The organism is Paenibacillus sp. WLX1005 (assembly GCF_046603685.1).
Classification (GTDB): domain Bacteria; phylum Bacillota; class Bacilli; order Paenibacillales; family Paenibacillaceae; genus Saccharibacillus.
In genome coordinates, this window is record NZ_CP176756.1 from 1,804,974 (window position 1) to 1,920,316 (window position 115,343).

A 115,343-nucleotide genomic window follows, 5' to 3' on the forward strand; every position below is an offset into this window, starting at 1 on the left:
GTTGGCTTTGCTTCGATGATTCTGGCGACTGCCATCGGCGTAGCAGTTGGTGTGATCAGCGGTTATTTTGGTGGCTGGATTGACAGTCTGCTTATGCGAGCACTGGATGTGATTTCTTCCATTCCATCGTTTCTCGTATTGTTACTGCTCAGTGTATTTTTGAAGCCGAGCGTAGGCAATATTATCGTCATCATCGCATTGTTAATGTGGATGAATGTAGCGCGTATTGTTCGCGCGGAGACGATGAGTATCCGGCAGCGTGAATATGTGCTGTATGCGCGTGCATCAGGACAAGGAGCAAATGGTATGATTCGGCATCATATTTTGCCGGGACTCGTTCCCGTTATTATTGTTGGCGCGACCAATAATATCGCGTCCGCGATTATGATGGAATCGTCGCTAAGCTTTCTCGGCTTTGGTGTACAGCCGCCGAATGCGACCTGGGGCAGTATGCTGAACAGCGCGCAGGGCTATATCGCGCAGGCGCCGTATTTGGCATTGTTTCCGGGTCTGCTGATTTTGCTGACTGTACTTAGCTTTAATGTACTGGGTGACATTTTGCGGGTCGGTCTTGAACCGAAGCTGAACCGGCGATAGGAGGGGAATCCATCATGACAGAACGGCTATTGACCGTAGACAATCTTAACGTTTCATTTGCTACCCGTGACGGCGATAATCAGGCGGTACGCGGGGTGAGCTTTCATGTAGACAAAGGCGAGACACTCGGCATCGTCGGCGAATCGGGCAGTGGCAAAAGTGTCACCGCCCGCTCGGTCATGTCGTTACTATCCGCACCCGGACGCATCACTGCCGGACAGATTCATTTTCGCGGTCAGGATTGCTCGCAATGGTCGGAAAAGGAATGGCGCAAGCTGCGCGGCAACCGCATTGCGATGATCTTCCAAGATCCGATGACCTCGCTCAATCCGCTAAAACGGATCGGTCAGCAATTGACCGAAGTGCTGCGTCGTCACCGTGGTCTAAGCAAGCAGGAGGCGAATCAGGAAGCGGCACGACTATTGCGAGAAGTCGGCATTCAAGATGCAGAAGTGCGATTGCGTCAGTATCCGCATGAATTCAGCGGCGGTATGCGTCAGCGGGTCATGATCGCGATGGCACTATCGTGCAAGCCGGATTTGCTCATTGCCGATGAACCGACAACTGCACTGGATGCGACGATTCAGGCACAGATTCTCGATCTGTTCAAACGTTTAAAACAGCAATCGGACACAGCCATTACACTCATTACGCACGATCTGGGTGTGGTGGCACAGGTGTGCACACGCGTTATTGTGATGTATGGCGGGTTGATTATGGAGGAAGGCAGTGTAGAGGATATTTTCTACCGACCACAGCATCCGTATACCAAAGGTCTGCTGCGCTCCTTGCCCAAACGCGGCAGCGGCTCACGCGAACGACTCGTGCCGATTGAAGGTACACCGCCGGATCTGCTGTATCCGCCAGTCGGTTGTCCATTTGCACAGCGTTGTCCGCAGGCGTTTGCACGCTGTCAAGAGATGCCGCCAGTTACCGAGGTGGCACCGGGTCATCGCTCCAAATGCTGGTTATCGCATGAGGTTGTACCTGTACATGAGCAGTTAGCGTCGTCTGCACTGGAAGGAGTAGAGCATCATGAGTGATATTCTAGTGGATGTACAGAACTTGAAAAAGCATTTTATTGGTACTCGCAACTGGCGTGGACAGGCAACTAGCGTACAGCGTGCAGTCGATGGTGTGAATTTCCAGATTCGACGGGGCGAAACATTCGGTCTGGTCGGTGAATCTGGCAGCGGCAAATCCACAGTGGGGCGCTGTATGTTGCGATTGTATGATTATACGGATGGGGAAGTGATATTTGATGGACAGCCGCTCGGTTCACTTGGCGAGAAAGCGCTCAAGCCGTTCCGACGCCGCATTCAGTCTATTTTCCAAGACCCGTATTCATCGCTTAATCCGAATCTGAATGTGCTGGAGCTGATTAGCGAGCCGATGAAGATTCACGGCATGAATGCAGGCAATGAGCGCAAAGAAATCATTGCCGATCTGCTGGAAACAGTCGGTCTGAATCGGGATCATCTGCATCGGTATCCGCATGAATTCAGCGGTGGTCAGCGTCAGCGCATTTCCATTGCCCGCGCTCTGTCAGTACGCCCAGAATTTATCGTATGCGATGAGCCGATCTCGGCGCTGGACGTGTCGGTACAGGCACAGGTCGTTAATATGCTGGAGGATTTGCAGGCAGACTTTGGATTGACCTATCTGTTTATCGCGCATGATCTGTCGATGGTGCGCCATATTTCCGACCGAATCGGTGTTATGTATGGAGGGCGATTGGTAGAAGTTGCAGATAGCGATGAATTGTACGAGAATCCACAGCATCCGTATACGCGTGCATTATTGTCGTCGATCTTGGAAACCGATCCCGGTAAAGCTGCCGAGCGTATTCACCTTGACGGCTTCACCGCGATTCGCAATAATGAGCAGGCAGCACCACTACAAGAAATGAGCCCCGGACATTTTGTGGCTTACGATTATAAGTAAGAATAAACGTAGGTACGAACTTGAAGTCCGAATTTGAAGTCTGAACTCGAACTCGAACCTAATTGAAACGGATAGGAACAGATATGAGTAATCGGACAGAATGAAATTCAACGATTAGAAAGGACGTGCAATGCAATGTCGCATACAATAGAAAAGGTAAAGCTGTCTCAGTGGGATGCCTTACTACTGGAAGCGTTACGCAGTCTTGGCTGGAATGAGCAGCAACTGCTGAACATCGGCGCTGTCCAACAATTGCCCGTCGATGAGAGCGTGTATGAATGGGATTACAGCGAGCTGGCTGCCTTTGCTGCTGCTGAACCGGACATTTACCGCTCCGCTGTTCAACACGGATATCGGATCAAATACAATACCATTCGTGGTATTCGTAGCTGGCTGCATATTACCTACAACATCGAAGCTGAATTGATTCTGGATGAAGGTGAGGAAGCGGTAGTCGCCACATTGACCGAAGCACAGCAAGACAAGCTGGCACAAGTCTTATCATCCGGTTGGCATATCCGCTCTGTATCAGCATCGTTGTACCGAATCGAACCACTATACGTAGCTACCCCATAACCATCATATTCCGATACACAAACCAACGATGAATCCATAACGAGTACCTCATCAAAAGTAAGAAAAGCAAGCATTAGAACACCTATCAAAACAAGCTGACTTCGATCATCATCTATTGAAGATGGTCAAAGTCAGCTTTTTGTATTTTTCTGCAATATACTGTAATAAATTCAAGCCAGCTACCGATAATGAAAAAAGGAAGAAAAAGGATAAAATGTGGATGCTTTCTCCCCAATCCATCCGCTGTATCCAATTGTGAACGAAAATCGTCGATCCTTGAAACTTTTTGAATTATTTTGAAGGAGAGTGATTGTTTTTTGTCAGGTTTGTGGTAGTATAAAAAGCAGTTGGGGGAATGAATATGCTTACAGAGGAACGTTACAACCTGATTATAGAGCGCTTACAGGTCAGCGGAATCGTTAAGTTGCAGGAGCTGGTCGATGTGTCCGGTGCCTCGGAATCTACGATACGCCGCGATTTGATTGATCTGGAAGGGCGACAACTGTTAAGGCGTATCCATGGCGGAGCGACTTTGCTGCATCAGAAGGGCGAAGAACCCGGTATGGAAGAAAAAACATTCACAAACGTTCAAGAGAAACATCATATTGCTCGTTTGGCAGCCCGCGAGATTCAGAATGGAGAATGTATCTATCTGGATGCTGGGACGACAACACTGGCGATGATTCCCTTTATTGAAGCCAAAGACATTACAGTCGTTACAAACGGATTGTCACATGTGGATGCCTTGGTCAGTAAGCGCATTCGCAGTTATTTGCTCGGCGGTATGATGAAAATGCTTACCAAAGCGATCATCGGCGGCATGGCATTGGAAAACCTGAATAATTTCCGGTTTGACCGCTGCTTTCTCGGAGCGAACGGCATTGATGCCGAGATGGGGTATACAACGCCCGATCCCGAAGAAGCAATGATCAAGCGACGCGCCCACGAGCTGGCTGCTCATACGTATATACTGGCAGATTCCAGCAAGATCGGCGAAGTTACTTTTGCTCGTCTGTTTGATCTGCAAGAGGCGGTACTGATCACTGAAGCAGTACCGGAGCATTCACGACCATCTATTTTGAATAAAACTAAAATAATCGAGGGATAAACATGATCTACACTGTGACATTGAACCCTTCCATCGATTATATCGTGGAAGTTGACGAATTGAAGCTGGGCGATCTGAATCGTATGAAACGCGATCTGAAACTGCCTGGCGGTAAAGGCATTAACGTTTCTCGCATCCTGAATCAACTAGGTGCGCAAAATACAGCAATCGGTTTCCTGGGTGGATTTACTGGTCATTATATTGATGACAAGCTCAAGCAGGACAATATTGCTACCGATTTTGTATTTATTCAGGATGATACCCGCATTAACGTGAAGCTGAAACACGGCGAAGAAACCGAGATCAATGGTCTTGGTCCGGCAATTAGCAACGAAGAAGCGGATCAACTAGTGAACAAGCTATCAGCATTGCAACAAGACGATGTACTGGTGCTGTCCGGCAGTGTGCCGCCATCGCTAGGAGCAGATTTTTATGATCGTCTGATCGCAGTTTGTAAGGAAAAAGGTGCACAGTTCGTAATCGATACAACTGGCAAGGCATTGCTGGAAGCATTGGAGCACGGACCACTGTTAGTAAAGCCGAATCATCATGAATTGGCTGAATTGTTCAACGTAACGATCAACAGCCGTGAGGAATTGATCGGACACGGACGCAAGCTGCTAGATATGGGTGCGCAAAATGTACTGATCTCCATGGCAGGCGAAGGTGCACTGCTAGTAACTGCTGATGAGGTGTACCATGCCAATGTGCCAAAAGGTCAAGTGAAAAACTCGGTCGGTGCTGGCGATTCTATGATTGGTGGCTTTGTCGGTACGCTTGTACTGAACGGCGACCGTCTGGAAGCATTCCGTACTGGTGTAGCTTCTGGTAGCGCAACTGCATTTTCCGATGATCTGGCGGATCGCGCCAAGATTGACGAATTGTTGCCACAGGTGAGCATTACACGTCTGTAATTGCATCACATTTTACAATTGGTATCATATGCTTTGACATCATCTGTCGCACAGTGGGTAATGGATTCCAAAGCAAATACCGGCGCGATACGGCAAGTGTGCCGTATGAGCCGGTCATATATATTAAGGGAGTGTACACAATGAGAATTACTGATCTGATGATCAAAGAAGTCATGATCATGGACTTACAAGCTGTCAGCAAAGAAGCAGCAATCGATGAACTGATTGCCAGCCTCACCGGAAGCGGACGCATCAATGATCCTATCCTGTTCAAAGAAATGATCCTGAAGCGCGAAGGCGAATCCAGCACGGGAATCGGTGGCGGGATTGCTATGCCACACGCCAAAACCAAAGCGGTGAACGAGCCAACCGTCGTTTTTGCGAAAAGCAAAGCAGGGGTAGACTACGAATCGCTAGATAACGAGCCGGCTCATCTGTTCTTCATGATTGCTGCACCGGAAGGCGCTGCAAATACGCATCTGCGCACACTGGCTGCATTGTCCAAGCTGCTCATTGATAGCGATTTCATCGCCCAATTGATGGATACGCAGACACCGGACGAAGTTGCTGCCCTGTTTGATTCCAAACAAGCAGAAGCGGATGCCAAAGAAGAAGCACGTCAAGCTGCCAAAGCAGCAAAAGAAGCTGAGCAGCAAAAAGAAAATGCACGCGAGCAGGAAGCTTCGTCTTCTCTGACTGGTGGCGAAGGCGCTGAACCATTCGTCGTTGCAGTTACTGCCTGTCCGACAGGTATCGCGCATACGTTTATGGCAGAAGATTCTCTATTGAAAAAAGCCCGCGAAATGGGCGTCAATATTCGTGTGGAAACGAACGGCTCTGAAGGCGCAGGCAATCCGCTGACTGCTGACGAAATCCGTCGTGCAAGCGGCGTGATCGTAGCTGCTGACAAAAAAGTCGATATGGATCGTTTTGATGGCAAACCCGTACTGCAACGTCCGGTTAGCGACGGTATCCGCAAGCCAGAAGAATTGATCCGCAAAGCGATGAATGGCGAAGCGCCAATCTTCCGTAGCTCCGGTCAAGCTTCTACAGATAGCGATGCACCAAAAGAAAAAACAAGCGTAGGTAGCAAAATTTATAAAGACCTGATGAACGGAATCTCGCACATGTTGCCGTTCGTTGTAGGTGGCGGTATTCTGCTGGCAATCTCGTTCCTGATCGAGCAAACAGCAGGCGAAGACAGCCAACTGTTCCAACTGCTGCAAACGATTGGTGGCGGAACAGGCGCATTCTTCTTCCTGATTCCGATTCTTGCTGGTTTTATCGCGATGAGTATCGGTGATCGCCCAGCCTTGATGCCTGGTATGGTCGGTGGTCTGATGGCGGTTAACTCCAACGCTGGTTTCCTTGGCGGTCTGGCTGCCGGTTTCCTGGCAGGTTATGTGATCGTCTTCCTGCGTAAATTGCTCAAAGGTTTGCCAAAAGCAATCGACGGTCTGAAACCAATTCTGCTGTATCCTGTACTAGGTCTGTTGATTACTGGTACGATTATGTACTATCTGTTCGATCCAATCTTTGGTGGTATTAACACATGGCTCGTGAACGTCCTGAACAACCTTGGTACAGGGAATGCTGTTATTCTCGGTCTGATTCTGGGCGGTATGATGTCCATCGATATGGGTGGTCCGTTTAACAAAGCAGCGTATGCTTTTGCAATCGGCGTATTCACATCGAGCGGCAATACGAACGGTGCAATGATGGCAGCAGTTATGGCAGGCGGTATGGTGCCACCACTGGCAATCGCACTGTCGACTACCTTCTTCCGTAACAAATTCACGGAGCAAGAGCGCAAGTCTGGTCTGACAAACTATGTACTCGGTCTGTCCTTCATTACAGAGGGTGCTATTCCATTCGCCGCAGCTGACCCGCTGCGCGTACTGACTTCTTGTATTATTGGTTCCGCTGTTGCAGGCGGTCTGACTCAGTTCTGGCACATCAACCTGCCAGCACCACACGGCGGTATCTTCGTCGCTGCACTGGCTAACCACGCACTACTATTCATGCTTGCCGTTGTTATCGGTGCGGTAATCTCCGGTCTAATCCTCGGCATATGGAAAAAGCCAGTTGCTCAAAAATTGGCTGAACAACAAAAAGCAGCTTAATCTCAACAGTTTCAGTTTCATCCTATTTGTAAAACAAGGCGGCAGGGGAAGTATCCCTTGTCGCCTTTTCGTATTCATATATCTTAGTCAAGAAGACCGCTTTATCATCCAAGACAGTTATAACGAATATTTCCACCATTGGCACTTCCATTATGGGGAATTTACTGTATCGCCTGTTGAAATGGATGACTGCGAATCATATCCACGAAATGTTGTGCCGCTGCCGATAGAGGCTCATTCTTGCGCGTCCAGATTGAAATTGTATTTTCCAAATGAATATCCGCTACATATACCCGGCAAAGCGTTCCACGCGCCACCTCATCTCGTACAATCAGCGACGAAATAAAGTTCGCTCCATACCCCGCAGTGACCGCCTGAATCGCTTCGTATAATCCATTGAATTGCAGCGGAATACTAGGCGCAGGCAGATTATGCGTACGACACAATGACAACAGCCGCTCACGGGTGGAACTGCCCTGTTCACGCATCACAAATGGCTCCTGCATCATCTGTGATAGTGAGATATGCTGATTGGCATACGGATGCTCTGATCCAACGACAAACCACAGCTCATCTCGAAACAATTCCTCCATATCGACCCATTCACCTGCGCGCTCTGGTACACCGCCATAGATAGCGAGATCGACCTGTGCCGAAGTGAGCAGCTGCAAGGCTTCCGCTGAATTGGTCGTATGAATGGTCAATTCCACCTGTTCGTATTGCTTTTTGAAACGAGACAACCAGCCCGGTAACAGCACATGAGCAGGCAAGTACGTAGCAGCAAGGGCAATCTGTCCAGCTTGCCCTTGCTGGATCTGTCCGCAAAATTGTTCAATTTGCTGCTCCACTGCAAATAGACGCGCTGCCATCAGTGCAATCTCTTCTCCTGCCGCTGTCAATGCAATTCCACGACCAGCAGGTTGCAGCAAGGGAATGCCGAGCTCATGTTCCAACTTTTTCACCTGAGCGGTAATCGCAGGCTGGCTAATCGCAAGCTGCTCTGCCGCTCGAGTCACGTTACGCGTAGTAGCAATCGTATAAAATAGTCGCAGTCCATGCAGATTCATCCATACGCCTCTTTTCACAATCATTGTCATAAAGCTCATCTTAATCATAACTTAAATCTATGAATAACATGAAAACATATATTATATTTATCTAAAAATTAGAGTTATGCTTATACCAGAGGCAGAGATGCAGAACAAAAACGGTATTTATGGATAGCTGCCTACTTTCATTCAACAGGGAGAGATGGCATTATGAAACAATCATTTATCGCCGGAAAGATGACAGAACAGCAGCAATTATGGGATGATGTGGATCGGTATGTAGAATCACAGCTCATTCCGCATGACGATGTACTGGCAAGTATTGCGGAGCATAATCGTCAGGCGGAGTTGCCACCGATTGAAGTCACGGATCTGCAAGGTCAATTTCTGCAATTGCTAGTACGTATGTCAGGTAGCCAGCGCATATTGGAACTCGGTACACTAGGCGGGTACAGTACGATCTGGATGGCGCGCGCATTGCCGGAAGGTGGCAAGATCGTGACGTTGGAATTGGACGAGTATTATGCCCGTACCGCCGCTGCCAATTTTGCTTATGCAGGCGTAAGTGAGCAGATCGATTTGCGAGTAGGTGCGGCATTAGAGCAATTGCAACAGCTAGAGCAGGAAGGGGCGGAGCCGTTCGATTTTATCTTCATTGATGCGGACAAGCCAAACAATCCGAATTATTTGCAATGGGCATTACGGTTATCGCATCCGGGTACGATCATTGTAGGTGACAACGTGATTCGGCAGGGCGAAGTGATCGACCGTCACAGCAGCGATCCACGCGTGCAAGGCATCCGTTCCTTTTATGAGCTGATTCGCGATGAAATACGTATCACCGCTACTGCACTGCAAACAGTAGGGGAGAAGGGGTACGACGGATTTTTGATCGGTATCGTAAACTAAGCACACAGAGCTGCATCGTCTAGGTATGCGATTCATTTTGCTTCAATGTAGTACGAATGAGCTCCAGCAATAATCGAACTGCCGAAGATTGGTACGACGTTTCTCGTAGCTGAAGCAAGCCGATGGATAGATTCTGCTGCTTCAGAGCAAATGGCAACACAACCATATCATCTGGCAGTGCAGTCGAGGACAGAATTGCACCAATGCCACCAGTTGCCGCTGTCAGTGTAGGCACTGCCGATAGCTGACTGACCGTATGGCTAAACGGTTGTATGTGCTTATAAGACCATTCCCGCTCCAATTGCAAATGGTACAGACACTGTCGCCCGCCCGCAATCAATGGATACTGCCGAAAATGCGCATCATTCAATTGCTGCTGCGTCGCCAGTGGATGATCGCGATGCACGATAAACTGGATTTGCTCGTCATATAAATGTTCAAAATGCAAAGAGGTCATATCATTCGGCTCTCCGCATACTGCCAGATCGACTGTTCGTTCCTGTACTGCCTGCCGTAGCCTATCTGTATTCGCGATCGTAATCTCACAGGCAATACCGGGCTTTTGCCGAGTAAAATCGCGCATGACTCTTTGCAATAGCTGCGGCGAACGATTCTCAATCATGCCAAGCCGCAGCGTGCCCACTTCCTCCTGTGCAATCTGCTGCGCCTGATCTTTTACATGTTGCCAGTGAGCGATAAGTGAATCAATCTCGCGTGCATACAATTTGCCCGCTTCCGTTAATTCGGCATCCCAGCCACGTTGAAACAATTGCATCCCCAGTTCTTTTTCCAGTCGCTGAATCTGATGGGTGACAGTGGATTGCGCATAATGTAGCTTCTCAGCTGCGCGTGAGAATGTCCCTTCTTGAATAATCGTGCGAAACGTCGTTAATTCCTTGAGATCCATATTGTCATCTCCATTCATAAAATTGAATATATGTATGATTATTTTCAATTATATAGATGAAAACAGGTCATGTACACTGAAATGGAACCGTCATACCTGTCTGATATGCGGAAATCAGGATCATCAAGGAGTGAAGGCTATGCCTTTTGTTGAGATTGGATATCGTAGTGGAGTCTACGAAACGGAGCAATTATCGCGAATCAGTCGCAGTGTGCAGGAATCACTACAGCAGCATTTTCATGTACCAGAACAGGATTACTTTCAATTGCTACATCACTATGAATCAGAACAATTCATCTATGATCCACACTATTTGAATATGCAGCGTAGTCCACAATTGCTCTATATTCGCATTACGTTAGGCGCAGGTCGCAGTAAGGAACAGAAGCAGCGACTGTATCAAGATACTGCCGAGCGACTGGAGCAGCAAGTCGGGATCCGTGGAGATGACGTATTTATCGTGCTGATTGAGACGGAATTGGACAATTGGAGTTTTGGTAAAGGAGAAGCACAGATGCTACACGGTGCTAATCATATTACCTCACAGGGTGAAGCGTTACCGCCTTCTGATCAAGCGCAACCAGATACTATAGAACATCATCATCGTCCGTGGCATCCACCAGTCGAAACGAGTGTGAGGGACATCTATGGTCAGATTGCGCCCCAATTTGTTCGTTATAGTGAAGAGGTGTTGTTCGGTCATATGTGGCGACAGCCGGAGCTTGGATTGCGCGAACGCAGCTTGATTACGATAGCTGCCCTGATCACTGCTGGTCATACTGCGCAACTGCCGTATCATTTCAAGCTTGCTGATCAACATGGCATCTCGCATGAGGAACTGGTTGCTGTCATTACGCAACTTGCCTTCTACAGCGGTTGGCCCGCCGCTGCCGCTGCATTACAAGTATTAAATGAAACTAGTATGAAATGAGATGCAGTATATAAGAGCGCAATATATTACTGGTTCTAGCACTCCATCCCAAACGATACATTGTGTATGCCTGCATTCATAACATTATGTCATCCGAAGTGTGTTATCTAATCAAAATACCCGTTGGACGTGTTCCGACGGGTATTTTGGTATGGAGATTGGCATGAAGAGATCAAGACTATATGACTGGCTCACAACCAAGCCAATCTGTCTCAACATATAAATGAGCATGTATCGTGATCGTTTATGATTGGTTTTCTACATTTGAATAGGACAATAAAGATGCAAAACGATAAAAACGGACAGATTCGGAATATAATTTGTATACATTATACTTATCACGAAAAAGGATGAGCATCTCTGATGATAAAAAGTTGAAACGATCCCCACCATGACAACATTCAGCAGACAATGAGAACCACACGAAAAGTAAAATGTACACGAAAAAAATATTTCGATTTTCGTCTGAAAACTGTAAATAAAAGGCGGATTAGGGACGATATATAATACATTAGTGACTAAATTACTCCTTGATTCAAAAAATAAAAATAAAGTGATTGACAGGTAATGAAAGCGTTATTATAATCATAATCAATCAAGGATAATCACAAACGATCACAAAACGTCATCAGGAGATTAAACAGTCATCATTTCGATCATCAAGTCGTCATTTATGGCTTTTACCAGACCAGTGATCCTGTTGCTTATCGGGATATACCTGCATCACATGTTGGAAGATATACAGTAGAAGACAGGACGGGTGGTGATGTACCGATGCTTTTCGAACAGGAACGCAAGCATAAGCTGGTCGAATACTTGCAGCACAATCATCGTGCATCGGTTCAGGAACTGGGGGAAATGTTTCAGGTTTCGGATTCAACAGTCAGGCGTGATCTCAAAGAGTTGGAAGACGCACGATTGCTGAAACGGACACATGGCGGAGCGGTTTCATTACAAAGTGTCAATTTTGAACCGAATATGGTGGACAAGGAAGATTCCTACCGCGAGGAAAAGGAACGCATTGCCCGCCGCGCCGCAGAGATGGTGAATCAGGGCGATACGATTTTGCTGGATTCTGGAACGACGACACTTCCGTTAGCACGAGAGCTGAGGAATCGATCAGGTATCCGAGTAATCACCAATTCAGTGATCGTACTAGGAGAATTAAAGGATTGCCGTAATATCGAATTGTCGATTATCGGCGGACTGCTCAGGCCGGATACACAGGCATTTGTCGGACCGATGGCAGAGCGCTTACTCGATATGGTTCGAGTCGATAAGGCATTCATGGCAACAAACGGATTGGATATGAGGGAAGGTATTACAACTCCCAATCTGACGGAAGCCGCAATCAAACGTAAAATGATCGATATTGCCAAGCAGGTTGTGCTGCTGGCGGATCACAGCAAGATTGGTGGAATCGCTTACGCGAAGTTCGCTGATCTGAATGATATCGATTACTGCATCACCGATGGGGGAGTACCAGTTTCGACGATTCAACAGTTCCGCAAGCTGGGGCTGGACATGATCATTGCCTGAATGATTCTAATAACAACCTTTTATCAAGTTTGTAAGCGTTTTAAGGTGATGAGTTGGCACTCACATGGACGCAACGATTCAGAGCATGGTCATACAGGGCTGATTTTGAAATTCAGATGAATGTGAAGGGGATATTACCATGAAAAAATTATTGGCTGTTACCGCTTGTCCGACCGGCATCGCGCACACGTACATGGCAGCAGAATCGCTGTCCAAAGCAGCAAGAGAAAAAGGAATTGAGATCAAAGTCGAAACACGCGGCGCAGTCGGCGTAGAGAACGGCTTAACTCCACAGGAAATCGCAGAAGCACACGCTATTATCGTGGCAGCCGATACGGATGTAGATGAAGCACGCTTTGCTGGTAAACCGGTTGTACGTGTCGCCGTTGCACAGGGCATCAAAGCGCCGGGTGATCTGATCGATCGTGCGCTGAATATGCAAGCATCCAGCTCGAATGTAACTGCTATTCCAACAGCATCCGAGAGCACTGGCAAACAGCCAAACATGTTCTACAAACATCTGATGAATGGTGTATCCAACATGCTGCCACTCGTTATCGCTGGTGGTTTGATTATCGCCTTCTCCTTCTTGTTTGCGTTTACAAAAGGTGGAGTCGATCAGGTAGAAGGTTCACTTGGTGCAGCACTGTCTACAATTGGCGGCGCTTCCATGGGGCTGATGGTTGTCATTCTGTCCGGCTTTATCTCCTTCTCTATCGCTGGTAAACCCGGTTTGGCACCTGGTCTCGTCGGTGGCGTACTGGCAAAAGACATGGGCGCAGGCTTTATCGGTGGTATCATTGCCGGTTTCATCGCTGGTTATGTTGCACACTGGCTGATCAAACACATCAAAATGCCACGTAACTTTGAAGGTCTGAAACCGATCCTGATTGTCCCTGTATTATCCGTTCTGATTATCGGTCTGTTGATGGTATATGTTATCGGTGAGCCAATTCAATGGCTGCTTGCACAATTGACTACTTGGTTGACTCATATGGGCGCAGGGAATGCCGTGCTGCTTGGTGCGATTCTCGGAGCTATGATGGCGCTGGATATGGGTGGTCCTTTCAACAAAACAGCGTATACGTTTGCTGTCGGTTTGCTCGCTTCTTCCATCTTCACACCAATGGCAGCAGTCATGGCAGCTGGTATGACACCTCCACTGGGTATCTGGCTGGCTACACTGATCGCCAAAAAGCGCTTCACCAAAGAAGAACGCGAAGCTGGTAAAGTTGCTTCCATACTCGGCTTGTCGTTTATTACCGAAGGCGCGATTCCATTCGGCGCTGCTGATCCGATCCGTATCATTCCTTCCTTTATGGTAGGTTCCGCAGTAGCGGGCGGTCTGTCCATGCTGTTCGGTTGTGGATTGCATGCTCCACACGGTGGCGTGTTCGTTCTGTTCATCCCGAATGCTATTGACCACCTGGGCTATTATGTTCTGTCTATCGTAGCAGGTACTGTCGTAACTGCACTGATGGTGCTGCTGCTGAAACGCAACAAAACCGTTGAAGTTCCTGATCAAAATAAAACAGCTGCCTGATCTGCAAACAGGCAAGCGTGAGAATAAAGAATACCCCGCATCCCCGCGGCAATCTCAATAGCAATACACTTGTAAACAAAACCTACTGAGCGACACATAGCGACCGGATACCCCTCCGGTCGCTGTGCATTTCACGCAAACAAAGGAGATCCTATCCATGAATATTCGCGAATTGCTGCAATCACAAAGTATTTTTCTGCCATCAACATCTGCTACACGCGAAGAAGCGATTCAGCAAATGGCGGCTGGTATGCATGAAGCAGGCGCTGTGTCCGATACATCTGCATATGTAGCTGCTGTAACTGCACGTGAACAGCAAAGCTCTACCGGTATTGGCTTTGGCGTTGCTATTCCGCATGGCAAATCCGCAGGTGTGACTCGCGCAGCACTGGCATTTGCCCGTTTCCAAACGCCGCTTGATTGGGATTCGCTTGACGGCGAGCCAGCTCAGATGGCATTCATGATCGGCGTACCTGAAGCCAATACTGGCAACGAGCATTTGCACATTCTTGTCGCTCTGTCTCGCAAACTGATTCACGAGGAATTTCGCAATGAACTGCTGCAAGCAAGCAGCAAAGAAGAAGTGATCGATATTCTGAGTCGCAATATTGGCTAAGTACACTCCATGTTCACTTCATTATACGGTTTGATATATAAGGCATCGCGTAGTTTATAAATAGAAAATTACAGAGAGAAAGCGTATCGTATCCAGCATGGATGCGGTACGCTTTTTCTTCAGTTCGATGTAATGATAGACAACTAGGCATAAGGATAAGCAAGTCATTCTATCCAACCTGCTCCATCCAAGCGTAACGTCGTACATACGTGAGCACAGAGCAATATTTATCAGTGGGTATATGCTTTGTGGTTAGTATTGTTGAAGCGATTGCGCCAATTTGTGTTGCTTTTTGGCATACAGCCATATATTTAAATGGACATTCCGTACAAAGTTTTTTAAAATGTATGTACAACTTAAATATTTATATACTTATTTTGCTCAATGCTACATACAAGTTGTTTTTATTTTTGAGTGAAATTGTAAGCGTTCTATTTATGGAAGGGTGTCTAGTTTAGCACAATCTGAACGTTACACCAGCGCAAGAAGCAGACAAGTTACCGTATTACAGCAACGGTGTCTGTGGTAAAATAAAAGCTATTGTATTCAAATTCATTTGACCGGGAGGAACTATGGCCGCTAAATACAGACAAGTACGGGATGAGATACTTTCATGGATTCATTCCTCCCGTTTGCTGCCAGGTAGTCGCTTGCCGTCGGAGCATGAAATTGCTGACCAATTTGAGGTGAGCCGCCAGACGGTGCGTCAGGCACTGGGCGAACTGGTACGTGAAGGATGGCTAAATCGGATGCAGGGCAAAGGTACATTTGTTGCTGATCCCGGTGCCAAATCCAAAGACGATAACAAAACGGTCGGTGTGATCACGACGTACATTTCCGACTATATTTTCCCGCAAATTGTACAGGGCATCGAAACGAGATTGCGATCGGAAGGTTATCGACTGCTGTTGGCAAGTACGGAGAACGATCCAGCCAAGGAACGAGAGTGTCTGGAAATGATGCTGAGTCAGTCGCCATCGGCGCTGATCGTGGAGCCTACGCGTAGCGGGGAACGAAGCGCCAATCTGAATTATTTTCTAACGATGGAGAATCGTCGGATTCCTTATCTCATGATCAATGCGAGCTATGAAGAAATGGACTCACCTTGTCTGCGTATGGACGATGAACTGGGCGGATTTCTGGCGGCAGAGCATCTGATCGGATTGGGACATCGCCGGATTGCCGGATTTTTCAAAACAGACGATATGCAGGGAGTTCGCCGGATGAGAGGATTTGTTGCCGCTCATCGCAAGCATAATATTCCGCTGCAACCGGCATTGATCTTCACCTATACGACAGATGACAAATCAACAGCACCACTTCGGCAGGCACGTCTACTAGTGAATCAGCCACAGGAACAGCGGGCAACTGGCTGGGTGCTGTACAATGATGAACTGGCAGTTATGCTACTTCAAGTCGTACGGGAGGTTGGCTGGAGTGTGCCGGATGATCTGTCACTCGTCGGATTTGATGATTCGTTTCTGGCGACAGCGACAGAGGTGAAGCTGACTACACTCAGTCATCCCAAACATGCACTCGGTACAGCAGCGGTAGAGATGATTTTGCCAATGTTGGATGGACGAAGCAACTGGGAAGAGAAGACATATCCACCAGAGCTGATTGTTCGTCATTCCACCGCCGCACCTGCTGTACTGTCAGAAAGCTAACATTTATTGGTTGGCAATTAAATTGTTAACCCACCTATTAAGTGTTGAGACAACAAAAAGCTCCACGTTACACCTCATGGTGAACACGTTGGAGCTTTTTGTTGTCTATCATATACACAAACCGGTTCCAATTTCAGTTGATTTAAACGTGAAATTTTTCAGCACAGTTTGTTTTGTTTTTACTTCTTTGTTTCGGCGTACTCATGTGTAGTGACTTCTTGCTCGCCTAACACACAATCGGCAAACAATACCGATTTAGGAATGCGGAAAAATTGTTCGGTTTTCTCTTGGAACGCAGGTGAAGGCAATGTTGCTTGATGCAGCCATTTGCGGAATGTACCTGGATGAACACCAATCCAGTGACTGACATCGGTTACAGAAAGATCGTGAACCATGCATAAACCTGTGAGAATGTGGTTACGCACCGGGGAACGTGTAATGGTCCGTTTCATGAAGCGGGATGGAGCTTGTTGGCAGATGACAGGACTATTATTAATAACCTGCTGGTTGAATAAGATATGGTGCGGGTATCCGAGCTCCCGACAAACCTTTTCCATATTCGCTTTACCTGGCAATCTACCTTCGTAAACCCAGGCGCTTACGCTGCGTGAGGAAACTGATAACCGTTCCGCGAGCTCGGAAAGTTTGATATCCTTGACCATCAGCACAGCCAGCAAAACGCGGTTGCGAATTTGACAGCGTGTCGGTCTACGGAATCTTTTGACGCGGACACCTTTACCAAGGTATTTACGGTTAATCAGAGACCACGCCTCTATAAAGTGTCGTTCTGGTTGATTAGGCATATTTCCTCCGATATGATTTATTCATTTTATAGCAGTTGGTTTAATGACCCTTTCAACATCCTACAACACAAAGACCCGCGTTTCAAGCGAACTTTTGCCAAAATAACCCCTAAAAATACTGGAATTTTTTAAATATTTGAATATCCTATACAAAATGACATAAACATAAGCAAAAATGTATTGTATGACAAACGTGTTACCACAAAAAGAAAATAATGTAATGTTAGATTTTTGTTGATTTCATTGCAATAAATTATTATTGAAATTAGTAAAAATTTGTATTTCTAAGCAAATAAACTATTGTTATATTGTTTTTTCGCCATTTTTCGCGCTGTTCATCGCATCGCTATCTCCAATATTTGTACAAAAACCTCACATTTTATTTACACTATACTGTTTTAAAAATCATATAATCTAACGTATTCATGTAGTTTTAAACGTCTGTTTGAACATATAGGACGGGAAAATACGAAATTCGTAATCATTTTGTAAACATTCATAACGCTGGAAATTGCTTGCCTCTAAATTTACCCTTTTCAAGCTTGTAAATGGAAAGGGTTCCGTGGTAAAGATCGCTTCGAATAGACCTGATATCTATGTTATGCATATAATGAAGTCCAAAAAAAAGAAGTTCGATCTGTTGCATTTGCTCGCTAAACGGGTAATGAACGACATGACCAGTAGACATTACTGCTGGAAGGATTGCGAAGGAGAGCATTTGGTAGTAGCGAATGTGATCCGGTAAAATGAATATTCGTCATATACCACGCAGTCTTTATTTCTATCTTATTGAACCCCGTGTTTGCAACGACAGACGCAGGGAATTGTTCATAACTCTAGGAGGGTAATATTATGACTACGAATACAAAGATTAAAGCTGAGAAACGCGAATCGACTAAACATTCCGCCAACCGTGAGCTGCGTAGCAGCGGACGTACACCTGGCGTCGTATATGGACCTGATCTGGGTAGCATCGCGGTGCATGTGGACAGCAAAGAATTGCAAGCACAAGCACGTCGCGGTGGGGCAGACATTTTCTCCCTGAACGTAGACGGTAAAGATGTACAAGTACTGTTGAAAGACATTCATCGCCGCGAAGGACGTATTACACACGTCGACTTCCTGCAAGTGTCTTCCAAAAAACCAATCACTGTTAGCGTACCACTCGACTTCCACGGCGAAGCAAAAGGCACCAAAGAAGGCGGCGTCTTCCAGCATCAAACAACCGAGTTGGAAGTTACAGGTCTGGCAAAAGACCTGCCAAGCATCTTGACTGTCGATATTGCAGAACTGGAAATCGGCGACACCGTAACTGCGGCTGATGTAAAATTGCCAGACGGCGTAACGCTGAACTCCAACGAAGAAGATATCATCGCTTCCGTAGCGGTACCGCGCGTAGCTGATGAAGATCTGGAAACTCCAGCTGCATCTGATGAAGAAGAAACCGCAGCAGGTGAAGAAGAAGCAACAGAAGAAGAAGCTTCTGACGAAGAAAAATCCGAGTAATACTGTAAATAGTGGCAGATTACAATACGATGATGTTGTAGCGTGATCTAACCATATTGTTCATACAATAACAAAGGCTGTTTGTGAAGCTGGCGAGCAATCGTTATCTGATCTAGCAGTGTATCCAGCCGGAACTGTATATGCAGTTCCGGCTTTGTTATATTCAGGTTGATCCGACTATTCCTTATCTGATCATGTTCATACCAGCAAGAGGGCAAAACGCTGAAGAATATGATACGATACTGTTATGACATGCCACGTTCTATAGCCGTGGTATGCACCATCCATTACATAGGCAAAGGAGACGTTTCCGTTATGATCAAGCATATTGTACTGTTCAAATTTAAAGACCCGTCTGAGGAGATCATTAACAAAGTCATTACCGGTTTGCGTGAATTGGAAGGTAAAGTAGATGTGATTCGTTCTATTCAAGTCGGTGTGGACGTGATCCGCAGCGAACGCTCGTATGATGTAGCGCTAGTCAGTGATTTTGACTCATTGGATGATCTGCAAACGTATCAAGTGCATCCAGATCATGTGAAGATCGCTGATTATATTGGCACAGTGAAAGAATCGACCATCGCGGTAGATTACGAATATTAAGAAGTCGTATCGTTGATATTCAGCAAATGCTGTACATTGCTGTGTAACATAATAGGTAGGGGGTTGAACATCATGGGCATGACTGGAAAATATCTGGCTGTAGATTCGTCAGAACTGGAGAAGCTGGTGCAAGGTCAATGGAAAGTCGACCAGCTTGATGTGGATCAATATCCAGAACTGGACATTGATAAATCATGGCAGGGGATTCATTTGTGGTTATGCCGTGATTATTTTGACGGACAACCTCCTCAAGGTTATGTCGTTCCGATGCTCAAAGATCAAGCGCTGGAACTGGAGCCATATGGAGCCTATTATTTGTATCCGCAACAGGTACAGCAGGCGGCTGAATGGTTAGCGGCAAGTACAGATGAACAGCTCGCTTCATCGTATGATTTTGCCAGTATGATGGAGCAGGCTGTGTATCCTACGATAGAAGGAGAAGATGAGCAGGAATTTTATGATTATTTGCACGCTCATTTACGCGATATTCAAACCTTTTATCAAACAGCGGTAACGACAGGTCATGGTATTGTATTTTATGTGTTCTAACAGACTAGATTCTTAATCAACAGAGTAAGGTGCTGAAACTATATGTATTATGTGAATCGGGAACAGATTGAACGTCGCATTGCGGCGTTGGATGATGTGTGTGCGGCATTGGAGCAAACCGCTTCATCGTGGGATGCGAGCCTGACCAGTGGGATGGTGCAGGAGCGTGCGCTGCATCTTGCTATTGAATGTGTGACTGATATCGGCAGCTATCTGATCGACGGCTTCATTATGCGCGATGCGAGCAGCTATGACGATATTATCGAGATTGTCGGTGGCGAACAAGTGATGGATGAACAGACAACAGCACGCTTGTTAGAACTGGTTAAGCTGCGTCGCCCGCTCGTACAGGACTATTACGATTGGCAGCGCTATGAACTGCATCCGCTTACAACGGTGTTGCCGGAAACGTTACGCAGCTTTGCGACGCAAGTGCATGATTATTTGGATCGTGAGCTAGGTACAGGTGTATCGGGAGATCAAGCGCAATCGAATTGAATCACATTCCCTGTATCAATGAACCGTTTTGAATTTACATCCCATGCCGGATAAGCTACAATAACGGTATTATAAAAGGGATACTGTGACCCTTTTCGCTGACAACTGGCGGATGGGGTCGTTTTATTTTCGCGCAAAAGGGGGTCCCGGGATGAAGCCCAACCAAGAACCATCAACACGACGCAGCATCATGATGATCCTAAAAACAAGCGGCCCGGCAAGTGTCTCCGATCTCGCCCGGCAATTGAATATTACTGAAATGGCGGTGCGCCGTCATATTCAGACACTGGAGCAGGAAGGATTGCTACTGGCGGAAACGATCAAAATTCCAACCGGACGTCCGTATTTACGCTTTCGACTGAGCGAGCAGGCGGCGGAACATTTTCCACATAATTATCATCAGCTGACATTAGACTTGCTGGATGAGCTGGACGAGGCGTCCATTCAGCGGATCTTTGAAGGGCGTAAGCAAAAGCTGTTAGATCGGTATACGCCATTGATGGAACAACAAAGTCTGCGTGAACGGGTAGCCGCGCTTGCGGAGATTCAGCATAGTGGCGGTTATATGGCAAGCTATGAGGAACAAGGTCAGGATGAGTACACGATTTACGAATACAATTGTCCGATCAATCGAGTCGCTGATCAGCATCAGATTGCGTGTCAATGCGAGCAGGAGTTGTTTGAACAGCTACTTGATGCCCAAGTGACACGTACCGAATGTATTGCCAAAGGTGGGCGATGTTGTATTTATCAGGTGAAATCCAAATAGACGCTAGAGACAGGATTGGCTTTGTATCAAGCACAATCCTTTTTTGTTATCAGATGATTCATATGTCTTCTATGCATACCTATACCTGCTAGGTGCTGAATGAGGCAGCTTGAGTTTTTTATACATAGAAGATCGTCAATTGCAGCGCATGGTGGGCAAAACGTTGCTGGCTGGGTAATAGTAAACAAATACATGTAACTAGAGAATGGAGAGATTGTGATGGATCAACAGAAAACGCAATTTATATACGGACTGCTCACAGGCGCATTGATTGGTGCAGGTGCAGCCATCCTGTATACACCGAAAAGTGGACGCGATATTCGTGCCGATCTGCTATACGGTGCGGAGATCATCAAGGAAAAAGGCCCAGAGTGGAATCAAAAAGGTCATGAAGTGACCGAAAAAGGTCTGGAAGTGGTTGCAGTGGTCAAAGAATCGCTTGGCGTAGCACGCGAATGGAAAGAACAAGTGGAAGCCGCTACTGAGGACGTTAAACATGAACTGGCTGAATTCAAAGAGCAACAGGAAGCAGAGAAGGCGGAAGATACCGATAGCAATGCATCCACTTCTACCCCAGCTTCAACCGACAAACCGACTACGCCACCGGCTGGCACTGATAAAACGAGCAATTATAGCGTATAATGTGATGCTCATTTTATTTGTACCTTCTATGAATGAAGTAAATAAGCAAAATGATAATGAAGAGCACTCATCGGTATGACAATACGCAGATGAGTGTTTTTTTTGTGACGTAAAATAGTAGTGATGCAAGGGTGTATTTTATGATTGTGGAAGTCCGTTATTTCCAGTCGTTATACATGTAAAAGTATGAATATAGCAGTATGTATACGTATTCAAACTGTATTTGGATTACCAAAAAGTCCAGTTTTTAATCTATATAACGATAATTCGCTTTTTTTGTAAACGTGCACAAAAATAATGAAATACTGTACATAATAACTTGAATACGTTTAATATCCTTACAACACATTAAGAAATGCAAACAACGAAGTACAGTAGGAGAACATAGTAACATTGATTGCATTCTATTATGAAGGGAGGTGAGACTCCTGAAGCATTTCTACCGGTTATGTGCAATGGTAGTGACCATGCTGATTGTAGCACTGGTTCACCAACAGTCTGTGCAAGCCGGAGGATTGGGTGACATTGTGGACAACACGACGAAGTCGCTAGGAAAAACGGTCACTGAGACTGTAGAGACTACGACTGATGCAACCTCGGATGTAGTGAAAGACGTATCGGATCCTGTTATCTCTACCGTTGAGACAACGGCAGGTACAGTAACTGACACCTCTAGCAATGCAGCCGAGTCTGAATCCAATGTTACGAATACGGTTAACGGAATCGTCGATCAAACAACGGATGTTGTTGCAAACACAGCGGAAGATGCAACTGGTGCTGTCGAGCAGACGACCGAAACGGTGGGAGAGACAGTGGGTACAACAACTGATCTTTTGAACAACACGACTGAAACTGCCGCCCATACGGTACGTGCTGCTACGACAACGGTAACCGATGTGACTGACACTGCGCTTGAGACAACAGTCGATGTTGTAGATACTACATTGAATACGACGACTGAGGTGACCAATACGGTATTGGATACAACAACCAACGTTGTGAACACAGCAACATATGCAGTTGACTCCACCGTAGACATTGTAGAAGATACGGCAGAACAACTGCCAGATGATGCAGACGTACCGCCGGTCAATGAGCAGCCAACCGTTCCGCCTGTTGTTTCCGCTCCTGAAAAGGATAACGGTAAGGACAAAGAGCGCGAACGTCAGCCAGCTCAACCGGCTCCGACGCCAGCAGCTACATCTTCTACAGTCCCAGTTGATCATCATTCCGATCCCGTCCCGGTTCCTGCTGCGCAGCAACCCGTTCAACAGCCATCTGCACAGCCCGCTGTGACAGAAACGTCTGAACCGCAAGCTACACAGCCGAAGTCGGAACCATCTGAGCCATTGTCAGTACGCCTTCATGATCCTGAGCCTGCTACATCATCGGTTGTAGTGCCGACACAGATAAGCAGCCAAGAAACATTGAAGACAGTGACAGCGGATCAAGAGATAGACGACAATTCTCCAGCTAGCAGCGGATATCCAGTAGCGGCGAACCCACTTGCGGATATTTGGCTGAATGGCAGAGGCAACCTGACTATTGCACCAGGTAATGCCACAGGCGGCGACCTGAACCCAACCTCCGGTTCTAATGGATCGCAGATTCCGGGTATTGGCGCCGGACGCAACGGCTTGTCACGATACAATGAGCTAGTGCTTATCTATCGTGCCCAGTCAGACAAAGGTAGCAACCAGTGGATCAATCCACCACCAGGGCAACCACCACAAATCGCTCCTGATTTTAATACGTCGTTTGTCGGATGACAACCAACAATTAAAATTAAGGGAGCGAATATACAATGAAAAACACAGTGAAAGCTATGGTAGCGGCAGGATGTCTGGCAGCAGCAATGGGTTGGTCTACAGGTACAGTATCAGCAAACGGATTACTCGACAATCTCGGTAGCAGCCACTCTGGCAGTAATAATCACAGCAGTCAAAGTAGCAGCAGCAACCGGGAATCCAGCTCACTGCTCAATCTGGGCGGTGATGATACCATTCTGGGCGATGATCTGAAAATCAATGTACTGAATAGCCATGATGACGAATCCACAGACGGAGAGCGCGAGTCAAGTTCACTGTTGGAGATTTCTGGCGATGATACCATCCTCGGCGACGATCTGAAACTGGATGTACTGAAAAGCGATGATTCTCAATCAGAAGATAAAGACCAAAGTTCCAGCAGCGTACTCAACGCATCCGGAACAGATACCATTCTGGGTGATGATCTGAATGCTGATGTATTGAACAATGATGACTGGGAGTCAAAAGATGGCGAACAGAATCACAGTTCCGTACTGGAATCTTCTGGCACAGACACCATTTTGGGTGACGATGCAAGCTTAGATGTACTGAAAAGTGATGAGAAGGAAGACGGGGGTCGCAGCTATGACACTAGTAGCGTTATCGATTCCGCTGCAACGGACAGCATTTTGGGCGACGATCTAAATCTGGATGTGTTGAATAGTCAAGATTATGATTCTGAAGACATGGATGCTGAGCACAGTGCAGTATTGGAAACTTCCGGAACCGATACGATTCTGGGTGATGATGTAAATGCCGATGTACTGAAGAACAATGAAGTGCGTACGGATGATATGGAGAGCGAACAAAGCTCTGTATTGAATGCTTCCGCAACGGACAGCGTGGTTGGAGACGATGCAACTGTTGACGTACTGAACAGCAAAGAACAAAACTCGGATAGTATGGATCGTGAACACAGTTCGGTCATTGAATCTTCCGCTACAGATACAGTAGTGGGCGACGATGTGAATGTGGATGTTTTGAAAAGCGATGAAGTGACTTCCGATGATGTGAATGCTGAACAAAGCTCTGTCCTTGATTCTTCTGCTACAGATACAGTAGTAGGCGACGATGTAAATGTCGATGTGTTGAAAAACAGCGATGTGAACACCGACGATATGGATCATGAACAAAGTGCAGTACTGGAATCTTCTGCTACTGATACAGCTTTTGGTGATGATAGCCATCTGAATGTTCTGCAAAATGAAGAGAACAACACAGACAAAGCTGATCACGACAAAAGTGTGGCAGTAGATGCAGCGACAACAGATAGCGTACTGGGTGATGATCTGAACTTGGACGTTTTGACTAACGATGACTATGATGCTGATCATGCGGATCGCGAACACAGTGCAGTTGTTGAATCTTCGGGTACAGACACAGCTATTGGCGATGATCTGAACTTGAATGTACTGAACAGCGATGAAGCAACAACAGACAACGTAGACACAGATAGCAATTCGGTAGTTGAGTCTTCCGGAACAGATACTATCCTTGGTGACGATCTGAATCTGAATGTGCTGGATAGCGAAGAGACAGAAGTTACTTCCGACACGTACAACAAATAATCGACAGTACGGGCTTACTCATATCGGTTATACCGAGAGCATAGCTTAACGAAAAGAAGTAAATAGCTGGAAGCAGAATAAGGCTGGTATCCTTTATTCTGTACAAAAGACCCTCTGAGACGTCGGAGGGTCTTTTTCTGTCCATTAGCACTGTTTTTCTGTTCATCCATCAGCACTATTTTGCTGTCTAGTAATCCTGTTTTCTGCCCATCCACAATGGTGTTCTTCATATATAGATTTACATATTCTGTATCATCCAAAAGTACGCGAAAAGAATAACTTTTAATGAATAATTGTAGTCAAAATAGCGATATAGTAAACGTTTTTCGGGTAAATATAAATAACTTAATTTTCCATAATGTTATTTTTAAGTATATTATGTAAGTTTGCTTAGGGTACAACGATTCCTTACAGGAAAGGAGGTGAATAAACGAATGAAGTATCGATTGCTCGCACTAGTGATTGCGTTATTTTTATACGCATTTGTTCATTACAATGCCGCTCATGCTGCTGGCGAAGAATTATCTTCGCAGCAGACGATTTCTACGGAAAAAACGGATACAAATTCAAATGATCAGTTGAACCGTTCTGTAGAAGATACACGCAATGCTATAAACGAAGAGAGTGGTATATCAGAGCGCGCTCTATTACAACGTACGACGGCTTCACTTGTTGGAACAGTGACGGATACGGTGAAATCAGTTACTGACACGACAACACAGGCAGCCAGTGAAGTGACCAGTCAGGCATCCTCGGCAGTAGCTGATAAAGGCTCCAATCTAGGAAATACAGTAGGGAATACTGCTGGAATTGTTGGAAATGTAACAGGAGTGACCGAAGATCTTGTCAAAGAAACGGAAAAGCTGGTGACCGGCGAGCCGACGGATATAACCGGGGCTTTGTCGTCAGCAGTGGATCAAACCGTAAAGGACACTGTAGATACTGCGGCTGGCGCCGTATCAGGTACAACTGCAACTGTTACGGAGACGGTACAGTCTACTGTGAGTACGGTCGATCATGTTGTCAATGCTACAACAACGACAGCAACCGATGTTGTTACTGAAGTGGTAGACACCGCAAACGATGTAGTGACCCATGTACCTACTGTAGTAACTGAAGTCGTCAAACCACTACCAACTATACCAAATCCAACACCATCCGTTCCTGTAATTACGATTCCACCAGTAGTGACGCCGCAACCAGAGCCGGAACATACGACGAATCCCGAAGCGGAAGCTGATCCTACATCGTCTACATCCAGTCGAAATCATACAGCTACGAAACCGACCGGAACGCAGACGCCAGATGATCATTCGGCTTCAGCGATTCATCCTCAGTCACCGATCCAACCGCAACCTGATTCAGCGTCACCAATTATTCCTTCCAGCGATGCAATTGTACCTGAGACTCATCCGACTAACGCTAATCCGAATCCACTCTCGAACAATATCCAAACTGCTTCAGAAGCTACACGTATAGCAGATGAGCAAGAAGCACAGCAGACAGGCAATCCTTCTGGCAATGTACCAATATGGAATTGGCAATCATGGATGAATACGCAAGATATTGGCGTTGATGAGCATCATACAGATCGCACATCTCTGCAAACGGTAGACACCAATGACACTTCAGCTGGCGCTGCTATTCCATTTGCCCCGTCCGGGTTGCCACTTGTACCGGATTATTCTACAGATGCACTGGCTGTCATGAATGTAGCCAATGTAGGCACATCCTCAGCACAGTTGGTTTCAACTGGCGGAAATGCAGGTAGCAATTCGGCAGCGTTGCTGCTGGACACTATGAACGATCGACAGCGCAATGCGCCGATTGTAATTCACTATACTCGTTCGGAACGAGGCAGCAGTCAGTGGATGAATGCCCCACCGGGTCAGCCACCGCAACACTCCCTTTATTTTAATGGACAACAGTCGTATTAAAATAAAAGGGAGCGATGAACAATGAAATGGTCAGTGAAAATGATGGTGGCAACAGGTTGTCTGGCAGCAGTTATGGGATGGTCGCATACAACCGCATCGGCGGCAGAATCAGAAAGCCGTTCGCTGGTAGAGCTGAATATTGGAGATCAACATGAGGAAAGCACTCAGCAGGATAGTACGCTGCATGTCGGTGTACTGGAGCATCAGGAGAACACCGACGCAACAGGCAATCAGCAGAGCGACGCCGTGCTTCAAGTACAAGCCAATAACACCGTGCTTGGAGACGAAATAGAGGCGCAAGTGCTCACTTCTTCAGATCAAACGACAACCAACAGCGAGACCGATCATTCCGCCTTTGCAGAAGTGACGGGGACTGACACCCTGGTCAGCGACGATCTGCATATTGGTGTTCTGGACAATCAAGAGCAATCCCAAGCCAACACTGACAACAGCCACTCGGCTGTAGCCGAAATTGCAGCAACCGATACACCAATTAGTGATGACGTGCATATTGGTGTATTGGATAGCAATGAACAATCCGGTGAAAATATAAACGCAGAGCATAAAGCTGTAGCGGAAGTTACAGCGAATGACACTGTGATCGGAGACGATGTGCACGTCGGCGTACTGGATCGCGATGAGCAATCTGTGGAAACTGCTAGCACAGAACATCAAGCCGTAGTAGAAGTAGCAGCGGATGATGCTATAGTTGGCGATGATGTGCACGTCGGTGTGCTGGATCGCGATGAGCAATCCGTTGAAGCTGCCAGCACAGAACACGAAGCCGCAGTAGAAGTAGGAGCTGACGATACTGTAGTTGGCGATGATGTACACGTAGGTGTGCTAGATCGCGATGAACAATCCGGCGAAGCTGACAGCACAAAACACGAAGCTGCGGTAGAGGTGGCAGCTGACGATACTGTAGTTGCTGACAACGTACACGTTGGTGTACTGGATCGCGATGAGCAATCCGTTGAAGCTGCCAGCACAGAACATGAAGCCGCAGTAGAGGTAGCAGCGGATGATGCTGTAGTTGCCGATGATGTACACGTTGGTATACTGGATCGCGATAAGCAATCTGTTGAAGCTACCAGTACAGAACACGAAGCCGCAGTAGAGGTAGCAGCGGATGATGCTGTAGTTGCCGATAATGTACACGTTGGTGTACTGGATCGAGACGAACAATCCGATGAAACTGCCAGCACAAAACATGAAGCCGTAGTAGAAGTAGCTGCCAATGACCTGCCGATTGCTGACCAATTGCATCTTGGTGTATTGGACAGCGATGAGCAATCCACTACAACTAGCAATAGCCAACAAGATGCTGCGGTAAAGCTTGGATTGGATGATGTACTTGGTAGCGATCTGAATATAGCTGTTCTCGACAACAACCAGCTGGAAAATAGCGACGGAATCGGTGAACAATCATCGCTGATCTCTATCGGTATTGCAGATGGCATTTTGCCAGATGTGGGTCTGAATTTATTGGAAAATACCAGCTTCACACCGATCATCGGCAACGACGATGGAAATGAATCCGGTGGCGGTGATACTGGTACAACTCCGACAGAGCCAACACAGCCTGGCAACAATGACAATGATGGAACAGACGACAATGGTAATACTGGCAGTACCGATCCATCTGACAACGGTAGCTCAAATAACGGTAATAACGGAAATGGCAACAATACTAGTGGAAATAACAATAATGGTAGCAATACAGGCAATAGCGGTGGCAACAATGGTACCAATAATGGAACATCGAACAACACGGACAATACTGGCAATACCAGCACAGATAACAACAGCAATAATGGTACAGGCACATCCGGCAGTAACAGTTCTAGTGGTAACGCAGCAACGACTGTAAGTAATGGAGCAGGTGTTCTCGTCGGATCAACAGATGGAGTCAATCCTTCTAACGCCGACAATGAAACAGCAACCAACAGTCTGAATGGCGACGTAAGCATTGCGTCTACAGATGACCCGACTGCTGCTGTAGAAACGGATGAACAGAACAGTTCGACCTCGCCTCGCAATCGTCTGAATACGGTGACTGCGATGGGTATGGTTACACCAGCAGCACTGCTGCCGGGTTCAACTCGCAATGCCAATATTGTGACAGCTGCCGGTCAAGGCACGATGGGCGTGAGTGATATTGCTGCAAACGCTAATCCAACGCTTGGCAACCAGCTGATCCATATGGATCGTCTGCCACAAACAGGTGAGACCGCAACTCCAATGTCAGTGTATGTCATCGGCATGCTGCTTATTATGCTCGGTCTGACTTTACGCAAGCACACTGGCAAACAATAAAATGAGAACGATAACGCATTCCAATGTCCTTCGCTAGAAACCGCGAATCACATCCCCGCTTCAAAAGAAACATTTCCTAACTATAGAGCAACTTTCCAACACGGAAAGTTGCTCTATTTTTCGTATACACATACTCATCTTCATACGTACATCCGTATAAGTATCTTCACAAACGATATCTAGTATGCAAAGAAATACTCGCTATATACACTCCAAATGTACAAATAAAAAAGTTTACATAATCTCCAGATTTTCTGAAACTTTTTGTATCTCATACGTATTATACAAGTACGCACTTCGCATGTGCGTTCAGCATTTGATTATTCAGCGCCCGGATCGCAGCTGTGGCGCGAATCCATGAAGGAGAGATGCAACATGTCAAAATGGACCCGTTTATTTTCCGCTAAGCAATGGGTGCATGTATTCAAAAAACTCCCTGGATTGCTCACTTCCAGAGAACTGCCTATAACAGAAAAGCTGCTGTTCGTTGTTCCCGTACTTGTATACTGGGTGATGCCGGACATGATGCCGTTTATGCCTATAGATGATATTGGAGTGACCTTGTTGCTCATGAACTGGTTCGTATCGCGTGCCGAAACAAAACTGTCAACGATTGAGTACAATCCGCAGCGCTAAGCATGGGTTTATCCTTGCGTAATAATGGGACCAGTTATACAATAGTACTATTGCGTCCTGCACTCAGGCAGGCAAGTCGAACTCAAGGAGCTGATTCCATGAAAGTCAAAATTACGCGCAATGCAGCGAAAGTAATCAAGCAAGAGATGGACAAACCAGAAAACGCAGGTCTGAAACTGCGTGTATTTGTAACTCATTCCCACGGCGACCACGTGCACTATGGTATGGACCTGGCTGAGCCACAAAGTCATGAAGAAGTCGTATCCACCGACAAAGAAATCGATGTAGCCGTTGATCCAAACGAAGCATGGCTGGATGGCGTCAAAGTCGACTATCTGTACACCGGTGAAGAGGGCTTTGTGATTACGAACCCTTCCAAAGGCGATCACGGTCACCATCATCACTAAGATGACCGAAGGGAACGGAATTATTCATGGCTAACGATATTCGCGTATGTGACGAGTGCAACCACATCCGCCTGAAAAGTATTATTCCCAAGCTGGAAAAGCTCGCGCCCGACGCAGAGATCAAGATCGGCTGCAAGTCGTATTGCGGTCCATGTGGTAAGCGTGCATTTGTATTTATTAACGGTCGTTATGTCAGCGCTCCGACGGAAGCTGAAGTGCTGGAGAAGGTTGCCAAGTTTGTGAAAAAGCCTTCTGCCAAAGCATAATACCGACAAACGTTCCCGATGAGGAGACATCTTATACAGGGAAAACGTATATCAACATCAAAGCCCGCAAGGACGATTATCGTCCTTGCGGGCTTTTTGGTGTGAAATATGAGCTGGTAATGCTGATTTATTTACTGCTGTTTGACGTACCGCCCGATTTCTCGCTGTGGAACTCGCGAATCAGATCATGAGTAATCACTTCATCGGAAATGTTCAACCGTTTCTGTGCTTCCTCGAATCCGCTGCGTGCGCGTTCCAGATTGGTGGTCTGGCGCGTTTTCAGATCGTAAGCTGTCCCGTGTTCAAATACACCATCTGCTGATGGGATATAGAATACTTTGCCATCGGTAAAAGCACCGGTGCGCAGTACGACAAGCTTATCTTCTTTTTTGTTAAACATATCATTGCCCATCAGATAATACGGACTGGCATCGACACCGAGCAAATGCAAAATCGATGGAGTCATATCGAGCTGACCGGCAGGTGTATCATACGTACCAGCATGAGCACCATCTGGCAGGTGAATCAACATAGGTACTTGATTCATCAGCTGCTCCATATCAAGATCGGACAATTCTTTGCCGAGGAATTCTTCCATCGGTGCTTTATCCTTGAGCGAATCATCGTGATCGCCATAGAACAACAGAATCGTTTTATCCCACAATCCTTTGTCCTTCAGATCTTGCTCCATCTCACCGAGCGCGGCATCTACATAATGCAGCGATTGAATATAATCGCCAAATGTTGTACCGGACAGATCACCCATATCTAATTCTTGTACCGAAGCCGGAAGAGTGAACGGATGGTGACTGGACAGTGTGATGAGGAAGGAGTAGAACGGCTGCTGTACTTCGCTCATTTTCTCAACCGATTGACGGAAGAATGATTTGTCACCGAGCGACCAGCCGAGCGGCTCGTCGATGGTATAATCATTTTTACTGAAAAATTTAGTATAGCCCATATTTTGATACATCACGGAACGGTTCCAGAAGCTTGGCTCATATGCATGGAATACATACGAATCATAACCTTGCTTGTTCAGAATATTCGGCAGTGTATCATATTCATGATCCGCATAGCGAGTAAAGACCGAACCGGTGGGCAGAGGATGCAGTGAAGCGTTAGATGCCATATCAGCATCCGATGTGCGCCCCTGCCCAGTCTGATGATAATACTGGCTAAAATAAATGCTATCCTTCATCAGTCGATTGATATTCGGTGTAATCTCCTGACCGTTGAAGCTTTTGCCGACGACAAAGTTCATAAATGCTTCGCCCTGAATAGCGATCACATTGCTGCCTTTGTATGCGCCGAACAGATCATCATCGCCTTTTTGGGAGCGAGTGTCTTGTTTGGCGGCAAACCAGTCTTTGACTTCATTTGTCTGAGCGGCTGACAATTGACTGCCACTACCAAAATGATCTTCCGCATACCGATACACATCATATCCATGAAATCCGAGTACACCGGTTACGTTATACAGCGACATATTCCACCAGTTGCCTACGAACAATCCGATTGCCCAAGTGGATGTTGCATATTTGATCGGTCCAAAGGTCAACAGACAGCCAAGTACGAATACGCCAACCCCTTGTAACAAACGAGTCCCGACACGACGGTTACGACTGCTGGATACAGCCGAGCCATTCCAGCGATTCGACGATGCGGTGATACGTTTGCCGCGTGTAATCCGTCTTATGATCAGCACGATACCGACAATAAGCAATAATAGTACATCAGCGAACAGCAGAATATCGTTCGTATGAATCAGTTCGCGAATACTACCGCCTAATGATTCCACCTGACCTGCCTGCATCAGTACCGGAATCGTAATGAAATCCTGAAAATAACGGAAATATACGAGATCGGCGAACAATAGCACACTCAGCAGCACATCGGCAATAATCAGACCGATGATACGTCCGCGGCGTGGTAACCATAACGTCCAGAATGAAGCGAGCAGGATCGAACCGATAGCGGTTATGACATCCAGCGCATTCATATCGATATTTTGCAAATGTAGATTGCTATGCAAATACAAGATTTTACCCAGCATCAGGATCAAAAATAACAAATAATCAATTCTGACCGGGGCGAACGGCCATAGCAGACGCTGTTGCCAGCTGCGGCGCTGTGACCGGGAATGTATCTGTTCCAAAATGGAGCCCCCTTGCGTAATACATCACCTTACATGATGCCCAAATTCAGTTTACAAAGTTAATCTCTGCATTACATTCAAACGGTTAGCGTGCAGTTTAACACGTTAACCCGCTCCAGTTCAAGTGCGTCAGTGCAGAACGTCAAGCAGCCTGTACCAAGGATCTGACGTACAACAGAACAGAGCAATGAAAGCAATGAGACTTGTCATTATAACAATAAGTGTAAAAAAGGGATGATCGCAGGCTTTACAACCGCAGCATCCCTGCATGAAATATATAGTGACTTTACATTCTGTTGATACAACCATTGCGTACAGTCACGCCGGATTGGAATTATGATGTTTAGTCACATCAATGAAATCATATCCGTGATCGGCGTGGCTGTACGTATGGAGATTAGAATGAGAATTGGTTAGCAATTTCTTTGATTGATCTATACCATACGTGATTTATCTGTCTGATGTGCAATCTATCTCTATCTGTTGGGATCGTCGATGCTCTAAGCGTATACAATCGCTTGGAGCTTATACTTACGAGGATGGAGCTTCTTCCTGACGCTGACGCGGCGGCAGTGGACCGAGATATTGAACAAACTGACATTCGATCCGACCGTTGTACAGCTTGCGGCGTTTGTCGGCTTTGCGTCCGAAAAATTGTTCAAAATGACGAGTTGGTGTGATTGCGAATACCGACCAATCCGGCAGATAGATGGACGATTTGCCCAGCTCACGGATCATCGCTTCAACTTCTTTCGTTTCGCTCAGACGCTCGCCATATGGCGGGTTGGTCACGATGCAGCCGAATTTGCCTTGTGGCTGAATACGCGAAACAGGCATAACTTTAAATTCAATTTCGTCGCCCAAACCTGCACTTTTGGCGCAAGCTTTGGCGATTTCAATCGCTTCTGGATCAATATCGCTACCTGTAATTTGCAGCGGAATATCGTCATTGACCGCATCGAATGCTTCGTCACGAGCTTGTTCCCACAGCTCATCCGAAATGATCGACCAGCCTTCTGACGGGAAGCTACGGCGCAGTCCGGGTGCGATATTCCAGCCGATCATTGCCGCTTCAATCAGCAATGTGCCGGAACCGCAGAACGGATCGTACAGCGGACGATGTGGACCCCAGCGGCTAAGCAGTATGAGTGCTGCCGCCATTGTTTCTTTGAGAGGCGCTTCTGTCGCATGCTTGCGGTATCCACGTTTGTGCAGTGAAGGTCCGGTCGTATCCATCGTGATCAGCGCCGTATCTTCGTATAACGATACGTCAATCGCATACAGTGCGCCGTCCTCTGGAAACCAATCGGTTTCATACGTTTGTTTGAGCTTCTCTACGACCGCTTTTTTTACGATACCTTGTGAAGCGGGTACACTGCTCAGTTGCGATTTTTGCGAGCGTCCGGAAACCGGAAATTCGCCATCGGCAGGAATATAGTCTGCCCACGATACGGCTTTTACGCCTTCAAATAATTCGTCAAATGTTGTGGCTTTGAATTCTGCCATTTTGATTACGATGCGGTCTGCTGTACGCAACCAGTAGTTACAGCGACAGATGTCGATATAGTCGCCGCTGAAGCGGACACGACCGTTCTCGGTGCGTGTATCATCATATCCGAGCAATTTTAATTCGCGCGCTACAACTGACTCAATGCCCATTGGGCAGGTAGCGATTAATTCCAGTGATTTCATTGTAGTTCTTCAACTCCCTATAAACAGTGAGATCTTTTGTTCCTAAACAAAATTCCCTTATTTATTTAATATACCGTTTGCCGGTTTCGCCCGAAAGCCATACAATCTAGTATAGGTGAATGCGTCAGTTCTTACAAACGTTTCCGTTAAAAAAGTGCCGCAATATCGGCGATTTTTGCATATCAGACTGAATTTTACATTTGAAGGGGTAGAATCATTACATGACAGAACAACATTCCAATCCAGAACATTATATGAACGAGCTGATTGAGGAAGATGAATTACTGCTACAGATCAAGCAGAAGATTCGAGAGCAGGGGATGCCGGAAGTATCGGTGGAGCCAGGCTACGGACGATTGCTGACTTTGTTGGTGCAAATGTCGCGTGCCAATCGTATTTTGGAAATTGGTGCGCTGGGCGGTTATAGCGGGGTCTGTATGGCGCGCGGATTGAGTGTCGAAGGCAGCATTACCTCGCTGGAGCTGCAACCTGCTTATGCGGCGTTGGCGCATGAACATTTACGTCAGGCGGGTCATGGGGAACAGGTGAAGTATCTCGTTGGCGAAGCGCTGCATAGTTTGGAGCAGTTGAAGCAGGAAGGCAGAACGTTTGACTTCTTTTTCATTGATGCGGATAAAGGGAATTATTTGAACTATCTGGAGTATGCGTTAGAGCTGGCACAGCCGGGAGCGATCATTGTTGGCGATAATTTGCTGCTGCGCGGTCGTACGCTGAACCCGGACAAACAAGGACCTGCTGTGCAGATAGTGCGCGAGTTCAACCGTCGTATGGCTTCCGATCCGCGCCTGACCGGTACGTTGCTGCCTGCTTATGACGGGCTGGCGATTGCGATGGTGAAGGTATAATCTTTTGAAAAAAGATAGGGGAGGGATACCGCAATATGAACGGAAGACCGATTAATATACTGGAATTTCCGATTCATCTCGGCTTGCGTAAAAAGGCTGGCGATATCGAGCCGGGTGTCCGTCATTTGCCAGGCTGGCTGCGTAGCTTTGGTTTGCACGAGCGTTTGCATAGTGCGACTGTGGCTGAACTGCTGCCGCCCGATTATACGATGAAGCAAGAGGGAGACCCTCCGCTGCTACACGTACCGGAGATTGCCCAGTATGCGCTGCAACAAGCAGAATTGCTTGGAGAACAGCTGGAGCGTCAACCGGAGCATTTGGCATTGCTGCTTGGTGGCGATTGTAGCATACTGATCGGCACGATGCTGGCATTGAAGCAGCGCGGCAGATATGGATTGTTTTTCGTGGATGGGCATACCGATTATATTCCGCCCTCTCTGTCTACGACTGGCGGGGTGGCAGGGATGGATTTGGCGATTGTTGCGGGTATGGGAGATGAACGGTTGACTCATTTGCATGGGCAGCAGCCGTATGTAGAGCAGTCGCATATTTGCTGTGTAGGCAATCGGGAATATGATGAATATTATGTTCGTCCAGTGCTGGAATCGGATGTGCATTATGTTGATCTACAGGCTGTTCGGCAACAAGGGATGGCAATTGTTGCACAGAATTTTCTGGATCAAGTGGAGTCGGAGCAATTGGACGGCTTCTGGATTCATCTTGATGTGGATGTGCTTCATCATGATCTGATGCCAGCTGTAGACAGTCCAGCGGATGATGGTCTGTACTATGAAGAATTAACGGCGCTGTTGCAGCCACTATTGAACAGTAAGAAGGTTGCTGGAATGGAACTGACGATTCTTGATCCTTCGCTTGATGCAGACGGAACGTATACACGCCCCTTTGTGCAATGGCTAGTAGATATACTGTCATGATTGGATAGATGAAGTGAGCATTGGATTTGGCAGTATAGCGATGTAAACTAAAAACCGCCGTACTGCGTTGTATGCTGGCAGTACGGCGGTTTTGGGTTTCTTGCGATGTAGTATTTTTAGAGTTATTTTCCCTGAATACAATCATTGTTATGTGATGCTGGTTGACCACGAATTATGCCGATTTGCGATGACGGTCGGCGGTTGGTTTGCTGTACAGCCGGGCGCGTACCCAGAGCATGTTCAACATTAGCAGTATTCCTGACAGTACAAACAATCCTTCTACTCCGATAAAGCCTGCCAGCACACCGCCCATCACTGAGCCAGTCATATTGCCAAGTGCATTCGTACTGCTGTTAAAGCCAAATGCCCGGCTTTCCATTCCATCCGGCGTATAGTAACGAATTAGCGAATTGACGCTTGGTAACAATCCACCCATACATAATCCCATGAGAAAGCGCACAATAATCAATTGTTCCACATTTTGCACAAAGGCTTGCGGGATGAGCATCAAGCCTGCACCGATCAGAGAAAATGTGAGGATGCGGTGAGCGCCGTACTTATCGCTCGCTTTACCAAGAATCGGCGCCATCAACATATTGGATAGTCCCGTCACCGCACTAACCAAGCCAGACCAAAAGGCGAGATTTTCCGTGGTGCCTTGTAATTTCTGCACATATAACGGCAACAATGTCATCGGGCTAATTAGTGCAAATTGCAGCAGCAACGTTACAGTGAACAGTGCTGGTAACTGCGGAGTCAGACTTAATTCGCGCAGCCCGGATAAGACGGATGTTTTGGGCATTTGTGCCGCTGCCGAGCGATCGAACTTCTCGCGTACCGAGAATAGCGCTAACAGCGTAGCGAGAAATATACATGAACCAGTAATGTAGAAAATATACCGGAAGCCAATCGTATCGGCGAGAATACCGCCGATCAGCGGACCGAGAATCGTACCAGCAATAGTACCGGATTGGCTAATGCCCATCGCAAAGCCCATCTTTTCCTTAGGCGTATTGCTGGAAATCAAAGAGGTTGCCGCCGGGTTAAAGCCAGAGATAGTACCGTTAATCAGCCGTAATGCCAGTAGATGCCATGCTTGAGTAGCAAAGCCCATCGCAGTGAACACGATCGCCATCCCGAACCCAGAGCGCAGCAGCATTACTTTACGTCCATACTGATCGGACAGCTTGCCCCATAACGGCTGGAAAATAAACGAAGTCACAAAATTGGCGGCAAAAATAAAGCCCGCCCACAGTGCGACCCGGTGTTCCCCCTGTACGCCAATATCCTGTGACAGGTACAGAGCGATAAACGGAACGATCATCGTCATTCCGGCATTGACTAGAAATTGCCCGACCCATAATACCATCAGGTTAATTTGCCAGGCTTCGAAATTAGGTTTTGAAATTTTCATCACGTTTCACTTCCTTACAATTCCATCCTGTAATTATAGCATAGTTTTACATGGATTTGGACTAATTTGGGTACAAAATCAAGAAAAAATAAAACTAATTTTCATCAGATGAAACAAGGTGCATGAATTTGCTTTGCTTTTAGCATTATTTTCCATGCTGCTAATGAGTGATACAATCTGTATGATGTCCATTTTCGTTCATAGTATTGTCATGGGATGTTCATCGTAGGGGAGTTGTTACACCTTGTGAAAAAGAGGATAATGGAATTGTGAGTCAGAACGAACGAAAACGGACATAAATGGGGTAAGAATAACTATCCTGTAATCTGTTCAACATCCCAATACTACGATGAATAACTACCGACGCGGAGGACTATGTATGAGCTATAACGATTCCTTCATACGCGCCTGCTTTAAGCAAAGTACCGACCATTTACCAGTCTGGTATATGCGTCAGGCAGGGCGTTATGATCCGGATTATCAGAAAATCAAAGAACATTACACGCTGCTGGAAATATGCCGACAACCCGAGCTGGCTGCCGAAGTGACGATGATGCCAGTACGCAAGCTGGGCGTTGACGCGGCGATTTTGTATTCAGATATTATGAATCCGGTTGCCTCCATTGGCATTGACTTCGATATTGTCAAAAATATCGGTCCTGTGATCGACAACCCGATTCGTAGCGCTGCTGATGTGGAGCGTCTGCGTCCAATTGATGTGGAAGGCGATCTCGGTCATGTGCTGGAAACGATCCGCATTCTGGATCGCGAACTGGATGTGCCGCTGATTACATTTGCCGGTGCGCCGTTTACGATTGCCAGTTATCTGATCGAAGGACGACCATCCAAAAGCTACATCCGTACGAAAACGATGATGTACAGTGAGCCGGAATTGTGGCACTCGCTGATGCGCAAGCTGGGCGACATGGTCGCAACGTATCTGCGTAAGCATGTTGAGAATGGTGGTAAAGCGTTCCAGTTGTTCGACAGCTGGGTTGGGGCGCTGTCGCCGCTTGATTTTCGCACGTATGTATTGCCGACGATCACGTATATTTTTGATCAGCTCAAAGATCTGGATGTGCCGAAGATTTATTTTCCAGGTGTAAGTTCAGGCGAACTGTTGCCAGAGCTGAATAGTCTACCCGTCGATGTGATCGGACTGGATTGGCGCGTATCGATTCCAGAAGCGCGTCGCCGTCTCGGTGGTAAATATGCAGTGCAGGGCAACCTCGATCCGTATGTGCTGACTGGACCGTCGTCGCTCATTCATGAGCACGCGCGCCGGATCATCGACGAAGGGCTGCAAGAGCCGGGGTATATTTTCAATCTCGGTCATGGTCTATTCCCGGAAGCGTCTATCGACAAGCTGAAGGAACTGACGCATTATGTGCATGAATATTCAGCGGAAGTGTTGAAGAATCGGATGACGTCGGATTGAACCGATTCTGAATGCAAACTGGCAATTTCATTTTACATTCCGCATACTATGGAGCAGAGGCTGCTGATATGTCGGTCTATAGCGAAGTGACAGCATGTGGCATACCGTCTTAACGGTGTCCATGTTGTCGGAATGGGATTCTGTTAATGACGAATTGACGCTTGTTTGTATGTATTATCCCAAAATTTAAATGAAATTTGAATCGTCGGTGTGACAATTGTCATGGATGAAGCGACAGCAATTGCTTTATTACTTTTACTATTGAGGTGATCTTTAATGGCTAACAAGAAAATTGGTGTTCTGGTCATGTCTTACGGTACTCCGGCTAGTCTCGAAGATGTAGAAGCGTATTATACCCATATCCGCAGAGGCAATCCGCCAAGCCCGGAACAACTCAAAGAACTAAAAGACCGCTATGAAGCGATTGTCGGCGGTGTATTCCCACTACGCGAAAATACGGACAATCAAGTGGCTGGATTGCAAAACAAGCTGAATGAGCTAAGCGCAGGCGGCGAGATCGAATTCATCTGTTATCAAGGATTGAAGCATGCGTATCCATTTATTGAGGATGGCATTCAGCATATGGCAAAAGACGGGATTACAGAAGCGATCGGCATCGTGCTGGCGCCTCATTATTCCACAATGAGCGTTGGTAGCTACCTGAAACGTGCGAACGAAACAGCGCAGCAGGAAGGTGTGCAGCTCACTTCAATCGAGAGCTATCACCTGCATCCGAAGTTGATCGAAACGCTGTCCAACCGTGTGAATAGCAAATTGGAACTGTTTGAAGAAACAGGCGCAACCCGTGAAGAAGTACGCGTATTGTTCAGCGCGCACAGCTTGCCAGAGCGTATTCTGAGCATGGGCGATCCGTATCGCGACCAGTTGCTGGAAACGTCCGAAGCGATTGCGAAGCTTGCCAATGTACCTTCATGGCAATTTACCTGGCAAAGTGCTGGACGTACGAGCGAGCCTTGGCTGGGACCGGACGTGCTGGACACGATGCAAGAACTGAGCGCTGAGCAAGTCAAATATGTGCTGGTAGCGCCGATCGGTTTTGTATCCGATCATCTGGAAGTATTGTATGACCTGGACATCGAAGCCCAGGAGCTGGCACAGGAGATCGATATGCGTCTGATGCGCATCGACTCACTCAACACAGACGAGCTGTATATGGAAGTGCTGGCTGACGAAGTCATCCGCAAATCAAAAGAGGTGCATGTATCATGACATCATCCGCACGGCGTATCGCCATTATCGGAGGCGGGATTACGGGAATGAGCGCAGCGTTTTATTTGCGCAAATATTTTCGTGAACAGGAATTGTCCCCACAGATTACAATTGTGGAACAATCCGGCTCACTTGGCGGTAAAGTGCATACGCTGCATAAGGACGGTTTTGTAATCGAAAAAGGACCGGATTCGTATCTGGCGCGCAAGACTGCCATGACCGAGCTGGCGCAGGAGGTTGGATTGGGCGACGATCTCGTTACGACCAACCCGAATGCGAAGAAAACGTATATTTTGCATGACGGACAGCTGCATCCGATGCCATCTGGATTGGTGCTTGGCATTCCGACCGAGCTGCGTCCATTTATGGAAAGTGATCTGATCTCCATGGATGGCAAAATTCGCGCGCTAGAAGATTTCTTACTGCCTGCCAAGATGGATGGCAAAGACGAGTCACTAGGTGACTTTATTGAGCGTCGTCTAGGCAAAGAAGTATTGGAAAATGTAACGGAACCGCTGCTGGCTGGCATTTATGCTGGCGATACACGCAAACTGAGTTTGCAGGCGACATTTCCACAATTCGGCACAGTGGAACGTGAATATGGTAGTCTGATCAAAGGCATGAATACCGGACGCAAGCCAGTCGAGACGCATACCGGCACGAAGAAAAGTACATTTTATACATTCAAAAACGGTCTGCAAAGTCTGACTGATCGGTTAGAGCAACAACTGGCGACCGATGTAACGTTCAAGCTAAACACAGGCGCAGAATCGATCCGCTACGAGAACGGTCTGTATACGATTGCGCTTAGCGATGGTACGACGCTGGAAGCGGAGCATGTCGTAGTGACTGTGCCTGCTTTTGCCGCTGCACCGCTGTTACAAGGGCATGTGGATACTGCCGCGCTGGATCAGATTAACTATGTATCAGTTGCCAATGTTGTGATGGCATTTGACCGCAAAGATATCGAAACGGAATACGATGGCTCCGGCTTCCTCGTGCCGCGCAAGGAAGGTCGCACGATTACCGCCTGCACATGGACATCGACCAAATGGTTGCATACTAGCCCGGATGATCGGGTGCTGATGCGCTTCTACGTCGGTCGCGATGGACAGGAGCAGATTGTCGACGAGTCTGATGAGCAGATTACGGAAAAGGTACTGCATGATATGCGCGAGCTGATGGGCATACAAGCGACGCCACTGTTTACCGAGATTACCCGTCTGCGTCGTTCGATGCCGCAGTATCCGGTCGGTCATCTGGATGACATTAGCGCACTGCGCAGCGAGTTGTCGACAGAGCGCCCAGGCATGCTACTACTTGGTGCTGGTTATGACGGCGTAGGTTTGCCAGATTGTATTCGCACTGCCAGAGATGCTGCCCAATTGGAAGCGCAGCGTACAGTGTCTTTACGCGTATTGAAATAACATCATATACATTCGATGAACAAGTACCAAATGAATAGATGATCCCGGTAGGTGTACGATGCCTAGCCGGGATTTTTGTCGTGTTTTGTTCTAACACTTGCTTTCTGGTTAAACGTTATGTAAGCGTTGACACGTAAAAGGAAGCAACGCCATCTTATTTGAATCGCAGAATGGAGGAATTATTAATGAAATTGCTTGCCATCACTTCCTGTCCTAACGGAATTGCGCATACATATATGGCAGCCGAAAATTTGCAAAAAACAGCAGATCAGATGAACATTCCTATCAAGATCGAAACGCAAGGCTCAATCGGTGTGGAAAATGCGTTCACTCAGCAGGATATTGCAGAGGCGGATGGCATTATTATTGCTGCCGATAAGGCGGTGGACAAAAGCCGATTTGTTGGCAAAAGGCTACTGACTGTTGGTGTGCAGGACGGCATTCGTCGACCGGAAGAATTGATCCAGATGTTTGTCGACAACAATGTACGTGCATATAACGGTGATCAGCGAGAGTTGCGATCGTCCGAAGAGATCCGCAATGAACGACAAGATCGGCAAAATCCGATCTATCGCCATCTGATGAACGGTGTCTCGTATATGATTCCATTTATCGTGATTGGCGGGCTGCTGATTGCAATTGCACTCACACTGGGCGGACAGCAGACACCAGGCGGTATTGTTATACCAGACGGGTCGTTTTGGAAAACGGTTGAGAGCATTGGCAGCGCGTCATTTACGTTTATGGTGCCCATTCTAGCAGGCTTTATCGCAGTTAGTATTGCCGATCGTCCGGGGCTTGCGCCGGGTGTAGTCGGCGGCTTTATTGCGGCAAATGGTAGCTTTTATGGAAGTGAAGCGGGAGCAGGCTTTCTTGGCGGCATTGTTGCTGGTTTTCTGGCGGGTTATGTAGCACTAGCGATTAAGAAAATCAAAGTTCCAAAAGCGCTATTGCCGATCATGCCGATTATTATCATTCCGGTTATCTCGTCGCTGATCGTCGGGCTGATCTTTGTCTTTCTGATTGGTGCGCCGATTGCAGCGTTTTTCGAATGGTTGACTGGATGGTTGGCAAGTATGCAGGGCACCAGCTCGATTCTACTGGCATTGATTTTAGGAGCGATGATTGCATTCGATATGGGCGGACCGGTGAATAAGGTCGCCTTTCTGTTCGGCTCGGCAATGATTGGTGAAGGTAATTATGAGATTATGGGACCGATTGCCGCTGCAATCTGTGTGCCACCGATTGGTATGGGGCTTGCTACCTTTATTCATAAGCGTAAATTCCGTGGTACGGAGCGGGAAGCAGGCAAAGCTGCGTTTACAATGGGCTTGTTTGGCATTACTGAAGGAGCGATTCCATTTGCCGCTCAAGACCCGCTACGTGTCATTCCAAGCATTATGATCGGTTCGATGAGCGCATCAGTCATTGCAATGTTTGGCAAAGTCGGTGATCGGGTGGCGCATGGTGGACCGATTGTGGCACTGCTGGGCGCAGTTGATCATGTAATTATGTTTCTGCTTGCGATCATCGTCGGTGTACTAGTAACGGTACTGATGATCGGCTTGTTGAAAAAGGATATAGGACAAGAGCCAGCAACAGCATTGGCTGGTGCGACGTATAAAGGTACTGATTCCACATATAACGATACAGAAGGGAAGAACCCAATCATGAATTCACACTCCAACGATTCCACTGGCGATCTTACACTGAGTTCACATTCCAATCATACTAGTGATCATCACGCCAATGCCAATGATCACCAGAACCATAATCAACAGTCTGACGCTCATCAAGGGCTTGAACAAGCGGATACGAACGTAGAGAACAAGGTGAAGCAAGAAGAGGTCGGCGTGAAAAAGGAAAGCATTCACTCGTTAACCGACATTGTTACACCGCAGTCTATTGTACTTCAGCTTGCAGGCGATACACGGGATGATATTATCGACGAATTAATCGATGTGCTGGATAGCGAAGGCATACTATCGTCCAAATCGCAGTTCAAGCAGGCGATTCTAGATCGCGAGCAGGAAAGTTCGACCGGGATCGGCATGAATATCGCCATTCCACATGGCAAATCGGATGTCGTCAAGCAGCCGCGTGTCGTATTCGGTATGAAACGCGACGGCGTGGATTGGAACAGTGCTGATGGCAGCGATGCACGCCTTATCTTTATGATTGCCGCACCGATCAAGGGCGAGAGTAATGCCCATCTGAAAATATTGCAAATGTTATCACGTAAACTCATGGACGACTCATTCCGCGAACGACTATTGTCAGTACAATCGAATGAGGAAGCATATAAGTTGCTATCTGAGGTGCATTAACTATACGTTTGTGCCCGAATTTTCATCAATATGGATCAGAGATTATGTTATATGAGACATATAATATGAAAATAGAAGGTTATGTTATATCTCTATTTTCTTTTACGTTCTTTTACGCAAGGTGCTGCCAATCCCGCGTGATGACAGGGCTGGCGGTCAGCACGCTTTTCGCTCCTTGTACGAACCTGTTATACTAAACAGGACGTATGAGTAAAAGGAGTAATGTATGTATTCAACACGATCAGAACAAAACCGTCACCAAAGACAGGAAGCAATACGACGACGCAAGCGCCGATTCAGACGCTGGATGCTGCTGAATACGGCACTCGTCGTGGCGGTCGTCCTGGTTGGAATGGTGTATTGGATGAATGAACATCAGCAGTCTGGGTCACCAACAACAGTTGCTGCCACCACCTCGGTGCCGCAGTCAGCAACAGAAGAACATAATAAGATGCCAACATCTTCCGATGCAACGACAACGGAGGATGAATCCGGCGATCTTTTACCTGAAAATGAGTCTGGTGCGTTGTCCGGTGAGAGTGAGCAGACACCGAACGCGACCGAGCAACAAGATCCTTCCACATCAGCAGAAGAATCACCGGATACTACATCGGAGACACAGCAATCGTCAGAGCAGAATGCGGTAGCGGACGAATCGTCATCCCAAGCGCAGACTGGTTCTGATGATGAGGATTCCTCTGCAACGAAGAAGCCTTCACCGACTTCCGGCGATGCTGGTGCATCGACAACACCGACGCTGGAGCCACAAACGGATACCGTGCCTGATGGACGTACGGTCACGATGAATTTTGGCGGTGATGTGATGTTTTCGGGTAAAGTAGGTGAATTGCTGGCGCAGAAAGGGTATGATTACCCGTATCAGTATGTGAGCAAGCTGTTCACATCGGACGATCTGACAGTGGTCAATCTGGAAACGCCAGTGACCAGCTCGGATACGACAGCAGCGAACAAAACGTATACGTTCAAGTCTTCCCCAGAAGCATTGCCGCATATGGCAGCCGCAGGCATTGATGCAGTCAATCTGGCGAACAACCATATTCTCGATCAGGGCGTCAGCGGCTTAACCGATACGATCAAGCAGCTGGATCAGAGCGGCGTTTCCTATGTCGGTGCGGGGAACGATAGTACACGCGCGTATCAGCCGATGTATTTTGAACGTAAAGGTATTAAGATTGCACTACTCGGATTTAGTCGCGTGATCCCGGAGACAAGCTGGAATGCGGGCAAGAATCAGCCCGGCGTAGCAACTGCTTATGATGCAACTGCCGCCCAAGCTGCCATTCGTGAAGCGAAAAGCAATGCCGATCTCGTCGTCGTTGTCGCCCACTGGGGAGTAGAGCGTTCCGATACAACGGTCGATCACCAGACCGATCTGGCACATCGCTTTATCGATGCAGGTGCTGATCTGGTTGTCGGCGGTCATCCGCATGTGCTGCAAGGATTGGAGCAGTACAAAGGCAAATGGATCGCTTATAGCACAGGTAATTTTATTTTCACCCGTTCCTTGACCGAGAAGACATGGGATACCGGCGTCTTTCAAGCGGTATGTAGTGTGAAGGGCGAGTGCAGCATGAAGGTGATTCCGTATACTGCCAATCTGGGACAACCGGTTCCGATGGCAGAACAACAAGCGCAGACGTTATTGCAGCGACTGCAAAGCCTATCAAGCAATATCCGCTTTGATGTCAAAGGAAATGCGATACCATAATTCATTGCTATCTGCATACACAACCAAGTATATTCATCAAAACAGGGTCTATTCATAAACTAGTCGCAGAGGAGAATGTTCATAATGAGTGCCATTCGCAACGTATACTGTGTAGGACGCAATTACCGACTGCATGCTGAAGAACTGGGAAATGAGGTGCCAACATCGCCGATGATCTTCCTCAAGCCTTCCCATGCGGCAGTACCATTCTCTACTGATTCTCTAGTACTGCCTGCCAATCAGGGCGAGATTCATTATGAAGCCGAGCTGGTTGTGCGCATCGGACGGGATTACGAACGTGGGCTGTCTGCTGAACAGCTCGTAGACGGTGTGGCGCTGGGAATTGATTTTACACTGCGCGATGTACAGAGTATGTTGAAGAAAAAAGGTCATCCATGGACAGCGGCAAAAGGGTTCAAAAACTCTGCGCCAGTGACCGACTTTGTACCATTCCCGGGCAATCAGGGCTGGCTGGACAATGAGTTTGCTCTACTGAAAAATGATCAGCAGGTGCAGCTTGGTTCCACGAGAAATATGATCTTTTCATTGGAAACCATTATGGAGCATATTGGCGAGACGTATGGATTGTCTGCTGGCGATATTATTTTTACGGGTACGCCGGAAGGTGTCGGCCCAGTCGTAGCTGACGATACATTTGAACTGATCTATGCGGGGCAATCGCTTGGCACCTGTCGGATCGCCCAATGATGAACAACGGAATCGATTGGCTGGTCGGCGCGCTCTGTGCCGGCCTTATTTCCGGGTTGGGGTATCGTAAGCGCTGGTTATCCGGCTCGGGTGCGTGTGCAGCGGCAATGATGGGGACGATTTATTACGGAGCAGGCAATCTACTCTGGTTTGGACTACTGATTCTATTCTTCATTAGCGGTAGCGTATTATCGAAAATGAAGCGTGAACGTAAACGCAAAATGGAACAGGATTACGCCAAAGGCTCACGCCGTGACGCCGGACAAGTATTTGCAAATGGTGGGCTTGGTATGCTGCTCTGTATCGGTAATGCCATCGCACCACATCCGGCATGGGTGCTGGCGTTTGTCGGCATTATGGCAACGGTCACAGCAGATACGTGGGCGACCGAATGGGGAAGCCTGAGTCGCAAGCCGCCACGTTCGGTATTAAATGGACGCATTCTGGAGCCAGGCGCATCGGGTGGTATCTCGCTTCGCGGCACAGTGGCAGCGGCGGCAGGCGGTCTGGTGATCGGAATTGCAGCGTGGATGTTTTCGATAATCTCTCCTGTGGGTAATCCATATACTGAATATTCCGGTGGTTCTGATCTGATGCATGGAGGTTGGCAGCTCATCATGGCAGGCTTGATTGGTGGTCTGGCAGGTTGTTTTGCCGATTCGTATCTGGGGGCAACGGTACAGTTGATGTATCGCTGTACCGTTTGTGACAAAATCGTAGAGACGACGATGCACTGCGGACAGCCGACCGTGTATGCACGCGGCTGGCGCTGGATGAACAACGATATGGTCAATGCGATCAGCTCCATTGCAGGCGGAGCGGTAGCGCTGCTGTTTTTAGTGATATAGGAGGTGGCGTATGAGCGGCACGACAGGAGACAAACTGGATTTAATATTGGATGCTGCTTATGAATTATTTGGTCTGGACGGGTTTTATGAGACCAAGATTTCGGATATTGCGCACCGGGCCGGTATCGCCAAAGGAACGGTCTATTTGTATTTTAAAAGTAAAGAAGAATTGTGTCTGGCAGTGACGCGCCGGGATTGCGAGCAATTTCTCGATAACCTGCAAGAAGCGCTGCATTCCTGCATCAGCATGGCAGATCAGCTGTATGTGATTGCGCTGCATCACACGAAGTATCATTTTGATCGTCGCAAGTATACCAAGCTGGTGTTCCGTGCGCCGAATAATGATCCTGAGCTGATGGCATATATGCGCGAATTTATGTTCCGCTATATGCAGATCGTACTCGATGTGTTGGAGAAGGGCAAAGTCACGCATCCGCAATGGTGTGCCGAATCGTATATTGGCATGCTGGATCGGGTGAAAATGGATCTGATGTTCAATCCTGACTTCAGCGAGCAACAGTTGTATGAACGCACGCGCTTCGTAGCTGATCTGTTTTTGCAAGGATGCGAGCGACAGGTGAATGATCAGCAATCATAACCGCTCGATGGATAAGGCGTGGATGGAGCAATGGGAGCGTTTGTATGCTCTTTTTCCAAATCTGGTTCTCAATCGTGGTATAATAGCGGGTATCGGCGTGACGATGCGTTATCCGCTATCGTGTCATGCCCAAATTATGCAGCAGGCAGATGCCTGAGAAGGTGAATCGCAATGAACATAATGACTGTAGAAGCACTCGTCAAAAGCTTTGGCGATAAAATATTGTTTGAAGATGCCTCGTTTGGCATGGAAGATCGCGACAAGATCGGTATTATCGGCGTCAACGGAACTGGTAAATCGACCTTTTTGAAAATTATTGCCGGATTGGAGCAGCCGGACAGTGGTAAAGTCGTGATTAATAACAGCGTCCGTGTCCGCTATCTGGCGCAAAATCCGCCGTACGACCCGGAAGCGACCGTACTTCGTCAAGTGTTCGAAGGCGGCGGTGAGGAATTGCAGGCGGTCAGCGCATATATGAACGTGATGGAGCAATTGGAACAGACGCCAGAAGATGCCGGGCTACAACAACAGCTCGTACAGGTTAGTCATGATATGGATCGACTGGATGCGTGGTCGCTGGAAAGCGAAGCGAAAAACGTGTTATCCAAGCTTGGGATTACCCGCTACGATGCACCGATGGGTACATTATCGGGTGGTCAACGTAAACGGGTAGCGCTGGCGACTGCGCTGATCCAACCGGCAGAGCTGCTTATTTTGGATGAGCCGACGAACCATATTGATCATGATTCGGTCACATGGCTGGAACAATATTTGCAACGGCGGCGCGGCGCACTCTTAATGATTACGCATGATCGCTATTTTCTAGATCGTGTAGCTACCGTTATGCTAGAACTGGATCAAGGTCGGTTGTATCGGTATGAAGCCAACTATAGCCGCTATCTGGAGCTAAAAGCCGAGCGGATGGAACGCGAAGCCGCAACCGAGGACAAGCGCCAAAATCTGCTGCGCCGGGAGCTGGCATGGATTCGCCGCGGTGCCAAAGCACGCACCACCAAGCAGAAGGCGAGAATTGATCGCTTTGAACAATTGAAAAATGACAATCCCAATCGTCGTAACGACCAGCTGGAAGTGTCGACCATTTCCTCTCGTCTCGGTAAGCAAATTATCGAATTGGATCATGTATCGCTCACATTGGGCGGTCGCGAGCTGATTCATGATCTGACGTACCATGCGGTGGCAGGGGATCGGATCGGTATCGTCGGACCGAACGGACGCGGTAAATCAACGCTGCTCAATCTGATTTCAGGCAAATTGCAGCCATCCAGCGGGCAGATTGTTACCGGTCAAACGGTCAAATTCGGTTATTTCACGCAGGAACATCAGGAAATGGACGAAAATATGCGTGTAATCGAATACATCAAGGAAGCTGCCGAGGTGGTCAAAACATCGGACGGCAGCAGCATTACCGCTGCTCAGATGCTAGAGCGCTTCCTGTTCACTCCATCCGCGCAATGGACGCCGATTGCCAAGCTATCCGGCGGCGAGAAGCGCCGATTGTATCTGCTGCGCGTATTGATGAGTGCGCCGAATGTACTGCTACTGGATGAGCCGACGAATGATCTGGATATTACGACATTAACGGTGCTGGAAGATTATTTGGAAGAGTTCCCAGGTGTTGTACTCGTCGTATCCCATGATCGCTACTTTTTGGATCGGACGTGTGAGAAGATGTTTGCTTTTGAAGGCGGCGGTGTCGTAAGTATTCATGCTGGTAACTACAGCGAGTACGAAGAACGTACTGGCGGTCAACAACTCAAAACGAATGATATGGGCAAAGAAACATCGGCAAGCAAAGGAGCTACCGATGCCGCTTCGTCTAGTGAGGTCACAGCCGAAGCTTCCAATGATGCTAACAAGCGAACGTCATCCCGCGACAAGCTCAAATTCAGCTATAAGGAACAACGCGAATATGAGCAGATTGACAATATGATTGAAGCCGCCGAAAGCAAGCTGAGCCGCATCACAACCGATATGGAAGCGGCATTCAACGACTCCGTGCGCTTGCAGGAATTGATGGCAGAGCAGGCAGCAGGCGAGCAGGAACTAGAGCATCTGATGGAACGCTGGACGTATTTGAACGAGCTGGCGGAGAAGATTGAACAGCAGGGATAAATCTGGCGGAATAAGCAATATGCTCTAATCTATCAGACTTACTTTTGTGCAAGTAACGATTCGTTGTTCCATCAGTTATTCTCTGCCTTATCATTTATCCAGTTTGCGATCATAGCGGTATAGAATATGTTCTACAGCAATCGAATATATGAAGAACTCCCTGTGCATAGTAGAATCAACATCTGTTGATCCTGATGCGACAGGGAGTTTTTGTTTATATTTTCCCATGACATACATGAGTCGATGGGAATGCAAAGCAATCCATACATAACATTCGTCATATCAATGGGAGAGTGACCTTGAGGTGAACATATCGTTGTTCGTACACACTACCGGATCAACATCTTCAGCTTCTGCTATATCAGTACCAAGCATGTAGTCTACACAAGCCTATCCACCATATACACTGTTCGTCGAGCCTTGCCGCGTGCGATACGTTTCCGCCATCTGCTCCATACCTGACTCAATCGCTTCTTCCGGCGCAATTCCGTCCCGTTCTGCCAGATCGCGAATATCCTGCGTAATCTTCATACTGCAAAATTTCGGACCGCACATGGAGCAGAAATGTGCTGATTTGGCACCTTCGGCGGGCAGTGTCTCATCGTGATAACTCATCGCTCGTTCAGGATCGAGTGATAGATGAAACTGATCGCGCCAGCGGAATTCAAACCGCGCCCGGGACAGTGCATCATCCCGATAACGGGCGCGCGGATGACCTTTGGCGAGATCGGCGGCGTGCGCAGCAATTTTGTACGTGATGACGCCTTCTTTGACATCCTCGCGATTCGGCAGACCGAGATGCTCCTTTGGCGTTACATAGCAGAGCATCGCCGTCCCCATCGAGCCAATCATGGCTGCTCCAATCGCACTCGTAATATGATCGTAGCCCGGCGCAATATCTGTTGTTAGCGGACCGAGTGTATAAAAGGGGGCTTCCTTGCACACATCCAGCTGGCGATCCATATTTTCCTGAATAAGCTGCATCGGGACATGCCCCGGACCTTCAACCATTACCTGTACATCATGCTGCCAAGCGATCTGCGTCAACTCACCTAGCGTATCCAACTCGGCAAACTGAGCTTCGTCATTCGCATCCGCAATAGAACCCGGACGTAGTCCATCTCCCAGCGAAAAGCTAATATCGTACGCCTTCATAATCTCGCAAATATCTGCAAAATGCGTATACAGAAAGTTCTCCCGATGATGCGCCAGACACCACGCTGCCATAATCGATCCGCCGCGACTGACGATGCCGGTTACGCGCTTTGCAGTGAGCGGAATATAGCGTAATAGCACCCCGGCATGAATCGTAAAATAATCCACACCCTGTTCTGCCTGCTCAATTAGTGTGTCCCGATACATCTCCCAGCTGAGATCCTCCGCCTTGCCATTGACCTTTTCCAATGCTTGATAAATCGGCACTGTACCGACCGGCACTGGCGAATTGCGGATAATCCATTCGCGCGTCGTATGAATATTTTTGCCAGTGGAGAGATCCATAATCGTATCTGCGCCCCAGCGCGTCGCCCATGTCATTTTCTCCACTTCCTGCTCGATAGAGGAAGCAACTGCCGAATTACCGATATTGGCATTGATCTTCACATGAAACCGGCGACCGATAATCATCGGCTCCAGCTCAGGATGATTCACATTCGCAGGTATAATTGCGCGTCCGGCAGCAATCTCGGTACGTACCACTTCCGGCGTCATCCCTTCGCGAATAGCGATATACTCCATCTCCGGCGTAATGATGCCACGGCGAGCGTAATGTAGCTGGGTCACATTATGTCCCGTTTTAGCACGTAGAGGTTGGCGCCCGTAGTCTGGAAACTTCTCCGCGCCGTGCAGCTCTGCTTTTTCCAGACTGGTGAATCCGTTATCCTCTGGCTGCTCTGTTCGCGCATCAACCGGCTCACAATCACCGCGTTCAGCAATCCAGCCTGCGCGCAGTGGAGATAATCCCCGGCGAATATCGATGGTTGCATGCTCGTCAGTGTACGGTCCGCTCGTATCGTACACCCGTAGCGGTGCATTGGCAGTTTCCACACCGCGTAATTCACTCGGTGAAAGGGCGATCTCGCGCTCTGGCACCTGAATGTCGGGACGTGAGCCGATTGTATACACTTTGCGGCTACCGGGCAATGGGGTTGTTAGAATAGGCATAGTCAAAAATCCTCCTACAGTACTGTGGATAACATCCATCGTAGACTGATGAGTAGGGAATATGGTGGGGTGGCAACCAGTACAGTATGTAACCAATACATCAGTTGCAATCCGCAACCGACATGTTTGCCATGCTTGGATATACCATCCTACTGTCCTCTTCGATTCACCGAACACGACAAAAAGCCGCCTCCGGCGAACGGAAGCGGCAAATAAGACCACAGGCAAACAAAATAAGCCGGTCATCATTGCACCACTTTCCTACGCTGGCATAACCCAGATCAGGTTCAAAGGGACCAAAGCTACGCTTTATCTCAGCCCATACGGGCGCCCCTAGTGGATGTCTCGCTGTACACTATACTTGGTCGACAAACGTTCTGTCAACCTTTGCCATGATAGTGATTATTCGGTAATATAAGCTGCTAGCAGACGTGCAGTGTTAATAACGGCATCGCTATGTGTACGTTCCATAGAGTGCGAAGCATGTACGCCCGGACCGATCAATGCCGCCCGGATATTGTTGCCACCACGCAGTGCGGCAGAAGCATCAGAACCGTAATGTGGATACACATCGAGCGCAAACGGAATCTGTTCACGCCGTGCCAACTCAGCAAGCTTGCCAGTCATCTCATAATCGTAAGGACCGGAGCTGTCTTTGACACAGATTGATACATCCGTTTCTTTACATGACAGATCATCACCGATACAGCCCATATCAACTGCGATCATCTCGTCGATATCGCCCGGAATATAGGCGGTGCCATGACCAACTTCCTCGTAATTGGAAATGAGTAACTTCACGGTATGACGCGGCTTCCATTGGTGAGTATGCGCCGATTCCAATAGCCCGAACATGGCGGCAACACTCGCTTTATCATCCAGATGACGGGATTTGATATATCCGCTATCTGTCATTACCGGACGCGCGTCGAAGGAGATATAATCGCCCACCGCAATGCCAAGTGCGTCGACATCTTCTTTCGACGCAACAACCTCGTCGATTCGCACTTCCATATGATTTTCCGTTCGCTTCAACGTTTCCGCGTGATCATATACATGCACCGACGGCTCGGTAGAGAGGATTGTGCCGGTGTACGTTTTGCCACTGCGAGTATGGATGATACAGTATTCATTTTCAATGCTATTCATCGTAAAACCGCCGACCATGGTCATGCGGATTTTGCCATCCGGTTTGACAGCACGAACCATCGCACCTAGCGTATCGACATGACCGCTTAATGCAATCGTGCGTGAATCATCTTGACCAGCAAGCGTCAGAATCAATCCGCCTTTATGGTTATAGTCCGCCTGTACTCCCAGTCTGAGTGCTTCCTCGTGCAGTGTTGCTAGCAGGTGATGCGTGTAGCCGGTCGGGCTAGGCGTTTCCAGCAGCTGCTGAAGCAGGGAAAGGGTGTACTCGCGGTTCATCGTAATGGACATGTTCAATCTCCTTTTGCACAGTCAACACAGGCTGTACGACATAGTCAAAATTCCAGTGAGCCTCCAAAGGCACAATATAACCAACATACCAGTTTTGCCTAAGCTTAGCCAGTAAAAATCCACCTGTGCAACGCCGGAGAGTCCGGCAGGCAACAGGTGGATGCGTCTAACAGGTTATTCAGCTACGCTGGATGATGCGAATCATTTACAATTTGCGATCCGAAAAGGACGAGACTGCCGGATCTTCTTTGCGATCATACATATTGTCAAACTCGACATCGCCGACTGGACCGCTATCGGCAACAGGTGTTTCACCCAATTGAGCGATTTGCGTTTCCAGTTGTTTCACTTTACGTTGTAACCGATACTGACGATAAATACCGTAAAATCCGACGATTAAACCGCCTGCGAGCGTACAGCCGAGAATGAGCAGAATCAGCGGCAATTGCACGACATTAAACATCAGATTGACCTGCACCGGATTCACATTAATGACTGCGAAGATTGCAATAACAACGGCAAAAATCAATCCCAGAATCAGTGTCCATTGAAATTTCATTGTACATAACCCCTTTCAAATCTTCATCTTACATGGCATAGATTGTCTACTACTATATAAAGTAATTAGAGACAACATAAACATCCATATATCGCTTGTTAGCTTCAATGTACACACAACAAGCACGCCTGCGCGGCGAACAAGCAGTTCGGGGCAGGCGTGCGGCAGCTTGATGAGGACTGACAGGGGAGAAGAGACTAGAGCTGCCCGGCAATCTAGCAATCTGGATAAGGAATTGCCGGTGTGAATACAAACGTTCCGAATAGGATCGATATTACTATCAGCAACAATCGATATAACATCCATTAGCAAAGGCATATCATCTGTATTGTATGCTTGCACTCTATCCACTATACACAGCGTATTAGTTGGACAGTTGCTCCATTTCACTAACCAGACTTTCGAATACGCTCATCGCTTCACGGATCGGCTGTGGTGTAGACATATCCACTCCGGCTTTTGCCAGAATGTTGATAGAGTAGTCACTACCACCGCTTTTCAGGAAACCGAGATAACGGTCGACTGCGGGTTGACCTTCTTCGAGAATTTGTTTCGAGAAGCTGGTTGCTGCCGAGAAGCCAGTTGCATATTTGTACACATAGAAGCTGTTGTAAAAATGGGGAATACGTGCCCATTCCATCTCGATCTCCTGATCGACGGTCATGCCGTCGCCGTGATATTTGGCGTTCAGATCGTAATAAATCTGCGACAGATCTTGCGGAGTCAGCGATTCGCCTGCTTCACTACGTCCGTGTACGATCATCTCGAATTCGGCAAACATCGTTTGACGGAATACCGTTGTACGGAATTGATCAGCATAATAGGTGAGCAGGTACATCTTTTCCTTTGGATCAGTCGACTTTTTGAGCAGATAATCCATCAGCAGTGCTTCATTGGTAGTAGAAGCAACTTCCGCTAGGAAAATAGTGTACTGCGCATCACGGTAAGAGAGCGCATTGTCGGAATAATACGAGTGCAGGGCATGACCCATTTCGTGTGCTAGCGTGAACATGCTGTTCAGATTATCTTTATGGTTGAGCAGTACGTATGGATGCGTACCATAAGCGCCCCAGCTGTACGCACCAGTGCGTTTGCCTTCATTTTCGTACACATCGATCCAGCTCTCGTTATAACCTTTGTTCAGCGAGTTCAGATAATCTTCGCCGAGCGGTTGGAGACCGTCTGCAACCGTCTGTTTTGCTTCTTCGTAGGTGATATCCATTTTGAATTCTTCTACCAGCGGTGCGAACAGATCGTACATATGCAGTTCATCCACACCAAGCAGCTTTTTGCGCAGCGCCATATAGCGGTGCATCACTGGCAGACTTTCGTGAATCGTATCGATCAGATTGGTATACACGTCTGTTGGAATATTGTCGCCATAGAGGGACATTTCCAGAACCGATGGATATTTGCGTACACGAGAATAGAAAATGTTCTTGTTTACATTCGCAGTCAGTGTTGCTGCAATCGTGTTTTTCTGACGTGCATACGTACCATAGACGGCTTTGAACGCACGTTCGCGCACTTCACGATGTGGGCTTTCCAGAAATTGAATATAACGACCGTGCGTCAGCTCAACTTCATTGCCATGCTCATCAATGATATTCGGAAATTTCATATCCGCATTGTTCAGCATGCCAAAGATCGTTTGCGGTGCTTGCGACAGATTACCGACTTGAGCGAGCAGTGCTTCTTCCGCTTCCGTCAGAATATGCGCCTTTTCACGCTTCATTTCTTGCAGGCTGAATCGGTACGCTTGCAGCTCTGCCGATTCCAGCAATTCATCCAGCTTGTCATCAGACAGGCTTAGAATTTCCGGTGTAATAAAAGAAAGCGCCTGACTGGCGTCCACGCTCAATTTTCTCGCTTTTTGGGTCAATGCCTGATATGTAGGATTCGCAGTGTCCTCATCCTGATGCATATGTGCATACACGTAGAGACGCTCAATGTGTAGACCGATCTCGTCTTCTAGCTCAAATGCTTCTTTGACCGCAGAAGCAGTATTCAACTTGCCTTTTAATTGCTCACCCTGAGGCAGTTTGGCTTTGACTTCGTCATGGGTGCGATCCCATGCCTGCTGGTCGGCAAATAGATCGTTCAGGTTCCAGCAGTTTTCAGGTGATACTTCGGAGCGCTTGAGTATGTTTTGCATGTTCATTTCCTCCTCGGGTGATGTGAGTCAAACGGTGATGAATGAATACGTTATGCGTTTGGATTGGCTGCCATCAGGAATCCGTAGATCATGAGGAAAAAGGCAAGCAGCAGCATCACAATCGCAAAAATAGCCAGCCACCGCTTGAATTGCGGTGGAATGCTGTTCTTGTAAGCAATCAGGATAAAGCCCTGCACAAAGGCAAGAATGATGAAAATCACAATAGCGGTATAATTCATGGAGCGATTTAAACCTCCCGGAAGGCGTTCATAATGTCTTCCCATTCCGCTTCGGTCTCAAAATCTTCCTTTTTAAAACGATCACTTGCCCATTGCATCATTTCGGGACGGCTGATGAATTTATGTGTTTCTTCGCCCCATTCGGTAGAAATTTCACGCAAAATCAGCTCACGGCCATTTACTTCAACCGTTAGCATGTTCCATTTGTCTGTTTTGTAAATCTGATGTTTTTTGATCATATTCTGAATCTCCCTGTTCCGTTTGCTAAAATCATACCTTTTGACCTCAGGAATTGCAAATGAAAACGCTAGAACTTCGTTGCATTTTGAAATCGATTGCGCTATAATACAAACATGCGTCATAGATGGCGCTATTTTAGGAGGTTTTTTACGTGAAAGGTACAGTTAAATGGTTCAACGCAGAAAAAGGTTTCGGTTTTATCGAAGTTGAAGGTAGCGAAGATGTATTCGTACACTTTTCCGCTATTCAAGGCGACGGTTTCAAATCTTTGGACGAAGGCCAAGCAGTAGAGTTCGACATCACTGAAGGCAACCGTGGTCCACAAGCAGCTAACGTAGTAAAATTATAAGACCTGTATCCGTATATTACGGATCGCTTATACATTGAACACCTTGTACGTTACGCACATAGGTCATTTACAGCACAAGCTTCCTTGTTCTCAAGGGGCTTGTGCTTTTTTGATGGGAAAATGTTGTATGCAAGGCATGTGAGGGACTCATGACCTTGCATATGTGGTTCATTCGGTTCAGTAGGAAGCTCATCTAGTTGCACATGCAGTTCCTTTAATTATTCACCTGCAAGCCGGAGCGTCTGCCCGTATGCCGGATCACGAGAGTTACAATACATAATTCTGCCGCTAGTCCAATCGACTGTGCCAGTGCGCCAACCATACCGTTCCATGATGGGAACATAAACAGCAGGGTAATGAGCATGATGAACGTGCAGGACGCATTCGCCATCTGGGAGCGGAACATCGCTTTGGTCTGACCGCGCAGCAGAATCAATCCATTGGCATAATCCAGCCAAGGCATCACCAGCGCATACAATACAAAGGCGCGCAGGGTGTACAAACTTTCCGTCATCAGCTCGCCGCTAACATTCATAATATGCCCAAGCACCCAGTAGCTAAGAGGAGTGTAGGCGATGATACCGAGTAACAGGGCAGGAATGAAGCCGGTAATCATACCGAATTGCCGTACTTTTCTAGCATCAATTGGATGGAAGTTCAGCACAATCTGATGAATATATGTAAAAAAGCTCAACATCAGTTGCAGCAAACTACTGGCAATAGCAAACGACGAGATCGCCAGTGCAATGCCTTCCGTTTTGCCAAGAGTGATATTGATCGCTGGTCCAATCAGCATAGCGACAAAGGAGGAGAATAGCAGCGGTTTGTAAAAGGTAAATACATGTCCGCGTGTCCGCACAGGATGCTGCTCCAATTGCTCCGGCATACGCTTGGCAATATTACGACCTTCGCTGTAGCTAACAATCGCTTCAATCATCATGCCAACGAGAAAGATGATCGCTCCGACGGTTCCGCTATTCACCCGATCTGTAGAAATGAAGAAGAGCGATAACGCGTACATGCCCGCCAGCCGGAAGCCCATACCAATCGTCAGCCATTTGGTTCGATTATTCGTAATGATGATTCCCTGATAAATATTGCGGATCACTGAGAAAATACTGACATACATCAATACGCCATACACGCCAACTACGCGTGGCACCAGCTCATCCTCTACACCGAAGAGATGGCTGAAAATTAACTTCCCAATCGGCGTATACACAATCAATACACCAATTGCCAGCACAAACGCGAGGAAAATCCATGTCACACTATTCAGCGCTGCAAAAGACTTGCGATCCCTCACTAGCGCCGAACACGTTTGCCGCAGCAGTGTGGAGGGACGCTCCGTAATAGTCACCAGACTCATCGCCAGCGCATAACTGGCAATCACCACTTCAGCATCGGTTGCAAAAGCGAGCGTCCGATTAATAATGACATGCGAAATCGTAACAAGCGAGGCAGATAGCCCCATAGGAATAAAAAAAGCCAATAACCGTCTCCACGAGAGTGGAACCTGATCCGACGACATACACCCAATCTCCTTTAACATGCTGCACAGCTATTCCGGTTTTATATGATCTCTTCACCGCATAGCATGCAATCGTATGCCAAACAGTATACCATAACGATCTGCCCGATCTGTATGATATTGAACATTACATAGTCTATCCATTACGTTACACAAATTGCGATGGCGCTACGCCATAATACTGCTTGAACGCTTTGGAAAAGGCAAATGCATCGCAATAACCGAGCAATCCGGCAATCTGCTGCACATTGTAATGACGAGTGTACAAATACTCGCGCGCTCGATTCATTTTGATCTGGAATATATACTGCCCCGGCGTAATCCCTAACGTTTTTTTGAAGACCGCGATAAAATACTTTTCCGATAGCCCGGTTTGTTGTGCCAGTTCACGAATTTTGAGCGGGCGATGCAGATGTTCCTGAATATAACGTAGCACTGGCTCCAGTGCTGTCCATTGCCGTTTCACCAATGCACCATTCATAAAAGGAGTAACATGTTGTTCATACTCCGCCGTACCATACAACTCGATAATCCGTGCAATCAACGCTGTCAGGCAAGCTTTCAAGTACAACCGACTTCCCGCTGCACCACTCTCCCGCTGATCGAATCCATCGCAAAATAGCTCCCATTCCCGTTTCAGCAAAGGTTGTGGAATGATACCCGATAGCGGTAGATCATCCAGAATACGCTGCTGCTCCCCCATCCCAAAGTCAAAATGAATAAAAATAAACTGACAATCCTCATCCTGCGCGCTCGCCATATAAGGCAGATCTGGATAGAAAAAGAGTACATCACCTGCGGATACTGCATACTGCTGATCACCAATCTGTAATTGTAGACTCCCTTTGCGAATCATCCATAGATCATAATCATGATGCGTTTTATGCTCAAACCACGGTGCAGGATGCACCATTTCCCGACATGACTTCATATGAACTGCCACAAATTCGGATAATTCCTCAAAGATGGCGGTAGGCGATACAGATGGTTGCATATGCTTGCCTCCTGACTATTGAACATGCTGCTTACAACTGTATTATGGAAAAGGGTTCTCATTTCCTGCTTGATCGTACGATTTGACATGCTTTCCTGACTGTGACACATTCTCGCCGCGCAATCGGTTTGCCATAATGAGCATATCAACTTCAGGGAGGTTCATTGGCAATGACATATAACGATACGCAGCACGATATTCAGCGGCCCAAAGTCGTAGTAATCGGAGCAGGCAGTCTCTTTTTCGGACGACAGGCAATCTGGCAAATGACCCATTCAGAGATTCTGAATCAAGGTACACTTTCCTTTGTCGATGTAGATGCTGATCGTTTGGAGAAAATGGTTACACTCGGCAAGATGGTAGCAGCTCATCGCGGTGTTTCGCTAACAGTGGAAGGCTCTACCGATCGCCGGGATGTACTCAAGGATGCTGATTTTGTCGTATTAAGCTTTGCGATGGATTCTGTCAAATATCGGGGCATCGACTGTGAAGTATCACTGAAATACGGGATTCGTATGTGCTCTGGCGATACGATTGGTCCGGGTGGGATTTTTCGGGCGATGCGAGAATTGCCAGTCATTATGGATTGTGTGAAGGATATCCGTGAACTCTGTCCGAATGCGTGGGTCATCAACTATATCAATCCATCCACCGTGCATGGTATAGCGCTGCATCGATATGCGCCGGATCTGAAATCGTTTGCCTTATGCGACAGTCATCATATGCCATACAAGAAGATTCATTATGCGATCCGCGCAGGCATTATCAACCATGCAGAACAGTTCACGCCGGATGTGGATCAGCGATTTGATTTTCGGGTGGCAGGAGTGAACCATTTTACATGGTTGTTGCGTGCGGAATATGACGGCAAGGATATGATGCCGCATATTGCGGAATCGCTGCGACGAAGTGCAGGTACAGAGAATGACGGCGGTGATACGGGAGCCAAGGCACTGCATAACGATACAATCACATATGAGCTGTATCAAGCATTTGGAGTGATTCCAACCTGTACCTCACATACAAAAGAATATGTGCGCTACTGGCAAGGGCATGGACAAGCAGAGGAATCCATTCCACCGTTATCGATCTGGGAAACGGAAGATCGGTACAAGCGTCATGAGGAGATGTGGCAGCAGGTGGACGATTGTATTACTGGACGACTTCCGATCCAGCAATTTATAGATATGCTCGGTCCCGATCATGCGACTGATATTATTGAGAATATGGTGGGCAATCTAGGCAAACGCTTCTTCATAAATACGTTGAATAACGGTGCAGTGACAAATATGAATGAGGATGCGTTTTTGGAGTTGTTATGTGAGGTCGGTCCAAACGGCGTTACACCGCTGCATGTGGGAGAGATGCCAAGAGGAATCCGAGGAATGCAGGAGATCGTGCTGGATACACATGAACTGACAGCTCAGGCAGTCATTGAACAGGATATCAACATCTTGCGACAGGCAATGCTGACCGATCCGCTTGTGCAATCGATAGGGGATGCTGACGGTATCATTGCCGAATTGCTAGAACGGGAACAGGAGATGATTCCAGCGCAATGGTATCCAAGGCAATATGTACAGCAGTAGGATCGTGTGATACACGTTGTATAGACGATAATCTGTTTTTCCATCGAGATCATGTTGCTTTTCCAGTTGATTGATCGGACGTAATTAACAATAGATTCATTTCAGAGACAGGGAGCTGCCAGCCCTGTCTTTTTTCGTGAGATATCGGTTTTGATGGGAATGAACACAAATAGGACAAACCTTCTATAAAATTTGTAGTTGTGAAACATTTCAGGTTGCTCCTTTTTTGCGTTGAAAAGACAAGTGGTTTATCATGTTTATGTTAGCTTTTTTCTGAATAATGTGGGTTTGAAGACAGGAACCAACATGAAGCGTAAAAGGTCTATAAAATACTGGAAAATGCAGTTGTGGCGCGCTGTGATTGATCGCACTGCCACGTTGTGAGGGTGCAAAATATGATGTATGATAATGAGGATAGGTTCAACAGACAACCACGTGGAGGCAGCCCATTGAATGATATGATGCAAAGTCGTTACCCGTTTCCCCGCAATGCCATCTCGTTAATGAAGCGAGTGTACAAATATGGATTGCCGGAGGTACGCCGGGAGTTGGATGAGTGGCGCAGACGAGCGGAACAGATGCCGGATGACGAGCTCAGGAAACAGGCGCTTGCAAGTATCGCCACCAAGCAGTTTCATTGTGAGGGGGGCGCCATCTATGCGGTGGCTAACCTTTCGCAGCGCCATATTTTGCTGCCGCTCATCGTCGCTCTTCAGACGATCAGCGATTATCTTGATAATCTGTGCGACCGCAGCACCTCGATGGATGCAGCGGATTTTCGTCTGCTGCACCAATCAATGCTGGATGCTATAACACCGGATGCACAGCCGGTCAATTATTATGCGTTACGTGCGGAGCAGGAAGATGGCGGTTATCTGGAAGCGCTTGTGAAAACTTGTCAGCACAATGTACGGCAACTGCCCGATTATGATGCCGTTTTTCCGTATGTACGTGATCTGGTGTCACTATATTGTGACCTTCAGGTTCACAAACATATTGCGCCGGAATTGCGAGAACGTGCGCTTCTGAATTGGTGGGAAGAGAATAAGTATCGTACGCCACATTTGCAGTGGAATGAATTTGCTGCGGCAACAGGCTCGACACTTGGCATGTTTATGTTATTTCTGGCTGCGAGCGGATTCCAAATGGATGATGCAGGTGCCAAAAAGGTATATGATGCGTATTTCCCTCATGTAGGCTGTCTGCACATTATGCTGGATTATGTGATTGATCAGGAGGAAGACCGTCGCGGCGGTGATCTGAACTTCTGCAATTACTATGATTCGCCGGAAACGATGTATAAGCGGATTGAGCATATTGTAGACTGGGCGCGCAGGGATGTGGAGCATATCGGCGGCACTTCCTTTCATCGCATGATTATTGAAGGGCTGGTTGCCCTATATTTATCCGATCCCAAAGTAAGTGAGCAGCAGGAAGTACGAACCGTCTCCAGACGGCTGATGCGCAAAGGACCGTTAACGAGAGTCTTTTTCATGGTCAACAGCCGCTGGATTCGCAAGTATATGTATTGAATATAAACAAGGGGGACATCACAATGTCAGCAACAGAATCAGCAGTTAAGAAAATTGCCGTTTTGACCAGTGGAGGCGACTCTCAGGGCATGAACGCAGCGGTACGTTCCGTTGTGCGTAGCGGTCTGTATTACGGTCTGGAAGTGTGCGGAATTCAGCGCGGTTACCAGGGTCTACTTAATGAGGATATTTTCCCGATGGATCTTCGCAGCGTCGGCGATATTATTCAGCGCGGAGGAACCGTATTGCAGTCGGCACGATGTAAAGAGTTCATGACACTGGAAGGTCAGCAAAAAGGTGCAGATATCCTGCGTAAGCATGGAATTGACGGTCTAGTCGTTATTGGCGGTGACGGTTCGTACCAAGGTGCCAACAAGCTGAGTAAGCTCGGCATTAACACGATGGGTCTGCCGGGCACGATCGATAACGACATTTCCTATACTGATTATACGATCGGATTCGATACCTCTGTAGGTGTTGTTGTGGATGCGATCAACAAATTGCGTGACACGATGTCTTCCCATGAACGCGTATCCATCGTTGAAGTTATGGGTCGTCATTGCGGTGATATTGCCCTGCATGCGGGTCTAGCATCTGGTGCAGAGTCGATTCTCGTTCCAGAAGTTCCTTTTGATCTGAAGGAAATCGCTGATCGTATGCATAATAACTTCGCTTGCGGTAAACGTCACAGTATCATTATCGTAGCCGAAGGTGCAGGACGCGGTGAAGATGTAGCCGAGCAGCTGCATCTGCAATATCCTAGTCTGGAGCCACGCGTAACCGTACTCGGTCACATTCAGCGCGGTGGTACACCAACTCCGCGTGATCGCAACCTGGCAAGCCGTCTGGGTGACTTTGCCGTTCGGATGCTCATTCAAGGCGAATCCGACAAAGCCTGCGGTCTGATCAAAGGTGAATTGACACTGACAGATATCGATAAAGTTGTAAATACGAAAAAAGACTTTGACCATGCTACGTATGAACTGGCATTGCGTCTGTCACAATAATGTTAGTATTCAAATGTTGTTTTTCCTGACAGATTAGCGCATTTGAAAAGGTGCAAATACCCAAAAAGCACGTGCATACCGGAGAACAGTAAACCGGTAGTACGTGCTTTTCATTTCAATTGACCATGATTTTTATTACATAAAACAACGTTTTAAGTATCGTTTTTATAGGAAGTTGGAATAAATCGGTAATTTTTTTGGTCAAAAGTTAGAACATAACTGCAAAGTATTGTACTATAGTGTAGAAGGGTGCAATACAATTAATTCAATTACCTAGGGTGATGAGAAACCGTAAAGGGGGCTACCACACATTGGCGAGAGAAAAAGGTGCAAAAGGAAAGGAGAGCCGATTACGTTTATTACATGCTGCTGCTAAGCAATTTGCAGTCCATGGCTTTCACGCAACTAAAGTCAGTTCAATCGTATCGGAGGCCAAACTATCACAACCGGCATTTTATTTGTATTTCGAAAGTAAAGATGCCGTCTTTGAAGAATTGGTGGAGATGTTCCGTTCCAATCTTCAGGAAGTGATCAACAACAGCCAATTGCCGGAGCAACCTTCGGCACGGCATAGCGCACTGGATCAGCTTTGTCATACGATTCAGTCGATGTTTGAATATTTCTACAGTCATCCCGATTTGACCCGGATCGGATTTTACCTGTCACCGGATGCTGATGACATCAAGATGGAATTGGTGCAGGGCATTGAGAAGATGCTGCGCGCGGAGCAGCGGAATGCTAACTTTGCGAGCGAGATTCCGATGAGTCTAGTCGCGGAATGTCTAGTAGGTACAATTGAGCGAATCGTATTTACACAGCTATTGCCAGGTACGATCAGCGCAGAACAGCTGGCGATTAACATTGTGCAGTTGTATGTCTCCGGTCTGGCACGCAAGCAGAGCAAAGTATAACAACCGGGAGGAACTGCAACAATGATTAGCGTCGGTTTGACGGGATGGGGGGATCATGATTCCCTTTATCTCACCAAAGAGGCAGTGAAACATAAACTGCCTGTATACAGCAGTCTGTTTCCTGTAGTGGAAGTGGACAGTTCCTTTTATGCGATTCAATCCAAACATAATATGGAGAAATGGACGCAGGAAACGCCGGATTCTTTTCGCTTTCTGGTCAAAGCGTATCAGGGGATGACCGGACATACACGCGGCAAGATTCCGTATGATTCCGAAGAGGAGATGTATCGTGCCTTTCGGCTATCCATTAGCACGATGGAGGAAGCAGGTAAGCTGCTGGCGGCGCTGTTCCAATTTCCGCCCTGGTTTGATTGTACTCGCGAAAATGTGAATGCTTTGCGCAACGTTCGTCGCTGGATGGGGGATGTGCCGTGTGCACTGGAATTCCGCCATCAGAGCTGGTTTACGCCGCAGATGCGGGAGAAAACCTTGCATTTTATGAAGGAAGCAAACTGGATTCACAGCGTATGTGACGAGCCGCAGGCAGGCATCGGTTCCGTGCCGATTGTCGAGCAAGCGACGCATTCGGATTTGACGGTTGTGCGTATGCACGGTCGTAACGAATCCGGTTGGAACGCTTCTGGTCAACCGAATTGGCGCGAAATCCGTTACTTGTATCGTTACAATGAGCAGGAACTGATGGAGTGGGCAGAACGGTTGAAGAGACTGGAACAGCAGTCTGGTGAAGTGTGTGTCATCTTCAACAACAATTCCGCCGGTGATGCCGCAGACAATGCGCGTCAACTGATGGAGCTGCTGGGACAGACGGTACCTGAGATTCCAAAGGAACAAGAACCTGAAGTGCAGCAGGTCGATCTGTTCGATCTGTAGAACTTTTTAGAAAGTCAGGTTTGATACTCTGCACAATGTTGGGCGCTCCAGCATACACTGTAAGGAAGCGAACCAAGTGTAACAAGCAACCGTACAATGCAACAAGTAACAAAAAGTCAGCCCCGTTTTGTAAAAGGGCTGACTTTTTGTTTGATGATGAAACGGAAATCGTACACATAGAACGTACATATACATCACATTTCTGCATCTTACTTTGAATTATTTTAAAACATCGATACTGTTGTACTGTTACTTAACTCGCTGTGAATGTAATGCATAGAAAAAATAGATTCATTCCACTGCATTCCCATTCTCGGCAATATGCATAAGCTTGAATTTTCGTTGCACCCACAGCAATCGCCATAACAGCGTAACCGCACCGCATGCCAGCCCTGTACTTAACCCCACCCAGTACCCGTAAGCACCAAGCGAAGTATACGACGCTAACACATAACCAACCGGCAACCCAATGACCCAGTACGACAGAAACGTCAGGAAAAAGGCAGGATTCACATCCTTGTATCCACGCAGCGATCCTTGTACCGGCGCAGCAATGGCATCCGATAACTGATAAAAGCTCGCATAGATCATAAAATGCGCAATCAATTCAATCAATACTGGGTCAGACGAATACAGCGCCGATACATCATAGCGGAATAATAACAGAATGATCGCCGTACATACCGACAGCCCAATCGCTGTACCAATCCCAAGCATACTGTATTGCCGCGCATCCTTTTGCCGCCCCGCACCAACCTCATAACCTACAACAATCGTCAGCGCTGTGCAGATGCTGAGTGGAATCATATACAGTGTAGACGCAAAGTTCTGTGCCGCCTGATGCGCCGCAATCGTCATCGTATCATATCGACTCATCAATAGCGTCACCCCAGCGAAGATCGCCGTTTCAAAAAAGATTGCAAAGCCCATCGGTACGCCCAGCTTCAGTAGCTCCGCCCATTTGGCAGCGGAAGGAGCATACCAGCGACTGAATATACGAGCCTCGCGAAAAGGTTCTGCTGTTCGCACGACAATGATCGCAATGATCAGGATACACCAGTACGTAATTGCCGAAGCGACACCTGCCCCCACACCACCCAACCGTGGAAAGCCCCAGTTACCAAAGATCAGCAAATAATTCAATCCTACATTGATAGGTAAGGAGCATAGCGTGATCATCATCGAAAAGCGTGTCTGTCCCAGCGCATCGATATATCCACGTAGCACCGTATAAGCGAACAATGGCACAATACCGACTGACAGAGCCGCCAGAAAATGCAGCGCCACTTCATGCACTTTGGCTTCCAAATTCATCGCCTGCAATATATCGGGAACAAGCAGAACACCGGCTCCCAATATTAGCAGTGCAAGCACCAGCGATAGCAATAGAGCTTGCATCACATTGTAATTAACCTGCCGCCGTTCACCGCCGCCAATCAGATGCGAGATCGTCGGCGTAATCGCTACGAGAATGCCGCTCAATCCCGCTTGCAGCGGAATCCATAGACTGGAGCCAATCGCTACGCCAGCAAGATCCTCTGCACTGGCATGACCAGACATATTGGTATCAAAAAAGCTGATCATCGACAATGCGATTTGCGTAATCAATACGGGGAATAGAATTTTTAGAAATTGTATGTATTTTTGCGAGAGTGTAGATGTTGGAATCATATGGAATCAGCCCTTATCTATGTACAGAATATGCGTATAAGCTTACATTTTATGCAAGATTGTGCATTAAGAATATATTGTACAGGATGATGCATGTATTGAATAGTCATATTGGTGCTGAGCATAACAATAACCCCCGGATCAAATAACGTCCGGGGGCAAAAAGTTATCAAAGTAGTTTCAATGCTCACTCACAAACCACGTTGCTACGAGCAGTCGAGCAGTCGAGCAGTCGAGCAGTCGAGCAGTCGAGCAGTCGAGCAGTCGAGCAGTCGAGCAGTCGAGCAGTCGCTTAGAAGCTGGCGTTCTCGGTATAGCGGTTGGTCGCATTCCAGAGCAGATACTCATCTACGCCTTCATCCTTCATGGCACGAATCTGATCATCGACCTGCTTTTTACCGTACTGTACATAGTGACCGCTACCTAACCAGCTAGCGGTAAAATCTTGAATCCACGGACGGATGATTGGCTTTTCTTCACCCAGCGGATCAAGCTTCTTGTGTGTATCGACGAGTGAACCTTTGATCGTCGCATATGGATTCGTATCCGGGTTCGTTACACCGAACCAGCCAGTCGTATAGTGACTTGGATAGATCATAGGACTGATTACATCGACATTTTCAGAGATTTTGGCAAAGTCCTGTCCAATTCCTTCAGCAGCCGGTACAGAAGCAGCATATCCAAAAATATCTACTGATACACGAACGCCGAGTGGAGCCAGTTCTTTACGAGCATATTGAACGAATTCAGCGATCACATCGACACGGGATTCTTCCTTGTCTTTCGTGAACTTCAGTTCTTTCTCGTGGTTTTCAAAGCCTTCCGGGAAACGCACATAGTCAAATTGGATTTCCTTAAATCCTTTTGCTGCGGCTTCTTTAGCAAGTGCAATATTGTAATCCCATACTTCTTTTTTGTACGGGTTCACAAAGCTGTCGCCTTTGCCGTTTGTCCACACCTGACCATTGCTTTTCACAAATGACAGTTCTGGATGCTTTTTGGCGAGTACGGTATCCTTAAACACAACGATCCGGGCAATTGGATACACATCATGCTTTTTCAGACGAGTCATCAGCTTATCGATATCGCCGATGAAGTTCTGTGGGCTGCCGAGCTTTTGCAGCTCTTTGTTTTCAGTTTTGTACGTTATGTACCCGGCATCATCTTTCAGGTCAATAACCATCGAGTTCAGCTCAGTTTTATCCAGCAGGCTGAGCAGCTTCTCCATGCGGGAGCCACCAGCACTGTAGGCGGTAACATAAATACCCTTAACTACAGGCGCGTCCGGTTGTGGATCGATTTTGGCTGGCGGATTGTCAGCATCCACCTCCGTTTGATCCATCTGACTTTGAATCGCTACCCGGTTCAGCATTGATTGGAGCGATGCGGTTTGTGTGTTCTGTGCCTGAGCCTGCTGATCACCGCCAAGAGCGGTGGACGCCAGCAGCATAAGCGTCCACAAAATATCCATGTCATTAACCCTCATCTCTTATGTATGATTTTTACAAAAGTGGCATTTGCCCTGATTATAACCCAACGTTCATGCAGCAGAGGATACAGTATTGTTACCTGCTATCGCTTTATACACATCCGCACTGGAAAAGTTGCGGATTTTGCAGCAACAAGTATTTACAGCCTATATCCAAGCAGTGAGAGGGCAATACAATAAACCCAGTCCAGTCAGACAGGGGGAGTATATCCGCGCCTTACTTATATGAAGCTGCAATAAGCGGAAGAGAGATAATGAGCATGCCCATCCTATGTATTTAAACTGTCTCATAATCCGCTAAACATGGCAAATACAGGTTTATGAAAATAGAGCAAAATGCAAAATGCCACTTCTGTATTCCTCTACAAAGAGAAGAACAGAAGCGGCATTTTGGATTGCACTATTTTCATGAAGCTTAACATGCAGAAGCAGAATAGCCGTGTGCATTATTGCAGTAACTGATGATCTTGATTTTCGCAGATACTGTACTGAATAATTTCCAGTGCATCATTTGGTTCCAAAATACGCAACCCGTCACGCAGTACAATAAGTGAATTGAGTTCCTGCTGCTTTAGGGAAGGCATCATATCCGGGAAACATTTCAAGACAATTTGTGACAATTTAACCTTTTCCATTTCCACAATAATCATCCTTTCCTATCCTGGAATCATTTCGCTTAACAGAAGAAATCATTCTTACGGGAGCTTAGGAAAAGCATGTTGTGCTTCAGGGACTGGAGAACGTGCACAAACTTCAATTATTACGTGATGCGGCGGCGTGTAATAATTTTACTATATATAACGACAAAATGCGACTTTCAGTGAATAGCTGCACAGCAAACGCTGTAAATCTTTTTTCGAAAGATTAGCTTTTGCGGAATGAGCCCATAATACCGATCGTTTCCACCATATTGACGAAGGCGTTGGGATCGGTTTCCTTAATGATCCGGCGCAGCTCGGTCAATTCGTAGCGAGTCGTTACGGTCATCAGCATATCTTTGGATTCATTGGAAAAGGCACCTTCCGCCTTGATCAACGTGACCCCGCGCTGTAGCGGCATCAGATGTTCCAGCAATTCGTCTGTACGATTAGAGACGATAAACAAGGTGACTTTGACATGATTGACGTGAATTAGATCGACTACCTTACCACCGATATAAATACAAACCATCGAGGAAAGAGCGATATTCCAGTCATTGGACAGATAGCCCATTGCCAGAATAACGAGACCGTTCAAACCGACAATAACATTGCCGACCGGAAAGTCGCGATACCGGGTAATGATAGAACCGAGAATATCGAAGCCGCCAGTGGAACCGCCTGCGCGAAACGAAATACCGACGCCGATACCGATCAGCACGCCGCCAAATACGGAGGAGATGAAGAGGTCTTTTGCAATGATGGTTGTCGGTATAACAGTCATTAACCATGTTGTAGCTGCAACAGACACGATACTGAGTAAAATATATCGTTTGCCGAGCATGAACCAGCCGGCAATCAGCAGCGGAATATTATAAACAAAGTACAGCATACTGATGTTAAGGGGAGTAAAATAGCCCGTTAACATAGCAAGTCCCGATACGCCTCCACTCAGTAGCTGATGGGGAATCAGGAACAGATTGAACGCAGCTGCCGTAAAAATGGAGCCAATCAGCACTCCAAGCAGCGGCATTAATTTTTTTAACATGTGGTCACCTCAAGTGTAGTTAGTAAGTTATAGAAAGTATATGAAACCCATAATGGAAAGTTTCTTTCGCAATCGTAATTATATTATGTTTCAGCTAGTCATGCCTGTGTATTTTGTGATATAATGATTTAGATATTCTTGAGTAGGGATGTTTTGCTGAATAACATTCAGATTTTTATAAATGCAAGACGGGTTTATTTCATCATAGAGAGTATTGAATAACCCTTTTTATTCAACTTTAGTCGTACCAGGCATTGAAGCAGATGCTCTAAAAGTGATCGGACTTATTCAATAATCAACACCAGCTAACGGATATGGTGGTCTGTGAGACCTCCTGATATGCAGCTATATGCTACTCAATTGCTACTTAAGAATACAAACAAGTTAGTGGATTGTCCACCATCATAGAAGGAGTTTGAATATTTTGACAAAATTTGTAGACTTTGGTTTAGATGAAAAAGTACTGAAAGCGATTATGGAACTGGGGTTTGAGGAAGCAACTCCAATTCAATCCCAATCCATTCCAGTCGCAATGGGCGGAAGTGACCTCATCGGGCAGGCACAAACAGGTACGGGTAAAACAGCAGCATTCAGTATCCCTATTATTAACAAGGTAGAACGTTCGGACGAAAAAATCAGAGCACTGGTTATGGCTCCTACTCGCGAGCTGGCCATTCAGGTTGCTGAGGAAATCGAAAAACTGGCACGTTTCAAAGGCATTCGCTCGTTGCCAATCTACGGTGGTCAAGAGATCGGTCGTCAGATTCGTGCACTGAAAAAGAAACCACAGATCATTATCGGTACACCAGGTCGTTTGCTTGACCATATCAACCGTAAAACGATCAAACTGGAAGATGTACAATACGTTGTACTGGACGAAGCGGACGAAATGCTGGACATGGGTTTCATGGAGGATATTCAATCCATCCTGAAACAAGTGCCGGATGAGCGTCAAACGATGCTGTTCTCCGCAACAATGCCGCCAAACATTCAACGTCTGGCGAACCAGTTCCTCAAAGAACCTCAACACGTATCGGTTATTCCAAAACAAATCAGCGCTCCGCTGATCGATCAATCTTATATCGAAGTGAACGAGCGTCAGAAGTTTGATGCATTGTCCCGTTTGATCGATATGGAATCGCCAGAACTGGCTATCGTATTCGGTCGTACTAAACGTCGTGTTGATGAGCTGGCAGAAGCATTGCAAAAACGTGGCTATTCCGCTGACGGACTGCACGGTGACCTGTCTCAGAACCAACGTGATAACGTTATGCGTAAATTCCGTGACGGTAGCATCGATGTACTCGTTGCAACAGACGTAGCAGCTCGTGGTTTGGACGTTTCCGGCGTAACTCACGTTGTAAACTTTGACCTTCCACAAGATCCTGAGAGCTATGTTCACCGTATCGGTCGTACCGGTCGTGCGGGTAAAGAAGGCGCAGCGTACTCGTTCGTGACTCCGCGTGAGATCGATCACCTGCACTTCATCGAGCGTGTAACACGCCACAAAATCACTCGTAAGCCTCTGCCATCCCTGGCTGAAGCGATCGAAGGTAAACAACGTATCACAGCTGAGCGCCTGCTGGAACTCGTTCAAGACGATACATCTCCACTGAACGAATACAAAGGGATTGCAATCCAATTGCTGGAAAGCTATGATTCCGTAAACCTGCTGGCAGCTGCGATCAAATTGCTGACAGGCGAGAAGAAGGATGCTCAGATCGATCTGACTCCAGAAGAGCCGATCCGTGCAAAACGTCGCAGACCAGACGTTCGTTCCGGTGGACGCAAACCATCTGGCAACTACAACCGTAGTGGCAATGGCAGCGGTGGCGGCGGATACCGTGGTAACCGCGATAACAACCGTGGTGGTTACAGCAGTGGTGGTAATGGCGGCGGTGGATACCGTGGCAACCGCGATGGTAATCGTGAAGGCGGACGTAGCGGCGAGTACTCCCGTGACCGTAGACCACGCAGCAACAATGGTGGCGGCGAAAACCGTCGTCCATCGAGCAGCAACCGTTCCGATTCTCCAGAGTAATAAATACGAACAAGATCATGAATGAATGATCGTGATCTTCAATAAAATAGCATGATGGCAGGACAACAGAGGCTACCGGATTTCCGGTAGCCTTTTTTTGTCTATTTTGCGTAAGATATTGATGTGATGTGATGTGATGTGATGTGATGTGATGTGATGTGATGTGATGTGATTGCAGCGAATCTCATATTAGTATACATCCAGATTGAGACATAAACTGCATACTTGTTATCGATTCCTTGATAGTATGGATATCTGCTAAGTAGGACGTGTATTGAGGATTTGTTTAAACCTGCGAATGAACAAGTCGGATGAACGGGAGATCGGATAATCAGCGGAGCGCACCGACCAGAGATACGATTCGCCGCGATTAGGCAATTGCAGCGGAATCGAGACCATCTCTTTCCTAAAGGAAGTACCGTATGCTTGCAGAGAGTGAAGCGTGCCGATCGTCACTGCCAGATTGGCACGAACAGCACGCAGCAGCGCATCGACATTGTTGCTTTTGAATAAAATATCACTCGCTGGTGCCAGCTCACTGACAAGATTGAGAATATTGGGATCGTTGTACAGTACGAGTGGAGTATCGACCAATTCGCTCAGAATGACCATCGACTGATCTGCAAGCGCCGAATCCTGATGACAGACTAGAATGAGCCGATCTTGCGCTAGCGGTTCAAAGCGCAAATGATCATACTGCGGCACCGTTTGTTCAGGCAGCAGCACCAGACCAATATCGCTTGCTCCATGATGTACACTTTCTAGTACAGCCTGTGTATTATTCTCAGTAATTTCAAAACGGCTACCCGGAAATTCACGCTTCATATCCGACATACTCTCAATTAATAGCGAGATCGGACCGGGAATCGAAGCAATCCGCAATCGCGAATTATTTAACTCCTGATAACTGCTCGCTTCACGCTTTAACTCTTCGATTTGGTTCAGAATTGTTGTGATTTTGGCGATGATTTTCTCGCCTTCTGGTGTAGTCGTTGTACCTGCACGCGAACGGATGAATAGACGTGTACCTAGTTCTTTTTCAAATAGAGTAATTGCTCGGCTAACTCCGGTCACTGTAATATGACAGTTCTCAGCAGCACGAGTCAGTGATCCCGTTCTGGCAACTTCGGCAATATACTGCATTTGCTCAATGTTCATACGGTTTACAGCTCCTTTACATATTCGTATCCACAAATTTGATAGGTGCGACCTGCATGATCTCTCGTCATCTATACATTTACGTTGAACAATTATAGATACATTCACATTCAAGGAGTATAGATATAGTTATGCCAGCGCATATAGAGTATTTGTAAAACAAGTATATGTATGTTGATCAAAAGTTCACTATACATGATTTTTAATAAATATATTGTACTAATAGTCTATGATATATTCAAATAAGAATCTTTTATCATCTCCGGGTAACAGAACTATCAGTATGCAGGGGATAGAACATAGAGAAAGCGGAGTGAAGTTATGACCAGAAAAAAAGGGATAGGGTATGTCATTGTACTAGTAGTGATCGTTGTTGTCATCGCAGTACTTGGATTCTCATTCAGTCGTCAAGGGAAAGCAAACAACGCCAGTTCTACGCCGACTGCCTACGTGGAGTCCGATACAGTAAGCTCCAGTTTCAAACTTGCTGGAAGAGTTAGTGAACTGCTCGTACAAGAAGGAGATCATGTCAAAAAAGGTCAATTGCTTGCTATACTGGATAGCTCAGAATTGCAGGATAAAGTAGCGCAGGCGCAAGCAGCACTAAAAGCTGCACAGGCAAATGTATCGCAGGCAAAAGCCGGTGTATCGCAGGCGCAAGCAGGAATTACACAAGCAGAGGCAGGAGTCACACAGGCGCAAGCTGCTGAAACGGCAGCACGTACGAAGGTAGCGCAAGGAAATATGGCAGTCCAAGTCACATCCGAATCTTCCTCCAGTCAGCTGGAACAAGCACAGGCAGCAGCGAGTGCAGCCAAAGCCAATTTACAAGCGATCCAAAGCGGAGCGCGTCCTGAAGAAATCGCTCAGCTCAAAGCAAGTACCAGTGCTGCCAAGGAAGCACTGGACACCGCACAAAAAAGTCTAAGCCGCACCCAGCAGTTATTGGAAGCGGGACTCGCAACAGATGCAGCTATGGATCAGGCAAAACTTCAACAACAGCAAGCACAGGCACAATATGATGCCGATCTGGAAAAGCAAAAGCTTGCTGAACAAGGTAGTCGTCAGGAAGAAATTGATGCAGCGCAGGCACAATATAATCAAGCGCTCGCAGCGATCAAAGAAGCACAAGCTGGTCAAGGACAGGTCGGTCTGAAGCAAGAAGACGTCAAAGCCGCTCAGGCAGCTGTCGGTCAGGCGCAAGGTGCCAGTGATCAGGCAAAAGGAACCGTCGCGCAGGCTCAAGCATCGTACACTTTGGCGCAAGCGAAGGTGGAAGCTGCACAATCACAGGTGGCACAAGCACAAGCTGCTTTGCAGGAAGCACAAACGTATGCCGGATATACCAAATTGCGTGCAGCCGCAGACGGCGTGATCAAAAGCAAATCCGTCAACGCTGGCGAACTGGTGAGCGCCGGTTCTACTATTTATTCACTGGAAACGACGTCACAGCGGTGGGCGAAATTTTATATGACCGAAACGGCAATGAGCGGGCTGCACGTTGGAGATCTCGTACAGCTCCAATTGCTCGGAGATAGCACAACCGTACAAGGAAAAGTAAAAGTAATCGATGCAGCCGCTGACTTTGCCATCCAAAAACCAAGCCAAAGCTCAGGGAATACCGATATTCGTTCTTTTGGTGTCAAAGTGCTGTTGACTGGATTGTCAGACAATGTGCCAACTGGAAGTACGGTGCTATTCAGTGGCAAAGGGGCGCAGTAATATGAAGATCGGAGAAGCGATTGCAGACGAATGCAGACATATGTTTACGATTCCGAAGCTAGCTGCGATCTTGCTGCTGATGCCGATATTGTATGCGGTACTATTTGGATTTCTGTATTCGCATGAACGGATTACCGAGATGCCAGTTGTTGTATACGATGGCGACAATTCCAGTTTGAGTCGTCAGATTATTCAGGCATTTGATGCGACAGATACGTTTCAGGTGACTGGGCAGCGCTGGAATCAGGAGGATGTGGTGCAGGCGGTGCAATCCGGTGAAGCTCGTGTCGGGCTGATCATTCCGCCTAATTTCACTTCTGGCTTGCAGCATGGTGAGAATGTACCGATTCTTACCTTTATCGACGGCAGCAATCTGATCTACTCCAATAGCGCGTCTCGTATTGCCAATCAGGTTATTATGAGCGTGAGCAGTGGAGCGACATTGCAGACGCTGGACAAGCAAGGTATGAGCAGTGAACAGGCAGGCTCATTGTTGAACACGATTCCGTATCGCTCACGGGTGCTATACAATCCGGTATTCAACTATGAGTATTATATGCCAATTGGTGTGATTTCCGCTGCGTTGCAGCAATGTCTGCTGCTTGGTATCGCATTATCATGTACATGGCAAAAAGAAGCCGGTTCGTGGGGACAATTTGGCGTATGGCGATTCTCGCCGTGGAAGCTGGCAATTGCCAAGCTGACGCCGTATTTTCTGATCGGACTAGTTAATATTGTGGTGTCTTTCTCGATAGCGCATTTTGGATTCGGAATTCCATTTGCCGGACAGTTATTGCCAATGTTGTTCCTTGCGCTGGCATTTAACTTTGCGGTCTGCGGTCTAGGATTTCTGTTCAGCGTCGTTTCTAAGCGCCAGGTCGATGCGATTCAGGCATTAATGCTAATTGCTATGCCTTCATTTATGCTGTCCGGGTATACGTGGCCGCTGGAAGCAATGCCACGTGTGCTGCGTATCATCGGTGAGTGTTTGCCGTTAACGCAATTTTTGCAAGGTGTTCGCAATATTGTAGGAAAAGGGTTGCCGCTGGAATCCATATGGGGGAATGTGATGGCACTTGGATTGATCGGGCTGGTCACGTTGCTCATTTCGTTCCTGATCTATCCGTTGACCATTCGGCGGTATAGTGAAGATAATCCACCGATAACATCTCAATCGAACCAACCTGTAACGATTGCCGACCCTGTTCAGAAAGGTTAATCTCTGCAATATCTGTCTGTTACTAAGCTTGCTTCACCAGTCATCTTTCTCCAAGTCGCATCTTGGCATAACGGGAAGAGATGACTGGTTTTTTTACGCATGTTATTTTTGGTATTGAGCGGCATTATTGTTATCGTTGGATCGATTGTGAGGTATCCATTTCTAGCTCTACATCATTAACGAAAAGAGCAATATCCCGTCATTTTGATCCAATCTATTGTAGGTGAAGGTGCGATGTCGATAGCAACGCATGGTGTGAGAAGCGTATGCAACGTGCAATATAGGCTAGTATTGTCTAGTTAACATAGGTTATAGTTAAGGTAGATATCATCAGAGATGCGGCATCGGGGATGCTGGCGCAAATGAGGGGGAAGATGATTTGGAATTTAGAGGGGTAATGGGCGGACTGTATCGTTTATCCGAATGGATTATGCGCCTGGCAGGTAGCAATCTGCTATGGGTAATTTGTTCGTCGCCATTTTTGTTTTTCCTAGTATTCAGGTTTATTTTCATGCAATCTGGAGCAAGTCAAAACGATATTTTGCAGACCAACTGGGCAATGGGGATTCTGGCACCATTTGTATTGTTTCCAGCGACGTCCGCATTGTTCACAGTAGTTCGGAAATGGGTAATGGGCGAAGGTGATGTATCCGTTATCAAAACGTATTTCCGCGGCTACAAGGAAAATTACAAGCAGAGCATGATCGGCGGTATTTTCTATACATTGCTGTTTGTCATCATGTATGTCGATTACACCGTATATATGAACCAATTCCCGAATCTGCAACTGCTTGGTATTGTGATGCTGATCTTCCTGCTCGTGCTGTTTGTGTCGCTGTTTAATTTCTTCTCGATGGTGGCGCATTACCACATGAAGCTCAAGGATATTATCAAAAATGCCATTCTGCTGTCGATTGTGCGTCCTTTCCGTCTGTTCTCGACACTGCTGGGAACGGTAGCACTGTTGTTTATTGGTACGCGTTATCCGGTACTATTCCTGTTCTTCCTATCATCTGCAATCGCATGGTTTGCCTTCTTTAATTTCTATGGTATGTTCCTGAAAATGCAGGAGCAATCCGAGAAGCAAGCAGCTGAACAACAAGAAAAAGAATTGCAGGCAGATGAGCAAATGGCAATCGGAGATCAAACACCTGAACAGGGTGCTCAGCGTATTGATTCTGCCGCACCTGCTCAATCATCAATGGATCAAGATGTGCAAAAGAATCTTACTAACAAGAATCTGACAGACACCAAAGAACGCCCACAATAAACAATGTCCGCGTCACTAGATCAGTGAAGACGGTGAGTATAGGCTGGAGCATCCAATATCTCGCTCCAGCCGAAAAAAGCCCTCTTTTTTGAAGAGAAATAGCATAGTGTCAGAGTCATTGTAAGCCTTTACAAAAAAATGGAATAGAATGCCGAAATCGCCTTTACAAAACCAAACATGAAGTTTATAATAAATTTACATCCTGCAATGTACGCCTCGATTTCTCGTTGTTTTGAACCAATGATGATGTCTCGGGAGATCTACATTTGACTGATGCTGACCGGCCCTATCCATTGGATGTGGGGACTTCAAAAATCAGTCCTGCGATCACCCACCTGCTAAGCAGGTTCGAAGACAATGTTATCGGACGGCATCTGCGGGACCGTTTTACACCTTTTACTCTAAGCAAAAGGTAGGTGCCGACTTTATGTCGACAGGATTGACACAGAAAACGTTCTGAATGGATTCTTGGGAATCCTTTTTTCAGAGCGTTTTTTGTTTGCGCTTACATGCTAACTATCTGCATATGACAGTGTCGATATAAGGCATAATATTGGTTTTCTTATTTACGTAGTAATGATACACTGATAGTAATGATAGCTTTGTAGATGCAAAGGAGGAAATGTCTTGTCGTTTAAAAGAACGTTAGTGGGAATTATCCGTAGCCAGGAAGGCACTGGTGACCGCGCCAAAGATCCGCAAATGAAAACGAGATATTATAATCTTTCCCGCGAACGTGCATGGGAAGAAGTATCATCGACATTAAAGAAAATTCCCGGCTTCAAAGTGCTGCATGAGGTTCATAGTGTAGGCGAGATTACGCTAGAACGTAAAACAGGCTTTGGACGCATTATGGATATTACGGTATCGATTGTATCGGTTAGCCCGGTACGCAGCGCCATCGATATTCACTCGGCTTCGCGTGGCTCGCTTGGTGATCTCGGTGCCAACTATCGCAATATTTTGACGCTGTTTGGCGCATTGGATAAGAAGCTGGCACAATACAAAATCGATAATCCGTAACGAAGCGCTGTTCTAGCTGCTGGCTTGTATCGTGTTACTGTTGAGTGATGAGCAGATGCTATAGTAGTTAGGAATGACGAGGGTATAATGGATTACGGGGTGCCGTGGTACATAAGGTTTGAACGACGTGGCGGAAATTTGATAGTCAGAATAGATGTCATGTAAGATTTACGTTCAGGCGTTGATTTGGATAAACAGGATCAAAATCATATTCCGCTTTTGGTATATGTATTGTGCTATTTTACATTTTGTAAGCGCAACAATACGATGAATACGACAAGGTGAAGAAGCTCTAAAAGCTCTAAAAGCTCTAAAGCTTTTTAGACGCTATTCATCGATTCTATTATGAAGCCTTTAGTGGAACTTATACGGTATATAAAGAAAGACAAAAGACCTTTTCTTGCCAGCTCTGGTTAGCGGCAGAAAGAGGTCTTTTGTCTATACATGTAAGATTTTTGTTTTAAATACAAGATCATAGTACGGATAAAGCAGCCTCTATGACTACCGTAAATAATATAATCATTGGTAGAGGTGGATAGGATAGCATACGTTCATACAGGGCGCTCCGCAATCCAGTATTTAGCCCAGCAAGCCTTTGACAGCAGTAATCGCTTGGTCGTAATCTGGATGCTCGCTCATTTCTGGCAAATACTCAACATAACGGATTACATCGTCACGGTCGATTACGAAGATTGCACGCATATCAATCACAAATTCCTTGATCAGCACGCCGTACGCTTTACCAAACGAATTGTCGCGATAATCGGACAATGTGACGACACGATCTACACCAGCCGCACCACACCAACGTGCTTGTGCAAATGGCAGATCAGCGCTAATTGTCAGGACGACTACATCGTTGCCCAGCTCAGAGGCGGCTTCGTTAAAACGGCGTGTCTGTGCATCACAAACACCGGTATCGAGAGATGGTACAACACTGATCAGTTTGATCTTACCAGCATAATCAGACAGACTGGACTGTTCCAGCAGATTTTTGCTAATTGTAAATTCAGGAGCTTTGTCACCAACTTGCAATTCAGGTCCAATAAGAGTGATAGCATTCCCTTTAAAAGCGGCAACGCCTGTACGTTCTTGCGTCATTATAATTCCTCCTTGAAAATAATTTGGGCTTGCGGGTATACATGCATAGTCATCAGTCACGTTATGTAGAGTAATCGTATTACAGAAATGACCGTACATTTTCGCATTTTAAGCTCGAATTTATTATAATAAAGCATGGGGAAGAAAGCAAAAATGAACGTCTGGATGAGCATGTCAGAAGAGAAGGAGAACCTATGTTATTTGTCCGTTATGAGAATTGGAAAAGCTTTTTACGGTTTTACCCGCTAACTTCGTTAATCATTATTGCCAATGTAATTGTGTTTATTTTGATGACGATCAATGGCGGCTCGCAAAATCAGAATACGCTCGTACAATATGGTGCCCTGACTAATCTGGAGGGCTATGATCAGTGGTGGCGTACGATCACCGCTATGTTTGTGCATATTGGGTTTGATCATTTATTGTTTAACTCTTTTGCCTTGATTGTATTTGCTCCACCATTGGAGCGATTGCTGGGCACCTGGCGTCATGGATTGTTGTATTTTGGAAGTGGGATCATTGGCAATGTGATTAGTCTGGAGCTGTATCGTCAATCGACAGAAGGGCATCTTGCAGCAGGGGCTTCGGGAGCGATCTACGGGGTGTATGGAGCATTTCTGTATATTGCTCTATTTCAGCGTCAAATGCTGGATCGAGCGTCCCGTCAGACTATTTATACGATTCTAGGTCTTGGTCTGATATTCACTTTCCTGACACCGGGAATCGGTATCTGGGCGCATCTGGGGGGGCTGATCTCAGGATTCTTCATCTATGGCTTGATGCTTCGGTTGACTGGGTTGCGAGGTCGTTGGGATCGTATTTTCCGTCAATATCAGCAGCAACGTGAGATGGAGCTGCGCCGACAAGAAGAAGAACGCATCAAAATGGAACAACAACAGGGTACGCAAGAGCATCAGCATCACCAGATTCACCATTCCCATCCAGATGATTCGCATGAGCGTAAACCGGATGACAAGGGAGAACGCTAAACTATTGGTGGATGTAGGCAGATTCTTTCCGAATCTATATTATGAATCGCATTTTTATTGTACGTGTCTTGGTAGATAGGGATATTTATAAAGACACTGCTAGTGTGATGCGTTCATTGATAATCAGCGTAAAAAGATATGCACGATTGAGCGTCAATATGGCGCTCTTCATCACAAAAAAGCCGTCGACCCGGTAAAGGGGGACGGCTTTCTTTATTGATAATACTCATATCCTTATACATCCATTTGTAAAGGAATGCGATATACTGTGAGTGAGTCGCTTAGTCGCGGTTACCGAACAGCAAGAACAGGTAACGTGCAAGTTCCAGTACGGACAACAATGCAGCAGCAACATAAGTCAGTGCAGCAGCATTCAATACTTTACCAACACTGCGTTCTTCTTCTTGAGTGACATACCCTTCCACAACCATAATGTCGCGTGCACGGTTACTTGCATTGAACTCAACCGGCAGCGTTACCAGTTGGAAGGCAACCGCAGCGGAGAAGAACAATACACCCAGACCGATCAGGTTAAACGAACTGAAGAGGAAACCTGCGAGCAACAGAAACGGAGCGATACCAGACGTGAAGTTGACTACCGGGAACATCCGGTGACGAATCGCCAGCATCGGATAATGCTGTTTGTGCTGAATAGCGTGACCGATCTCGTGACATGCTACCGATACAGCGGAAATGCTAGTGCCATAATATACCGGCTCTGACAAGCGTACAACACGGTTTACCGGGTCGTAGTGGTCAGACAGCGTTCCTGGTACTGGTTCAATCGGAACATCTTGCAGACCGTTAGAATCGAGCATATGACGTGCAGCCTGATAGCCGCTAATGCCACGCATATTCGGTACTTCAGCAAACTTATTGAATGTACCTTTGACTTTGAACTGCGCCCAGATGGTCAGACCGAATGCAGCGATAATTAATATCAAAAAGATACCGTTAATCATATTTCATTCCTCCATATAATGTAGCGGACTACATGAAGCCTGAACCCTGTCCAAGCAGAAACTTCAATGCTTCAATGCAAGCTGCACTCTGAGGAACCAGATTAATAAATGCCCGTTTCGCCTGTGTTGGCTTCATCTGCTGCAATAGAGGTTCCAGTTCACGTACTTCGCGCTGCAACTGTTCCATATGCAGTTCGATTTCACTCAGGCGCTTGGTCACCTGTTCTTCATCAGTCACACGATCCCAGGCATTTAGCTTTTCCCTGATTTCCTCAAGCGTGTACTTGTCCTGCTTTAACTTTGTAATACGTTCCAATCGGGATAACGTTTCAAAACTATACAGACGATAATTTTTCAACGAGCGGCTTTCCGGTTGAATTAATCCCATCTTTGTATAATAGTCGACGGTTCGCTCACTAATCCCGGCGATTCTGGAAAGTTCTCCAATACGGTATAATTTCATATCCCCAACGTATTCACCCCCGTTTTTGTTCATATAAACGAGGATTCAACACTGCTGAATCCCAATGCCTATATTACAGGAATTTAAACCATACAGTCAAACGTAATGCTTATTCAGATATACCCTGTAAATATAGGCTGTAATCGCAACAGTCATTCATGAATATCGAATATGAAACCATTGATATAACAACATATTGAAGTACTTGTATATAACATACGATATGCGGCTTAAATGTACCTGAAATTTCAATGAATATGTATGAAAAAGAAATTTCATAAAAATTCCATATGTTTATATGAAGATTCATGATGCGCAAAATAAAAACAGCCAAGAAGCCAGCACACTATCCATAAAATTATCCATAATCTGGTTGTGAGCAATCCTATAGTTATAAGAAGAAAAGATGCAGATGATTGGGTTACAAAACTATTTTCATGATTTTGAAAATTAACTCTTGTCATCCGTGTTTTAATCTGATTATAATGACATTAAGAATTTCACGATATGTGAAGTAACATTACATAGGGGAGTGGGTAAAATGAGAAAAAAATGGGCCGTTACGGGGTTGGCGGCATCCGCACTTCTAGCTTTTCCGTTTAGCGCTTTTGCGGCGGATGAAGTTACTGCTGATGTAGTAAAAACGAATCTGGATACGTTCTTCGTATTTCTGGCATTCGCACTAGTATTGTTCATGCAAGCAGGCTTTGCTTTTCTGGAAGCTGGTTCGGTACGAATGAAAAATGCCGGTCACGTTGCCGGTAAAACAATCTTGACACTAGGTATTGCACTGGTTGCCTTTTGGGCATTCGGTTTCGGACTCGGCTTTGGCGACGGGAATGGATTTTTCGGCTATCAAGGATTTTTCCTGAGTGGCGAAGAAATGAAGCCTTTGTTCGGCGCATTGTCTGGTCTTGATATTCCAATCTCGATGATGTTCTTGTTCCACTTAGCGTTTGCAGCGGTATCGCTGTCGATCGCATTTGGTGGATTCGCTGAGCGCGCGAAGCTTAGCGTATATATCGTGTTCGGCGTGCTGTTCATGATTATCATTTATCCAATCATTGCTCACTGGGTATGGGGCGGCGGCTGGTTGGCTGCAATCGGTATGCAGGATTATGCAGGTTCTACGGTTGTCCATTTGACTGGTGCAACAGCAGGTCTGGCGGCAACATTGCTGCTCAAGCCGCGTCTGGGCAAATACAACAAAGACGGCAAGCCTAACATCATTCCAGGTCATAACCAAGTATTCTCCGTTATCGGTGTATTCATTCTTTGGTTCGGCTGGATGGGCTTCAACCCGGGTAGTGCACTGACACCGGACGGCGGATTCTTCACGTATGTTGCATTGACGACGAATCTGGCAGCAGCAGCAGGCGGTATCGCAGCACTGTTGATCTCTTGGATCGTACTCGGTAAAGGCGACATTCCAAGCATGCTGAACGGCGTACTGGCAGCACTTGTTGCGATCACTGGCTCTTGTGCATTTGTTGATGTATGGGCAGCAGTAGTCATTGGTCTGGTTGCTGGTGTCGTTACATTCTTCACTGCACAATGGTTTGAAAAAGCAGGCGTGGACGATCCGATCTATGCTTTCTCCGTACACGGTATTGCCGGTATGTGGGGCGCGATCTCTACAGGCTTGTTCGCTACACCGGAATTGGCTGAACAAGTAGGCGTTGGTCAAGCGGGGCTGTTCTACGGCGGTGGCTTCCATCAGCTGGGCGTTCAGTTACTCGGTATGATCGGAACATTCATCTTCGTACTTGTTCTGTCCTTTATCATCCTCGGCATTATGAAAGCTCTGGGCGGTATTCGTGTAACAGAAGAAGAGGAAATGATGGGTCTGGATATTAGTGAGCACGGTTCTTACGGTTATCCAGAGCAAATGAAAGCAATTGGCGAAGTGGATCGCACCAAAGTAAACTAAAAGACTTTGTGTAAGCAGACGACATGTGCCGGGGGATGAAGCCGATGAAGGAGTCTTCACTCCATCTTCCCTTGCTTGAGCTGACGGAAGCCCATTCTCCGGAAGCACTTAAACGTAAACGCATCGCCATTCAGCAGCAGTTGTATGCCTCTTTGCCGGATACCGACATTCGGGAATGGGTGAAAACAGTGAATGACATGCATGATGCGATTATGCAACAGGCAGTAACAATTTGTGAACAACAATTGCTTGAGGCGGGCTATGGTCCGCCTCCTGTTGCATATTCATTTATTGTTTTCGGCAGCGCAGGGAGATTGGAACAGACACTATGGAGCGATCAGGACAATGGACTGATTATTAGCGATGAACAGCATGAGCAAAAAGAGCATTATTTTCAGACATTTGGCAGCAAGTTGGCGGATATTCTGGAACAGCTGGGCTATGAGAAATGTCAGGGCAAAGTGATGTGTTCGGAGCCATTATGGCGCAAGACATTGCAGCAATGGCAGGAGCAGCTGAACGAATGGCGCAGCGAATTGAGCTGGGAACCGGTGCGTAACTGGATTATCGCTTCGGATATGCGTCATATTGCAGGTGATGATCAGCTATCGCAGCGCTGGACGCACCATTTTTATGACGGGCTAAGGGAAACGCCGGAACTATCTGCGGCGATTTTGCGCAATACGGTTCGGCATAAGGCGACGCTGAATGTGCTAGGGCAGATTGTGCCAGAGCGATTTGGTGAGCATGCGGGTGATTTTGACGTGAAGTATGGTATTTATATTCCGCTCGTGAATGCTTCGCGCTTTCTCGCTTTGCAAAATGGAATTTACGAATCATCGACGTTGAAGCGATTGGAGCGTCTCATTCAGCTGGAAGCGGCTTCGCTAGCGCTTCTGGAAATGATGCAGGATGCGTTTCGCACATCGCTACGGATGCGCAATTCGACGCCAATGCGTGAAGTGGATGATGGGTTGTATGAAAGTAGCGGATTTATGCTGCAAAAGGATTGGCGGCAGAAGCCGTTTTTCCATGAATTGAGGGAGAGTCTGGGTATTGTGAAAAAAGCACATCGCGTACTGCAACGTCAGCTACGCTTTCTGGAAAGGAGACGCTTATGAAAGAGCCAACAAAGACGGGAAATAGCTTTTGGAGAAGTTTGCGAAATGGCGGCGTACCGTCTGCCATCGCTTCGATCGTTGGTGCACCGTCTGCTCAGCAGATGGCTTTTATTCGTTCGCTTTCGCGTGAACAGCGTCGTCCAGAGGTGCTGCATTACCCGCTTAGTCGGCTGGAAACCGTCGTTTTTGATCTGGAAACGACGGGATTTCATCCACAGCATGGGGACGAGATCTTGTCTTTTGGGGCAATCAAAATGGTTGGCAACGAACAAGTGGGCGAGTTTTATACACTCGTTAATTCCAAAGTGCAGGTGCCAGACAATATTACTTCGTTAACCGGTATTACCCAGGAAATGGTTGAAGATGCGCCTTCCTTGATTGATGGGTTGCATGATTTCATGGCATTTGCTGAGCGGTCGGTACTCGTTGCACATGGAACGGGACATGACAAGGCGTTTCTCAATGCAGCACTGTGGAAAACGTCAAAAATCCAGTTGACGCATCGTATACTGGATACGATGATGATTGCGCGCTGGCTCAAGCCTTCACTTGGTAGTTACGGATTAGATGAGGTACTGGAGGAGGCTAACATTCCGGTGACCGTCAGACACCACGCGCTTGAGGATGCACGAATGACAGCGGGGTTATGGCGGGAATATCTTCGTCTCATGCGTCACAAGCAGGTGGATACTTTGGAAGATCTGTATGCGTGTTTGATCAATGTGTGAGGGATAGATGAGGATAGAATGGATGTCCTGTCATTAGGTAAATAATCCGTACAATCACTAGCAGATACAGCTGTTTATTGTCTGTCATTTACTCTGTCATGATGTTTAGCTGTGCTGTTTGCAGATTGTAGATCGGCAGAGGATAAGATGACGGATTGACCGATTGGTTGATCTGATACACATTAATGGGCGTTGTATTGATATCGGGATGATCTTGATTATCGCTTCTGTTGGATGATGCTACAAGCGAGCCGATGGCATAGATGGAGATCATAGCAGCAAATGCAGGAAGCTGTTGCAGATCAGTAGAGGATGGAATGGCTGCTGTCATAGGATGAGAGTGAAACAATCCGATCAATTCGCGCTCCCGATAACAGCAATCAATCCATTCCTGCGGATCGAGTGTAAAATGATGCAGCGGGTCATGTGCGACGTTACGCAGCCTCCGATAGGAGTGAATCTGTGTACTGCCCGCTGTTTTGGTACCGAGCAAGATCCCGCAGACTTCCATGTCAGGGAAGGATGTCATATGCTGTATCATTGCGTTATACGCGTCTGATGATATGGATAGGATGGACTTTTGTTGACAATGGGGAGTGTCTGCCAAGCGTATTACCCTCTCTCTACTTAGGCTTTCCATTGTGAATGGAGAGCCTCTTTTTTATGGATATCCAATAAATAGCCCCAAAATCTGTGAACGAATAATCGCAGATTTTGGGGCATGCTGTGTATTAATGATTGACGATTCCTTGCGATGTGGCAGCTGTTGTATTCGATGTTTCTGGCAACTGCTGACCAAGCAAGGCGTAGCGGATACTATCAACTAACGCTTCCCAGCTCGCTTCGATCACGTTGGCAGAGACACCGACGGTGCTCCATGTGCTTTGCAGATTTTGCGATTCGATCAGGACCCGGACTTTGGAAGCGGTCGCGTCGGCTTCGTCCAGCACACGGACTTTGTAGTCAGATAGATGCATCTCGCGCAGACTTGGATAGCAATGAATCAGTGCTTTGCGTAGCGCATTATCCAGTGCGTTGACTGGACCGTTGCCTTCGGCGGCAGTATAGATACTTTCACCGCCGATACGGATTTTGACAAAAGCTTCGGAGACGACAGCAGAGCCGGCATTTTTCTCAACTAGCATTTTGAACGATTCGAATACAAACAATTCGGATGTCTCGCCATTGGCTTCACGCAGTAGTAGCTCCAGCGAAGCATCTGCACCTTCGAATTGGTAACCTTGATGCTCCAGATCTTTGATTTTGCCAATGATCTGTTTGGTTTCTTCCTTTTCCGGGTTCAGATCGAGATTCATTTCTTTTGCCTTGGACAGGATATTGCTCTGCCCTGCCAGCTCGGAAACGAGAATACGCTGCTTGTTACCTACCTGTTCCGGCTCGATATGTTCATACGTACGCGAGTCGCGCAGAATAGCAGAGACGTGGATTCCGCCTTTATGAGCAAAGGCAGCATTGCCGACATACGGCTGATTGACCGGCATATGCACATTGGCAATCTCGCTCACATAGCGAGCGGTATTGGTCAACTGAGCAAGCTGCGCGGTCGGGATACAGTCATAATCCATTTTCAATTGTAAATTTGGCAAAATAGAGCACAAATTGGCGTTACCACAGCGTTCGCCATAACCGTTGATGGTGCCCTGTACTTGACGCGCTCCTGCCTGCACAGCGCTGAGTGTATTGGCAACTGCCAGCTCGCAATCGTTGTGCGTATGAATACCGATGCCAGCCCCACCCAGCTCCAGTCTCAGACTGGATACGATTTCATAAATTTCATGTGGCAATGTGCCTCCGTTTGTATCACACAGGGTTAGCCACTTTGCACCAGACTGATGTGCAGCACGGAGAACGGACAGCGCATATTCTGGATTGTTTTTGTAACCGTCAAAAAAGTGCTCGGCATCAAAAATCACTTCCATTTGCTGCTGCCTTAGAAACGAGATGGAGTCGGCGATCATCGCCAGATTTTCCTCCAGCGTAGTTTGTAGGGCAGTATGCACATGGAAATCCCATGACTTACCTACCAGCGTAGCTGCTTGTGCACCGGATTCGATCATACGTTGCAGGTTAACATCCTCATGAGCAACACTGCCTTTGCGGCGTGTACTGCCAAAAGCGGTAATCTTCGCGTTCAGCCCCAACTGCTGAACCCGTTTAAAAAACTCGATATCCTTGCCATTGCTACCCGGAATGCCGCCTTCGATGTAATGCACACCGAGTTCGTCGAGCTTTTTGGCGATTTTCAGCTTGTCGTCAGCCGACAGACTGATCCCCTCGCCCTGCGTACCGTCCCGTAACGTCGTGTCGAAAATCGAGATGGATTTGGACATGTTGCGGAATCCCCCTTTACATTGGACCAAGATTCATGAACATTCATATACAGTTGTCATAGGTGCAGGAATTTTAAGTATAATTGGTTATTATATCATTGGAGTCTATGTGAGGTATACGATAATTTTGCCGTAATGAGCCGCAAACATTCCGCTGTTTTTTGTGCATCATGCCAATGATCTTGACATGAATGACTGTTCATATCCAAAACTATCATGTATGAAGTACCAGTCTGATCACTACGCATCACAACGATCATTCTGTTAAAATAAAACAGGACAATGTAAACAACGGAGGAATCAGATCATGAAAATTGGAATTGAACATGTTGAACGTAATGGCAATCTGTATACCATTGACTATACGCTGGAAAAGCCACTACCATTCGATCTGCATGATATCGTGATGGTGCAAGCAGGCGATTATGTAGTAGGCAGTGTACGGCAGCTGGAAGATAAGCGGATTACGCTGTATATTGGCGATGATCAGCTGGAATGGGGACAGGAAGCGGTGATCCAGCTCGCCTTCTCGCCGACTGTATCGATTGAAGGTAGTCGCGAGATTATTGAGCAGCTGGGATATTTTCCTGACTTTGAAAAAGGAATCATTGTCGGCTACAATGTGGGCAAGGAGCAGGTGGAGCTGACGATTGAACTGCCTGACCCGGAAGTGCGGCATGATGTGAAGCTGACTTTTCTGGAGGCATTTGATATTGAGTTTTCACCACCGGATGCGCGTCTTAATGTGATCGCAGAGATTGATTTTCGGTACGAGGTGACAGATCTGGTTGTGGATATCGAAGCCGCACAAGGGCTTTCCGGCAGCTTTTTCTGCGGAAAAATTAAGGCGGAGCTGTTGGAATCTACATCTACAGACAAGGGAACAACTAGTACAGATAAATAATGAACTATGGTATGCAAGGCAGATCCTGATGCAGGGGTCTGCCTTTTTGTATGGTTCGATTGCGGTTGTACTTCCAAAAATGTAAAGGTATACTTTGATGTAAAAAGTAAAGACACGGATGATGTAATATTGATTTATCACAATCTAATTGAGCTATAATGTAGATATAAATAAGTTAGCATATCGGAATCAAAGGATAAGCGGTATCGGTACAGGCAGATGACGGAGGGGGAATTGGGAATGGCACGAGCGGGACGAGAATTATCCAAACAGGTGGTTGTTTGCCTGAACAAGCTGTACAAGCTGCAAAACAGCAAATGGTTGGAATTGATCCAGCGTTCGGGCGAATATGCAGCAATTCCATATCTGGTGCCGTTTCTGAGTAGCGATGATCATATGCTGGAGATGGCAGCGGAAAATACGATCAGTGATCTGCTACGTCGTTGTCCGCCTCATGAGCTGATATGGTTGAGCGAGCAAATGCGTGAGCATCTGCCTTATGCCTACCGGGAAAATAATCGGCGCTGGACGCAACTGACGACTGCGATCATGGGAAGTTGGAGTCATAGCGTGCACCCGGTGAAGTGGATCATGGCGAGCTTCCACCCAGATGGATATGTGCGTGAAGCAGCAGTCAAACGCATCGTATTGATTCGCGACGGCTCGGAAATTCCCTTTTTGCTCATTCGGATGAATGACTGGGTATCCAGTATTCGTTTTCGGGCGCACAAAGCGCTTCAACAACGGATTCACGAGCACAACGCCGATATTTTTATCCAAAATATTGCACTGGTGCAGCGTCTGACTGATTGTGGTCGGGAGCATCGCGAGCGATATGATGCATTGATTGAAGCGGTGTATGAATTGCTGCGTCGACCGGCATGTGCCGTTGCACTTCAGGCAGGTATGCAGGCAGAAGAAGTATATATTCGCCGATTCTGTTTCCAGCTTGGATTGCAATGCGATCATCTGAATACGGAACAACTGCTGCAATGGGCACTTCAGGATGTTGACAGCTCGATTCGGATCTGGGCGGCACGGCAGGTGTCGCAACGGCTACAAGGCGACAATCTGCTGTCCGTGTTGGAATATATGCGACATGATTCTTTTCCGCCTGTACGCCGAGAGGCACTGGAACAGCTAACATATGGATTCCGGGAGCAGGCGGCTCCGTATTTGCACCGTTCTTTGCTGGATCGTAATGCAGTTGTACGTGAAGTGGCGCGGCGGTGTATGAGTATAGTGGAACCGCTGAATCTGGTGGAATTTTATCTGGATACGATCTGGAATGCAGAGAACGATTCATCCAAACTGGCTACAGCTCTATATGGACTGGGCGAAACGGGGCAGGCGGAGGATGCCGAGGTGATCGCTGAGGAAGTAGATCACCCGGAAGTGGCGGTGCGCAAAGCTGTTATTCGTGGACTTGCACGGCTGGATATTCGTTCGTATGGTCATGTACTTCGTGCTGCCTTGTTGGACCCGCAACCGGGTATTTCTCGTGAAGCGGTACCTGCTATTCGTCGGCATATTTATATATTGAATCGGGATGAATGGTTGTATATCTTATCTGAAACGTATCCTCGGCATGTGCATCGGAATCTGCTGCGGCTGTTGCCTGCTTATGATCGTTGGGAGCAGCTGGATATGCTACTGGATATTTTGAATCAGGATACAGCGTCTTGGATTCGTCAGGCAGCAGGACATCAGCTGAATCGCTGGATTCATCAGTCTAATCGTAGCTTTCACATGCGTCCTTCGGAAGAGAAGGCGGATGATTTGCTGGACAAGCTGAAAGCGTGCGAGCGCCGGATGGATAGCAACAAAGCACATATGCTGCGCTGGATGATCACGTCCTGAACATGCATGATTTAGAAAGGAAGGGTTCAAGGATGGACAATGACATCAATCGATATCGTCAGCAGTTGGAAGCAGGCGAAGTTTCGACTACTCTCGAACTGACACACGGCGAAATGATTGCTTTGCGCAAGGCGCTAGCTTATTTGAAATTTGAATGTCTGGATCATGAAGCGAATCTGTATGCAGGTAGTACGTCGTTGAATAGCCTGCTGGGGAAAACGCTAGAGAAAGGACCACTGGCAGAGCATACCCGCCAGTTCTACAATCGTATAAACCCGCAGGCTGAGCAGTTTATCGCGGATCGTCTGGAGCTGGAATATGCATCCGAAGGTCGCTCGTGGCAACAGCTGGACACCCAATCCCGGCGCACGATTATGGAAGCGCGGTTGTATCCTTTTCCATATTCCGGTGACGTGCAGAACTATACGACATATGATGCACTCTTACCACAAGAAGGAACAGAACATGGTGAGCAATGGGCGCAACAGCTGGCGGATACGATGTACGAACCGCCACATTCGGAATGGATATCTACCCATTGGCAGCAGCTTGCACCATCGATGCGACAATTGTTGCTCGTGCTGGATTATGATATTGAGTTGCAAATGAACGGACTGCTCGGTTTGCTACATAATATCGGCAAACGTGAATATGAGCTGTTGCCGATGCTGAATGAGCTAGGTTTGCAGCAAGATGCACAATGGATCACTCCACTACAAATGCAGCAGCGACGCGAACAGGCAGAAGGTAATGAAGAGTATAGTGCATCGCTGCTAGAGCGTATTCGTGAAGTGGAGCGGCAGCTGTTAGTGTATCGCGATCCGGCAGCCTTTTATGAACGGATTTTTGGATATGCGGATCAAGTGTTGAAAAGTATACAATCGTCATAATGGAAAGGAGGATTGAAGATGGGTTGGGAATATGGTGTGACTGTAAAAGAACAAGATGATAACGATCAACACGCCGAACATACAGCGCGGCAGTTGATCCGCGTCTGGTATGAGCGACTATTTCATACATATGGGCAGCAGTATCGTTTTGAACAAGATGAAACTGGTTTTGCGGTGTACAATGATAACGAGCCAGACTGGCCCCATCTGTTGGAAGTACAGCTACAACCATCCTCTGTTGATGGACATTCATTATCGGATACATCGTCAATGCTAGGAAGTGTGGAATTGTATTTGTTATTTCATATTGGTGGAAAGCAAGCGGCACCGTTGCTGGAAGAAATCGATTCCGTTCTGGCACAGTACGCACCGGGTGTGGAGCGGTTTGAGTACTAGCCATAATAGAGTTGAACTCGCGTTCATATAGTAGGTCGTGTACATACATGGAGTTTGGAAACTATGAATCTTGGAGGCGAATATGACCCATTCAAGAAGACTTCGTATAGCCGATCCCATCCATACAACGAGAAAAGCTGTTGAGAGTGCTCGCAAGGAGCATCATATAACTGATGAACAATTTCATGAACTTAGTAAGTCGCAATGGCGGTCAGTATACAATCAATTGACGAAAAGATTCGTACCACGTGGCGCATTCCCAGATGGAAGAACTCTTTATCAGTGCTGGCAGTACTGGGAAGACAAATATGAAGTGTTATATTCTGGTGAAGCTTATTTAGAAGATTTGAATGTTCTTATTCCATCCAAGCAAACAGTGTGGTTATTGGCAGAAGAACATTCATATGGACGGAAAGACTATTGGCTATATGAGGGCGATGTAGATGCCATTTATCAAATCATTGGCGCAGCAGCATTATACAATTATATGATCGTTTCGAAAAAGTACGATTGGATATTGGCTGAAGATCAAGATGGATTTTTATTTGGAAAAGGCAAGCTTATTGTTGATCGTATGATCTCATTGCGCAATCTCAAAAACCTGTAATTCTTCGCAAAATGATAGACTCCGAATAGTCATTGTCAGATGACTGTTCTTTTTTTATAATTAATATAGAACACATATTCGCCATATGATTGTGGGACGGATGATTTTCATGTCAATATACTGAGCAATAAGTAGCAAAGCTTCAAAATAAATCGGTATACTATTGCGGGATGAGCTGGAAGATGACAGGAGGGGAAGACATGAAGGACGAGACCAGCGGATATTATCCGGCGCGCGGACGGGTGATTTTGCATGTGGATATGAATGCTTTTTATTGTTCGGTGCACGCAGCGGAAGAACCGGATAAATACAATGGCAAGCCGACAGCAGTAGCGGGCAGTGTGGAGCTGCGGCGTGGTATTGTCGTGACCGCTTCGTATGAAGCACGACGAGTCGGTGTTAAGACAGGCATGCTCGTTGGGCAAGCGCTGCAAAAGTGTCCCAAACTTACGCTGATATCGCCGGACTTTACATTGTATCGCAAGTATTCAGCGGCTTTTATGAATATTGCTTACAGTTATACCCCTCTGTTGCAGGCAACTTCCATCGACGAATGTTATCTCGATATTACCGGCTCCAGTCAGTTTGGCACACCGATGGAGATTGCTGCTGAACTGCAAAACCGGATTCGTGACGAATTGCGCCTACCTTGTTCAGTCGGAGTGGCGCCCAACAAGCTGCTTGCTAAGATGGCGTCAGATATGAAAAAGCCAAACGGTATCTCTGTGCTGCGAATTCGTGATGTGCCACGTCTGCTGTGGGATCAGCCGTGTGCGCAATTGTTTGGCATCGGCAACAAAACAGCAGCCAAGCTGAGGGATATGGGCATTCGTACGCTTGGACAACTGGCAGCAGCAGATGAAGCGCGCTTAAAAGCGCGTTTTGGCGTGATGGGTAGCTGGCTCAAGCAGGCAGCAAACGGTATCGACCATTCACTAGTTGAGCCGGACAATGAACCGAACAAATCGGTCGGTCATACAACGACACTGCCTGCCGATATTCAAGATATGGAGGATATCCGGCGCGTTATGCTGAATCTGAGCGATCAGGTGTGCAGGCGGATGAGGCGGCAAAAGCTGATGGCGCATACGGTGCAGATTACGATCCGCACACCAGATATGAAGACGATTACTCGGTCGCGTGCGCTACCTGTGCCGACGGAAACGGCAGAGGATGTATTTCATGAAGCGTGCGAGCTGTATCAACGGCATTGGCTAGGACGTGGTCCGGTACGTTTGCTCGGTATTACTTTGCAAAATCTACTGCCGCGCGAAGAGGCTGCAATTCAGCTCGATCTGTTCGATTACGAGCGCCAGCCGCAAAAGCAGGAGCTCAATCACATTATCGATCAGCTGCGTGACAAATTCGGCGAGAATGCCGTGCTTACCGCCGGGATGCTGGGCAATGATCCATCCGTTCTGATTCGTAATCATAAGGTCAGAGGCACGTCATTGCAGCGGGACGGACGGCGTTTTGAGCACGAGGAATGAGTATTTGCATTGCCTATATAATATGGGGCGTTTAAGCTGTTAGCGGAAAGGGTAAAATTTTAAATATCGGCGGTATAACGCCATTACAGAGTGGATATCTAGTTACGATGACTTGCTGTGATGAGGATTGTATTTGAAATTATGCGCTCTTTGTATTATATTTTGATTATCTGTACAGACTGGGTGTCACATAAACAGACAACTGGAAAGCAATGATGGGAGGATATACAGATGAGTAAATATACTTGGGTAGACAAAGATACATGCATCGCTTGTGGCGCATGCGGAGCAACAGCTCCTGATATCTACGATTACGATGATGAAGGCTTGGCAGAAGTGATTTTCGGCGGTGACAACAACCGCGGTGTGACTGCCATTCCAGAAGACATGTACGAAGATATGGTAGACGCTTGCGACGGTTGCCCAACCGATTCGATTCGTGTTGAAGAAGAACCGTTTGCTGAGTAATTCCAGTAATATTGCTTCAACGGTCCATTGAGGCGATTTTGTTCCAAAAGAAGAGGAAAAGGCGTTTTTCCCGCAACAGGGAAAGGCGCCTTTTTTAATGACATGATAGAAGGCGTATCCATAATCATATTTTAATTTCATATTTCTGGAAAATTGCGTTATATTGCAAGCTGAATTTGATGCCTCAGCCCTACCGTTTGTCTATCGACAAAATCATGATCGTAACCGATAAAGAAGATAATGGACATTTTGTTGGCAATCGCATACATATACATACTATTGCCGCAGGAACAGCAGGCAGGGAAGGAGAGTCGGACCACAGTCCGGGAACTACATGAAAAACCTACTTTATCTAAAACGCTATGTCAAAATGCATCCCGATAACCGGATGGGTTGGTACCTGCTTGGCAAAGAGTACGAATCAGACGGTCAGATGGGCAAAGCTAATTATTGTTACAATCGTGCGGGAGATATTTACGAAGCGTTTGAACAGAGTCAGATTCCAGCGGATGTGCTACAGCAGTATGAAGCGGAAGTGATGGAGGTCGCGCGAACACGCGAACGCAAAATCCGGCGCAGGCGTAATATTATGTTTGTTGTGCTGCTACTGTTTCTGTTGACGATGCGTTCGATTGGCTTGCCTGCTGCTGATGACAGCCAGATGGCACAGGCACCGGGTCAGACATCATCAACCGACGATGCAACACATCTTTCTGGAAATGGTAATCATTCGGCTGCACAGGCGGAATCAGACGCTACTCTGTCAGGATATCATGCACCGCTGAGCTTTACAGCCGTTGCGATTGCGGCAGGCAGCAGCTCGGCAGGAAATGGTCTTTCGCAATATATTGCGCAGCAGATTCAGGATACACAGCCAGAGCTTGCCGCTGTACTTGGAATGGAACAGTCCGGTAATTGGCTACTTTGGAAGCATACGCTGCCTGTTACTTATACGCTAGCAGAAGGTAGCAAACCGGGTCAGATTGATGTGCAGTCCTATAATGCGAAAGCATGTCGTTGTAAGCCGGGTCAGCCCGCTGGTACATCGACGCAAGCGGCAAGCTGGATGCAGGAGCAGGAGCAGCTCGCTATTATGCAAACAGCGCTTGCCAATTACGAGACAACGCGTGCAGAGCTGCCAACCGCGCTCGGCGAACTGGATCGGTCCTTTCCTAGTAATTGGTTGTCCGGTACAACGCCGTTGATGAATACATCATTCTCCGCCTTGCAGCCTTATCCATTAGATGATTCGGCGATGGTGCCGGAACAAGGATTTAGCGGTGATACGCAGAAGCTATTTGCATCCACACTAGGCAATCGTCCGTATTTTACCAAGCCGCTGGAAATTATCGTCGATAAGAAAAAGCACCGTCTTGGACTTGTCAGCGGATCGATTCTGCTACGCAACTATCCGATTGGTCTGGGTGGTGACCGTACACCAACCGGTACATTCCGTCTATCAATCAAAGTAATGAATCCGAACGGCAAGTCGAATGGCGAATTTGGCAGTCGTGGTATGCAATTATCGGATACGAATTATGCCATTCACGGGACGAATGAACCGGATAGCATCGGTGCAGATGAGTCGCTGGGCTGTGTGCGTATGAAGAAGGAAGATGTCGAAGAACTGTTCGATATGGCTCCACTTGGCACAAAGGTAACCATTACGAGCGATGTACTGCCGGATGACGTGTCCGTACCACAGAAGAGATATACTAGCACCAAACAGCCCTCTCAAGATCAGACCGATCCGAGCCGCACATATCACTGGCTCAACTAGCCACTAGCGCCTTCTACGGACATTCCTTTTTGTAAAAGAGAGTGACCAGCAGGTCTGACAAACAACGTTAGCGTTCTACCCTATGAAACAGCATCATGCCAAAAGCGGTCTTCTCAAAAGCAGAAGATCGCTTTTCTTTTGTCCAAGAACAGGATAAACTAAGGAGGAGAAACATTTTGCATGACAACTAAATACGAGAGCACGCAAAATGGTATGCATCAGGGCTTGAGGCCTATGCCAGGAACGGAGTGAATACACATTGTTATACCGTAATCTTTTCAAACCTGTGCTATTCCGGATGGACCCGGAAAAGGCGCATCATCTGGTCATTGGCGGTTTGGGCACCGGTGTACGCATACCGGGCACACTGTCGGCGATGCAGTCGATGTATGGCATTGACAGTACGCCGGATATGACGACCGAGTTGTTCGGGATTACGTTTCCCGGTCCGGTCGGACTAGCAGCAGGTTTGGATAAAAATGCGCAGGCTGTCATGGGCTTGTCGTCAGCGGGCTTTGGCTTTATGGAAGTAGGAACGGTAACGCCAAAACCGCAGCCCGGCAACGAGCAGCCGCGGCTGTTTCGCCTGCCATCTGATCGCGCGTTGATCAATCGAATGGGGTTCAATAATGACGGAGCAGAAGTGATGGCTGGACGATTGAAACGATTGCCATCTCATCCGATTCCGATTGCTGTTAACATCGGTAAAAACAAAGTAACCCCGAATGAGCAAGCGGCAAGTGATTACAAAGCATGCATTCGCACGCTGTATCCATACGCTGATTTCTTCGTGGTCAATATCAGTTCGCCGAACACACCGGATCTGCGCAATTTGCAGCACGGTAATGAATTGAAAGAACTGCTCGCTGAAGTGATGGAAGAGATGTCCGATCAGCAGCGCAAGCATGGCTCGTTCAAATCGGTGCTCGTGAAGATCGCTCCAGACGTGAGTGACTCCGAACTGGAATACATGGTCGAGACGATTACGCAGAGCGGTGCAGCCGGTCTGATCGCTACCAATACAACGTTGTCACGCGACGGACTCACCCATTCCAGTGCAGGCGAAACGGGTGGATTAAGCGGTCGACCGTTAACGGAACGCTCAACGGACATTATTTCCCGCGTCTATCGTCAAACCGAAGGCAAGTTGCCTATTATCGGCTGCGGCGGTATTTTCTCAGCACAGGATGCTTATGATAAAATAAAGGCAGGTTCCAGTCTGGTAGAAATTTATACATCGTTTATTTATGAAGGTCCACAAGTGACACGGAGACTTCATAACGGAATCCGCGAGTTAATGAAGCAAGACGGATTTGCACATATTTCAGAAGCGGTGGGCGTAGCGCATCGTTAACAGTTTTCAATAGACAGGTCATACACTGAGGAGGCATGAACATGGATGACAGAGACTGGGAATTATTCTTGCTTCCCTATGAACAAGCGGTTGAAGAATTGAAGGTCAAATTCAAAACGATGCGTGCAGAACTGAAAAAGCGGGAAGAGTACGCACCGATTGAATTTGTGACCGGACGCGTCAAAAAAATATCCAGTATTATTGATAAATCCAAACGACTGGATGTTCCGATGAATCAGCTTGACACAGGAATTGAAGATATCGCAGGCATCCGTATCATGTGCCAGTTTGTAGAGGATATCCGCTGGGTTGCGCAGTACATCCGCGCCCGTAAGGATTTGACTGTTTTATATGAGAAAGACTATATTACCAATTTCAAAGATAGCGGCTACCGCAGTTTCCACATGATCGCTGAATATCCGGTACAGACGGCATTCGGTCAAAAGATCGTACTGGCGGAGATTCAGATTCGGACACTCGCAATGAACTTCTGGGCAACGATTGAACATTCGCTTCATTACAAGTATCGTCAGAGTTTACCAGAACCGATCCGGGATCGTTTGAAAACGGCAGCGGAAGCGGCGATGATTCTGGATAACGAGATGTCCAGCATCCGTGAAGACATTCTCGATGCTCAGAAAAGCTTTGAAGATGAAGCGAATCTGGTACAGCGTGTACTCAAGGAGATTCATCGACTCTATTTCTTGCACAAAGTGAGCGAAGCGCTGGAAAGTCAGCAGAAGTTTAACGAGCTATGGGAGAAGCAGGATTATCAGGGTCTGAAGGAACTGGGCGAAGCAGTACGCAAAATGCGCAAATCCGGCTCGCGTTTGCTGGATGGGGATCTCGATGAGTCAGGAGTTTGATGCTCTGTACGTGCAGTATCTGATCTACTTCAACCGGGATCAAGATTATTTTGAATGTCATGAGGTATTGGAAGAGCTGTGGTTGGAAAAGAACGGAGAGCCGGTGTACAAAGGGCTGTTGCAGGTCGCAGTCGGGCTATTCCATTTTCGAAACGGTACAGTGAATCATCTGTATAACAAACGCCTCGGTGCAATCAAAATGCTGAATAGCAGCCTGCACAAGCTGCAAACATACCCGCAACACACGCTTGGTATCGATCTGCAACGTCTTGTTCTCGATGTGTCACAATATGTGGAACGGTTGCAGCGGTATGAGCAAGAGCCGTTTGACTTCTACCCGTTGCAGATTATCATTACCGATCCACTGTTGCAAAAGGCAGTAGAGGCAGCAGACAAGCAGATACATGCGCATGTGCCACTGCGTACCGGATATGAACGTGGACCCAAAGCCAAAGAGTTGCCAGATGCTGACATTTGAATGATGCGTATATTGGAATCATTTGCATAGTTTGTATAGAAAGAAGCTTGCCGATCTGGCAAGCTTCTTCATTTGAGCAAACCGTTCATGCCGGGAGTATGCTAAAATATACCTCGGCGAAACGATTGCATCATCGCCTATGTTGACGATGCAGCAGGACGTTTCCAGCAGAATATACTATTTTACGAACTAAAGGAGCATACGCAATATGGCTGTACAATTACCGCCGCCGTTTGTGCAGCGAATGCAGCAGCTGCTAGGAACGGAATTTGAAGATTTTATCCGCAGCTACGAGCAATCGCCGCGCGCTGGGCTGCGTGTGAATACATTGAAGATTAGCAATGAGCAATTTCGGGAGATATCGCCCTTTGACCTGCGCCCAATTCCTTGGTGTGAGACTGGTTATTATATCAATGCCGATGCACGTCCAGGCAAGCATCCATACTATTATACCGGGCTGTATTATATTCAAGAGCCGAGCGCTATGAGCCCGGTCGAAGCATTGCAGGTACAGCCGGGTGATCGTGTACTGGATCTATGTGCCGCACCGGGTGGCAAGTCGACTCAGATTGCAGCGGCATTACAAGGGCAAGGCTTGCTAGTAACAAACGATCTGAGTGCTGAACGTACACGCGCTCTAGCGAAAAATATGGAGCTGTACGGCGTACGCAATGCCGTCATTCTCAATGAATCTCCAGATCGGATTGCCGAAAAATTTAACGGCTTTTTCGATAAAATTCTCGTCGATGCGCCGTGTTCTGGCGAAGGAATGTTTCGCAAGGATGATGATGCCGCTCGTCAGTGGTTGAACCATTCGGTGGAAAAGTGTGCAATTATGCAAAAGGACATTTTACAAACCGTTGCCCGTATGCTCGCGCCTGGCGGACGCATCGTCTACTCCACTTGTACCTTTGCACCAGAGGAGAATGAGCGGAGTATCGCTGTGTTCCTTGACAATCATCCTCATTTCCAAGTAACGCGTCCTGTCGGAAGTGACCATTTCCTCAGTGGTCGTAGTGATTGGGCGGAGATGGTAGAGCAGGAGCTTGCTGCTGGGCAATCAGTCTTGAATGAAATGGCGGCACATGCACCTGTATCGCAAGCTTCGCTAAAGCAGACTGCTGATACGGTTCGTCTGTGGCCGCATCATCTGGAAGGCGAAGGTCATTATATCGCTGTGCTGGATGATATGTCAGATTCCAGTTCCATCCAGTCATCGCCAGCAGACGGCATGGAACGTTATGAGGATCGTTTACAGCGCCATCATGAAATAGACGAGCGACCATCCGTTCATGACCATGACGAACGTTCTGGCAAACAGAAACGCGATGAGCGTAAAGATTCAAGCAGTCGCAGACGTGAATATGAACAGCAAAGTCATGCCAAGCCTGGCAGAGGAAAACGAGCAATGCAGGATAGCCGTCATTCGCCTACAACAGGAAGTGGCAAAAAAGGCAAAATCGGTCGTGGCAATTCTATCTCTTTACCTACTGACATCACAGATGGCGTAGAGCTATGGCACCAATTCCGCGACAGCGAATGCAGTTCATCCTTCCGTCAGCCCCAAGGCAGTCATATAATCACCTACGGCAGCAATCTGTATCTATCGCCACTTGATGAGAGCCGTTTGCAAGGACTGAAAGTTATCCGTCCCGGCTGGTATCTTGGCTCGCATAAAAAGGGTCGTTTCACGCCCGGACATGCGCTCGCAGTTGCACTATCACCGTCTGAAGCCAGTCGCATCGTCCATCTGGATTCCCGTTTGCCAGAAGCTATCTCTTACCTCAAAGGCGAAACGCTGTCCATTCCCGAACAACGCGTTCAGTGTAGCGAAGGTGTCAGTGCTCGCGGGTATGTACTTGTCTGCATCGATGGCTACTCCGCAGGTTGGGGCAAATGGCAGCAGGACGGCAATTTGAAAAACGAATACCCGGCAGGATGGAGATGGATGTAGCGATATGAATACCACGGTTAAAAAACAACGTTTGGATAAAATACTTGGCAATCTCGGTTACGGCACTCGTAGCGAGCTGAAGCGTGCTGCCAAGCAAGGGCGCATTAGCGTCAACGATAAAATGATCAAAGATAGCGGCTTGCAGGTGAACCCGTATGACGACCAAATTCAATTTGATGGCGAAATTGTACACTATCGGGAATACATCTATGTGATGATGAATAAGCCGCAGGGCGTTATCTCAGCAACGGAGGATCGCCGTGATCGCACGGTAGTCGATCTGCTGGATGATCAGTACCGCGTCTTTGAACCATTCCCAGTTGGACGATTGGATAAAGATACAGAAGGGCTATTGCTGCTTACCAATGACGGACAATTGGCACATGAACTGCTGTCACCGCGCAAGCATGTACCGAAAACGTATATCGCTGATGTGCTTGGCGATGTGGACGAACAGGATATAGTCCAGTTCAAGCAAGGCGTGACGCTGGACGATGGATATGTCACAATGCCAGCTGAACTGAACATTAGCGGACAGACGACTTCCGCAGAAGGCATCGTATCGCAGATTGCATTAACGATTGCTGAAGGCAAATTTCATCAGGTGAAGCGCATGTTCGAATCGGTTGGCAAACAGGTCATATACCTGAAGCGCGTATCGATGGGCTTGCTGGAACTTGATCCTGCGTTATCGCTTGGACAATATCGCGAATTGACAGCAGAGGAGCTTGCTTTGCTTGGACGAAGTGAGCAAGCAATCGCTACAGAGACAGAATAAATATCGGATGATTGGGGTTGGAGAGATGCAATACCGTTTAATCGCATTGGATATGGATGGCACACTATTGAACGATGATCATGAGATTACGCCCAAGACAGCCGCCGCATTGCAGCAGATTGCTGCGCAGGGAACGGAGATCGTCTTTTGCACCGGTCGTACGCCGCTCAATTCCATTCCTTATATGGAGCAGCTAGGTTTGCATCACGAAGGTCATGTCATTGTGCATAATGGCGCGGCAACGGTGCACACCGGCACGCATGAGATTGTGCATCAGTTTGCTATGGAGCCGCAGGCGTTGGAACCGTATATGCATTACTGCCGTCAACACCATATTCATTTTGACATCAATACCGCTTTTGATATTTATGTAGATTCGCCGGAACAGATGCAGGCTGCCGCACAGCAGATGTACGCCAAGTTCCAGAGTTTCGGGTTGACGACACAACTGCTACCGCATTGGAGTGAGCTGGAACAACCGGTACTGAAAATGAGCGTGTTTGGCACGCCGGAGCAGCTGGATCAGACGCACAGCGATTGGAGTTTGTGGACACAAGCATTTAATATGCAGCGCAGCGGCGAGTTCTTCATCGATCTGATGCATGTTCAGGCTTCCAAGGGAACGGCTTTGCGGGCTTTGGCAGAGCAACGGGTAATCGCACCGGAGCAGATTATGGCAATCGGCAACTATTACAACGATCTGTCCATGCTGCAATACGCCGGACTTGGAATTGCAGTAGACAATTCCCCAATCGATGTCAAAGCAGCTGCTGATGAAGTCACCGCTTCCAACAACGATGACGGCGTATATCAGATGCTGAACAAATATTGCGGCGTATCCGTCTAACCGTTATTCACCATACAATAAATCATGCAACACAACAAAGCCGCTCCATCTTCGAGCGGTTTTGTTGTGTTGGTCTGCGCCAATCCATGATACAATCTTGTATTATAGCCATCAGAAGCCTACGGGCATGGGATGCGTGCATATCCTGAACTGATAAGGAAAGGAGGAATATTCTTGAGATTGCTGCAAGCCCTGTTTTTCCCTCCTGAACAACCGGGGGGCGTATCATCGATGATTCCACACCTGCAAGAGCGCTTTGGCTCTGCACGCTGGGAGATGGAATTATTTTCTCTGCCCAAGCGAATTCGCAACAAGGGCAAGGATGACGTTGTATTTGAAACGTTTGACTGGAATATCTACGGCGAGAGCCCTATCGTGCAAAAGTACATTCAGACGTATCGCGACTATCGCTGGTGGACGCAATTGCGGCTCAAGCAGCCCTATGATCTGATCCATTCTCATCATCCGCTTGTTGGGCTCGTTATGCGCGAAGTGTTTCCAGACACACCACTTGTGCAGACAATTCACTCTAGCTATGAGTGGGAATTGATTCTAAATGGCAAAATTGAGGAAGGCAGCATGGAACAGGAATTTCTCACCTGCCTGTATCGTGAGTTGGAACAGAAAAGCGATCGGTTAATGACCGTATCGCGCTCGTTTCGCGAATATCTGGTGCCCTATGTGGATCGCCCGGAAGATATTGTCGTACTGCCCAACGGCTTTGACGACAAGCGCTTCAAGCCTGTTCCGCATGAAAATGAAGTACCACAACTGATGAGCGTTTGCCGCCTTGTTCCGGCAAAAGGATTGGATGTGCTGCTCAAAGCATGTGCCCTGCTCAAGCAGCGTGGACATGCCTACGTGCTGCATATTATCGGCGATGGACCTAGCCGCACCGATCTGGAACAATTGGCGCAACACTTGGGTGTGTATGAAGATACGATCTTCTACGGCTATACGCTGCATCCTGAGGAATTCATGCCATTTTTTGATATTTTTGTGCTGCCATCGCGAGCGGAAGCATTCGGTTCGGTATTCGCAGAGGCTGCGTTGTGCTGGTTAGCACTCGTTGGTACGGATGTAGGTGGGATTTCCGAGCAGATTGAAGACGGCGTAAACGGATTGCTTGTACCGCCAGATGATGAGGTACAGCTTGCCGATGCATTGGAAAAGGTCATCAATGACCCGTCCTATCGTTACGAACTGGCACGCACTGGCTGGGAAAAAGCCAAAACTCAGTATTCAATCGGTCATGTAGTGAATGAGCTGAAGAAGCTGTATCTCGAATTTCTACCGCAAGACCATATTCATCCGTTGCCCAATGTGGCAGCCCGTCAGTCGGAAGTAGAGTAAGCCGTATGCCATGTCATCGTACATGGACAAATGAAAACGAACAACACATAATAAATAGCATAAGCACGATCAGGCTGGAGCGACAGGGCGGTCAGTATCCGTCCGCAGCCTGTGCACTATCTGCGATGGGGGACGGACAATGGAAGAATTAAAACAACGAATTTTAGCAGAATCTACCGTACTATCAAGTGATGTGATCAAATTGGATGCGCTGCTCAATCAGCAGGTTGATCCGCAGCTGATGGTCAAGATGGGCAAGGAGTTTGCCGAACTGTATCGTGATGAACAGATTACGCGAGTCGTTACTGTCGAATCGTCCGGCATTCCGGTTGCTTTTGCGACAGCGCTCGAACTAGGTGTGCCGCTCGTCTTCGCTCGTCGTAAAAAGACATTGCTGGCAGATGTAGATGCTCTGGTCGAACGTGTTCCTTCGTTTACAAAAGGGATTGTGACTGACATTATGCTATCGCGTCAATTTGTCACTGAGAATGATCGTATTTTGTTCATCGACGATATTATTGCCAATGGCGATGCCGCTCGTGGTCTGGTCAAAATTATTCAACGTTCCGGTGCAACACTGGTCGGCGTCGGTATCGTCATTGAGAAGTCATTTCAAAACGGTGCCAACACGATCCGAGAGCAAGGAATTCGTCTGGATTCATTAGTGAAAATTACTTCACTAGCAGATGGACAAATTACATTCGGCTAGTCATCCAAAAGAAGATTGGCAACGTATATTATAGTATACAAGCCCTGTATGTATGCAAAACAAGCTGGGTTTGGCAGGTTGGAATTGTAGAAGAAACGCGGAATATAGTATGAAAATTATTCATGACATTTATTCTTGTTTATCTTATGATATAGACATTCTTTACCGATAGTGTAAATATAACCCCAAGATCTTACACCGGATTGACAAAAAGCATGTGTATGGAAAACCTGCTGCTGCTTTTACTGAAATACGATATTCTCTTTCCAAATGGGGTCAGAGTGTCTTATAATAAAGATATGTTAGGGAGGGGAGGCAGACTAATGAGCAAAGAGCCGATCACTGAAGAGTTTTTCCTGAACAAACTGGCCGCCGCAAAAGTACACTTCGAGCGTGCTTTGGATTGTAAGCACACTGAATTCGACGACCTGTACCCCTATATGATTGAACATCCTCAGTTCTTTTGGTACAAACGTTATGTAGCATGGTCTGAATTGCTGACCATTGTGAATTTGTGTAAAGAGCTGGACTTCGCCTGGGAACCGCAATTTTCCACTCATCAGGTAGAGTACGTGAATGAACGTGTGATGTCCGCGAAGGTGCTTGATTACTGGTTCGAGAAAAATGATTCCAAAGAACACGCACAGCGTTAATCATTGCAGGGTAATCATTTGACAAGCTTGTGTAAGACCTAAATGAACATTCATTTGGGTCTTTTTTTTGCGTTTTTTAGAGGTGTCGTATCCACCTGCATAAGCATAGATAGACAAGAAAATCATTGCATACATGCATGAAAATGGACATCGGATGATTATGCATGTACATTATATGTTCTGTTTATGTAAAATAGAGAGGAACGGCAATCAAACCATAGTCATTTCATGACGACGAAGAATCATGCTCCTGTGATCAGGATGAGAATCATCATGGAATGGTAATAGATAAACAAAAGTCATAATGCACAAAGGAGGGTGTCCCTTGATTAGCGAGGAGCAGTTAAATGAATACCGTCTATCCGGCGAGAAGGTGCGGGTCGTACGCGACGATATTCGCGATAATGATGTACGTGGGATTGTCATTGCTTGGGATGATGAGCATGTGCTCATCCGTCGCCCCAATCGTAATGTTGTTAAGCTAAGTCGTCATTATATTATTCAGCCGTCCAAAGAACCACGTCGCAGTCCGCTGGATGAGCACATGAATGATGAATCTGCCGATATAGATCGGTAAGAGTAAGAGTAAGAGTAAGAGTAAGAGTAAGAAGCGACGTAAACAACAAGAAGTAAAGAACACGGAGTAAAGAATAACGAGTAAGGAAAACTGAGAGAATGTAAGGGAATTATCTGAACATACCAAAGCCCCTTTATCGCATGTGTATACATGCAGGTAAAGGGGCTTGGCTGTGTGTGGTTTCTGTCGTGATGCTATATTGAATAACTATCCGCATCAAAACTGTCTGCATCATACAGCTACATTTATTTTAGGGTAGGTGGGGTAAAGCGGAGCATATACATAATACATACGTGGATTGTTATCTTCTTGCTTGTTATATCGATCCTGCTAGTTATGATTAGAGTAATACAACTTATAGAATATTGCTACAGATACAGCTAGATATAATCAATAGGCATGGCTACAAACTATGCAGACAGACAGAACAGAATAGTTAGAACAATCAGGTCCCTGTACGATAGGGAGTGTAGCCAGTATAACGAGCCGGTTCACGAACACGTGACGGATTATACGGCGTTGACGGTTTCTCGGCAACAAATTCTCCTGCATTTCCAGATACCGCTGCTTCAATTGGTCCAAGACCGAGGTAAGCACGCATGCGTTCAGCTGCTTCACGCCGGAAATCGGTAGCGGAAATCTGGAAGGTGCCATGATGGCCCTTACAAAGGATCTGCGCTTCCACACTACTCTGAGATTGATTCACTTCGTATAAACGAAGATGTTGTTTACGCAGATCACGGCGTACTTCGGACAGCAGCAGGTTGGTACGGTCGGCACCACCTTTGATTACTTCCATATACATACCGGAATTGCTTAACGCATCACTTTCCTCCAATGCGCGTGCATCACGATCAAATTTCTTTTGAATATAAATCAGCAGCAGATAGCTTTTTACCAAGGAACGTTCTTCTTCAGATAAAAAGACAGCCATTCATGTCACCACCTTATAGGAACTTATGTTTCGAGAACTTATGTTCTCATTATAGCGAACATACAACAGAATGGCAACCATTTCTATGAAAAAATACGCAGATTATCGTAAAAAAACACTACATATAGTATAGATAGTCAGAAAATAGAATAGTAAAAAAAGGGAACAGGATAGTAAGGGTAGATATTTCGCAATCATCTCGCTATTATCGCTTAAGAACACTAAGAACACTAAGAACACTAAGAACACTAAGAACACTAAGAACACTATAAGTGGGAGAACGGTCATATTTATGTAAAATATTGACGCTTGCTAACTAATATGATATGCTACTTCTTGTGCCTAGGAGCTGTTATGGTTTCTAGTAGATCATATGCGGTCGTGGCGGAATTGGCAGACGCGCACGGTTCAGGTCCGTGTGGGCTTACCCCCGTGGAGGTTCGAGTCCTCTCGACCGCATAACGAACAAGCAAGGAGCTTTGGAACGACAATCGTCGTTTCGAAGCTCTTTTTGTTTGCAATACATTGTCTTTAGGGATTACTGTTCATAGAATTGTACAACTTTTACATGTTATACATATGATTCATATGGTGAATACAATAGAGAGGGCTACGATTTTGCAGCCGCCCATCGAACGTCCATGCAATGAGTGATAAGGGCAAGGGAAGGTACATAAGCGAATGCGTAGTCTTCGAGAACGATACGATTTTCTATAATTGAAAGGAGAGTATTTCAATGACAGAACGCGTATTTATTAGTCCCGGCAAATATGTACAGGGACGCGGAGTGATCGGTAAAACTGGTGAGTATGTCAAGGCATTGAGTAATGGCAAGGCGCTGGTGATCGCTGACGAGATCGTTTGGGACATCGCCGGTAATCAAGTACTGGAGAGCCTGGATCAATCCGGCATCGGGTATGTAAAAGTGGTCTTCAACGGAGAAGCTTCCACGAATGAGATTACTCGTCTGAGCGATCAGGGTAAACAAAATGAAGCAACAATCGTGATCGGCGTCGGCGGTGGTAAAACGCTGGATACTGCCAAAGCAGTCAGCGACCAGCTAGGTGGTCATACCGTTATCATACCGACTACTGCATCCACAGATGCACCGACGAGTGCATTGTCTGTCATTTATTCCGATGATGGTATATTTGAAAGTTATAAATTTTACAATAAAAATCCAGACCTGATTCTGGTAGATACATCTGTGATCGCTGGCGCGCCACCACGCTTTTTGGCATCCGGTATTGCCGATGCACTGGCAACATGGGTAGAAGTGCGAGCCGTCATCGAAGCGCGTGCGAATACGATGGCAGGCGGTTTACCTACACTAGCAGCGGAAGCAATCGCGCGCAAATGCGAGGAGACGCTATTCGATTTCGGACTACTCGCCTACGAATCGGTGCAACGCAAAGTAGTAACATCAGCGCTAGAATCGGTAGTTGAAGCGAATACGCTCCTGAGCGGTTTGGGCTTTGAAAGTGGCGGTCTGGCTGGAGCGCATGCGATTCATAACGGCTTCACCGTGCTGGAAGGCGATATTCACCATATGACGCATGGGGAGAAGGTTGCTTTTGGCACATTGACTCAGCTGGCTCTGGAGCAGCGTCCGATTCATGAGATTGAAAAGTATATCGATTTCTATATTAATCTCGGACTGCCGGTGACGCTGGAGGAGCTGCATATCGGCAATGTATCGGATGACGATCTGTACCGTGTCGCACAAGCAGCTACCAAGCCGGATGAAACGTCGCACAATCTGCCATTTACCGTCACTGCGGACGATGTGAAGGATGCAATCATTGCAGCCGATCAGTATTCACAAGCGTATAAACGCAAAATCGGTCGCGATTAAGCACTAACGTTGACTATGTATCTACTGCGATTCTAAGCGAAGGATGACATCGGATAGTCGTACTGCCATACTGTTTGTTATGACATCATGATTGCGTATATTCGCATACAATCAGTTAGCACAAGCACAAGCACAAGCACAAGCACAAGCACAAGCCTTCGAGTATTTCGTTTACAAGCTCTGCCCCGGTTCCTTTTACTGGTGGCAGAGTTTCTTGTTTATTGACTTCCCAGACGATGAATTTTCTGCTAATGTTAAAGATCGTGGGAACGATATGTATTGCTTCCTATGTAACTTAAAATTTTACAAAAATCTGCAAGAAAACCCGTCTCTTTTTGGCCCTAATGTGATATAAAGAATAAGGGGGATGTAGAAAGAGATACAGGTTCACGTTGAGATGCCGGAGACTGTAAATAAGGTATGCAAATGTTGAACAAGGTAAGGTGTGGGCGATGAATATGTACATGAAAACCGTCATATTGAACGGGGAAGACTTTGCAACGATTGAACAGCTACACAGCACATTGCGTCAGGTGTTGGAGCTACCAGATACGTATGGTGCCAATCTGGATGCATTGTGGGACAGCTTGACCGGTCAGATTCAGTTGCCATTGCAGATTGAGTGGCTTCATTATGATCTGAGTGAGGAACGGCTGGGCGATGATGCGCAGCAGGTATTGGGATTGATGGAAGAAGTGCAAGGAGAAGGCAATGGATTTCGCGTCTGGGTACAAAAGGGCGCTGTCGCTTTCTAACAGATGGTTGGTAGAGCAGACGATATACAATAATCCGCAGCAAGCGGACAGAATCTTTTACTTAATCAAAAAGCCGCACGGCAATCGTAGCATTCTATCAGGAGTGATCCCTGACAGGACGTTCGATGACCGGAGCGGCTTTTCTTCCATATGTTATTTACTATACATGTTGTATTACGTGCGATTGTCTGGATCATGAACCTATATGCGCATCGCTGTAATAGCAAGCAGCATTAAGCGTTACACATTATTGCGGTACATTCCCACCAGCGATCCGTCCACCGGAATTGCCAGTTGGATCGGTCTTCTCATCGTCCTCATCGGCATGAATAATCAAGGATGCACCGAGAATCGAAGAGGCACTATTCTTATCAAGACTGGCGCCCTCCAGCTTCATTTCGACTTTGGCGGTGCCATCAGCGGCAACCTCAAGATTACGGAAATCGCCCAGATGCGCGCCTTCTGGATTCAGATGTCCATGCTGGGAATCTGTCGGATTGAGATGAGAACCTGCCGTTTCAAAGTCATTGCCAGTGATGGGAGATTGGTGAACGTGGAATCCATGCTTGCCCGGTGGTAGATTGGAGACATCAATCTTCGCAAGTACACCATCGTCTTCCTGGGTCAGTGTAACTGTACCAATTGCGCTACCGGAACTGTTCTTCAGTTCTACAACTGGTTGTCCAATCGAAATAGTACCCTGCTGTCCTTCCCAGTATACATTTTGACTGATCAGATCGCCGACATGGCGTATAGGTACATACGTAGTTCCATTATAAATAAACGATTGTGGTACGTTGGTGCCATTATTGTTGTACTGTGCTGAGGATGTCTTCGCTTCGCCATTATGGTAGAAATGGATCGCTTCTGTATTCGGTGTCACATTCATATTCGATACATTTGTCGCAGCAAATGAAACTCCGGAGAAGAACACGGCTCCGCCTAGAAATGACAGGACAAGATGCTTTTTGCCTAATGATTTACCCATTATCGATTCCTCCTTGAATATGGAAAAGTAAAAGCATGACGGACATCCTACGACAACACGTAATAACGTGTTCCTAAAATTCAACAGCATATCAGCGATGCCAAGGCACAACCAACGTAAACATCACTCATTCAAACAGGGCATCTAACATAAGCATGCATTCATCGTTCAAACAGTAAGTATAGGTTCTGCTAATGATGTGAACATGATGCAAATGTTACTGTCAGACCATGCAGAACAAAAAAGTATGTCAATTTCTTTTACCCTTAAAATCATGCACATATACGTATATACATAAATAATTTTAAAAATATTGGTTTTATAGGTATTATTATGTAAATATTGATATCTATCATATAGCGGATCATATACGAGATAGCAGATCGTATATGAAACAATGAATGCTACTACAAAATAAAAACAATCATTACGCATATACTAGCTATTATATTTACATTCAGCTAACAATAAATTATCGCGACAGGTCATATTTATAAAATTTTACAAAATAAGATAAAATAATTAAAGATTTTTACAATTTTATGTGATATAACTGGTAAGTGGATGTTTTGCTACCTATAATCGGTTCAGAACGTTTAAGGTAGCGACGTTCAACAAATACTTGTTACATAGGAGGATGAAGAGGATGAAACGGTTTTGGTCTACAGCTTTATTGGCAATGATGTTGACGGTGGTGTTCTTCACCGGCTCCCAGATCACGCCGGCAGCACAAACGCAGAAAGCGTCCGCAGCCACATGTACGATCATCAACACATTTACCGGAGTAGCTAACTATCTGTCTGCTAACGGTAAACTGCCTTGCAACTACATCACCAAATCGCAAGCGACTGCCCTCGGTTGGGTATCGTCCAAAGGTAATCTGGCAGATGTAGCACCAGGCAAAAGTATCGGCGGCGACGTATTCACAAACCGCGAAGGCAGCCTGCCAACAGCAAGTGGACGCACATGGCGTGAAGCGGACATCAACTATACATCCGGCTTCCGCAATTCTGACCGTATTCTGTACTCTAGTGATGGCTTGATCTACAAAACGACAGACCATTACGAAACCTTCACTCGTTTGAAATAATACTCGCCGATTGCCACGATGAGCAATCACGAAACCACACCTTCAGCGCGATTCTGTACCTGTCTTCTTACCGGCGGACAGGCATAGAATCGCCTTGTTGTGGTATGGTAATAGATGCAGACCAAGCATCAAAGGAGGACATTCGATGAAGATCGTTACGATCAATGGAGAAGATTTTGCTACGCGCGAGGAACTACATGCACAATTCAAAGAAAAGCTGGAGCTGCCCGAATTTTACGGTGCGAATCTGGATGCATTATGGGATTGTCTGACGGGGATGATTGAATTGCCGCTGGAACTATATTGGGTGAATTATGCGGTCAGTGAACAACGGCTTGGAGAACAGGCACATCGTGTACGTTCTTTACTGGAAGAAGCAGAGGCAGAAGGCATTGGCTTTAAGGTTGTGGTTGAAAATGAAGTGGGCGCTTGATTACAGTAAGAGCCGTATTCGAACATATGATCATGGAAGTAAGTAGAGCGATCTTTTCCGAAATTGCGGGGAAAGGATCGTTTTATTTTGGAAAGTGAATATTTTATGGGGAACTATTTTGAGTGATGATGCAACAATAGTGGCTATACATATGTGTACTAGATAAGAGATATGTTTTTACTTGTATATAAAGGAGATTATGATCATGAATAAAAAATGGACATCCCTTATAATGACTTCTGTGTTGACGTTCTCTGTTGGAACCGGAGCAGCGATGGCAGCAAGCGAATCGCTCGTTACACAAAATATTCATTCCACTGCATCCGCCCACACTGTGAATCTGACGACAGTAGTACAAAACGATTCCCAGCCAATCAACGGCGCACAGGGGATTCAATTATTGGTGAACAAATTCCAGCTCAGTCTGGCAGCATTCCAATTCATCAAAGCACCTCAGGTCAGCGATTATTACAGCAAAGCCAAAAATGACGTGTGGTACTCCGATGCGCTCATCATCGCGGCGGTCAATGGACTGGATATACCGCGCACATTCGATCCCGCAGCCAAACTGACGCGTCAGCAGTTTATCGACTATACGGTGAAAGCGATGGAGAAACAGATCAATGTGACCAAGCTGTACATTCAGCCAAGTGAGCTGTCTGACTTTTCCAAAGCAGATCTGAAGAAACCTATCACGCGTGCTGAAGCTTTGCAAGTGATCGACAATGCGGCGAAGTATTATACACAGCATCCAGAGCTAGCAAGTCACTAAGATTCCAAGCTTGCATACGACTCAGTAGCATCTCATCTATACAAAAAAGCCGTTCCTGTGAGGGACGGCTTTTTTACAGCAATATCTTTTGATTGTAAACTGATCGTTGTGGTGTACATATAGTGATTCGCAATGGACGCAAACCTTGTATGCCTTTTAGGTATCTTCTATTCCTTCTAGATATATACTATTCTTTCGCGCTATACGAATGTGGATTAAGCAGCGGAAGCATCGCGTTCAATCGGTTTTTTGAGGAATAAGCCGTACGAGATGGCACCGAGTAGCAGGAGACCTGCTCCCAGCAAAAATACATTGTTGAAGCTACCAGTCGTATCAAGGATAAAGCCAGTGACAATGGGCGCTAGTGCCGCACCGAGAAAGCCGCCGAAGTTCTGAATGGCGCCGAGTGAAGCGACTTGTTCGCCGGGAGCAATGTCTGCTGCTAGTGTCCAGATTACGCCGGATGGCAATTGAGAAGCAAAGTAACCGATTGTGAGTAGCACAATACTAAGCACTGTATTATCGATAAATGGAATCGGCGCAACGGAAGCTGCTGCCAGAATTGCACCGCCGACGATCGGCACTTTGCGCGATGTAATCGGATTCACACCTTTGCGGATAAAATAGTCGGAAATGATGCCGCCGACAAGTACCCCGATAATACCAGCGATAAAGGGAATGGAAGCAATCCAGCCGGTTTCTTTGAGCGTAAAGCCCTGTTCTTTTTCCAGATAGCTAGGCAGCCAAGTGAGGTAGACCCAGATGGTGAACATAATGCCAAAGTTACCGATGATCATGAACCATGTACTTTTATGTTTGAATAGGGAAGACCAGCTGCTAGAAGCAGGCTGAGGTGCTGTTGATTGAGATGATAGTGCTTTGGCAGCTTCATCCTGTTCCGAAGATTCGTGATCGTCTGCATGGATGAATTGTTGCTCAGCAAACGTAGGATCGCGATAGACCTTGAGCCAGATGAGCATAAGCAGCAATCCAGCAATACCGACAACGATAAACATACCGCGCCAAGTCATCGTTAATAGCAACACAGTCAATAGCGGGGGAGCGATGGCATTGGCGATCTGCGATCCGGTATTAATGATGGATGTAGGCAAACCGCGTTCTTTTTTGGCAAACCAGCGTTCATTGGACTTTAATGCTGAAGTGAAAAAAGGCGATTCCGACACGCCAAGCAACATTCTCATAGCATATAACAGTGAGTACGAATTGACGAATGCGCTGATTATTGTGGCAACAGACCATAATCCCGAAGCCCATGTAAACATTTTGCGAGGACCAAAGCGATCCACCAGCCAACCCGCAGGCAGATTCGCAATCGCATATGGCCACAAAAACGCCGATAGCAGCAAACCCATCTGGGTGGAAGATAGTCCAAACTCTTGAGCAATCGTCGTATTAGCAACACTCAGGTTGGAGCGATCCAGATAGTTGATCACCGCTCCCAATAATAGCAACGATACGATGCCCCAGCGCAATTTTGGCTTAGAATGAATTGGCGCTTGCGGCTGTGATTGGTGTAGCGGTGGAGTCGAAGGGGTAGCCATTGTACAACACTCCTTACAGATTGATGAGTATTTGGATAGAACGTTAATGAGCAGGTACATCCATATCGAAATCATGGATATGTGAGCAATCATGAATATTTTAGAAGTCATGATTATCTTAGAAGTTATGAGCATTTTAGATAGCATTCGTATGTTACACATTGAAAGGTAAATTATGTTATAAAAACGTTGTTATATGAATATTAAAAATACTGTAAGATGGTATCTGATG

The 115,343-nt window shown here is 46.9% G+C and carries 102 protein-coding genes, 1 tRNA gene, 1 other RNA gene, 2 pseudogenes and 1 riboswitch (1 of these 107 only partly in view); of the genes and pseudogenes, 79 read left to right on the forward strand and 27 right to left on the reverse strand.

The features are described 5' to 3' along the window. The 7 genes from ACE3MZ_RS07785 to ACE3MZ_RS07815 all read left to right on the forward strand — a co-directional run. A protein-coding gene (locus ACE3MZ_RS07785) for an ABC transporter permease (protein WP_411345880.1) crosses the window boundary here: on the forward strand, positions 1-597 show its 3' portion. The gene continues 249 nt to the left of window position 1, outside the view; 597 of the gene's 846 nt are visible here — the last part of the coding sequence; the start codon falls outside the window, past its left edge; its stop codon occupies positions 595-597. Between the two features lie 14 nt (positions 598-611). Then, entirely contained in the window at positions 612-1,640 is a 1,029-nt protein-coding gene (locus ACE3MZ_RS07790; RefSeq protein ID WP_411345881.1) for an ABC transporter ATP-binding protein, read from the forward strand. Then, positions 1,633-2,541, forward strand: coding sequence for an ABC transporter ATP-binding protein (locus tag ACE3MZ_RS07795; RefSeq protein ID WP_411345882.1), 909 nt, complete (start codon positions 1,633-1,635; stop codon positions 2,539-2,541). The genes ACE3MZ_RS07790 and ACE3MZ_RS07795 overlap by 8 nt, the downstream gene beginning before the upstream one ends. A gap of 135 nt (positions 2,542-2,676) precedes the next feature. After that, positions 2,677-3,117 carry a hypothetical protein gene (locus tag ACE3MZ_RS07800; RefSeq protein WP_411345883.1) on the forward strand — a complete coding sequence of 147 codons (441 nt, stop codon included), beginning with the start codon at positions 2,677-2,679 and terminating at the stop codon, positions 3,115-3,117. A gap of 361 nt (positions 3,118-3,478) precedes the next feature. Further along, the gene (locus ACE3MZ_RS07805; protein ID WP_411345884.1) at positions 3,479-4,225 is read left to right on the forward strand and encodes a DeoR/GlpR family DNA-binding transcription regulator; all 747 of its coding nucleotides are present in this window, start codon (positions 3,479-3,481) and stop codon (positions 4,223-4,225) included. 2 nt (positions 4,226-4,227) lie between these two features. Beyond that, positions 4,228-5,139, forward strand: a complete 912-nt coding sequence (pfkB, locus tag ACE3MZ_RS07810; RefSeq protein ID WP_411345885.1) for a 1-phosphofructokinase — start codon at positions 4,228-4,230, stop codon at positions 5,137-5,139. 140 nt (positions 5,140-5,279) lie between these two features. After that, positions 5,280-7,262 (forward strand): fructose-specific PTS transporter subunit EIIC, encoded by a 1,983-nt coding sequence (locus ACE3MZ_RS07815; RefSeq protein WP_411345886.1) that lies wholly within the window; start codon positions 5,280-5,282, stop codon positions 7,260-7,262. A gap of 161 nt (positions 7,263-7,423) precedes the next feature. On the opposite strand, the gene ACE3MZ_RS07820 is transcribed toward ACE3MZ_RS07815, so the two are convergent. Continuing rightward, on the reverse strand, positions 7,424-8,329 hold the full coding sequence (locus ACE3MZ_RS07820) for a LysR substrate-binding domain-containing protein (protein WP_411346731.1): 906 nt from the start codon (positions 8,327-8,329) through the stop codon (positions 7,424-7,426). A 192-nt stretch (positions 8,330-8,521) separates the two neighbouring features. On the opposite strand from ACE3MZ_RS07820, the gene ACE3MZ_RS07825 reads away from it, so the two are divergent. Then, positions 8,522-9,220 (forward strand): O-methyltransferase, encoded by a 699-nt coding sequence (locus ACE3MZ_RS07825; protein WP_411345887.1) that lies wholly within the window; start codon positions 8,522-8,524, stop codon positions 9,218-9,220. Positions 9,221-9,239: 19 nt separating this feature from the next. Here ACE3MZ_RS07825 and ACE3MZ_RS07830 read toward each other — a convergent pair whose 3' ends face one another. Next, entirely contained in the window at positions 9,240-10,127 is an 888-nt protein-coding gene (locus ACE3MZ_RS07830) for a LysR family transcriptional regulator (protein ID WP_411345888.1), read from the reverse strand. A gap of 139 nt (positions 10,128-10,266) precedes the next feature. On the opposite strand from ACE3MZ_RS07830, the gene ACE3MZ_RS07835 reads away from it, so the two are divergent. The 5 genes from ACE3MZ_RS07835 to ACE3MZ_RS07855 all read left to right on the forward strand — a co-directional run bounded on the left by ACE3MZ_RS07835 (position 10,267) and on the right by ACE3MZ_RS07855 (position 16,423). Further along, positions 10,267-11,058: a tautomerase family protein gene (locus ACE3MZ_RS07835; RefSeq protein ID WP_411345889.1), complete on the forward strand. Its 792-nt coding sequence runs from the start codon at positions 10,267-10,269 to the stop codon at positions 11,056-11,058. A 774-nt stretch (positions 11,059-11,832) separates the two neighbouring features. Beyond that, the gene (locus tag ACE3MZ_RS07840) at positions 11,833-12,597 is read left to right on the forward strand and encodes a DeoR/GlpR family DNA-binding transcription regulator (RefSeq protein WP_411345890.1); all 765 of its coding nucleotides are present in this window, start codon (positions 11,833-11,835) and stop codon (positions 12,595-12,597) included. A 139-nt stretch (positions 12,598-12,736) separates the two neighbouring features. After that, entirely contained in the window at positions 12,737-14,140 is a 1,404-nt protein-coding gene (locus ACE3MZ_RS07845; RefSeq protein ID WP_411345891.1) for a PTS fructose transporter subunit IIC, read from the forward strand. 157 nt (positions 14,141-14,297) lie between these two features. Beyond that, on the forward strand, positions 14,298-14,756 hold the full coding sequence (locus ACE3MZ_RS07850; RefSeq protein WP_411345892.1) for a PTS sugar transporter subunit IIA: 459 nt from the start codon (positions 14,298-14,300) through the stop codon (positions 14,754-14,756). Positions 14,757-15,328: 572 nt separating this feature from the next. After that, complete coding sequence (locus tag ACE3MZ_RS07855; RefSeq protein WP_411345893.1) at positions 15,329-16,423, forward strand: GntR family transcriptional regulator; 1,095 nt, start codon at positions 15,329-15,331, stop codon at positions 16,421-16,423. A 179-nt stretch (positions 16,424-16,602) separates the two neighbouring features. On the opposite strand, the gene ACE3MZ_RS07860 is transcribed toward ACE3MZ_RS07855, so the two are convergent. After that, complete coding sequence (locus ACE3MZ_RS07860) at positions 16,603-17,226, reverse strand: XRE family transcriptional regulator (RefSeq protein ID WP_411345894.1); 624 nt, start codon at positions 17,224-17,226, stop codon at positions 16,603-16,605. An 852-nt stretch (positions 17,227-18,078) separates the two neighbouring features. Here ACE3MZ_RS07860 and ACE3MZ_RS07865 point away from each other — a divergent pair. From ACE3MZ_RS07865 to ACE3MZ_RS07925, 13 genes are all read left to right on the forward strand, one after another. Further along, positions 18,079-18,732 (forward strand): 50S ribosomal protein L25, encoded by a 654-nt coding sequence (locus ACE3MZ_RS07865; RefSeq protein WP_411345895.1) that lies wholly within the window; start codon positions 18,079-18,081, stop codon positions 18,730-18,732. Positions 18,733-19,047: 315 nt separating this feature from the next. Next, positions 19,048-19,335: a Dabb family protein gene (locus tag ACE3MZ_RS07870; RefSeq protein WP_367055787.1), complete on the forward strand. Its 288-nt coding sequence runs from the start codon at positions 19,048-19,050 to the stop codon at positions 19,333-19,335. A gap of 72 nt (positions 19,336-19,407) precedes the next feature. Continuing rightward, positions 19,408-19,884 (forward strand): YfbM family protein, encoded by a 477-nt coding sequence (locus ACE3MZ_RS07875; RefSeq protein WP_411345896.1) that lies wholly within the window; start codon positions 19,408-19,410, stop codon positions 19,882-19,884. 42 nt (positions 19,885-19,926) lie between these two features. Beyond that, positions 19,927-20,382, forward strand: a complete 456-nt coding sequence (locus ACE3MZ_RS07880) for a DUF86 domain-containing protein (protein ID WP_411345897.1) — start codon at positions 19,927-19,929, stop codon at positions 20,380-20,382. A gap of 151 nt (positions 20,383-20,533) precedes the next feature. Then, positions 20,534-21,151 carry a helix-turn-helix transcriptional regulator gene (locus ACE3MZ_RS07885; RefSeq protein WP_411345898.1) on the forward strand — a complete coding sequence of 206 codons (618 nt, stop codon included), beginning with the start codon at positions 20,534-20,536 and terminating at the stop codon, positions 21,149-21,151. A gap of 219 nt (positions 21,152-21,370) precedes the next feature. Next, complete coding sequence (locus tag ACE3MZ_RS07890) at positions 21,371-21,793, forward strand: YtxH domain-containing protein (RefSeq protein WP_411345899.1); 423 nt, start codon at positions 21,371-21,373, stop codon at positions 21,791-21,793. A gap of 455 nt (positions 21,794-22,248) precedes the next feature. Then, positions 22,249-23,562, forward strand: a complete 1,314-nt coding sequence (locus ACE3MZ_RS07895) for a hypothetical protein (protein ID WP_411345900.1) — start codon at positions 22,249-22,251, stop codon at positions 23,560-23,562. 35 nt (positions 23,563-23,597) lie between these two features. Beyond that, positions 23,598-25,169 (forward strand): hypothetical protein, encoded by a 1,572-nt coding sequence (locus ACE3MZ_RS07900; protein WP_411345901.1) that lies wholly within the window; start codon positions 23,598-23,600, stop codon positions 25,167-25,169. A 434-nt stretch (positions 25,170-25,603) separates the two neighbouring features. Beyond that, entirely contained in the window at positions 25,604-27,106 is a 1,503-nt protein-coding gene (locus ACE3MZ_RS07905; protein WP_411345902.1) for a hypothetical protein, read from the forward strand. Positions 27,107-27,127: 21 nt separating this feature from the next. Next, positions 27,128-29,422: an LPXTG cell wall anchor domain-containing protein gene (locus ACE3MZ_RS07910; protein WP_411345903.1), complete on the forward strand. Its 2,295-nt coding sequence runs from the start codon at positions 27,128-27,130 to the stop codon at positions 29,420-29,422. 375 nt (positions 29,423-29,797) lie between these two features. Continuing rightward, complete coding sequence (locus tag ACE3MZ_RS07915) at positions 29,798-30,058, forward strand: hypothetical protein (protein ID WP_411345904.1); 261 nt, start codon at positions 29,798-29,800, stop codon at positions 30,056-30,058. Between the two features lie 98 nt (positions 30,059-30,156). Continuing rightward, on the forward strand, positions 30,157-30,465 hold the full coding sequence (locus ACE3MZ_RS07920; protein ID WP_411345905.1) for a HesB/IscA family protein: 309 nt from the start codon (positions 30,157-30,159) through the stop codon (positions 30,463-30,465). A 26-nt stretch (positions 30,466-30,491) separates the two neighbouring features. After that, entirely contained in the window at positions 30,492-30,731 is a 240-nt protein-coding gene (locus ACE3MZ_RS07925) for a DUF1450 domain-containing protein (protein ID WP_411345906.1), read from the forward strand. Positions 30,732-30,858: 127 nt separating this feature from the next. Here the strand turns inward: ACE3MZ_RS07925 and ACE3MZ_RS07930 are convergent, their stop codons facing one another. Both ACE3MZ_RS07930 and ACE3MZ_RS07935 read right to left on the reverse strand, forming a co-directional pair. Beyond that, entirely contained in the window at positions 30,859-32,889 is a 2,031-nt protein-coding gene (locus ACE3MZ_RS07930) for an LTA synthase family protein (protein ID WP_411345907.1), read from the reverse strand. Between the two features lie 531 nt (positions 32,890-33,420). Continuing rightward, entirely contained in the window at positions 33,421-34,581 is a 1,161-nt protein-coding gene (locus ACE3MZ_RS07935; RefSeq protein WP_411345908.1) for a class I SAM-dependent RNA methyltransferase, read from the reverse strand. A gap of 221 nt (positions 34,582-34,802) precedes the next feature. On the opposite strand from ACE3MZ_RS07935, the gene ACE3MZ_RS07940 reads away from it, so the two are divergent. Next, positions 34,803-35,447: an O-methyltransferase gene (locus ACE3MZ_RS07940; RefSeq protein WP_411345909.1), complete on the forward strand. Its 645-nt coding sequence runs from the start codon at positions 34,803-34,805 to the stop codon at positions 35,445-35,447. A gap of 35 nt (positions 35,448-35,482) precedes the next feature. Continuing rightward, positions 35,483-36,382, forward strand: a complete 900-nt coding sequence (locus ACE3MZ_RS07945) for an arginase family protein (protein ID WP_411345910.1) — start codon at positions 35,483-35,485, stop codon at positions 36,380-36,382. A 172-nt stretch (positions 36,383-36,554) separates the two neighbouring features. Here ACE3MZ_RS07945 and ACE3MZ_RS07950 read toward each other — a convergent pair whose 3' ends face one another. Then, complete coding sequence (locus ACE3MZ_RS07950) at positions 36,555-37,796, reverse strand: MFS transporter (protein WP_411345911.1); 1,242 nt, start codon at positions 37,794-37,796, stop codon at positions 36,555-36,557. 379 nt (positions 37,797-38,175) lie between these two features. Between ACE3MZ_RS07950 and hemE the strand changes: the two genes are divergently transcribed. The 11 genes from hemE to ACE3MZ_RS08005 all read left to right on the forward strand — a co-directional run bounded on the left by hemE (position 38,176) and on the right by ACE3MZ_RS08005 (position 50,234). Beyond that, on the forward strand, positions 38,176-39,234 hold the full coding sequence (gene hemE, locus ACE3MZ_RS07955) for a uroporphyrinogen decarboxylase (protein WP_411345912.1): 1,059 nt from the start codon (positions 38,176-38,178) through the stop codon (positions 39,232-39,234). Positions 39,235-39,510: 276 nt separating this feature from the next. Beyond that, a complete protein-coding gene (gene hemH, locus ACE3MZ_RS07960; protein ID WP_411345913.1) occupies positions 39,511-40,464 on the forward strand; it encodes a ferrochelatase in 954 nt (317 codons plus the stop codon). Next, positions 40,461-41,891, forward strand: a complete 1,431-nt coding sequence (hemY, locus tag ACE3MZ_RS07965; protein WP_411345914.1) for a protoporphyrinogen oxidase — start codon at positions 40,461-40,463, stop codon at positions 41,889-41,891. Before hemH ends, hemY begins: the two co-directional genes overlap by 4 nt. A 185-nt stretch (positions 41,892-42,076) precedes the next feature. Beyond that, a complete protein-coding gene (locus ACE3MZ_RS07970; RefSeq protein ID WP_411345915.1) occupies positions 42,077-44,218 on the forward strand; it encodes a fructose-specific PTS transporter subunit EIIC in 2,142 nt (713 codons plus the stop codon). A gap of 222 nt (positions 44,219-44,440) precedes the next feature. Next, positions 44,441-44,590 (forward strand): hypothetical protein, encoded by a 150-nt coding sequence (locus ACE3MZ_RS07975; RefSeq protein WP_411345916.1) that lies wholly within the window; start codon positions 44,441-44,443, stop codon positions 44,588-44,590. Beyond that, positions 44,583-45,947, forward strand: a complete 1,365-nt coding sequence (locus ACE3MZ_RS07980; protein ID WP_411345917.1) for a CapA family protein — start codon at positions 44,583-44,585, stop codon at positions 45,945-45,947. Before ACE3MZ_RS07975 ends, ACE3MZ_RS07980 begins: the two co-directional genes overlap by 8 nt. 84 nt (positions 45,948-46,031) lie before the next feature. Next, entirely contained in the window at positions 46,032-46,655 is a 624-nt protein-coding gene (locus tag ACE3MZ_RS07985) for a fumarylacetoacetate hydrolase family protein (protein ID WP_411345918.1), read from the forward strand. An 11-nt stretch (positions 46,656-46,666) separates the two neighbouring features. Next, positions 46,667-47,503 carry a DUF92 domain-containing protein gene (locus ACE3MZ_RS07990; RefSeq protein WP_411346732.1) on the forward strand — a complete coding sequence of 279 codons (837 nt, stop codon included), beginning with the start codon at positions 46,667-46,669 and terminating at the stop codon, positions 47,501-47,503. Between the two features lie 10 nt (positions 47,504-47,513). Next, positions 47,514-48,101 (forward strand): TetR/AcrR family transcriptional regulator, encoded by a 588-nt coding sequence (locus ACE3MZ_RS07995; protein ID WP_411345919.1) that lies wholly within the window; start codon positions 47,514-47,516, stop codon positions 48,099-48,101. Further along, positions 48,085-48,258 carry a hypothetical protein gene (locus tag ACE3MZ_RS08000; RefSeq protein ID WP_411345920.1) on the forward strand — a complete coding sequence of 58 codons (174 nt, stop codon included), beginning with the start codon at positions 48,085-48,087 and terminating at the stop codon, positions 48,256-48,258. Before ACE3MZ_RS07995 ends, ACE3MZ_RS08000 begins: the two co-directional genes overlap by 17 nt. A gap of 14 nt (positions 48,259-48,272) precedes the next feature. Continuing rightward, complete coding sequence (locus ACE3MZ_RS08005) at positions 48,273-50,234, forward strand: ABC-F family ATP-binding cassette domain-containing protein (RefSeq protein ID WP_411345921.1); 1,962 nt, start codon at positions 48,273-48,275, stop codon at positions 50,232-50,234. Positions 50,235-50,624: 390 nt separating this feature from the next. Here ACE3MZ_RS08005 and thiC read toward each other — a convergent pair whose 3' ends face one another. From thiC to ACE3MZ_RS08035, 6 genes are all read right to left on the reverse strand, one after another. Next, positions 50,625-52,397, reverse strand: coding sequence for a phosphomethylpyrimidine synthase ThiC (gene thiC / locus ACE3MZ_RS08010; protein ID WP_411345922.1), 1,773 nt, complete (start codon positions 52,395-52,397; stop codon positions 50,625-50,627). A gap of 241 nt (positions 52,398-52,638) precedes the next feature. After that, a riboswitch (TPP riboswitch) is annotated at positions 52,639-52,742 on the reverse strand. A 57-nt stretch (positions 52,743-52,799) separates the two neighbouring features. Further along, positions 52,800-53,837, reverse strand: a complete 1,038-nt coding sequence (locus ACE3MZ_RS08015) for a M42 family metallopeptidase (RefSeq protein ID WP_411345923.1) — start codon at positions 53,835-53,837, stop codon at positions 52,800-52,802. A 205-nt stretch (positions 53,838-54,042) separates the two neighbouring features. Then, a complete protein-coding gene (locus ACE3MZ_RS08020) occupies positions 54,043-54,396 on the reverse strand; it encodes a lipopolysaccharide assembly LapA domain-containing protein (RefSeq protein WP_411345924.1) in 354 nt (117 codons plus the stop codon). 364 nt (positions 54,397-54,760) lie between these two features. After that, complete coding sequence (pepF, locus tag ACE3MZ_RS08025) at positions 54,761-56,551, reverse strand: oligoendopeptidase F (RefSeq protein ID WP_411345925.1); 1,791 nt, start codon at positions 56,549-56,551, stop codon at positions 54,761-54,763. 50 nt (positions 56,552-56,601) lie between these two features. Continuing rightward, positions 56,602-56,790, reverse strand: a complete 189-nt coding sequence (locus ACE3MZ_RS08030) for a hypothetical protein (protein ID WP_411345926.1) — start codon at positions 56,788-56,790, stop codon at positions 56,602-56,604. 8 nt (positions 56,791-56,798) lie between these two features. Further along, the gene (locus ACE3MZ_RS08035; RefSeq protein WP_411345927.1) at positions 56,799-57,029 is read right to left on the reverse strand and encodes a hypothetical protein; all 231 of its coding nucleotides are present in this window, start codon (positions 57,027-57,029) and stop codon (positions 56,799-56,801) included. Between the two features lie 152 nt (positions 57,030-57,181). Between ACE3MZ_RS08035 and ACE3MZ_RS08040 the strand changes: the two genes are divergently transcribed. Beyond that, positions 57,182-57,379, forward strand: a complete 198-nt coding sequence (locus tag ACE3MZ_RS08040; RefSeq protein WP_046215644.1) for a cold shock domain-containing protein — start codon at positions 57,182-57,184, stop codon at positions 57,377-57,379. 214 nt (positions 57,380-57,593) lie between these two features. Here the strand turns inward: ACE3MZ_RS08040 and ACE3MZ_RS08045 are convergent, their stop codons facing one another. Together ACE3MZ_RS08045 and ACE3MZ_RS08050 are read right to left on the reverse strand one after the other, a co-directional pair. Then, a complete protein-coding gene (locus ACE3MZ_RS08045) occupies positions 57,594-58,910 on the reverse strand; it encodes a multi antimicrobial extrusion protein MatE (protein WP_411345928.1) in 1,317 nt (438 codons plus the stop codon). A gap of 148 nt (positions 58,911-59,058) precedes the next feature. Then, positions 59,059-59,904 (reverse strand): AraC family transcriptional regulator, encoded by an 846-nt coding sequence (locus ACE3MZ_RS08050; protein WP_411345929.1) that lies wholly within the window; start codon positions 59,902-59,904, stop codon positions 59,059-59,061. 170 nt (positions 59,905-60,074) lie between these two features. Between ACE3MZ_RS08050 and ACE3MZ_RS08055 the strand changes: the two genes are divergently transcribed. The 5 genes from ACE3MZ_RS08055 (at position 60,075) to ACE3MZ_RS08075 (ending at position 65,834) form a co-directional block, all read left to right on the forward strand. Next, complete coding sequence (locus ACE3MZ_RS08055; protein WP_411345930.1) at positions 60,075-61,493, forward strand: glycoside hydrolase family 4; 1,419 nt, start codon at positions 60,075-60,077, stop codon at positions 61,491-61,493. 449 nt (positions 61,494-61,942) lie between these two features. Continuing rightward, on the forward strand, positions 61,943-63,025 hold the full coding sequence (locus tag ACE3MZ_RS08060) for a tetraprenyl-beta-curcumene synthase family protein (RefSeq protein ID WP_411345931.1): 1,083 nt from the start codon (positions 61,943-61,945) through the stop codon (positions 63,023-63,025). Positions 63,026-63,048: 23 nt separating this feature from the next. Further along, entirely contained in the window at positions 63,049-64,032 is a 984-nt protein-coding gene (gene pfkA, locus ACE3MZ_RS08065) for a 6-phosphofructokinase (protein WP_411345932.1), read from the forward strand. A gap of 311 nt (positions 64,033-64,343) precedes the next feature. Further along, positions 64,344-64,943 (forward strand): TetR/AcrR family transcriptional regulator, encoded by a 600-nt coding sequence (locus ACE3MZ_RS08070; protein ID WP_411345933.1) that lies wholly within the window; start codon positions 64,344-64,346, stop codon positions 64,941-64,943. 21 nt (positions 64,944-64,964) lie between these two features. Next, entirely contained in the window at positions 64,965-65,834 is an 870-nt protein-coding gene (locus tag ACE3MZ_RS08075) for a DUF72 domain-containing protein (RefSeq protein WP_411345934.1), read from the forward strand. 291 nt (positions 65,835-66,125) lie between these two features. Here the strand turns inward: ACE3MZ_RS08075 and ACE3MZ_RS08080 are convergent, their stop codons facing one another. The 4 genes from ACE3MZ_RS08080 to ACE3MZ_RS08095 all read right to left on the reverse strand — a co-directional run bounded on the left by ACE3MZ_RS08080 (position 66,126) and on the right by ACE3MZ_RS08095 (position 70,680). Further along, the gene (locus ACE3MZ_RS08080; RefSeq protein WP_411345935.1) at positions 66,126-67,505 is read right to left on the reverse strand and encodes an MATE family efflux transporter; all 1,380 of its coding nucleotides are present in this window, start codon (positions 67,503-67,505) and stop codon (positions 66,126-66,128) included. Between the two features lie 292 nt (positions 67,506-67,797). Beyond that, positions 67,798-68,976, reverse strand: a complete 1,179-nt coding sequence (locus ACE3MZ_RS08085; protein WP_411345936.1) for a putative glycoside hydrolase — start codon at positions 68,974-68,976, stop codon at positions 67,798-67,800. A 464-nt stretch (positions 68,977-69,440) separates the two neighbouring features. Then, positions 69,441-69,644: a hypothetical protein gene (locus ACE3MZ_RS08090; protein WP_411345937.1), complete on the reverse strand. Its 204-nt coding sequence runs from the start codon at positions 69,642-69,644 to the stop codon at positions 69,441-69,443. A 214-nt stretch (positions 69,645-69,858) separates the two neighbouring features. Continuing rightward, positions 69,859-70,680 (reverse strand): YitT family protein, encoded by an 822-nt coding sequence (locus ACE3MZ_RS08095; RefSeq protein WP_411345938.1) that lies wholly within the window; start codon positions 70,678-70,680, stop codon positions 69,859-69,861. Between the two features lie 424 nt (positions 70,681-71,104). On the opposite strand from ACE3MZ_RS08095, the gene ACE3MZ_RS08100 reads away from it, so the two are divergent. Beyond that, positions 71,105-72,721, forward strand: coding sequence for a DEAD/DEAH box helicase (locus ACE3MZ_RS08100; protein ID WP_411345939.1), 1,617 nt, complete (start codon positions 71,105-71,107; stop codon positions 72,719-72,721). A gap of 258 nt (positions 72,722-72,979) precedes the next feature. On the opposite strand, the gene ACE3MZ_RS08105 is transcribed toward ACE3MZ_RS08100, so the two are convergent. Then, positions 72,980-73,879, reverse strand: a complete 900-nt coding sequence (locus tag ACE3MZ_RS08105; RefSeq protein ID WP_411345940.1) for a LysR family transcriptional regulator — start codon at positions 73,877-73,879, stop codon at positions 72,980-72,982. A 321-nt stretch (positions 73,880-74,200) separates the two neighbouring features. On the opposite strand from ACE3MZ_RS08105, the gene ACE3MZ_RS08110 reads away from it, so the two are divergent. The 5 genes from ACE3MZ_RS08110 to ACE3MZ_RS08130 all read left to right on the forward strand — a co-directional run bounded on the left by ACE3MZ_RS08110 (position 74,201) and on the right by ACE3MZ_RS08130 (position 79,113). After that, complete coding sequence (locus ACE3MZ_RS08110; RefSeq protein WP_411345941.1) at positions 74,201-75,601, forward strand: HlyD family secretion protein; 1,401 nt, start codon at positions 74,201-74,203, stop codon at positions 75,599-75,601. Position 75,602: 1 nt separating this feature from the next. Next, the gene (locus tag ACE3MZ_RS08115) at positions 75,603-76,820 is read left to right on the forward strand and encodes an ABC transporter permease (RefSeq protein WP_411345942.1); all 1,218 of its coding nucleotides are present in this window, start codon (positions 75,603-75,605) and stop codon (positions 76,818-76,820) included. Between the two features lie 379 nt (positions 76,821-77,199). Continuing rightward, positions 77,200-78,090, forward strand: a complete 891-nt coding sequence (locus ACE3MZ_RS08120; protein WP_411345943.1) for a YesL family protein — start codon at positions 77,200-77,202, stop codon at positions 78,088-78,090. 196 nt (positions 78,091-78,286) lie between these two features. Continuing rightward, positions 78,287-78,477: non-coding RNA, 6S RNA (gene ssrS / locus ACE3MZ_RS08125), on the forward strand. Between the two features lie 240 nt (positions 78,478-78,717). Further along, positions 78,718-79,113, forward strand: a complete 396-nt coding sequence (locus tag ACE3MZ_RS08130; RefSeq protein WP_411345944.1) for a DUF1499 domain-containing protein — start codon at positions 78,718-78,720, stop codon at positions 79,111-79,113. 579 nt (positions 79,114-79,692) lie between these two features. Here ACE3MZ_RS08130 and tpx read toward each other — a convergent pair. Further along, a complete protein-coding gene (tpx, locus tag ACE3MZ_RS08135; RefSeq protein ID WP_411345945.1) occupies positions 79,693-80,214 on the reverse strand; it encodes a thiol peroxidase in 522 nt (173 codons plus the stop codon). Between the two features lie 194 nt (positions 80,215-80,408). Here tpx and ACE3MZ_RS08140 point away from each other — a divergent pair. Next, positions 80,409-81,023 (forward strand): annotated as a pseudogene (locus ACE3MZ_RS08140) (rhomboid family intramembrane serine protease); the annotation flags it as partial. Between the two features lie 461 nt (positions 81,024-81,484). On the opposite strand, the gene ACE3MZ_RS08145 reads toward ACE3MZ_RS08140, so the two are convergent. Further along, the gene (locus ACE3MZ_RS08145) at positions 81,485-82,162 is read right to left on the reverse strand and encodes a zinc metallopeptidase (RefSeq protein WP_411346733.1); all 678 of its coding nucleotides are present in this window, start codon (positions 82,160-82,162) and stop codon (positions 81,485-81,487) included. Between the two features lie 31 nt (positions 82,163-82,193). Next, entirely contained in the window at positions 82,194-82,628 is a 435-nt protein-coding gene (locus ACE3MZ_RS08150) for a MerR family transcriptional regulator (protein ID WP_367055906.1), read from the reverse strand. Between the two features lie 541 nt (positions 82,629-83,169). Between ACE3MZ_RS08150 and ACE3MZ_RS08155 the strand changes: the two genes are divergently transcribed. From ACE3MZ_RS08155 to ACE3MZ_RS08165, 3 genes are read left to right on the forward strand one after another with little or no spacing between them, the layout of a single operon-like run. Next, the gene (locus tag ACE3MZ_RS08155; RefSeq protein WP_411345946.1) at positions 83,170-84,558 is read left to right on the forward strand and encodes an ammonium transporter; all 1,389 of its coding nucleotides are present in this window, start codon (positions 83,170-83,172) and stop codon (positions 84,556-84,558) included. A gap of 44 nt (positions 84,559-84,602) precedes the next feature. Beyond that, complete coding sequence (locus ACE3MZ_RS08160; protein ID WP_411345947.1) at positions 84,603-85,679, forward strand: DUF294 nucleotidyltransferase-like domain-containing protein; 1,077 nt, start codon at positions 84,603-84,605, stop codon at positions 85,677-85,679. Then, positions 85,676-86,407, forward strand: a complete 732-nt coding sequence (locus ACE3MZ_RS08165) for an exonuclease domain-containing protein (protein WP_411345948.1) — start codon at positions 85,676-85,678, stop codon at positions 86,405-86,407. The genes ACE3MZ_RS08160 and ACE3MZ_RS08165 overlap by 4 nt, the downstream gene beginning before the upstream one ends. Positions 86,408-86,495: 88 nt before the next feature. Here ACE3MZ_RS08165 and ACE3MZ_RS08170 read toward each other — a convergent pair whose 3' ends face one another. Both ACE3MZ_RS08170 and cimA read right to left on the reverse strand, forming a co-directional pair. Then, positions 86,496-87,047 carry a M67 family metallopeptidase gene (locus ACE3MZ_RS08170; protein WP_411345949.1) on the reverse strand — a complete coding sequence of 184 codons (552 nt, stop codon included), beginning with the start codon at positions 87,045-87,047 and terminating at the stop codon, positions 86,496-86,498. Positions 87,048-87,138: 91 nt separating this feature from the next. Then, complete coding sequence (gene cimA / locus ACE3MZ_RS08175; protein ID WP_411345950.1) at positions 87,139-88,758, reverse strand: citramalate synthase; 1,620 nt, start codon at positions 88,756-88,758, stop codon at positions 87,139-87,141. 307 nt (positions 88,759-89,065) lie between these two features. On the opposite strand from cimA, the gene ACE3MZ_RS08180 reads away from it, so the two are divergent. From ACE3MZ_RS08180 to ACE3MZ_RS08265, 18 genes are all read left to right on the forward strand, one after another. Further along, positions 89,066-89,662: a hypothetical protein gene (locus ACE3MZ_RS08180; RefSeq protein WP_411345951.1), complete on the forward strand. Its 597-nt coding sequence runs from the start codon at positions 89,066-89,068 to the stop codon at positions 89,660-89,662. A gap of 240 nt (positions 89,663-89,902) precedes the next feature. Continuing rightward, positions 89,903-91,522: a HEAT repeat domain-containing protein gene (locus tag ACE3MZ_RS08185; protein WP_411345952.1), complete on the forward strand. Its 1,620-nt coding sequence runs from the start codon at positions 89,903-89,905 to the stop codon at positions 91,520-91,522. A 32-nt stretch (positions 91,523-91,554) separates the two neighbouring features. Continuing rightward, positions 91,555-92,412: a hypothetical protein gene (locus ACE3MZ_RS08190; RefSeq protein WP_411345953.1), complete on the forward strand. Its 858-nt coding sequence runs from the start codon at positions 91,555-91,557 to the stop codon at positions 92,410-92,412. Between the two features lie 18 nt (positions 92,413-92,430). Then, positions 92,431-92,808, forward strand: coding sequence for a hypothetical protein (locus tag ACE3MZ_RS08195; RefSeq protein WP_411345954.1), 378 nt, complete (start codon positions 92,431-92,433; stop codon positions 92,806-92,808). Positions 92,809-92,890: 82 nt separating this feature from the next. After that, the gene (locus ACE3MZ_RS08200) at positions 92,891-93,415 is read left to right on the forward strand and encodes a DUF6756 family protein (RefSeq protein ID WP_411345955.1); all 525 of its coding nucleotides are present in this window, start codon (positions 92,891-92,893) and stop codon (positions 93,413-93,415) included. Between the two features lie 200 nt (positions 93,416-93,615). Beyond that, positions 93,616-94,905 carry a DNA polymerase IV gene (locus tag ACE3MZ_RS08205; protein ID WP_411345956.1) on the forward strand — a complete coding sequence of 430 codons (1,290 nt, stop codon included), beginning with the start codon at positions 93,616-93,618 and terminating at the stop codon, positions 94,903-94,905. 231 nt (positions 94,906-95,136) lie between these two features. Continuing rightward, entirely contained in the window at positions 95,137-95,373 is a 237-nt protein-coding gene (locus ACE3MZ_RS08210; RefSeq protein WP_411345957.1) for a ferredoxin, read from the forward strand. 334 nt (positions 95,374-95,707) lie between these two features. Next, positions 95,708-97,153, forward strand: coding sequence for a L,D-transpeptidase (locus ACE3MZ_RS08215; RefSeq protein ID WP_411345958.1), 1,446 nt, complete (start codon positions 95,708-95,710; stop codon positions 97,151-97,153). A gap of 259 nt (positions 97,154-97,412) precedes the next feature. Continuing rightward, a complete protein-coding gene (locus ACE3MZ_RS08220; RefSeq protein ID WP_411345959.1) occupies positions 97,413-98,507 on the forward strand; it encodes a quinone-dependent dihydroorotate dehydrogenase in 1,095 nt (364 codons plus the stop codon). Positions 98,508-98,548: 41 nt separating this feature from the next. Then, positions 98,549-99,373 carry a GTP pyrophosphokinase family protein gene (locus ACE3MZ_RS08225; protein WP_411345960.1) on the forward strand — a complete coding sequence of 275 codons (825 nt, stop codon included), beginning with the start codon at positions 98,549-98,551 and terminating at the stop codon, positions 99,371-99,373. Then, positions 99,357-99,851 carry a DUF309 domain-containing protein gene (locus ACE3MZ_RS08230; RefSeq protein WP_411345961.1) on the forward strand — a complete coding sequence of 165 codons (495 nt, stop codon included), beginning with the start codon at positions 99,357-99,359 and terminating at the stop codon, positions 99,849-99,851. Before ACE3MZ_RS08225 ends, ACE3MZ_RS08230 begins: the two co-directional genes overlap by 17 nt. Before the next feature lie 208 nt (positions 99,852-100,059). Continuing rightward, positions 100,060-101,805, forward strand: coding sequence for an RsmB/NOP family class I SAM-dependent RNA methyltransferase (locus tag ACE3MZ_RS08235; protein ID WP_411345962.1), 1,746 nt, complete (start codon positions 100,060-100,062; stop codon positions 101,803-101,805). 4 nt (positions 101,806-101,809) lie between these two features. Next, entirely contained in the window at positions 101,810-102,583 is a 774-nt protein-coding gene (locus ACE3MZ_RS08240) for a pseudouridine synthase (RefSeq protein WP_411345963.1), read from the forward strand. Between the two features lie 25 nt (positions 102,584-102,608). Then, positions 102,609-103,430 carry a Cof-type HAD-IIB family hydrolase gene (locus tag ACE3MZ_RS08245; protein WP_411346734.1) on the forward strand — a complete coding sequence of 274 codons (822 nt, stop codon included), beginning with the start codon at positions 102,609-102,611 and terminating at the stop codon, positions 103,428-103,430. Between the two features lie 174 nt (positions 103,431-103,604). Beyond that, positions 103,605-104,783, forward strand: a complete 1,179-nt coding sequence (locus ACE3MZ_RS08250; protein ID WP_411345964.1) for a glycosyltransferase family 4 protein — start codon at positions 103,605-103,607, stop codon at positions 104,781-104,783. A 139-nt stretch (positions 104,784-104,922) separates the two neighbouring features. Next, a complete protein-coding gene (locus tag ACE3MZ_RS08255; RefSeq protein ID WP_411345965.1) occupies positions 104,923-105,492 on the forward strand; it encodes a xanthine phosphoribosyltransferase in 570 nt (189 codons plus the stop codon). Positions 105,493-105,815: 323 nt separating this feature from the next. After that, positions 105,816-106,145 carry a hypothetical protein gene (locus tag ACE3MZ_RS08260; RefSeq protein ID WP_411345966.1) on the forward strand — a complete coding sequence of 110 codons (330 nt, stop codon included), beginning with the start codon at positions 105,816-105,818 and terminating at the stop codon, positions 106,143-106,145. Positions 106,146-106,470: 325 nt separating this feature from the next. Beyond that, positions 106,471-106,722, forward strand: coding sequence for a hypothetical protein (locus ACE3MZ_RS08265; protein WP_411345967.1), 252 nt, complete (start codon positions 106,471-106,473; stop codon positions 106,720-106,722). 445 nt (positions 106,723-107,167) lie between these two features. On the opposite strand, the gene ACE3MZ_RS08270 is transcribed toward ACE3MZ_RS08265, so the two are convergent. Continuing rightward, on the reverse strand, positions 107,168-107,656 hold the full coding sequence (locus ACE3MZ_RS08270; RefSeq protein ID WP_411345968.1) for a hypothetical protein: 489 nt from the start codon (positions 107,654-107,656) through the stop codon (positions 107,168-107,170). 375 nt (positions 107,657-108,031) lie between these two features. Between ACE3MZ_RS08270 and ACE3MZ_RS08275 the strand changes: the two genes are divergently transcribed. The 3 genes from ACE3MZ_RS08275 (at position 108,032) to ACE3MZ_RS08285 (ending at position 110,266) form a co-directional block, all read left to right on the forward strand. Further along, positions 108,032-108,115, forward strand: a tRNA-Leu gene (locus ACE3MZ_RS08275). A gap of 277 nt (positions 108,116-108,392) precedes the next feature. After that, positions 108,393-109,511 carry a glycerol dehydrogenase gene (locus tag ACE3MZ_RS08280; protein WP_411345969.1) on the forward strand — a complete coding sequence of 373 codons (1,119 nt, stop codon included), beginning with the start codon at positions 108,393-108,395 and terminating at the stop codon, positions 109,509-109,511. Positions 109,512-109,963: 452 nt separating this feature from the next. Beyond that, entirely contained in the window at positions 109,964-110,266 is a 303-nt protein-coding gene (locus ACE3MZ_RS08285) for a barstar family protein (RefSeq protein WP_411345970.1), read from the forward strand. A 247-nt stretch (positions 110,267-110,513) separates the two neighbouring features. Here the strand turns inward: ACE3MZ_RS08285 and ACE3MZ_RS08290 are convergent, their stop codons facing one another. Further along, complete coding sequence (locus ACE3MZ_RS08290; RefSeq protein WP_411345971.1) at positions 110,514-111,254, reverse strand: superoxide dismutase family protein; 741 nt, start codon at positions 111,252-111,254, stop codon at positions 110,514-110,516. Between the two features lie 760 nt (positions 111,255-112,014). Between ACE3MZ_RS08290 and ACE3MZ_RS08295 the strand changes: the two are divergent. The 3 genes and pseudogenes from ACE3MZ_RS08295 to ACE3MZ_RS08305 form a co-directional block, all read left to right on the forward strand. Then, positions 112,015-112,344: pseudogene (locus tag ACE3MZ_RS08295) on the forward strand (ribonuclease); the annotation flags it as partial. Positions 112,345-112,489: 145 nt separating this feature from the next. Then, entirely contained in the window at positions 112,490-112,777 is a 288-nt protein-coding gene (locus ACE3MZ_RS08300) for a barstar family protein (protein WP_411345972.1), read from the forward strand. A 205-nt stretch (positions 112,778-112,982) separates the two neighbouring features. Beyond that, positions 112,983-113,549 carry an S-layer homology domain-containing protein gene (locus tag ACE3MZ_RS08305; RefSeq protein ID WP_411345973.1) on the forward strand — a complete coding sequence of 189 codons (567 nt, stop codon included), beginning with the start codon at positions 112,983-112,985 and terminating at the stop codon, positions 113,547-113,549. A gap of 215 nt (positions 113,550-113,764) precedes the next feature. Here ACE3MZ_RS08305 and ACE3MZ_RS08310 read toward each other — a convergent pair whose 3' ends face one another. Further along, positions 113,765-115,111 carry an MFS transporter gene (locus ACE3MZ_RS08310; RefSeq protein WP_411345974.1) on the reverse strand — a complete coding sequence of 449 codons (1,347 nt, stop codon included), beginning with the start codon at positions 115,109-115,111 and terminating at the stop codon, positions 113,765-113,767. Positions 115,112-115,343 lie beyond the last annotated feature (232 nt).

Coding starts and splice junctions, on each gene's coding strand:
- ACE3MZ_RS07890 (WP_411345899.1), top strand. CDS start 21,371: ATGGATCAACAGAAAACGCAATTTATATACGGACTGCTCACAGGCGCA.
- ACE3MZ_RS08035 (WP_411345927.1), bottom strand. CDS start 57,029: ATGATCAAAAAACATCAGATTTACAAAACAGACAAATGGAACATGCTA.
- ACE3MZ_RS08185 (WP_411345952.1), top strand. CDS start 89,903: ATGGCACGAGCGGGACGAGAATTATCCAAACAGGTGGTTGTTTGCCTG.
- ACE3MZ_RS08015 (WP_411345923.1), bottom strand. CDS start 53,837: ATGTCCATTACGATGAACCGCGAGTACACCCTTTCCCTGCTTCAGCAG.
- hemH (WP_411345913.1), top strand. CDS start 39,511: ATGGCTAACAAGAAAATTGGTGTTCTGGTCATGTCTTACGGTACTCCG.
- tpx (WP_411345945.1), bottom strand. CDS start 80,214: ATGACGCAAGAACGTACAGGCGTTGCCGCTTTTAAAGGGAATGCTATC.
- ACE3MZ_RS08230 (WP_411345961.1), top strand. CDS start 99,357: ATGAGTCAGGAGTTTGATGCTCTGTACGTGCAGTATCTGATCTACTTC.
- ACE3MZ_RS08055 (WP_411345930.1), top strand. CDS start 60,075: ATGACATATAACGATACGCAGCACGATATTCAGCGGCCCAAAGTCGTA.
- ACE3MZ_RS07915 (WP_411345904.1), top strand. CDS start 29,798: ATGTCAAAATGGACCCGTTTATTTTCCGCTAAGCAATGGGTGCATGTA.
- ACE3MZ_RS07945 (WP_411345910.1), top strand. CDS start 35,483: ATGAACGGAAGACCGATTAATATACTGGAATTTCCGATTCATCTCGGC.
- ACE3MZ_RS08225 (WP_411345960.1), top strand. CDS start 98,549: ATGGATGACAGAGACTGGGAATTATTCTTGCTTCCCTATGAACAAGCG.
- ACE3MZ_RS08210 (WP_411345957.1), top strand. CDS start 95,137: ATGAGTAAATATACTTGGGTAGACAAAGATACATGCATCGCTTGTGGC.
- ACE3MZ_RS07950 (WP_411345911.1), bottom strand. CDS start 37,796: ATGAAAATTTCAAAACCTAATTTCGAAGCCTGGCAAATTAACCTGATG.
- ACE3MZ_RS08045 (WP_411345928.1), bottom strand. CDS start 58,910: ATGTCGTCGGATCAGGTTCCACTCTCGTGGAGACGGTTATTGGCTTTT.
- ACE3MZ_RS07825 (WP_411345887.1), top strand. CDS start 8,522: ATGAAACAATCATTTATCGCCGGAAAGATGACAGAACAGCAGCAATTA.
- pfkB (WP_411345885.1), top strand. CDS start 4,228: ATGATCTACACTGTGACATTGAACCCTTCCATCGATTATATCGTGGAA.
- ACE3MZ_RS07800 (WP_411345883.1), top strand. CDS start 2,677: ATGTCGCATACAATAGAAAAGGTAAAGCTGTCTCAGTGGGATGCCTTA.
- ACE3MZ_RS08280 (WP_411345969.1), top strand. CDS start 108,393: ATGACAGAACGCGTATTTATTAGTCCCGGCAAATATGTACAGGGACGC.
- ACE3MZ_RS07900 (WP_411345901.1), top strand. CDS start 23,598: ATGAAAAACACAGTGAAAGCTATGGTAGCGGCAGGATGTCTGGCAGCA.
- ACE3MZ_RS08255 (WP_411345965.1), top strand. CDS start 104,923: ATGGAAGAATTAAAACAACGAATTTTAGCAGAATCTACCGTACTATCA.
- ACE3MZ_RS07860 (WP_411345894.1), bottom strand. CDS start 17,226: ATGCCTAATCAACCAGAACGACACTTTATAGAGGCGTGGTCTCTGATT.
- ACE3MZ_RS07845 (WP_411345891.1), top strand. CDS start 12,737: ATGAAAAAATTATTGGCTGTTACCGCTTGTCCGACCGGCATCGCGCAC.
- ACE3MZ_RS08305 (WP_411345973.1), top strand. CDS start 112,983: ATGAATAAAAAATGGACATCCCTTATAATGACTTCTGTGTTGACGTTC.
- ACE3MZ_RS07885 (WP_411345898.1), top strand. CDS start 20,534: ATGAAGCCCAACCAAGAACCATCAACACGACGCAGCATCATGATGATC.
- thiC (WP_411345922.1), bottom strand. CDS start 52,397: ATGCCTATTCTAACAACCCCATTGCCCGGTAGCCGCAAAGTGTATACA.
- hemE (WP_411345912.1), top strand. CDS start 38,176: ATGAGCTATAACGATTCCTTCATACGCGCCTGCTTTAAGCAAAGTACC.
- ACE3MZ_RS08245 (WP_411346734.1), top strand. CDS start 102,609: ATGCAATACCGTTTAATCGCATTGGATATGGATGGCACACTATTGAAC.
- ACE3MZ_RS07840 (WP_411345890.1), top strand. CDS start 11,833: ATGCTTTTCGAACAGGAACGCAAGCATAAGCTGGTCGAATACTTGCAG.
- ACE3MZ_RS07790 (WP_411345881.1), top strand. CDS start 612: ATGACAGAACGGCTATTGACCGTAGACAATCTTAACGTTTCATTTGCT.
- ACE3MZ_RS07995 (WP_411345919.1), top strand. CDS start 47,514: ATGAGCGGCACGACAGGAGACAAACTGGATTTAATATTGGATGCTGCT.
- ACE3MZ_RS07835 (WP_411345889.1), top strand. CDS start 10,267: ATGCCTTTTGTTGAGATTGGATATCGTAGTGGAGTCTACGAAACGGAG.
- ACE3MZ_RS07870 (WP_367055787.1), top strand. CDS start 19,048: ATGATCAAGCATATTGTACTGTTCAAATTTAAAGACCCGTCTGAGGAG.
- ACE3MZ_RS07895 (WP_411345900.1), top strand. CDS start 22,249: ATGGTAGTGACCATGCTGATTGTAGCACTGGTTCACCAACAGTCTGTG.
- ACE3MZ_RS08155 (WP_411345946.1), top strand. CDS start 83,170: ATGAGAAAAAAATGGGCCGTTACGGGGTTGGCGGCATCCGCACTTCTA.
- ACE3MZ_RS08115 (WP_411345942.1), top strand. CDS start 75,603: ATGAAGATCGGAGAAGCGATTGCAGACGAATGCAGACATATGTTTACG.
- pfkA (WP_411345932.1), top strand. CDS start 63,049: ATGTCAGCAACAGAATCAGCAGTTAAGAAAATTGCCGTTTTGACCAGT.
- ACE3MZ_RS08050 (WP_411345929.1), bottom strand. CDS start 59,904: ATGCAACCATCTGTATCGCCTACCGCCATCTTTGAGGAATTATCCGAA.
- ACE3MZ_RS08205 (WP_411345956.1), top strand. CDS start 93,616: ATGAAGGACGAGACCAGCGGATATTATCCGGCGCGCGGACGGGTGATT.
- ACE3MZ_RS08235 (WP_411345962.1), top strand. CDS start 100,060: ATGGCTGTACAATTACCGCCGCCGTTTGTGCAGCGAATGCAGCAGCTG.
- ACE3MZ_RS08190 (WP_411345953.1), top strand. CDS start 91,555: ATGGACAATGACATCAATCGATATCGTCAGCAGTTGGAAGCAGGCGAA.
- ACE3MZ_RS08165 (WP_411345948.1), top strand. CDS start 85,676: ATGAAAGAGCCAACAAAGACGGGAAATAGCTTTTGGAGAAGTTTGCGA.
- ACE3MZ_RS08310 (WP_411345974.1), bottom strand. CDS start 115,111: ATGGCTACCCCTTCGACTCCACCGCTACACCAATCACAGCCGCAAGCG.
- ACE3MZ_RS08080 (WP_411345935.1), bottom strand. CDS start 67,505: ATGATTCCAACATCTACACTCTCGCAAAAATACATACAATTTCTAAAA.
- ACE3MZ_RS08090 (WP_411345937.1), bottom strand. CDS start 69,644: ATGATTATTGTGGAAATGGAAAAGGTTAAATTGTCACAAATTGTCTTG.
- ACE3MZ_RS08075 (WP_411345934.1), top strand. CDS start 64,965: ATGATTAGCGTCGGTTTGACGGGATGGGGGGATCATGATTCCCTTTAT.
- ACE3MZ_RS07820 (WP_411346731.1), bottom strand. CDS start 8,329: ATGAATCTGCATGGACTGCGACTATTTTATACGATTGCTACTACGCGT.
- ACE3MZ_RS07905 (WP_411345902.1), top strand. CDS start 25,604: ATGAAGTATCGATTGCTCGCACTAGTGATTGCGTTATTTTTATACGCA.
- ACE3MZ_RS08160 (WP_411345947.1), top strand. CDS start 84,603: ATGAAGGAGTCTTCACTCCATCTTCCCTTGCTTGAGCTGACGGAAGCC.
- ACE3MZ_RS07985 (WP_411345918.1), top strand. CDS start 46,032: ATGAGTGCCATTCGCAACGTATACTGTGTAGGACGCAATTACCGACTG.
- ACE3MZ_RS08195 (WP_411345954.1), top strand. CDS start 92,431: ATGGGTTGGGAATATGGTGTGACTGTAAAAGAACAAGATGATAACGAT.
- ACE3MZ_RS08300 (WP_411345972.1), top strand. CDS start 112,490: ATGAAGATCGTTACGATCAATGGAGAAGATTTTGCTACGCGCGAGGAA.
- ACE3MZ_RS08000 (WP_411345920.1), top strand. CDS start 48,085: ATGATCAGCAATCATAACCGCTCGATGGATAAGGCGTGGATGGAGCAA.
- ACE3MZ_RS07980 (WP_411345917.1), top strand. CDS start 44,583: ATGAATGAACATCAGCAGTCTGGGTCACCAACAACAGTTGCTGCCACC.
- ACE3MZ_RS08290 (WP_411345971.1), bottom strand. CDS start 111,254: ATGGGTAAATCATTAGGCAAAAAGCATCTTGTCCTGTCATTTCTAGGC.
- ACE3MZ_RS08005 (WP_411345921.1), top strand. CDS start 48,273: ATGAACATAATGACTGTAGAAGCACTCGTCAAAAGCTTTGGCGATAAA.
- ACE3MZ_RS08200 (WP_411345955.1), top strand. CDS start 92,891: ATGACCCATTCAAGAAGACTTCGTATAGCCGATCCCATCCATACAACG.
- ACE3MZ_RS07805 (WP_411345884.1), top strand. CDS start 3,479: ATGCTTACAGAGGAACGTTACAACCTGATTATAGAGCGCTTACAGGTC.
- ACE3MZ_RS07920 (WP_411345905.1), top strand. CDS start 30,157: ATGAAAGTCAAAATTACGCGCAATGCAGCGAAAGTAATCAAGCAAGAG.
- ACE3MZ_RS07795 (WP_411345882.1), top strand. CDS start 1,633: ATGAGTGATATTCTAGTGGATGTACAGAACTTGAAAAAGCATTTTATT.
- ACE3MZ_RS08085 (WP_411345936.1), bottom strand. CDS start 68,976: ATGGATATTTTGTGGACGCTTATGCTGCTGGCGTCCACCGCTCTTGGC.
- pepF (WP_411345925.1), bottom strand. CDS start 56,551: ATGCAAAACATACTCAAGCGCTCCGAAGTATCACCTGAAAACTGCTGG.
- ACE3MZ_RS07975 (WP_411345916.1), top strand. CDS start 44,441: ATGTATGTATTCAACACGATCAGAACAAAACCGTCACCAAAGACAGGA.
- cimA (WP_411345950.1), bottom strand. CDS start 88,758: ATGTCCAAATCCATCTCGATTTTCGACACGACGTTACGGGACGGTACG.
- ACE3MZ_RS08105 (WP_411345940.1), bottom strand. CDS start 73,879: ATGAACATTGAGCAAATGCAGTATATTGCCGAAGTTGCCAGAACGGGA.
- ACE3MZ_RS07815 (WP_411345886.1), top strand. CDS start 5,280: ATGAGAATTACTGATCTGATGATCAAAGAAGTCATGATCATGGACTTA.
- ACE3MZ_RS07830 (WP_411345888.1), bottom strand. CDS start 10,127: ATGGATCTCAAGGAATTAACGACGTTTCGCACGATTATTCAAGAAGGG.
- ACE3MZ_RS08260 (WP_411345966.1), top strand. CDS start 105,816: ATGAGCAAAGAGCCGATCACTGAAGAGTTTTTCCTGAACAAACTGGCC.
- ACE3MZ_RS07880 (WP_411345897.1), top strand. CDS start 19,927: ATGTATTATGTGAATCGGGAACAGATTGAACGTCGCATTGCGGCGTTG.
- ACE3MZ_RS08285 (WP_411345970.1), top strand. CDS start 109,964: ATGAATATGTACATGAAAACCGTCATATTGAACGGGGAAGACTTTGCA.
- ACE3MZ_RS07940 (WP_411345909.1), top strand. CDS start 34,803: ATGACAGAACAACATTCCAATCCAGAACATTATATGAACGAGCTGATT.
- ACE3MZ_RS07850 (WP_411345892.1), top strand. CDS start 14,298: ATGAATATTCGCGAATTGCTGCAATCACAAAGTATTTTTCTGCCATCA.
- ACE3MZ_RS08020 (WP_411345924.1), bottom strand. CDS start 54,396: ATGAAATTTCAATGGACACTGATTCTGGGATTGATTTTTGCCGTTGTT.
- ACE3MZ_RS07935 (WP_411345908.1), bottom strand. CDS start 34,581: ATGAAATCACTGGAATTAATCGCTACCTGCCCAATGGGCATTGAGTCA.
- ACE3MZ_RS08215 (WP_411345958.1), top strand. CDS start 95,708: ATGAAAAACCTACTTTATCTAAAACGCTATGTCAAAATGCATCCCGAT.
- ACE3MZ_RS07855 (WP_411345893.1), top strand. CDS start 15,329: ATGGCCGCTAAATACAGACAAGTACGGGATGAGATACTTTCATGGATT.
- ACE3MZ_RS07865 (WP_411345895.1), top strand. CDS start 18,079: ATGACTACGAATACAAAGATTAAAGCTGAGAAACGCGAATCGACTAAA.
- ACE3MZ_RS08110 (WP_411345941.1), top strand. CDS start 74,201: ATGACCAGAAAAAAAGGGATAGGGTATGTCATTGTACTAGTAGTGATC.
- ACE3MZ_RS08240 (WP_411345963.1), top strand. CDS start 101,810: ATGAATACCACGGTTAAAAAACAACGTTTGGATAAAATACTTGGCAAT.
- ACE3MZ_RS07970 (WP_411345915.1), top strand. CDS start 42,077: ATGAAATTGCTTGCCATCACTTCCTGTCCTAACGGAATTGCGCATACA.
- ACE3MZ_RS07875 (WP_411345896.1), top strand. CDS start 19,408: ATGGGCATGACTGGAAAATATCTGGCTGTAGATTCGTCAGAACTGGAG.
- ACE3MZ_RS08095 (WP_411345938.1), bottom strand. CDS start 70,680: ATGTTAAAAAAATTAATGCCGCTGCTTGGAGTGCTGATTGGCTCCATT.
- ACE3MZ_RS08030 (WP_411345926.1), bottom strand. CDS start 56,790: ATGAATTATACCGCTATTGTGATTTTCATCATTCTTGCCTTTGTGCAG.
- ACE3MZ_RS08270 (WP_411345968.1), bottom strand. CDS start 107,656: ATGGCTGTCTTTTTATCTGAAGAAGAACGTTCCTTGGTAAAAAGCTAT.
- hemY (WP_411345914.1), top strand. CDS start 40,461: ATGACATCATCCGCACGGCGTATCGCCATTATCGGAGGCGGGATTACG.
- ACE3MZ_RS08180 (WP_411345951.1), top strand. CDS start 89,066: ATGAAAATTGGAATTGAACATGTTGAACGTAATGGCAATCTGTATACC.
- ACE3MZ_RS07910 (WP_411345903.1), top strand. CDS start 27,128: ATGAAATGGTCAGTGAAAATGATGGTGGCAACAGGTTGTCTGGCAGCA.
- ACE3MZ_RS07925 (WP_411345906.1), top strand. CDS start 30,492: ATGGCTAACGATATTCGCGTATGTGACGAGTGCAACCACATCCGCCTG.
- ACE3MZ_RS08170 (WP_411345949.1), bottom strand. CDS start 87,047: ATGGAAAGCCTAAGTAGAGAGAGGGTAATACGCTTGGCAGACACTCCC.
- ACE3MZ_RS08150 (WP_367055906.1), bottom strand. CDS start 82,628: ATGAAATTATACCGTATTGGAGAACTTTCCAGAATCGCCGGGATTAGT.